The sequence below is a fragment of the Kitasatospora sp. NPDC092948 genome (assembly GCF_044754805.1).
Lineage (GTDB): Bacteria > Actinomycetota > Actinomycetes > Streptomycetales > Streptomycetaceae > Kitasatospora.
Window position 1 is genome coordinate 1 of record NZ_JBIVPU010000018.1, and the last position, 115,343, is coordinate 115,343.

Here is a 115,343-nt window from a genome sequence, read left to right on the forward strand (position 1 = left end):
CCGATGAACGACAGGAACTCCACCACCTCGCCCGGCAGTTCGATCGCCACGCCACGCCCTCCCCCGACGGCACCACATGTCTCCGTGCGACCGTAGGCCAAAATCGAACGGCGAGAGGCGGGAACGAGAGATCCCACCGAAGGACGGGATCTCCCGGACGAAGAGGCTCTTCCCAATGGACCGGCCCGACGACGCACAGGCCAAATCGTCGATCTGCGCGCAGCACCACAGCGGAAGTGCCCAGAACACGAACGCAGACGCAGGCCGGCCTTGGCGGCAGGGCACCCGAGCGGGTCGCGTGATCAGGTGCTTGTGGGTGTCGAAGAACCGGGTTCGCCACACCCAGTGAAGGCTGTGATGAGCCCCGGCCCATTCGACCTATCTGATCTACGGTCAGAAGCTGTTGTCGTACCGATCTTGGTGGACGTGGGTTCGACTGGAACAGCTCGGTCGGGTGATCTTGCCGCGTGCCGAGCATGGAGACAGGGCCTCTGGTGCAGCTCGGGGTTGTCGAGACCTTGAGTGCGCCAGGAGGCCCTGTTGTCGCAGTTGTACGCCCTCGTGCCGGTCGGCTCCAACTCGGCTGCCCGGGAGTGCGATTGTCTCGCCCACCGGTTCGGAAACGCCGTTGACCGGCCACACGGACGACCGAGGTATCCCTCGGACACGACCGATGCGGAATGGGCGGTCGTGCGTGACGCGATGCCCGTGCCCGCCTGGCTGGAGGGAAGGGGTGGGCAGCCGGAGGGTTACTGCCACCGGCAGCTGGTCGACGCGGTGCGCCACCTGGTTGCGGGCGGCATCGCCTGGAGGGCGGTGCCCGCGGACTTTCCCACGTGGGACCGCGTCTACGCGTTCTTCCGGCGCCGGCGGGACAGGGGCCTGGCCGCCGAATTCCACGACCGGCTGCGAGACCGGGTCCGCGAGACGGCGGGGCGTGATTCGGAGTCGACCGCGGGCATCATCGACGCGCAGTCGGTGAAGGCGGCGGCGTCTCCAGTCGCACGAAGTGCGCGGCGCGATCAATACGCTGCTCGCCACGACCGGCACCCGTACCCCGCTGCACCTGGCGGCCTGGGCCGTCGCCCAGCGGATCGTCGCCCAGCCCGAGCGGCCGAGCGGGGCGCTGATCGTCCCGCCGCCGCCCGCCGACTCCCCGGCCTGGACCCTGCCCCGGGAGCCGTGACCGTCCAAGACTTCGCCGGGGCGGGTGAACGTCTGCCGGACCACCGGCGAGGCGGAGGGCCGCCCGGCTCGGACCGGTGGGCGGTCGGGGCCCCGCCGGGCGACGAGGGGTCGGCCGGCGGGGTGGGGGCGGTGCGGGAGGGTCAGTCCTGCGGGGCGTCCGGGTGGTGCAGGGAGTAGACGGTGTAGGCGTGCGGGTCCGGCTTGGCCAGCTCGGCGGCCCGGTCGCGGACGGCCTGGATGTCCGGGTCGCCCATGGCGGCCTTGATGCCGTCCTTGCTGCTCCACTGCGCGACGTACAGCAGCCGCTTGCCGTCCCGGCTGGTGAGGATGTTCACCGACAGGCAGCCCGGCCGGTTGCGGATGTGCTTGTCGGCGCCCTCGCTCATCACCCGGGCGAGCTCCTGCTGGTTCTCCGGCTCCACGTCGAAGACGTTGATCATGAAGATGTTGCCGTCGCCTTCGCGCAGGACGGTTTCGCTCATCGGAATCGTTCCCTCTCGTTCTCGTTCTTGTTCTCGTTCACCGACGGACATCGGAGGACGTCAACGGGCGCCCGGCGGCGGAGCCGCCCAGGCACGGGCCACCTCGACGGCCTGGGCCGGGTTGAGGCGGGGGTCGCAGTGGGACGCGGCGCCGGACGGCGCGCCGGCGGCGGCGAGGTCGGCCGCGAGCTCGGCGGGGTCGTCCCAGACGCATTCGGCGACCTCGTACGGGGTGGTCTCCAGGTGCAGGCCGGCCGCGACGCCGCCCGCCGCGGTGACCGCCTCGCGGAAGGCGTGCACCTCGGCGACCAGCGTCCGCACCGAGCGGACCTTGGTGCCGTCCGGCGCCTTGACGGTGTTGCCGTGCATCGGGTCGCACAGCCACACCACCCGGTGGCCGGCCCGCTGGACGGCGGCGACCAGCGGTGGCAGCACGGCTGCCACCGCGGCCGCGCCCATCCGGACCACCAGGGTGAGCCGGCCGGGGTCCCGGTGCGGGTCCAGCCGGGCGCACAGGGCGAGCAGGTCCTGCGGGCGGGTGGACGGCCCGATCTTGCAGGCCACCGGGTTGGCGACCTGGGCCAGCATCATGGCGTGCGGGCCGTCGGGGTTCCTGGTGCGCTCGCCGATCCACGGCAGGTGGGTGGAGGTCAGCAGGATGTCGTCGGTCGCGGTCCGGCGCAGCAGCGGCAGTTCGTAGTCCAGCACCAGCGCCTCGTGGCTGGTCCACACCGGCGCCCCGGCGGGCAGGCCCCAGGCGCCGGAGCGCTGGCGCAGGCAGGCCACGGCGGAGCGGGCCGCGTGGTAGCAGTCGAGCATCCGCCCCGGATCGGCCCGCCGGGCGGCCGCGGTGGGCTCCGGCGCGTTCACCAGGTGGCCGCGGTAGACCGGGAGTTCGACGTCGTCGACGGTCTCGGTCGGGGAACTGCGGGGCTTGGCGAACTGGCCGGCGATCCGGCCGATCCGCAGCACCGGGCGGCCGGTGCCGGCCGTCATGACGCCGGCCATCGCGTCCAGCAGCGCGGCCTTGCGGACCACCACGGACGGCTCGCACTCCTGCGGGTCCTCCGCGCAGTCCCCGGCCTGGACGACCAGGTACTGGCCGACCGCGGCTTCGGCGAGCAGGGTCCGCAGGTGGCGGACCTCGGCCCAGGTGACCAGGCCGGGCAGCCGGGCCAGTTCGGCGCGAACCGCTGCCGCCCGGATTGGGTCGCCCCAGTCGGGCTGCTGCTCGGCGGCGCCGGCCTCCCGGGCCCACTCCTCGTTGAGATCGGTGAACGGGCGCTCCGCAGGCGCCAGTTGCGGCGGGTGGCCGGGGCGGGCCGCTCCGGTCACCGGGCGGCCCCGTTCCACTCGTCCCCGCTCCACGCGGCCCGGGACGGCATCTCGCCGGGGGCCAGCCGCCGGGCCGCGGTGAGCCCGTCGGCGAGCGGCAGCATGACCAGCTCGACCCGCTCGTCGCGGCGGGCGTGCTCGTTGAAGGCCCGGACGGCGGCGGGCTTGGGCGCCGGGTCCGCGTCGATCACCTGGCCGCTGAACAGGGTGTTGTCGACCAGCAGCAGACCGCCGGGGCGCAGCCGGGGGACGAGTTCCTCCCAGTAGCCGATGTAGCCGGGCTTGTCCGCGTCGATGAAGGCGAGGTCCAGGTGCGGTTCGGCGGGCAGCGCGCGCAGCGTCTCCAGCGCGTCGCCGAGCCGTAGTTCGATCCGGTCGGCGACGCCGGCCCGGGTCCAGAACTCGCGGGCCAGGTCGGTCCACTCGGCCGAGACGTCGAAGGTGATCAGCGAGCCGTCGGCGGGCAGGCCGCGGGCCAGGCAAAGCGAGGAGTAGCCGGTGAAGGTGCCGACCTCGACGATCCGGCGGGCGCCCAGCAGGCGTACCAGGAAGGTCAGCAGCGCGCCCTCCTCGGGGGCGACGCTCATGTGCGCCTGGTCGGGGATGGCCGCGTGGGTCCGCTCGATCAGCTCGGCCAGCAGGGAGTCCGGCGTCATCCGGCCCTGGGTGAGGAGGTAGTCGTGCAGCTCGGGCGTGAGGGTCACGCCTCGGGTGGTGAGCGTGTCGTTGCGCAGCACAGGATTCTCCCGAGTGAGGTGGGGCGGTACGGGTACCGGTCTTCATTCGGCGGAGCTCGACGGGCGGTACGGGTGCTCGGCGGTGCTCGGTGGTGCTCGGTGGTGCTCGGCGGGCGGTACGGGTGCTCGGCGGTGCTCGGTGGTGCTCGGTGGTGCTCGGCGGGCGGTACGGGTGCGGGCGTTCAGGTGCCGGTGGTCAGTCGGCGGTGCTCAGCGGCGCCGGGTCGAGCGGGCGCCAGGCGGCGTAGGCGCGCCGGATCGCCGCGCTCTCCCGGGGCAGCCGGGCGATGAAGGAGGTCAGGTCGCCGGGGCAGTGCAGCTCGAACCGGCGGCGCGCGCCGGGGTGTTCGTGCTCGCGGACGAAGTACATGACGGTGGAGCCGGCCGGCCCGCCCTCGTGCGGGTTGTGGCCGCCGCCCTCGGGGATCAGTCCGGCCTCGGTCCGCCAGGACGCGACCAGCTTGGTCAGCAGCGCGGTGCTCGGGCGGGCCACCACGAACGCGGTGTGCTGCTCGAAGCCGGCGGCGACCTCGGCCCGCTCCAACTGCGGGGAGTACGCCCGGCCGTCGCGCGGCAGCAGGAAGATCTCCACGGCGGCGTGCCGGCGCCCGGTCGGCAGGGCGAGCCGCAGCCGGGTGATGTGCACCTTGCAGTCGGCCGGGTCGAGGCCGTGGCGTTCGGCGAGCCGGCGGCGCACCACCGTGCTGGGAACGACGGGCAGCGGCGACAGGCCGAGCTCCTCCAGCCGGCGCAGGCCGGCGTCCAGGGTGCTGGGGAACAGCAGCAGGCCGCAGTGGTCGAACGTGCAGTGCTGCGCGGTCAGTCGAGCGGCGTCGCCGCCCGTCCGGACCAGGGACAGCAGGGTGGAGGCGGCCGCCCCGGCGGACAGCCGGGCGCTGCGGACGACCTCGTCCAGCTGGCGCAGGCCGGAGGCCGAGAAGACCCCGGGCGCGCTGTGCGCATCGGCACCGGAAAAGAGTCCGGTGCCGGAAATTCTGTGCACCGACCCCGGTTCTGCATTGGTGCCACCGAAACTTCGTGCAATCGACATCGACGACCTCCTACGTCGGGGACGCCGGGAATTCTGTAGTGCCCGTCGGTCGATCGGCAACCTGCTCCGAGGTCGCCGCGGTCGAATCGCCGGTTTGATCCTGCTCATTTTTCGATGGAGTCGCCGGTGACCTGCGGAAACAATCGGATTCGGTCTTTCCGATGTCACCCATCGGCCTGGCCGAACGATAGTCAGGGTACGGACGGGGTCGCACTCCTGGCTCGTTCCGGTGCCCCGGGGGAGCCCTTCCCATTGATTTTCCTTACCGCCGGGAGTCCGGTTCCGCACGGTTCGGGGTCGGCGGCGCAGCCGGCCGGTCGAATCCGCCGCAGCTGGGCCGGGCCCGGCGACCCCCGGGTACCCCGGATATTAGGAATCTTTATTGAGGGGCCCGGCCGGGGAAGAATTGGGATCCCTTATCGGGGAGCTCTGGACGAATCGCCGACCGGGCGCGCAGAATCCGGGGCGGAAAGCGGCGGACGTCCGCTCGGACACCAGTGGCACCTCGGCGCGAGGACCGGTGCGCGCGGCGGCGCGCATACCGCGGCCGAAACCCGAGCAGACGCCGGCGCGACCACCGATGCAGATGGAGGACCTTCGTGAAAGCTCCCCCCGAGAAATCGACGACTCTCCTGCCGACCTTCGGCGAAGCCCTGGAGCGCGCCGCCGTGCTCCGCCCCGGACCGGCCGTCATGGACGGCGACCGGTGGTGGAGCTGGCGCGACTGCCTGCTCCAGGCCGAGCGGACCGCAGGCGTGCTGCACCGCCGCGGACTGCGGGCCGGCGACGTGCTGGCGACCCAACTCCCCAACAGCTGGGAGATGTTGGTGCTGCACGCGGCCACCGCCCGGCTCGGCGTGCTGCTCCTGCCGCTGCACTCCGCGTACGGCGTGCACGAGGTGCGCTCGCTGCTGGAACAGTCCGGGGCGAGCGCGCTGGTGGCCCGGGCCTCCTACCGGGGCCGGGACCGCACCGCCGACATCCGCGCCCTGGGGGAGCGGCTCCCGGCACTGCGGCACATCTGGCTCTCCGGCACCGACCGCGCCGACCGCGCCGACGGCACCGAAGGCGCCGACCGCACCGACCGCACCGACCGCACCGACCGCACCGACCGTACCGACGGCACCGGCGACCGAGCCGGTGGGCTCGTCGGTGGGCCGGACGACCTGCCCGACTCCCGCGAACTGCTGGACCGGGCACCGTACTTCGAGGGGAGGCTGCCGGAGCGCCCGCGGGACCCGCAGGCGCCGCTGATGCTGCTGGCCTCCTCGGGCACCACTTCCCAGCGCCCCAAGCTCTGCCTGCACAGCCACGGCGGACTGCTCGGCAATGCCGCCGCGGTGGCCTCCGACGGCGGGCTCGGGGCCGACGACACCGTGGTGTCGGCCAGCCCGCTCAGCCACGCCTTCGGGATGCTCTCGGTGCACCTGGCGCTGGTCACCGGCGGCGCGGTCGGGCTCTTCGAGGGCTGGGACGCGGGCCGCTTCCTGGCCGCGCTGCGGGCCGCCGGCGCCACCGCCGCGTTCGCCGTCCCGGCCCAACTGCGCGACCTGCTGGACCTGTTGGCGCAGGAAGCGGAGCGGGGTGCGGCTCCCGTCCCGGGGCTGCGGGAGGTTCGCACCGGCGGCGCGCCGGTGCCCCGCGAACTGGCCGAGGGGGTGCGCCGCCGACTCGGCGCCCAGCTGATCGTCCAGTGGGGGATGACCGAGGTCGGCGCCGGGACGTTCACCCGGCCGGAGGACCCGCCCGAGGCCGCGGCCACCGTCGGCCGGCCGGTCTCCGGCGGCGAGGCCAGGGTGGTGGACGCCGACGGCGCACCCGTCCCGACCGGCGTCACCGGCGAGCTGCAGTACCGCAGCCCCTACCTGTTCCAGGGGTATCTGCACGCGCCGGAGCTGACCGCGGCCGCGTTCACCGCGGACGGCTGGCTGCGCTCCGGCGACCTCGCCGTGCTCCAGGAGGACGGCTCGGTCGGCTACCGGGGGCGCAGTGACGAGCTGATCAACCGGGGCGGGCTCAAGTTCAGCGCCCTGGAGGTGGAGGAACTGCTCAACGACCTGCCGCAGTTGGCGCAGCACGCGGTGGTGGCGCGGCCCGACCCGCGGCTCGGCCAGCGCTCCTGCCTGCTGGCCGCGCTGCGCCCGGACGCCCGGCTGACCCTCGACGAGGTGACCGGCCACCTGTCCCGCAAGGGCCTGGCCACCTACAAGCTGCCCGAGCAGCTGGTGGTGGTCGACCGACTGCCGACCACCGTCACCGGGAAGATCGCCCGGGCCCGGCTGCGGACCGTCCCGCTCCCCGAGCCCGGTAGCGCGGACCGGCCGGCGGCGGCGCGGGTCGTGCCGCCCGAGCCGGTCCTGTCGGTGCCCCGCCCCAGGGACGGGCACCGCCGGCCGGCCCCGGACGACCCGGGCGCGGCCGGGTGAACGGCCGGGGGAGCGCCCGGACCGGAGGTTCAGGCCGCCAGCTGCTTGCGGATGGCGCTCTGGAATCCGAGCAGGTTGGGGTTGGCCGAGTTGCGCTCCAGCCAGGTCATGGTGATCGCCGCCCGGAGGTCGGTGTCGCCGATCTCCACCAGGGCGACCTCGCCCCGGTCGACCTGGCTGCGGACCGACACCAGCGGCAGCAGCGCGCAGCCCATCCCGGCCGCGACGCAGGCGCCCAGGGTGCCGATGCTGTCCACCTCGGCGACCGGCTCCTTGGCGGGCATCGCCCCGAAGGCGCCGTCGTACATCTCCCGGAACCCGCAGCCCCGCTGGGTGGCCAGGAACGGCTCGGCGGCCAGCTCCGCCAGGTCGGCCCGGCCGCGGGCGGCCAGCGGGTGCCCCGGCGGCACGATGATCACCAGCGGTTCCTCGGTCAGCGTCTCGGCGCGCAGCCCGGCGTCGACCGGCGGGGTGCCGAAGGTCAGGCAGAGGTCGAGGTCGCCCCGGCGCACCGACTGGTACAGCTCGCCGCGGTTGTCCTGGGAGACCCGGACCTTGGTCTCCGGGTGCAGCTCCCGGTAGTACGAGAGCACCTGCGGCAGCAGGTAGCGGCCCAGCGTCTCCAGGGCGCCGAGGGCCAGCTCGGTGGCGGGCCGGGAGACCGCGAAGCGGGCCTCCTCCAGCAGGGTGAGGATCCGTTCGGTGTACGAGGACAGCACCTCGCCCTGGGCGGTCAGCCGGATCCGGCGCTGCGAGCGGTTGATCAGTTCGATGCCCAACTCGCGTTCCAGTGCCTGGATTTGGTCGCTGACACTGGACTGCGCGTAATGCAACTCCCGGGCCGCCTGTGTCACGCTGAGAGTCCGGGCGACCGCCTCGAACGTGCGCAGGTGTCGTAACTCCATGGCGTGGACACTCCTCTGACGAGCTATCGGCTGTGCCGATTGTATTCATAGGCCATTCCGGTCGTCAGTGACGCCAACTCCCCTTATGCGTCCGGGAGAATGGGATTTCCCGCCCCCGACGAACCGATGGGTCTCCCCATCGGCGGATCCGCGCGTCCGCGATCCGGGCGGTGTGGCATGCCGTTTTTCTTGAACGAGGAGCACTTATGGCTACGCAGGCCGGCGTTCAGCCCGCCGTCACCCAGCCGGGGTCCGAAGGCCCCCCGCGCGCACTTCTGATCGGGCTCTCGCTCGGCTACTTCATGGTGCTGCTGGACATGACCATCGTCTCGGTCGCCCTCCCGGCGATGGCCGACTACCTCGACGTCGGCCTCAGCGGACTCCAGTGGGTCACCAACGGCTACACCATCACCTTCGCCGCCCTGCTGCTCACCGCGGGCTGGCTCTCGGACCGCTTCGGCGGCCGCCGGGTCTTCCTGTGGGGCCTGGTCGCGTTCGGCGTGCTGTCCGGCGTCTCCGCGCTGGCGACCACCCTGCCGGTGCTGGTCGCGCTGCGGCTGGCGCTGGGCGCGGCGGGGGCGCTGCTGCTCCCGTCCTCGCTCGCGGTGATCACCAACGCCTACACCGACCCGGCGATGCGGGCCCGCGCAGTGGGCTCCTGGGCGGCCATCACCGGCGCGGCCCTGGCGGCCGGGCCGGTGGTCGGCGGCGTGCTGACCGACACCGTCGGCTGGCGGGCGATCTTCCTGATCAACGTCCCGCTGGCGCTGGCCAGCCTGCTGATCACCGTCAAGATGGCCCCCGAGACCGCCCTCAAGCAGCGCGGCGGCCTCGACCTGACCGGTCAGATCAGCTCCGTCGTCGCGCTCGCCGCCCTGGTGTACGCGCTGATCGAGGGCCCCGACAAGGGCTGGGGCGCCACCGGCGTGCTGATCGCCTTCGCGCTCACCGCGCTCGCCGTGGTCACCTTCCTGGTGGCCGAGGTGCGGGCCGGCGACGCGGCCATGATCCCGCTGCGGATGTTCCGCAGCCCGGGCTTCTCCCCGGCGGTCGGGGCGGGCCTGCTCGCCAACTTCGGACTCTCCGGCCTGCTGTTCGTCCTGTCGCTGTTCTTCCAGGAGGGCCGCGGCTACTCGCCGGTCGTCACCGGCCTGGTCTTCCTGCCGCTGACCCTGCCCACCGCGTTCAACCCGATCTACACCGGCCGGCTGGTCGGCCGGATCGGGCCGCGCAGGCCCGCCACCCTCGGCTTCGTGCTGATGGGCGTCGGCGCGCTGCTCCAGGCGCCGTTCACCGGCAACTCGGCGCTCGCCCTGGCCGCGACCGTGGTCGGCCTGCTGGCCTTCGGCTTCGGCGTCTCCTTCGCCCTGCCGTCGCTGGTCGCGGGCATGTCCAGCACCGTCCCCGCCGAGTTCGCCGGCATGGGCGCCGGCGTCCTCAACTCGGCCCGCCAGGTCGGCGCCTCGCTCGGCGTCGCCGTCCTCGGCATCGTCCTCAACCTGTCCTCGTCCAGCGCCGACGGCACCCGTTGGGCGCTGGTCACGGGCGGACTGGTCCTGCTGCTCGGGGCCGTCGTCACCTCCACCGGACTGCGTGGAAAGGCACCCGCCGCCAAGTAGTCCCGTCCCACCCGAGCGCGTGCCCGGATCCGCCCCCGGTCTCCAGGAGGAGCATTGGCTACCGCACCATCGCCCGTCCCGCCGCAGGGCCTCCGCCCGGCCCCCGGCCTCGACGGGGTCGACCACCTGGCCTACGTCACCTGGCGGCCGCGTGCGACGTACGAGTTCTACACCCAGGTCCTGGGCATGCCGCTGGTGCACGCCATCACGGCCACCGGGTGGGTCACCGACGACTACCCGGACTTCGTGCACTTCTTCTTCGACATGGGCCGGGGCAACCGGATCGCGTTCTTCTACTACTTCGACCTGCCGGCCGAGGCGCCGCCGAGCGACCTGATGCACCGCTCGCGGCACCTCGCCTTCCACGTCGACACCGAGGAGGACCTCCTCGCCTGGCGCGAGCGGCTGAAGTCCCACGGGGTGCGGGTCACCACGCCGCTCGCCCACGAGCTGATCGAGTCGATCTACTTCGACGACCCCAACGGCCTCCAACTGGAGATCACCCGACCGCTGCGCGAGATGTCCGGCATCGACGCCCGCGACGCGGAACTCACCCTGCGGGCCCTGATCGACGTCACCGCCTCGCCGCACCCCTCGGTGCAGGCCATGTGGCAGCGCAAGGCCGAACTCATCCGCAAGAGCATCGAGGTGCCCGCCCCATGACACTCGCCCTGTACGTACTCGACGTCCCGGAGTTCGAACCCGTGGTCCGCGCCGCCCAGGACGCCGGCATGGAAGCCCGGTCGGTCGGCGACTACCTGGAACTCAGCACCGAGCGCAGCGAGGTGGTGCTGCGCCGCGAGAACACCGGCATCCGCACCGCGCTCTGGCACGCCGCGCTGACCGGCGGCGTCGCCGGACGCATCATGCTCTTCACCGCCGACACGCTCCACCTGACCGAGGAGGACCGATGAGTTCCCAGGCGGACCACGGACGCACCACCCGTCACCCGGTCCTGGTCGTCGGCGCCGGACCCGCCGGGCTCAGCGCCGCGCTCGCGCTGCGCGCCGCCGGGATGCCCGCCACCGTCCTGGAGCGCCGCACCGCCGAGACCGTGCGGCCCGGCAGCCGCGCCGCGTACATCCACGGCGCCTCGCTGCGCGAACTGGAGCGGCTCAGCCCCGGACTCGGGCAGCGGATCGCCGACCACGGCCTGATGTGGGCCACCAAGCGCTCCTTCTGGGCCGGCCGCGAGGTCTACACCCGCACCTACCCCCGCTACGGGAAGGACGGCCTGCCGCCGTTCACCAGCCTCCCGCAGGTCGACACCGAGGACCTGATGGTCGCGGCCTGCCACGAGGCCGGCGTCGAGTTCCACCACGGCGTCGAGGTGAAGTCCGCCGAGACCACCCCCGACGGCGTCCGGCTGACCGACACCACCGGACGCGCCTGGGAGGCCGAGTACGCCATCGCCGCCGACGGCTCCCGCTCGCCGCTGCGCGAAGCCGTCGGCATCCCGCTGGAGGGCCCGCGCTCGCGCAACACCTTCGTGGTGGTCGACCTCAAGGACGACCCGGACAACCCCGTCCCGCTGGAGCGGGTCTTCCACTACAAGCACCCGGCGGCCGGCGGCCGCAACGTGCTGATCGTGCCGTTCGCCGGCGGCTGGCGGGTCGACCTCAACCTCGACGTGGACGACGACCCGGCGCGCTTCACCTCCCCCGAGGGCCTGAGCCGGTGGATCTCCCGGGTGATGCCCGCCGCGTACGGGGAGCGGGTCAGCTGGGTGTCGACCTACAAGTTCGCCCAGCAGGTGGCCGCCGACTTCACCGACACCCACCACCGGGTGCTGCTCGTCGGCGAGGCCTCCCACCTGTTCGCGCCGTTCGGCGCCCGCGGCATGAACTCCAGCATCCCCGACGCGGTGCGGGCGGTGCGGGCCGTGCACGACGCGCTGTCGGCCGGCGGCGGGCGGGCCCGGGAGGCCGCCGAGATCGCCCGGTTCGCCGCCGAACGCCGGGAGGCGGCGCTGTACAACCGGGGCTGCGCCAGCACCGCGCTGGAGCACATGGTCGCCCAGCGGCCGGCGGTCCGGCTGCGGCGGCGGGTGGCGGTGGCGGTGGCGCTGGCCGGGCAGCGGGCGGGCGCCTGGCTGGACTCGGCACCGTACGGGCCCAAGCTGGCGGCGAAGGGCGCGGCCCGCAAGTCCTACTGACCGCCCGGCCGTTCGCCCGGTTCGGCCCGGCCGTTCGCCCGGTTCCGGCCGGGCGGGCGGCCCGGGGAGCGCCGGGGCGGCCCGGGGAGCGCCGGAGGGGTGGTTCAGGGCGGGTCGAGCGGGATGTCCCGGAGTGCGGACCGGGCCGCCGCGCGGGCGGCGGCGACCACCGGCTCGCCGGCCGACGGGGAGAACGCGAGGTAGACCGGGACGGGCTCCGGCTCCGGGCACAGCACCCCCGGCGGCACCGGCCGCAGCGACAGGTCGCCGTGGTGGACGCTCGCGGCCAGCGCGGTGTACGCCAGCCCGGCCCGGACCGAGGCCCGCACCGCGAGCGGGTCCGAGCACCAGGGGGCCGACCGCCAGGGCACGTTGTGCTCGGCCAGGGTCTCGACGATCCGCCGGCTCAGTGCCGAGCGGCCGCGGACCAGCGCCACCGGCACCGGCTCCTTCGCCAGCAGCTGCGCCTGCCCGTACCAGGCCAGGCGCAGCCGTCCCAGTCGCTCGCAGCGCGGTGTCTCGATCCCGAGCAGGATCGCGGCCTCCAGTTCGTCCCGCCCGACCTGGTCGGCCAGCGCCGCGCTCGGTCCGATGGCGATCGAGCACTTCAACTGCGGCCGCTCGGCGGCCAGTTTGCTGAGCATGATGTGCAGGCCGTCGGCGAAGTGGACCGAGCATCCCAGGCTGAGCGAGTCCTGCGAGCACAGCGCCGCGATCCGGTCGAGCACCTCGTTGTTCAGCAGGATCACCCGGCGGGCGTGCGCCAGTACCTCCCGCCCGACCGGGGTCAGCAGCAGCGGACGTCTGGTCCGTTCGAACAGCGGGGCCTCGACGATCGACTCCAGCCGCTGGATCTGCTGGCTGACAGTCGGTTGCGTGACGTGCAAGGAACGGGCGGCGCAGGCGAATCCGCCCTCGTCGACGATCGCCACGAGCGAGCGCAGCAACTTGACCTCGATGTCACGTAACGACACTTTGGGGCACCTGCTTCTCGGTGGGCGCGGCCGTGTGGGGCCGGAACATAAAAAGTCGTCGTACGAGCACCCGTGTGGCAGGTGTGCTGGAAGCGGTTTTTGAATCCTCGCAGGTCTGATCGAGTTGTCAACGGGGTGATTGGGACATGACCGAATCGAGAGGCTTCTGTGAACGTTGGTGTCCGAATCCGGCCACAGGCGTGCCGGTGCGCGCGGGACGCGGCCCGGCCCCGATGCGCCGGCGGCCGGGAGCCGGGCGGGCCCGCACCGGCGGGCGGTGAACGCAACGCCGCCGCTTCGGGCCGCGCGACGCCGATCGCGGACGGCGGCGGGCCGCCGCGGTGCTCCTCTTCTTTGTGGTGCTTCGGCGATGCGCATGTTCCTTGCGGTGCTTCGGCATTGCGCACGGCTCGGTGGTCCGGTCGACGTGTTCGGTGATCCGGCGGACGCCGTCGGCGGCGCGACCCGGAGCGCATCGGCGCGGGCGAGGCGGAGGCTGGCCGGCCGCTGCGGCGGCGGGTTCGCGGGGCGCGTCGGGTCGTCCTGCGGCGGTACGGCGTTCTCGACCGGGCGCTCCTCGTGCGGCCCGAGGCGGTGGGCGTCCCGCCGGATCGTCCGACGTGTGGCCGGGGCTGCGCCGATCGGGCGGGTGTTCGGTGCGGCGTTCGGGCGGGCGGCGGGGCTGCGGCGGGATGACGTCGGCCCGGACCACGGGGGTGAGGTCCGGGCCGACGCCGGTCGGGGGGTGGGGAGTTGGGTTACTTGGGTTCGGCCGTCAGCGAGTCGCCGTTGATGGTGACCTTGAGTTCGGGCAGCGGGTCCTTGGCCGGCCCGTGCGTCACCGAGCCGTCCTTGATGTCGAACGAGGTGTTGTGGCACGGGCAGTGGATCTTGCCGCTCTTCACCTTGGTCACCAGGCAGCCCTGGTGCGTGCAGATGGCGCTGAAGGCGTGGAACTCGCCCTGCGTCGGCTGGGTGACGACGACCTTCTGGCCTTCGTAGATCTTTCCACCGCCGACCGGCACATCGCCGGTCTTGCCGAGCGAGACCGGCGCCGTGGGCGTCGCGCCGGGGGTGTAGTGCGTGGTGGGCGCGCAGGACGTTGCGGTGACACCGGCGATGGCGGTGACGCCCGCCGCGGTGGCGCCCTGCAGCACGGTGCGGCGGGAGGGGGGCTTCGATTCCGGGGCGTTTTCAGTCACAAGAGCACGCTATGAAGGGCGACTTGAGCGACGGTGGAGCCAATGCCGGTGATTTAAGTACGGTCTCGCCGGGTGATCACGCGGGTGGCCGGCCGGGGGTGGTGGCGACATGTGGTGTCGGGCGTGTTTGAGACACCGCTCGGACATCTTGTGTTTGATGACGCGGGCTGATGCGTGGAAGTCGTGGAGGGCGGGAGTCGGTCGGCAATCCCGGCGAGGTTGCGGTCCGTGTGCGCTCGAACCCCCGGTCATTTCGGACATACGGGCATTATTCGTTACGAACGGGTGGTCTTGCGGAATACTTGCAGATCACCACGGCGGGATGATTCCATTGCGCCCAATGGCTACAGGCGTGTTCATACGGGGGTTCGCATGGGACGGTCAGATCGGCGCACCAGAGAATTCGGCGGAGAAATCAGAATACTCCTCCTTGCCGAGGACTCACTCATTCGTGTCGGAATTACTGCGCTTCTCCAGTTGGCCGATGATTTGTCGGTCGTCGCCGAAACGCAGGACGAGGAAATAGCTCACACCCTCGCTCTGGAATTGTCGCCGGACATCACGGTGCTCAGCGCCTCCCCGGAGACGCCGTTCCGGGGCGACGTGGTCGAGCGGCTCTCCGCGGTCAGCCGGCTGGTCTACGTCGGCGCCTGCCAGCCCGACGTGATCCAGCAGCTGATCACCTGTGGGGCGGCCGCGGTGTTCGACCCGCGGGGCCGGCCGCAGGCGCTGCCCGACATCATCCGGGTGGCCGCCGCGGACGACGCGCTGATCATGCCGACCTGCGGCCCGTTGAAGATGGCCCGGATCCAGGCGCCGGCGGAGGCGCCCGAGGTGTGCAGCCTGCCGCTGGCGCCGGGCGCGCTGACCAACCGGGAGGCCGAGGTGCTGCTCCTGCTGGCCCAGGGCTACGCCAACCAGGAGATCGCCAGCAGGCTCTCGGTCTCCTCGGCCACCATCCGCTCGCACGTCCACAACCTGCTGACCAAGCTCAGCGTCCGCAGCCGGGCCCACGCGGTGGCGCTCGCGTACGAGTCCGGGCTGATCAGGGCGGTCGAGCGGGGGTTGCGGCAGACGGCCTGAGCCGACGGCGTCCGCGCCGGGCGGCCGCCGGGCCGGCGGGCCCGCCGCGGACGGACCCGCCGACCCGGCGTGCGCTACGCCAGGTTGCCGACCGGGTCGGCGTCCAGAGCCCCGGCGACGGCGCCGAGGATCTCGACCACCGAGGTGTGCAGGAAGAAGTGGTCCCCGGGCAGCATCTCCAAGCGGGCCCGGGCGTCGGTCTGGGACCGCCAGCCGTGCAGTGCCTGCGGCCGCACGGACGGGTCCGCCGTGCCCCCGAAGACGGTCATCGGCACTGTCAGCGGGGGCTCCGGGCGGTAGTGGTAGGTCTCCAGCACGGAGAAGTCGGCCCGCAGGGTGGGCAGCATCAGCTCCATCAGCTCCCGGTTGTCCAGCAGCTCCGGCGGGGTGCCGCCGAGGAACCGCAGCTCCCGCTTGACCTCCTCGTCGGTGGCCGCGTGGATCAGCGGACGGGTGCGCGGCGCGTCCGGCGCCGAGGCGCCGGAGACGAACAGGTGCTCCGGCGCGGCCGCGCCGCGCCGCCGCAGCTCCCGGCAGAGTTCGAACGCCAGCAGGGCGCCCATGCTGTGCCCGAAGAGCGCGAACGGCTGGTCGAGCACCGGCGTCAGCTCGTTCGCCAGCAGGGCGACCAGTGGCCGCAGCCGGGAGACCGGGCTCTCGCCCAGCCGGCGCCCGTGGCCGGGCAGCTCCACCGGGCAGACCTCGACCCGGTCGTCGGCCAGCGCGCCCCAGCCCCGGTAGAGCGAGGCGGCTCCGCCCGCGTACGGCAGGCAGAGCAGCCGGACCCGGCCGGGCGGAAGCTGTCGCGGGGTGTCGGCGAGGGCGGCGGACCGTGCGGGGGCGGGGACGGGGTACATCGATCACCTCCGGTCCGTCCCGGCGGGGGGAACCCGCCGGGACGAACGGTAAAAGAATAGTAAACGAACCATTGACGGTGGATCAGCTCTGCCGAATTTCCTTGATCAGTTCGGCCAGTCGCCGATCGGGGTCGGCCGCCAATGCGCTGAGCAGAACATGCCATTGACGCATCATCGCCGCCATCGTCCGCGGGTCGATCACGTCCAGGCCGTAGAGCCACATGCCGCGCAGGGATCCGTCGTCGAAGCAGCGGAGGATCAGCGCCAGGTCGACGGCGGACGCCTCCATGTCGATGATGACCTCCGGGAAGACGTAGTCGTCGCCGATCCGGAGGTCCAGCGGGGCGGCGGTCAGGCCGGGCAACTCCAGTGCCGGAACAGTGGCGTTGAGCAGATTGAACGAGATCGAGAACGGATCCCGGCCGCGCTCCCGGATGCCCTCCTGGTGCCAGAGCGGAACCCCCTGGTTGGCGTAGGCGTCGAGGGTCTCCTCCCGCACCCGGCCGACAAGTTGGCGGAAAGTCAGCGATTTGGCCAGATCCGTGCGGACCAGCAGGTGGCTGACGAAGAATCCGATCATGTTCTCGGTCTCCGGCTGCTCCCGGCCGGCCACCGGGAACGAGACGGTGATGTCCTCCCGGTCGGCGTAGCCGGACAGCAGCAGCTGGAAGGCCGCCATCACCACCATGAAGAGGGTGGCCCCCTCCTGGCGGGACAGCTCGGCCAGCGCCGTGCCCTCCGCGGCCGGCACCGCGAACCCGCGGGTGGCGCCGGTGGCCGGCTCCAGGAGCTGGTGCTCCGGGGCCCGGAAGACCGGCGTCGGGGGCAGCGCGGCCAGCCGCCGCTCCCAGTGCCCGGCCCGCTCGCGCAGCGCCCCGGCCGCCCGGCGGCGCTGCTGCCAGTCGGCGAAGTCCGGGTACTGGACCGGCAGTTCGGGAAGCTCGGGCGGCGCGGCGCCGTCCAGTCGGGCCGCGTACTGCTCGCGCAGCTCGTGGAACAGCACGCCGTACGACCAGTTGTCGGTGACCAGGTGGTGCATCACCAGGGCCAGCACGTGCTCGTCCGGGCGCAGCGCGATCAGCGCACCGCGCACCAGCCGCTCCTCGGCCACCCGGAACGAGCCGAGCTCCTGCTCGGTGAGCAGCCGCCGCAGCTCCTTCTCGCGGGTCTCGTCGTCCAGCCCGGTCAGGTCGACGACGTCCAGCGGCCAGCTGCCGACCTCGTCCACCAGCTGGCACGGCACGCCGTCGACGCTGCCGATCCGGGTGCGCAGCGCCTCGTGGCGCTGGGTGATGGCGTCCAGGCTGTCGCGCAGCGCCGCCCGGTCCAGGGCGCCGCGCAGCACCAGGGCGGTGAGCACGTTGTGGAAGTGGTGCTCGACCGGCACCGGGTGGTAGCTGACCAGGTCCTCCTGGGCGAAGGAGAGCGGGACGGCCGCCGTGCGGTCGGCGAGCGTGATGCGCTCCCGCTCCGCGTCGTCCCGGTGCTCGCCGAGCCAGCTCGCCTGGCCGGCCACCGTGGGCCGGTCGAAGAGCGTCCGGATCGGCACCGGAACCCCGTGCTCGGCGCCGAGCCGGGCGGCCAGCTGGGTGGCCAGCAGGGAGTGCCCGCCGAGGTCGAAGAAGTCGTCGTGCACCCCCACCTCGGGCACCCGCAGCACCGCCGACCAGGCGGCGGCGACCGCGCGCTCCAGATCGGTGCGGGGGGCGATCCGCTCGGCCCAGGCCGCCGCGCCGGCCTCGGGGGCGGGCAGCGCCGCCCGGTCCACCTTGCCGTTGGGGGTCAGCGGCAGCTCGGTCAGCAGCACGCAGGCGGCCGGGACCAGGTGGCCGGGCAGCTGCCCGGCCAGGTGGCCGCGCAGGGCCGCCGGGTCCGGGGCGGTGCCGGCGACCGGCACCACGTACCCGACCAGCTGCTGCACGCCGGGCCGGTCCTCGCGGACCACCACCACGGCCTGCGCGATCTCCGGGTGGGCCAGCAGCGCCGAGGCGATCTCGCCGGGCTCGATCCGGAAGCCGCGCAGCTTCACCTGGTCGTCGATCCGGCCGAGGAAGTCCAGCTGCCCGTCGGGCAGTCGGCGCACCAGGTCGCCGGTGCGGTACAGCCGCTCCCCGTCGGGGCCGTCGACGAAGCGCTCGGCGGTCAGCTCCGGGCGGCCCAGGTAGCCGAGGGCCACGCCGCTGCCGCCCACCAGGAGCTCGCCCGGCACGCCGACCGGCACCGGCCGGCGGCGCTCGTCCAGCACGTGGGCGCGGGCGTTGACGATCGGACGGCCGATCGGGGGCCTGGCCGCCCCGCCGGTGAGCGGGTCGCTCATGGTGGCGCAGACGGTGGTCTCGGTCGGGCCGTAGGCGTTGATCATCCGGCGGCCGGCCGACCAGGCGGCGACCGTCTCCGGCGGGCAGGCCTCGCCGGCCGTGACCAGCGTGGTGACGGTCGGCAGGCAGGCCGGGTCGAGCACGGCCAGCACGCTCGGCGGCAGCGTGACGTGGCTGACCCGGTAGTCGGCGCAGGTGCGCACCAGCGGGTCGCCGGGCAGCATCCGGTCGGCGGGCGCCACCACCAGGGCGGCCCCGGAGAGCAGCGTGACCAGCATCTCCGCCACCGCGGCGTCGAAGCTCGGCGAGGCGAACTGGAGCATCCGGCTGTCCGGGGCGACCGCGAACCGCTCGCCCTGCCCGGCGACCAGGCTGCCGAGGCCGGTGTGCGGCACCAGCACGCCCTTGGGACGCCCGGTGGAACCGGAGGTGTAGATCACGTACGCCGGGTCCTGCGCGGTCGGCCGCCCGGCGCCCGGGGCGGTCGGGTCCGCCGCGGCCAGCTGCGCCACGGTCGCCGGCGCGTCCAGCAGCAGGCACGGAACCGGGCCGTCGGGCAGGTCGTCGGCGTCCGCGCCGAGGGTCACCAGCAGCGCCGGGGCGGCGTCCCGCAGCATGTAGTCGATCCGCTCGACCGGGTAGCCCGGGTCGACGGGAAGGTAGGCCGCGCCGGTCTTGGCGACCGCCAGCAGCGCGGTCACCAGCCGGGTGGAGCGGCGCAGCGACACCGCGACGATCCGGCCGGGGCCGGCGCCGCGGGCGAGCAGCAGCCGGGCCAGCCGGTTGGCCTCGGCGTCCAGCTCCCGGTAGGTCAGCTCGCCGGGCTGCTCCGGGTCGGCGGAGACGACGGCGACGGCGTCGGGGGTGCGGGCCGCCTGGGCCTCGAACAGCTCCGCCAGGGTGCCTTGCGGCACCGGGCCCGCGGTGTCGTTCCAGCCGGGCAGGGCGCGGCGCTCGGCGTCGGTGAGCACCTCGACGTCGTCCACCGGGGCGTCCGGGTCGGCGAGGACGGCCCGCAGTACCAGGCCCAGCCGCTCGGCGAGGGCCTCGACGGTGCTCCGGTCGAAGATGTCGGTGTTGAACTCCACCACGCCGTCCACGCCGGTGGGGGAGCCGTCGGCGGCCGGGCGGCGCTCGGTGAGCGCGAAGTGGAGGTCGACCCGGGTGGAGTCGGTGTCCACGGTGAGGCGCTGCACCGCCACGCCCGGCATCGTGGCCTCCGCGTCGGGGGTGTTCTGCCAGGCCAGCGCGGTCTGGTAGAGCGGGTGGTGGGCCAGCGAGCGGGACGGCTTGAGCAGGTCCACCAGGTACTCGAACGGGATGTCCTGGTGGGCCAGGGCGTCCAGGCTGCGCTCGCGCACCTGGGCCAGCAGCTCGCGGAAGCTCGGGCGGCCGTCCAGATCGGTGCGGAGCACCAGGGTGTTGACGAAGAAGCCGATCAGGTCGGCGGCGGCCTCGTCGAGGCGGCCGGCCACCGCGATGCCGAGCGGGATGTCGGTGCCGGCGCCCATCCGGTGCAGCAGCGTGGCCAGTGCCGCGTGCACCACCATGAACGCGCTGGAGCCGTTCTCCCGTGCCACCCGGGCGACTTCGGCGTGCAGGGCGGCGTCCCAGGAGAACTCCAGCGTGCTGCCGCGGCGGGACGTGCGGGTCGGGTGGGGGCGGTCGGTGGGCAGGGCGATCCGCTCCGGCAGGCCGTCCAGTGCCCGGCTCCAGTAGGCGCACTGCTGGGCCAGCAGGCTCTCCGGGTCCTCGGCGTCGCCCAGCAGCCGGCGCTGCCACAGCGCAAAGTCGGCGTACTGGACGGGCAGCGGGCTCCACTGCGGGGCGGCGCCGTCGCAGCGGGCCGCGTAGGCGTTCGCGAGGTCGCGGCCGAGCAGGGCCAGCGACCAGCCGTCGGCGGCGATGTGATGGATCGTCAGCACCAGCACCCGGTCGCGTTCGCCGAGGACCAGCAGCTCCGCGCGGAGCGGCCGTTCGGTGGTGAGCTCGAAGGCGTGCCGGGCGGCCCGGGACATCGCCGCGGGCAGCGCCTCCTCGGTCAGCTCGGTGATGTGCAGCTCGGGCGCCGCCGCGGCGGCGGGCAGCACCAGCTGGCGGGGCACGCCGTCGGTGTCGGGGTAGACGGTGCGCAGCGCCTCGTGCCGGGCCACCAGGTCGCCCAGCGCCGCGTGCAGCGCCTGCGGGTGCAGTTCGCCGCGCAGGCGCAGCACCACCGGGATGTTGTAGGTGGGCGACGGGCCCTCCAGCCGGTGCAGGAACCAGAGCCGCTGCTGGGCGAAGGAGAGCGGCAGCACCTCGGGGCGGTCGGCGGGCAGCAGCGCCGCGCGGACCGGGCCCGCGGCGGCGCGCAGCCGCTCGGCCAGCTTGGCCGGGGTGGGCGCCTGGAAGAGCGCCCGGACCGGCAGTTCGACCTCGAAGGCGGAGCGGATCTGCGACATCAGCCGGGTGGCCAGCAGCGAGTGGCCGCCGAGCTCGAAGAAGCTGTCGTCGATGCCGACCTCGGCGGCCTCCTCGTCGCGGTCCAGCACCCGGGCGAAGAGCCGGCACAGCAGTTCCTCGTCCGGGTTGCGCGGGGCGGCGTACGGGGCCCGCAGCTCGCCGCGGCCGCCCTCGGGGGCGGGCAGCGCCCGGCGGTCGATCTTGCCGTTCGGGGTCAGCGGCAGGGCGTCCAGGACGAGGAAGGCGGACGGCAGCATGTAGTCCGGCAGGGTGCCGGCCAGCGCCGCGCGCAGCTCGCGGGCCAGGGTCGGCCCGTCCGGGGCCGGGTCGGCGTCCTCCAGGACCAGGTAGGCGACCAGGCGCTGGTCGCCGGGGGTGTCCTCGCGGACCAGCGCCACGGCCTGGGCGACGGCCGGCTGTTCGGCCAGCACCGACTCGATCTCGCCGAGCTCGATCCGGTAGCCGCGCAGCTTGACCTGGTGGTCGAGCCGGCCGAGGAAGTCGATCCGGCCGTCGGGGCGGCGGCGCACCAGGTCGCCGGTGCGGTACAGGCGTTCGCCCTCGGCGCTGTCGGCGAACTTCTCGGCGGTCAGCTCCGGGCGGCCCAGGTAGCCGCGGGCCAGGCCGTCGCCGCCGATGCACAGCTCGCCGGGCACGCCCACCGGGACCGGGCCGCCGGCCGCGTCCAGCACCTGGAGCGTGGTGTTGGCGATCGGCTCGCCGATCGAGATCGGGCCGCCGTCGACGTGGGAGACCGAGGACCAGATGGTGGTCTCGGTGGGGCCGTACATGTTCCACACGGTGGCGTCGGTGGCCAGCAGCCGGGCGGCCAGCTCGGCGGGCAGCGCCTCGCCGCCGACCAGGGCGGTCAGGCCGTGCCCGGCGGTCCATCCGGCGTCCAGCAGCATCCGCCAGGTCGCCGGGGTCGCCTGCATCACGGTGGCGCCGCAGGCGGCCAGTTCGGCGGCCAGCCGGCCGCCGTCGGCGGCGCTCCCGCGGCGCGCCAGCACCACCCGGGCGCCGGTGACCAGCGGCAGCAGCAGCTCCAGCATGGCGATGTCGAAGGCGGCGGTGGTCACCGCGAGCAGCACGTCGTCGGCGGCCAGGCCCGGGCGCTCGCCCATCGAGTGGAGGAAGTTGCCGAGCGCCCGGTGCGGGATCTGCACGCCCTTGGGGCGGCCGGTGGAGCCGGAGGTGTAGATGACGTAGGCCAGGTCGTCCGGGCCGGTCGCGACGCCGGGGTCGGGCGCGGCCCCGGTGGTGAGCTCGGCGGTGAGCTCGTCCAGGCAGAGCACCTCGGCGCCGGTCTGCGGCCCGAGGTCGCCGAACAGCTCGTCGTGGACGCTGCGCTGGGTGAGCAGCACCCGCAGGCCGGAGTCCTCCAGGGTGTAGGCGATCCGGTCGGCGGGGAAGCCCGGGTCCAGCGGCACGTAGGCGCCGCCGGCCTTGAGCACCGCCAGCATCGCCACCAGCAGCTCCGGCGAGCGCTCCAGGCAGATCCCGACCAGCACGTCGCGGCCCACTCCGAGGCCGATCAGGCGGTGCGCCAGGCGGTTGGCCCGCTCGTTCAGCTCGCGGTAGCTCAGCGGGGCGCCGGCCGCCTCCAGGCGGAGCGCCTCGCGGTCCGGGGTGCGGGCGGCCAGCTCCTCGAACCGCCGGTGCGCGGCGAGCGGCAGCGGCCAGTCGCGGGCGGTGTCGTTCCAGCGCTCGCGCAGCTGCCGGCTCTCGTCGTCGGACAGCATCGGCAGCCGGCCGACCGGCAGGTCGGGCTCCGCCAGCAGCGTCCCGACCAGCCGCTCCAGGTGGCGGGCGAAGCCGTCCACGGTCTGCGGCTCGAACAGGTCGCGGTTGTACTCCAGGCTGCCGCCCAGCCCGTCGGGCTGCTCGAAGACCTCCAGCACCAGGTCGAACCGGGAGGTGGCGCTCTCCACCTCCATCGTCTCCATCCGCAGGCCGACGCCGTCGAACCGGGGCAGCTCGATGTTCTGGTAGATGAAGGAGACCTGGAAGACGGGGGAGCGGGAGAGGTCGCGCTCCGGCTGGAGCTCCTCCACCAGCCGCTCGAACGGCAGCTCCTGGTGGGCGAAGGCGCCGAGTGCCGTCTCCCGCACCCGGGCGACCAGTTCGCGGAAGGTCGGCGCCCCGGAGAGGTCGGTGCGCAGCGCCAGCATGTTGACGAACAGGCCGATCAGCGGCTCGACCTCGCGCCGGCCGCGGTTGGCGACCGGCACGCCGACGACGATGTCGTCCTCCCGGCTGTAGCGGTGCAGCAGCACCAGGAACGCCGCGAGCATGGTCATGAACGGGGTGGCGCCCTCGCTGCGGCTGAACTCCCGCATGGCGTCGGCGGTTTCGGCCGGCAGCCGGAACGGGCGGGAGCCGCCCCGGCTGCCCAGCACCGCCGGGCGAGGGCGGTCGGTGGGCAGTTCGAGCATCGGCGGCGCGCCGTGCAGGGTGGTGCGCCAGTACTCCAGCTGCGGGCCGAGGGCGTCCCCGGCCAGCCGGTCGCGCTGCCAGAGCGCGTAGTCCGGGTACTGGATCTTCAGCGGCGGCAGCCCGGCGTCCTCGCCGGTGCTGAACTCGCGGTAGAACGCCACCAGTTCGCGGAACGCGACCGAGGTGGACCAGAGGTCGCCGGCGATGTGGTGCATGGTGAGGAGCAGCACGTGCTCCTCGGCGGCCAGGCGCAGCAGGGTGATCCGCAGCAGCGGGCCGTGCCGCAGGTCGAACGGGCGGGCGAACTCGGCGCGGGCCAGTTCCTTGATGCCCTCCTCGCCGTCCGGCCCGTGCAGGTGCTCGCAGGCGACGACGGTGAACTCCGGCTCGCCGGACTCGGCGATCACCTGCACCGGCTCGCCGTCCACCTCCTCGAAGACGGTGCGCAGCGCCTCGTGCCGCTGCACCAGCGCCGCGCAACTGCGGCGCCAGGCCTCGGTGTCGAGGGCGCCGTGGACGCGCAGCGCGCCCGGGATGTTGTACGCCGCGCTGCCCGGGGCGAGCTGCTCCATGAACCAGAGGCGCTTCTGGGCGAAGGACGCCGGCACCCGCTTGGGGCCGGCCTTGCGGCGCAGCTTCCGGGCGAGCAGCGCGCGCTTCTGCTCGGCCGTGAGCCGGCTCAGGTCGACGTTGTCGGTCATGCCAGGTCCTCCAGGTCATCGGTCTCGGCGGCGAGCATCTCGGCGAGCATCGCTTCCACTTGTTCGTCGGACAGCTCGTCCAGGTCGGCCGACTCGTCGTCGGAGCGCGCCGTGATGGCGTCCTCCGGGTCCTCCTCGGCCCCGCCGGCGGCCAGCAGGGCGACGGTGTGCGCCACGGTGGGGTTCTCGAAGAAGCCGCGCAGGTCGAGCGGGACGCCCAGCCGGCTGCGGATCTTGGTGCCGATCTGCACGGCGGCCAGCGAGTGCCCGCCGAGGGCGAAGAAGTCGTCGGCGGTGCCCACCTGTTCGACGCCCAGCACCTCCTGCCAGATCTCCGCGACGGCGCGTTCCTCGTCGGTCGCCGGCTCCTGGTAGGGGGTCGACAGGTCGGGACGCGGGTGGCGGCCGGCCGCCGGGGCGGCCAGGTCGTCCCCACCGGCCAGCAGGGCCGGGGTGATGCTCCGGGCCACCTCCCGCATCTGCGACAACTCGCGGTGGGAGAGCACGAGTTGGGCCGGGGCTTCGGGGTTGGCCAGCACCCGGGCGAGCACCTCCCGGCCGTCCTGCTCGGTGATGCCCTCGGCCAGCAGCCGCAGTGCCTCGGGGAGTTGCGGCGCGGCCGGGGCGGGGGCGGTGCCGGCGGCCACGGCCTCGGCGACCTGCTCGCGCATGCCGTCCAGGTCGTTGATCCGCTTCAGGGTGAAGTCGATGATCCGGACCAGCACCCGGCCGTCCTCGGCCAGCATGTCGATGTCGCAGGTCAGGCTCTCGCCGCCGTCGGGCGAGCCCTTGAGCGTGACGTCGCAGGTGAGGTCGGCGGTGAGCGGGGCCAGCGCCTTCAGCGAGCGGTAGGTGAACGGCAGGTAGTAGCCCTTGTCCGGCATCTGGATCCGGGCCGACACGCCGGCCACGTCCAGCAGCGCCGGGTGCAGCAGGTAGGCGTCCAGGTCGCCGGCGTGCTCCTCGGGCAGGCGGAGCGAGACCAGCAGCCGCTCCGGGGTGACCCGGGCGCCGCGCAGGCAGTGCCAGCGCGGGCCGAGGGTGAACTCGATGCCGTTGCCCTGCACCAGCAGGTCGAGCTTGAAGAGCCGCTTCAGCTCGTTCTCGTCGTCGACCGGTGCCACCTCGGCGAACTCGGCGCGCAGCGCGGCCAGGTCGCGCACCGGCGGCGCCTCGTCGAGGGCGACGGCGGTGCCCATGGCGTGGATCGGCCCGGTGGCGGGGTGGTTGCTGCGCACGGTGAACCGCAGCTCCTCGCCGTCCGCGGCGAGCGCCGTCCACAGCGAGCGGGACTGGCCGTCCGGCACGATCACCGGCTGGGCGAAGAGCACGTCGCGCAGCTCCACGCCGGCCGCCCCGGTCAGGTCGGCGACGGCCGCCCGGACCAGCTCCAGGTAGGCGGTGCCCGGCACCAGGCCGTGGCCCATGATCCGGTGGTCGGCGACGATCCAGCTGTCGGCGGTGCTGATCGAACCGGTGTAGCCGCGGCCGGTCCCGTCGCCGCCGCCGGGCAGCCGGCGCAGCAGCGGGTGCGCGGTCGGGGCGCCGGGGGCGGCGGCCTGCTGGTCGAGTCCGGCCGCCATGCCGACGCCGCGCCAGGTGTCCCAGGCCACCGCCGTCACCGGGGCGCCCGAGCGGCGCCGCCACTGCGCGTAGGCGTCCAGGAAGGCGTTGGCCGCCGCGTAGTCGCTCTGGCCGGGGCCGCCGAGCAGGCCGGTCAGCGAGGAGCAGAGCAGCAGGAAGTCCAACTCGTCGGCCGCGCAGGCCCGGTCGAGCATCAGGGTGCCGACGGTCTTGGCGGCCAGGACGGCGGCGGCGTCCTCGGGGGTCTTGCCCATCAGCAGGCCGCGGGACGGCAGGCCGGCCGCGTGCACCACGCCGTGCACCGCCCCGGCGCGGGCCCGCAGCCGGGCCACCGCCTCGGCGGTCTGCGCGGCGTCGGTGACGTCCGCGCGCAGCGGCAGCACCTCGGCGCCCAGCTCGGTCAGCCGGTGCAGCGCCGGGTCGTCGGCGGCCAGCGGCGAACGGCCGAGCAGGCCGAGCACCGGGCGCCGCACGGTGCGGGCGATCTGCTCGGCGACGGCCAGGCCGACGCCGCCGAACCCGCCGGTGATCAGGTAGCCGCCGCCGTCCCGCAGACCGCCGGGGCCGGCCCCGGCCGCGGGCAGCTCGACGGCGTCGAAGGTGCGGCTCCACCAGTGCCGGCCGCGCAGCGCCAGCTGCGGCTCCGGGCGGGCGGCGGCGTCCAGCAGGCCGGCCGCGACCGCGGCGGGGTCGCCCGCGCCGACGTCCAGCAGCCGGCACTCGACCCCGGTGACCTCCTGCGGAATGACGGTGCAGGGGCCGAGCAGCAGGGCGGCCTCCGGGTGCAGCGGCTCGTCGCCGGTGACCTCGAAGACGCCGCGGGCCAGGACGTCGAGCAGCACCGGGCGGGCCGGGGCCGCGTCCAGCAGGCCCTGGGCCAGGGTGACCAGGGTGTCGAAGCCGGCCCGCCGTGCGGCGGCCAGCCGGTCGGCGTCGAGTGCGTCGCCGGCGGCGGGGTCGGCGGGCGCGCCCAGGTGGACCAGCCGGATCGAGGCGGCGTCGCCGGTGGTGTCCAGCGAGCGGATCAGGGTGGCGCAGGCGTCCCGGTCCAGGCCGTCGGCCCGGCCGATCCGCCGGACGGTGGCGCCCCGGGCCTCCAGCTGCCGGGCCAGCTCGGCGCCGAGCGGCTGCTCGCTGCCGAGCACCGCCCAGACCGCGTCGGTGGCGTCCCCGGCGCGGGCGCCGGCCGGCAGGCGGCGCCAGCCGGGGGTGCTGAACCAGTCGTCGAGCGGCAGGGCCCCGCTGCGCGGCTTCGGCGCGGTGCGCGGGCCCGCCTCGATCCAGTACCGCTGGCGCTGGAAGGCGTAGCCGGGCAGCGCGGTCAGCGTGCCGCCGTCGCACAGCGCCGAGCGGTCCACCGGGGCGCCGGCGCTCCACAGCGCGCCCAGGCCGGCCAGCAGGTGGGTGCGGTCGTCGGTGCTCTCCTTGGGGTGCGGCAGCGAGTCGACCGCGGTCCGCTCGGGGCTCCAGGATTCGTGCTGCTGGGCGAAGTTGGTGAGCGAGCGGCCCGGGCCGACCTCCAGCAGGAGCAGCTCCGGGTCGTCGAGCAGCAGGCCCAGCACGTCGCGGAACCGGACGGCGCCGCGCAGGTGCTCGCCCCAGTAGGCGGGGCTGGTGGCCTGCTCGTCGGTGATCCACTTCCCGGTGAGGCCGGAGCAGAACGGGATCCGCGGCGCGCGCAGCTCGACGGTGCGCACCACGTCGGTGAACGGCTGCACGGCGGCGTCCATGTCCGCCGAGTGGAAGGCGTGCGAGGTGTGCAGCCGGCGGCAGGCGGTGCCGTCGGCCACCAGGCGCCTGCGCAGCCGCTCCACCGCCTCGGCCGGGCCGGCCGCCACGCACAGCACGGTGGAGTTGACGGCGGCCAGGTCGAGCTCGGGCGACTCGGCGAGCAGCGGCGCGAGCTCGGCCTCGGGCAGGAAGACGGCGAGCATCTCGCCGGCCGGCATCGACTGCACCAGCCGGCCGCGGGCGGCGACCAGCCGGACCGCGTCGGGCAGCGAGAACACGCCGGCCAGGCAGGCCGCGACGTACTCGCCGATGCTGTGGCCGGCCATCGCCCGCGGGTGCAGGCCCCGGGACATCCAGAACTTCGCGAGCGCGTACTCGACGAGGAAGAGCACCGGCTGGGTGATCTCGGTGCGGGCCAGCGCGGCGGCGGCCTGCTGCGGGTCGGCGTCGGGGCCGGGGAACAGCAGGGCGCGCGGGTCGGCTCCCAGCTCGGCGGTGAACAGCTCGGCGCAGGCGTCGAGTTCGGCCGCGAAGACGGGCTCCTCGCGGTACAGGCCGTGGGCCATCGCGACGTACTGGGCGCCCTGGCCGGGGAACAGGAAGGCGACCGGGGCGTCCTCGGCGGCGGCCCTGCCGGTGAGCCCGCGCAGCGCGGCGACGGCCGCCGAACGGCCCTCCGGGCCGGCCGGGGCGGCCACGGCCGCCCGGTGCTCGAAGCCGCGCCGGCGGGCCAGCGTGTGGGCCACGTCGCCGAGCGCCAGGTCGGGCTCGGCCTCCAGCCGCTCGGCGAGCCGCCCGGCGTTGGCCGCGAGGGCCGCGGGGGTGCGGCCGGAGAGAGTCAGCAGCTCGGCGCGCCCGGCCGCGGCGGGGGCGGCGGCGGGCGGCTCGGGGGCCTCCTGGAGCACCACGTGCACGTTGGTGCCGCCGATGCCGAAGGCGCTCACCCCGGCCCGGCGCGGGTGCTCGGCGGCGGCCGGCCAGTCCCGCAGCTCGGTGGGGACGTAGAACGGGCCGGACTCCAGCTTCAGGCCCGGGTTGGGCTCGTCGAAGTTGACGATCGGCGGGATCGCCCGGTGCCGCAGCGCCTGCACCGCCTTGATGAACGCGGTGACGCCGGCGGCGGCGTCCAGGTGGCCGACGTTGCCCTTGACCGCGCCGAGCGCGCAGTAGCCGGTCTCGTCGGTGGCCTCGGGGTGCAGCCGGTGCGCCTGGGTCAGCGCGGCGATCTCGATCGGGTCGCCGAGCGCGGTGCCGGTGCCGTGCGCCTCGACGTAGCCGACGGTGCGCGGCGCGACCCCGGCGACGGCCAGCGCCTCGGCGATCACCTCGGCCTGCCCGTCGACGCTGGGCGCGGTGTAACCGGCCTTCAGCGCACCGTCGTTGTTGATCGCGCTGCCCAGCACCACGGCCTGGACGGCGTCCTGGGCGTCGCGGGCGTCGGCCAGTCGGCGCAGCACCACCACGCCGGCGCCGTTGCCCGCCACCGTGCCGCCGGCCGCCGCGTCGAACGGGCGGCAGTGGCCGTCGGCGGAGAGGATGCCGCCCTGCTCGTGGAGGTGGCCGCCGGCCAGCGGGCTGCTCACCGAGACGCCGCCGGCCAGCGCGATGTCGCACTCCCCGGACAGCAGGCTCTGGCAGGCCAGGTGAACGGCCGTCAGCGAGGTGGAGCAGGCGGTCTGCACGGTGATGCCGGGGCCGCGCAGGCCCAGCTTGTAGGAGACCCGGGTGGCCAGGAAGTCCTTGTCGGAGGCGAGCAGGGTGCGGTAGATGCCGCTCTCCTCCAGCGCCTCCGGGTCGGCCGGCAGGTTGCGCAGCAGGTAGGAGTTGAGGCTGGCGCCGGCGAACACGCCGATCCGGCCGGTGAAGGTGCGCGGGTCGCAGCCGGCCGCCTCCAGCGCCTCGAAGGCGCACTCCAGGAAGACCCGCTGCTGCGGGTCGAGCAGCTCCGCCTCGCGGGGGCTGAAACCGAAGAAGGCGGCGTCGAAGCGGTCGGCGTCGGCCAGCACCCCCTTGGCCCTGACGTAGGCGGGGTCGCCCAGCAGCTCCGGGTCGACCCCGGAGGCCAGCAGCTCCTCGTCGGTGAGGACGGAGACGGTCTCCCGGCCCGCGGCGAGCTGCTGCCACAGCGACTCGACGTCGGGGGCGCCGGGGAACCGGCCGGCCATGCCGATGACGGCGATGTGCTCGTCCTGCTCGTCGTGCGTGAAGTCAGTCTCGGACACGTCCATCACCTGTCACTTGCGTCAGTTGCGGGGGTGGCGGCGCGGCCGCGGCGTACGGCGGCGCGCTTGCGGCGGTCGGTGGCGCGGTCGCGGGCCGCGTTCAGCCGGGCGTCGTCCTGCCGGCCGGAGCGCTCCAGGTAACCGGCCAGCGAGCCGACCGTGGGGTGCTGGAACAGCTCCACCATGGACAGCTGGTGGCCCAGGTCGGCGGCCAGCCGGGCGCGCAGTTCGACCATCAGCAGCGAGTGGCCGCCGAGGTCGAAGAAGCTGTCGTCCCGGCCGACCCGGGCGGCGCCGAGCAGTTCGCGCCACAGGCCCGCCAGGGTCTCCTCCAGGCCGGCCCCGGGCGCGGTGTAGCTGCTCGCCAACTCCGGCCGGTCGGCGGGGGGTTCGGGCAGCGCCTTGCGGTCGGTCTTGCCGCTGGTGGTCAGCGGGAAGGCCTCCAGCACCATGAAGGCGGACGGCACCATGTACTCGGGCAGCCGCTCCTTGAGGAAGGAGATCAGGTCGCCGGTCGCCGGGGCGTCGCCCTCGGCGGTCAGGTGCGCGACCAGCCGGACGTCCCCGGCCGCCTGCTGACGGGCCGTCACCACGGCTTCGCGGACCTGCGGGTGGCCGGTCAGCACGGACTCGATCTCGCCGAGCTCGATCCGCAGCCCGCGCAGCTTGACCTGGTGGTCGAGCCGGCCCAGGTACTCGATGGCGCCGTCGGAGCGGAACCGGGCCAGGTCGCCGGTCCGGTAGAGCCGGGCGCCCGGCGCGGGGTCGAACGGGTCGGCGACGAACCGCTCCGCGGTGCGCTCCGGGTCGCCGAGGTAGCCGCGGGACAGGTTGACGCCCGCGATGTGCAGTTCCCCGGCGACGCCCGGCGGGACCGGCCGCAGGGCCCGGTCCAGCACGTACATCCGGGTGTTGGCGATCGGGCGGCCGATCGGGACCGGCCGCGGGTCGTCGCCCGGGCGGCAGGCCCAGGCGGTGACGTCCACGGCGGCCTCGGTCGGCCCGTACAGGTTGTGCAACTCGGCGCCGGAGCGGGCGAAGAACCGGTCCTGGAGGCTGCGCGGCAGCGCCTCGCCGCTGCACACCACCCGGCGCAGCGCGGTGCACTCCTCGACGCCCGGCTCCTGCAGGAACGCCTGCAGCATGGACGGCACGAAGTGCGCGGTGGTCACCGACTCCTCGCGGACGGTGCGCACCAGGTAGGCCGGGTCGCGGTGCCCGTCCGGGCGGGCCACCACCAGGGTGGCGCCGGCCATCAGCGGCCAGAAGAACTCCCAGACCGAGACGTCGAAGGAGAACGGCGTCTTCTGCAGCACCCGGTCGGTGCCGTCCAGCCGGTAGGCGTCCTGCATCCACAGCAGCCGGTTGCGGATCCCGGCGTGCACGTTGACCACGCCCTTGGGACGGCCGGTGGAGCCGGAGGTGAAGATGACGTACGCGGCGTGCTCGCCGGACAGCTCGACGTTCGGGTCGGTGTCGGCGCCGTCGGTGGCGTGGTCCTCGACCAGCAGCACCGTCGCGGAGCCGGTGTCCGGCAGCCGGCCGCGCACATGGCGCTGGGTGAGCAGCACCGGCACCGGGGCGTCCTCGAGCATGCCGGCCAGCCGCTGGGCGGGCAGGCCCGGGTCCAGCGCCACATACGCGCCGCCCGCCTTGAGCACCGCCAGCAGCGCGACCACCAGTTCGACCGAGCGCTCCATGGCCACGCCGACCAGCGAGTCGGGGCCGGTGCCGAGCCGGATCAGGGTGTGCGCCAGCCGGTTGGCGCGCTGGTTGAGCGCCGCGTAGCTGAGGCTCTCGCCCTCGAAGCGGACCGCCTCGGCGTCCGGGGTGCGGTGCGCCTGCTCCTGGACGATCTCGTGGATCCAGCCGGCGTCCGGCCACTCGGTGGCGGCGCCGCTGCCCGCCGCCAGCACCTGGCGGCGCTCCTCGGCGTCCAGCAGCTCCAGTTCGGCGACCGGGGTGTCGGGGGCGGCGACCACCAGCTCGGCCAGCCGCCGGAAGTGCCCGGCCATCCGGGCCATGGTGGCCGGCTCGAACAGGTCGCGGTCGTACTCGAACCAGCCGCTCAGCGCGCCGTCCCGGGTGAAGGACTGGAACTCCAGGTCGAACCGGGCGCCCTGGGCGGGCAGCTCCAGGCGCTCCAGCCGCAGCCCGCCGATCGGGCGGGCCGCCACCGGGTCGTCCTGGTAGGAGAAGCAGCTCTGGAAGATCGGCGGGCGGCTGAGGTCGCGCTCCGGGCGCAGCTCCTCCACCAGCCGCTCGAACGGCACGTCCTGGTGCGCGTACAGCCCGAGGCAGGCCTCCCGCACCCGGCCCAGCACGGTGGCGAACGACGGGTCGCCGTCCAGGCCGACCCGGACCGGCAGGGTGTTGACGAAGAAGCCGATCAGCGGCTCCAGTTCGGCCCGCTCCCGGCCGGCGGTGGGCACGCCCACCACCACGTCCTGCTGGCCGCTGTGGCGGTGCAGCAGCACGTGGAAGAGCGCCAGCAGCACCATGTAGGTGGTCGCGCCGTTCGCCCGGCCGAGCGCGGTGAGGCCGGCCATCAGCGGCTGCTCCAGCTCCACCGGGCAGGAGGCGCCGTCGAAGCCCTGCACCGACGGGCGCGGCCGGTCGGTGGGCAGCGTCAACTGCGCCGGGGCGCCCGCCAGATGCTCGCGCCAGTAGGCCAGGTGCTCGGCCTGGTCGGCGGTCTCGGCCTGCTTCTGCTGCCAGGCCGCGAAGTCGCCGTACTGGATCGGCAGGGCCGGCAGCGGGGACGGCCGGCCGGCGGCGAACGCGTCGTACAGGGTGCCCAGTTCGGTGATCAGCAGGCCCATCGACCAGCCGTCCGAGACCAGGTGGTGCATGGCCACGGCCAGCACCTGGTCCTGCGGGCCCAGCCGCAGCAGCCGCAGCCGCAGCAGCGGGCCGGCGGCCAGGTCGAACGGGCCGTCGACGGCCGCGGCGATCGCCGCCTCCAGCGGCTGCCCGTCGGCGGCGGGCAACTCGGCGAAGTCCAGCGGCAGTTCGGGCCGGACCTGCTGCACCGGGCGGCCGTCGCGCAGCGCGAAGACGGTGCGCAGCGACTCGTGCCGGCGCACCACCTCGGCCGCCGCCGAGCGCAGCACCGCGGTGTCCAGGGCGCCGCGCAGCCGCACCGCGCCCAGGATGGTGTAGGCCGGGTTGCCGGGGCGCAGCTGCTCGAAGAACCAGATGCCCTGCTGCGTCACGGACAGCGGGAAGACGGCGCCCGCCTCGGCCTGCTCCTCCAGCAGCCGCTCGTACTTGGCGCGCTGCTCCGGCGGCAGTGCCGCCAGCTTGCGCCGCAGCGCGTCGAGCTTGGTGTCCAGGGTGTCGGTCATCGGGTCTCTCCTCGGCCCGGAGCCTCCGCGGAGAGCTCGGGCAGGCTGTCGATCTCGGCGAGCAACTGGTCGGCCAGGTCCTCCAGCCGGGCGGCGCGGCCGATCGCCGGGGCGGCGGGGGCCGGTTCGTCGCCGGCCAGCGCCTCGGCGACCAGGCGTTCCGCCAGCGAGCGCACGGTGGCGCCCTTGAGGAAGTCGGAGATCGGCAGGTTGATGCCGAGCGCCTGGACGATGGCGTTGCGCAGCTCCACGGCCATCAGCGAGTCGAGGCCGAGGTCGATCAGCGCGGCCTGCGGCTCCAGCGCCTCGGGGTTCGCGCCGAGCACCGAGGCCACTGCGGCCAGCAGCTGCGCGGCCAGCACGCCGGAGCGCTCCGGCGCGGGCAGCGCGGCCAGCTCCTCGCGGCCCGGCAGCACCGGGGCGCCGCGCCGGGCGGGCCGGGAGGACGCCGGACCGTCGGCGGCGCCGACCAGTTCGGCCAGCAGGTGCGAGCCGGAGACCTCCTGGTAGCGGCGGCCCCACTCCTCCCAGTCCACCGGGACCACGGCCAGCTGGGCGGCGTCGCGGCCGAGCAGCCGGTGCAGCACCCGCACGGCCTGGGCCGGGCGCAGGGTGCCCATGCCGCGGCTCTGACCGGCGGTCTCCTCGGCCTTCCGGGCGGCCATGCCGGTGTTCTCCCAGATGCCCCAGTCGATCGTCAGGGCCGGCCGGCCGTCGGCCCGGCGCAGCTCGGCGAGCGCGCCGAGGAAGGCGTTGGCGGCGGCGTAGGCGGCCACGTACGGGGAGCTGAGCACCGCGCTGGTCGAGGAGCACAGCACGAAGAAGTCCAACTCGCGCTGGGCGAAGACCCGGTGGAGCACCCAGGCGCCGAGCGCCTTGGGGCGCAGCTGGCGGTCCAGCTCGGCGGCGTCCAGCTCGGCGAGCGGCACCATCGCGCCGATGCCGGCGGCGTGCAGCACACCGCGGATCGGCGGGCGGCCCTCGCGCTCCTCCTGGGTCAGGAAGGCCTGCACGGCGGCCTCGTCGGCGATGTCCAGCGAGACCAGCCGGACGCCGGCGCCGAGCGCCTCCAGTTCGCGCACCGCGGCCGCCCGGTCGGCGAACGGGTGCCCGGCCGGCAGCTCGGACCACTCGGCGCGCGGCGGCACGGCGGAGCGGCCGACCAGCACCAGGTGCCGGGCGCCGGCCCGGGCCAGCGAGCGGGCGGTGGCCAGGCCGACGCCGCCCAGACCGCCGGTGATCAGGTAGGAGGCGTCCCGGCGCCAGCGGACCGGCCGGGCCGGGCCGGACTCGGCGGGTTCCCGGACCAGCCGGGCCGCGTGCCGCACCCCGTCGCGCAGCGCGACCTGGTCCTCGCCGTCGGCGTCGCGGCGGACGACGGCGTCCAGCAGCTGCTCGGCGCCCTCGGCCGGCTGCTGCCGCGGGTCGAGGTCGACCAGGCCGCCCCAGGCGGCGGTCTGCTCGGCCTGGAGCGAGCGGCCCAGGCCCCACAGGGCGGCGGCCAGCGGGGCGGGACCGGTCGGCTCGCCGCCGACCCGGACGCCGCCGCGGGTGACCAGCCAGAGCCGGGCCGCCCGGCCGTCCAGCGCCTGCGCGGTGCGGACGGCGTCCAGCACGCCGGTCCACCGGCCGTCGGCCGGGTCCTGCGCGTCGAGGCCGGCCAGCTGGACGACCTCGACGCGGCCGCCCTGCGGCACCGTCAGTTCGTCCAGCAGGCGGACCAGGTCGGCCGGCCGGTCGGCGCGGATCTCGGCGCTGCCGGACCCGGCGGCATGCCGGTAGCCGGCGCCGGAGCGGACCAGGACGCACGGCTCGCCGCGCCCGGCGGCGGCCTCGGCGAGCTGCTCGGCGAAGCCGGAGCCGTCGGCCAGCAGCACCCAGCCGCGGGCGTCGGCGGCCGGGGCCTCGGCGTCGGCCTCGGCGACGGGGCGCCAGGCCAGGCGGTACAGCAGGCTGTCGTCGTCCGCCTCGTCGTGCTCGGCGGCCGGCTCCTCGGCGCCTTCCGGGGCGTCCGCGTCCGCCGCGTCCGCGGGGCGGCGCTCGCGCCAGCACGACGTGGGCTCGAACGGGTAGCCGGGCAGTGCGACCCGGGCGCGCCGGTAGTCGCGGTCGAAGCCCTGCCAGTCCAGGTCGGCGCCGCGGGTGTACAGCTCGGCGACGCTGTTCAGCAGCACCTCCCAGTCGTCGTGCTTGGGGCGCAGGCTGGGCAGCAGCAGGGTGTCGTCGTCGGCCGGCAGGCTGTCGCTGATCAGGCCGAGCAGGGTCGGCGCCGGGCCCATCTCGACGAAGGTGCGGTAGCCGAGCTTGCGCAGGGTGCCGACACCGGAGGCGAAGCGCACCGCGCGGCGGGCGTGCCGCACCCAGTACTCGGCGTCCGGGGCCTCCGCCCAGTCCCACAGCTCCCCGGTGACGTTGGAGATCAGCGGGATCTGCGGCGGCCGGAAGTCCACCCGCAGCGCGGCCTGCCGCAGCGGTTCGAGGATCGGCTCCATCAGCGGGGAGTGCGAGGCGGTGGTGATGTGCAGCCGCTTGGCCTGCACGCCGAGCGCGGTGAAGTGCGCGCAGACCAGGTCGACCAGCTCGGCGGCGCCCGAGATCGTGGTGTTGGCGGGGCCGTTGACGGCGCCGACGGCGATCCGGTCGGGGTCGTCGGCGATCTCCATCAGCACCTCGGCGACCTCCATCTCGGAGGCGAAGACGGTGGCCATCGCGCCGGTGCCGGACAGCGACTCCATCCGCCGGGAACGCTCGACGGCCAGCATCAGGCCGTCCTCCAGGCTCATCACGCCGGCCACGCAGGCGGCGACGTACTCGCCGAGGCTGTGCCCGAGCACCGCGCCCGGCTCGACGCCCCACGAGCGCCACATCTCGGACATGGCGAACTCGACGGCGAACAGCGCGGGCTGGGCGTAGCCGGTGCGCTGGATCAGCTCGCGGTCCTGCTCCTCGGGGTAGAGGTAGGAGAGCAGCGGGCGGTCCAGCATCGGGCGCAGGATCTCGTCGCAGCGGTCGACGGCCCTGCGGAACGTCGGCTGCTGCTCGTAGAGCGCCCGGGCCATCCCGGGGCGCTGCGGGCCCTGGCCGGTGAAGAGGAAGACCACCTCGGAGGGCTCGGTCGCGGCGGTCGCCGGCAGCCCGTCCTTCACCAGCTCGGCCAGCCGGTCGGCGGCCTGGGCGCGGTCGGCGCCCACCACGGCCAGCCGGTGGCGGAAGTGCGAGCGGCCGGTGGCGGCCGAGTGGCACAGGTCGGCCAGCGGGGCGGCGTCGGGCGCGGTGAGCCGCTCCCGGTAGCGCTCGGCCAGGCGCAGCAGCGCGGCGTCGCTCTTGGCGGACAGCGGCAGCACGGACAGCGGGCGGTCCGCGCCGTCCTGCCCGTCCTGCCCGTCCGGCCCGGTCCCCGGGCGGTCCGGGGCCTGCTCGACGATCAGGTGCGCGTTGGTGCCGCTGAAGCCGAAGGCGCTGATGCCCGCGGTCCGGGGGCCGCCGGTGGCCGGCCAGGCGGTGCGGCCGGTGGGCACCTCGAAGGTGGTGCCGTCGAACGAGACGTTCGGGTTGAGCTTCTTGAAGTGCACCGTGCCGGGGATCTCGTCGTTGCGCAGCGCCAGGATCACCTTGATCAGGCCCGCGATGCCGGCCGCCGCCTCCGGGTGGCCGATGTTGGTCTTGCACGAGCCCAGGTAGACCGGGCTGCCCTCGGGCCGGCCGTAGACGTCGGCCAGTGCCTCCACCTCGATCGGGTCGCCGAGCAGGGTGCCGGTGCCGTGCGCCTCGATCATCGAGACCTGCTCCGGCCGGACGCCCGCGGCGGACAGCGCGGCCCGCACCACGTCGCGCTGGGCGGAGCCGTTGGGGGCGGTGAGGCCGGCGCTGCGCCCGTCCTGGTTGACGGCGCCGCCGCGGATCACGGCCAGCACGGTGTCGCCGTCGCGCTCGGCGTCGGACAGCCGCTTGAGCACCACCACGCCGCAGCCCTCGCTGCGGACATAGCCGTTGGCGTCGGCGTCGAAGGCCTTGCAGCGGCCGTCCGGCGAGACCATCCGGCCGAACTGGGTGAACGAGACGCTGGGCAGCGGCGACAGCACCGCGTTGACGCCGCCGCTCAGGGCGGTGTCGCACTCGCGGTTGCGCAGGGCCTGGCAGGCCTGGTGGACGGCGACCAGCGAGGAGGAGCAGGCGGTGTCCACCGCGACGCTCGGGCCGCGCAGGTCGAGCACGTAGGAGAGCCGGCCGGTGAGCACGCTGTGCGCCGAGCCGGTGCTGGCGTAGGCGCTGAAGTCCAGCGGGCCGCGCAGGTGCTCGGTGGCGAAGTCCCAGCTGGAGACGCCCATGAAGACGCCGGTCCGGGAGCCCGCCAGCGAGCTGGGCGCGATGCCCGCGTTCTCCAGCGCCTCCCAGGTCACCTCCAGGCTCATCCGCTGCTGCGGGTCCATCAGCAGGGCCTCGCGGCGCGAGATGCCGAAGAAGTCGTGGTCGAAGCGGTCGACCTGGTCGAGGAAGCCGCCCCAGCGGGTGGCCATCCGGCCCGGGCGCGGCTCGCCCTCGTGGTGGAAGGCGTCGGCGTCCCAGCGGTCCGCGGGGATCTCGCTCACCGCGTCGATGCCCTGCTGGAGCACCTCCCAGTAGCTGTCCGCGTCGAGGGCGCCGCCGGGGAACCGGCAGCCCAGGCCGACCACCGCGATGGGCTCGGCGCCGGCGCCGGCGAGCTCGTCGATGCGGCGCTGCATCTTCTCCATGGTCAGATAGGCGCGCTTGAGGGTGTCGTTCGTCGCGGTCATGGTCAACGCCCTTCGTGAATCTGCTCGAACTGTGCGGACTTGGCGGCGAGGAGGGCTTCGAGGTCCTCGGTGGACAGCTCGTCGAGCTCGGCCTCGGCGACCGACTCGGCGGCGGCCGGCGCCGGTTGCCCGGCGGCGGCCTCCAGGGCGATCTCCATCTGCTCCGCGAGGAACGGCACCATCACCTCGATCGAGGGGAAGCGCCAGGTGAGGGTGGCCGGCAGGCCGGTCCCCGTGGATGCCTCCAGGCGCTTGCGCAGCTCCAGGGACATCAGTGAGTCGAATCCGAGGCCGACCAGCGGCGCCGCCGGGTCGACCAGCGACTGCTCCAGGCCCAGCACCTTGGCGGCCTGTTCGACGCAGTGCCGCACCAGCAGGGTCCGGCGGCGCCGGCCCGGCTCCACGGCCAGCAGCCGGCCGCGCAGTTCACCGGACGCCTGCCGGGCGCCGGCCCCGGTGGCCGCGCCCGCCCGGTCGGTGACCAGGTCGAGCAGCAGCGCGGGCAGCAGACCGCCGGCCGCCGACTCGGCGAGGCGCTCCCGGTCCAGCGGCAGCACACAGGCCAACGGGTCGGTGGTGCGCATCAGCCGGTCGAACGCGGCGATGCCGTCGGCCGGGCTCAGGCTGAGCACACCGCGGGTGGAGAGCGCGCCCCCGCGGTCGGGCCGGGCGGCCAGACCCACCTCGGACCACGGGCCCCAGGCGATGCTCAGCGCGGGCAGGCCCCGGGCCCGGCGGTGCAGCGCCAGTCCGTCCAGGAACGCGTTGGCGGCGGCGTAGTTGGCCTGGCTGGCGGAGCCGAGCAGCGCGGCGGCCGAGGAGTAGAGCACGAAGAAGTCCAACTCCCGTTCCCGGGTGGCCTCGTGCAGGTGCCAGGCACCGGCCGCCTTCGGCCGGGCGACCGCCTGGAAGCGCTGCTGGTCCAACTGCGGCAGCAGGCCGTCGTCCAGCACACCGGCGGTGTGCACCACGCCGCCCAGCGGCGGCAGTTCGGCGTCCACCTCGGCGAGCAGCGCGTCCAGCTCGGCGCGCCGCGAGACGTCCACCGGGCGCACCAGGACGGACACCCCGCGCTCCCGCAGCTCGGTGATCGCGGCCTCGGCCTCGGCGGACGGGGCGGAGCGGCCGACCAGCACCAGGTGCCGGGCGCCCTGGTCGGCCAGGTAGCGCGCGGTGGCCAGACCCAGGCCGCCGAGACCACCGGTGACCAGGTAGCTGGCGCCGGGGCCGACCGGCGGCAGGTCCGCGCGGACCGCGACCTCGGGCCGCTCGTCCGGCCGCAGCACGATCTTGCCGGTGTGCCTGGCCTTGGCCATGAAGGAGAAGGCCTCGGCCGCCTCGCCGTAGCCGAAGGCGGTCACCGGCAGCGCGCCGAACTCGCCGCGGGCGAAGCCCTCGGCCACCTCGGCGAACAGGTGCCGCACCAGGGCGGGCTGTTCGGCGAAGGAGTACTCCAGGTCGACGGCGGCGAACGACCGGTTGTCCCTGAGCAGGCGCATCCCGAGCGGGGTGTCGCCGTAGACGTCGCGCTTGCCGATCTCCACGAACCGCCCGCCCGGGGCGAGCAGTTCCATGCTGCGGGCGAACGCCTCGCCGGCCAGCGAGTTGAGCACCACGTCGACGCCGCGCCCGCCGGTGGCGGCCGCGATCCGGTCGGCGAACTCCAGCGAACGGGAGTCCAGCACGTGCGCCACGCCGAGCGAGCGCAGCAGTTCGCGCTTCTCCTCGGTGCCGGCGGTGGCGAACACCTCGGCGCCGCAGCGCCTGGCCACCTGGATCGCGGCCAGCCCGACGCCGCCCGCGGCGGAGTGGATCAGCACCGTCTCGCCCGGTGCCAGCCGGCCCAGGTACTCCAGGCCGTACACGGCGGTGAGGAAGGCGATCGGCACACCGGCCGCCTGCTCGTCGGTCAGTCCCTCGGGGCGGGGCGCCACCAGGTGGCGGCCGGTGGTGGTGAACTCGGCCATGGTGGAGCCGGCCACCGCCATCACCGGGTCGCCGACCCGCAGGTCGTCCACGCCCTCGCCGACCGCGACCACCCGGCCGGCGCACTCGCCGCCCAGCGGCACCACGCCGTTCGGCACGCCCGGGCAGTCGCCCATCGCCTTCAGCAGGTCGTTGAAGTTCAGGCCGGCGGCGGCCACCTCGATCTCCACCTGGCCGGGGCCCGGCGCGGTGCGCCGCCACACGGTCGGCACCAGGCTCTCCAGGATGCCCGGCCGCTCGGCCAGCACCCGCAGGTTGGTGTCCCGGGCCCGGTCGTAGCGGCGGCGGGGCCAGGCGCCGCCGTCCACCGCGCGGCGCGGCTCCAGACGGGGCGTCAGGCACGTCCCGCCGCGCACCGCCAGCTGGTTGGGGCCGGACTCGGCGAGCAGCCGGTCGGCGAGCAGCGCCGCCTCGACGGCCGAGCCCGGAGCGGTCGCCGGGTCCAGGTCCACGACGAGCGGCCGCAGCTCCGCGTGCTCCAGGACGGCCACCCGGGCCAGACCCCACAGCGGGGCCTGGGCGAGCGCGACGTCCGCCTCGTCGCCCGGGACGCGCTGGGCGCCGCGGGTGAGCAGCGCCAGCCGGGGCGGGGCGGCGAAGCCGGCGCCGGCCAGCGCCTGCACGGCGTGCAGGGCGGCGGCGGTGGCCGCGTCCCGGCCGGTCCACAGCAGGTGCTCGCCGCCGTCCGCCTCCGGCTCGGGCGCGTCCAGCGCCCAGGCGCTCAGCACGCCGAGGCAGCTGCCGGGGCGGGAGTCGCGCAGCTCGGCGAGCAGGCCGGGCAAGGCGTCGGGGGCCAGCGGCGGCAGCCGGTGGGCGTCCGGGCCGAGCCGCTCGGCCTGCTCGCCGGCGGTGGCGGTGACCACCCGGGCGCCGCGGGAGCGCAGTTCGGCGGCGAGCGCGTCGGCGGTGCCGTCCCGGTCGGCGAGCAGCAGCCACCAGCCGTCCGGCTCGACGTCCTCGGCGGGCGCGGGGGCGTCGGCCGGCTGCCAGACGAGGTCGAGCAGGGCCTCCGCTCCCGGCTCGGTGTCCGCGGCGCCGCCGAGGCGCTGCAGGGTGATGCCGTCCAGGGTGCCGAGGACGGCGCCGTCGGCGGCCAGCAGCTCCACCCGGCAGCCGGCGAAGCCGTCCGGCTCGGCGGTGCCGCGCACCGCGTGCGCCCAGGCCGGCACGGCGCGGGCGGTGTGCAGGGTGAACGAGCCGACGCCGACCGGGAGATGGGTGGCGGTGCCGTCGAGGGTGCCGTCCAGCGCGGCGGCCAGCGCCTGCAGGCAGCTGTCCAGGACGGCGGGATGGACCAGGTGGGCGGCGTTCTCGCCGGTGAGCTCCGCCGCGTCGCGCAGCTCGGCGAGCGCCTCGCCGGCGCCGCGCCGCAGCGTGCGCACGCCCTGGAAGGCGGGGCCGTAGTGGATCCCGGCGCGCTCCAGCGCCCGGTAGAAGCCCTCGGTCCCGACCGGCTCGGCGCAGCGGGCCCGCAGGTCGTCCAGGTCGACGGAGGCCGGCGCGGCCCCGTCGGCGGCCCGGTAGCGGCCCGCGGCGGCCTCGGTCCAGCCGCCGTCCGCCGCGGCCGCGCCGGCCGGCGCGGACAGCTGGCGGAAGGAGCCGGCCTTCCCGGCGCCGGGCTGGAGCACCAACTGCCAGGTGGCGTCGGCCGCCTGGTCGGGCAGCACGTTCATGGCGGTCAGCGCGACGTTCTCCAGCGTCACCCGCTGCTCGCCCAGTGCCTCCCGGGCGGCGGCCAGCGCGGCGTCCAGCAGCAGCGCGGCGGGCAGCACGGCGGTGCCGCCGACCTGGTGGTCCGCCAGCCAGCCGAAGCCGGCCCGGTCCACGGCGGCGCTCCAGTGCAGGGTGCGGGGCTCGACCGCGGAGCGCAGCGCGGTCTCGCGCAGCGGGTGGCCGCCCGCGGTGCGGCGGCGCAGGGCCGGGCCGTCGGCGGGCCGGCTGTGCTGGTGCTGCCACGGGTAGGACGGCAGCGCCAGGTTGGGCCCGTCCGCGGGGAGCAGCAGGCTCCAGTCCACCGGGCGGCCGGCGCAGTGCAGTCGGGACAGTGCGGCGAGCAGCGCGGGCCGCCCGGGCTCGTCGCGGCGCAGCGAGCCGACCGCGACGCCCTCCGCGCCGTCGGCGCCGAGCCGGTCCGCGATCGGGCCGAGCAGCGTCGGGTGCGGGCCGATCTCGACGAACGCGTCGTGCCCGGACTCCACCAGCGCGGACACCGCCTGGTCGAATAGCACGGGGCTGCGCAGGTTGGCGCCCCAGTAGGCGGCGTCCAGCTCGGCGCCGTCCAGCACCCGGCCGTGCACGGTCGACAGGAACGGCACCGTGGTCGGGCGCGGCGCCAGGCCGTCGAGGATGCGCCGCAGGTCGTCGGCGGGCCGGTCCATCAGCGGGCAGTGCGAGGGGAACTCGACCGATTCCAGCACCCGGCAGAACAGCCCGTCCGCGGTCAGCCGGGCGGCCAGCTCCTCGATCTCGGCGCCGTCGCCGGACAGCACCGCCGACTGCGGGCCGTTCGCCCCGGCGACCCACACCCGGGCCAGACCGGAGCCGGCGACCAGCCGCTCGGCCTCGTCGAAGCCCACGCCGACCACGGCCATCCGGCCCCGGCCGACCGCCGAGTGCAGCACCCGGCCGCGGTGCAGCGCCACCAGCAGCGCCTCCTGCAGGGTGAGCGCCCCGGCGACGTGCGCGGCGGCGATCTCGCCGACGCTGTGGCCGACCACGGTGTCCGGCAGCACGCCCCAGGCCTGCCACTGCGCGGCCAGCGCGATCTGCACGGCGCACAGCGCGGGCTGGCCGACGGCGGTGTCGGTGAGCCGGGAGCCCTGCTGGTCGGCGGCGAGCTGGGCCAGCAGCGACCAGTTGGTGTGCGGGCGCAGCAGCTCCTCGCAGCGCTCCAGGACGGAGCGGAACACCGGCTCGTCCATCAGGTCGGCGGCCACCGGCCACCAGCGCGGCCCCTGGCCGCAGAACACGAACGCGGTGCGCGAGGTGCGGCCGAGGACCCGGCTGCCGTGCACCAGCGCCGGGTGCTCCTCGCCGGCCAGGAACGCGGCCAGTCCGGCCCGCCACTCCTCGGCGGTGCTGCCCAGCACGGCGAGACGGTGCTCGGGGTGCTGGGTGCGGCGCAGCGCGGCGGTGGCGGCGGTGGCGGTCAGCGGCGCGCCGTCCGGGCGCTCCAGCAGCTCGCGGTAGCGCCCGGCCAGTTCGGCCAGCGCCTGCGGGTCGCGGGCCGACAGCAGCAGCGGCTGGACGGCCGCGTCACCGGCGGCGGGCGCGGCCGGGCGGGTGCGCGGCCCCTCCTCCAGCACCACGTGCGCGTTGGTGCCGCCGAAGCCGAAGGAGCTGACCCCGGCCAGCGCCGGGCCGGCGGTGACGGGCCACGGCTGCGCCCGGTCGACCACCCGCAGCGCCAGTTCCCGGAACGGGATGTGCGGGTTGGGGGTCTCGAAGTGCAGGCTGGCCGGGATCGAGCGGTGGCTGAGCGCCAGCGCGGCCTTGATCAGGCCGCCGATGCCGGCCGCCGCCTCCATGTGGCCCAGGTTGGACTTGACCGAGCCGATCAGCATCGGCTGCTCCGGGGCGCGGTCGGCGCAGAGCACCGCGGACAGCGCCCGGGCCTCGATCGGGTCGCCGAGCAGGGTGCCGGTGCCGTGCGCCTCGACGTACTGCACCTGGTCGGGGCGGACCCGGGCGGTGTCGTAGGCGGCGCGCAGCACCTCCTCCTGGGCGAGCGGATTGGGGGCCATGATGCCGTTGCTGCGCCCGTCCTGGTTGACGGCGCTGCCGCGCACCACGGCGTAGATCCGGTCCTTGTCGGCGAGCGCCCGGCCGAGCGGCTTGAGCACCACCACGCCGCAGCCCTCGGCCCGGACGTAGCCGTCGGCGCGGGCGTCGAAGGCCTTGCAGTGGCCGTCCGAGGCCATCGCGCCGGCCTTGGAGAAGTTGACGGCCAGCGCGGGGGAGAGGATCAGGTTGACGCCCGCGGCCAGCGCCAGCGTGCACTCGCCGGAGGCCAGCGCGGCGGCGGCCTGGTGGACGGCGACCAGCGAGGAGGAGCAGGCGGTGTCCACGGCCATGCTGGGGCCGCGCAGGTCGAACAGGTAGGAGAGCCGGTTGGCGGCGATGCTCAGCGCGCTGCCGGTGCCGGTGTAGGCGTCGATCTTCTCGATCTCGTGGAAGTTCTGGACACCGTGGTCGAAGCTGGAGATGCCGACGAAGACGCCGGTGGCGGTGCCGGCCAGCTGCTCGGCGGGCAGGCCGGCGTCCTCCAGCGCCTCCCAGGCGACCTCGGCCAGCAGCCGCTGCTGCGGGTCCATCCGGGCGGCCTCGGCCGAGGAGATGCCGAAGAACTGCGCGTCGAAGCCGTGCACGTCGTCCAGGAAGCCGCCCCAGCGGCTGGTGGTGCGGCCCGGCTCGGCGGGGTCGTCGGTGGCGTAGTCGGCGAGCTTCCAGCGGTCCTCGGGCACCTCGGTGACGGCGTCGCGGCCCTCGGTGAGCAGCTGCCAGAAGCCCTCGGGGCCGTTGGCGCCGCCGGGGAAGCGGCAGCCGATGCCGACCACGGCCATCGGCTCGGCGGCGTACTCGGCGGTGGCGGCGGGGGTCAGGAACGCGGGGAGGGCGGCGGGCTCGGCGGGCTCCTCGGGGGCCTGCGGGGCCTCGGCCGGCGCGGGCCCGGCGCCGGCCAGGTGCGCGGCGAGCGCCTCGACGGTCGGGTAGGCCCAGGCGAGGGTGGCCGAGAGCGTGCGGTCCAGGTGGCGCTCCAGCTCGCCGATCAGGGAGACCAGGTCGACCGAGCGCATGCCCAGCCCGGCGATCGGCGCGGTCGGGTCGATGCCGGCCGGGTCCTGGCCCAGGGTGCGGGCCAGCCGCTCGATCAGCCAGGCCTCGATCTCCCGGGCGTCGGGGGCCGGCACCTCCTCGGCGGCGGGCCCGGCAGCGGCGGCGGGCGTGCCGCCGTCCGCGGTCCAGGCGGCGAGCGCGGGCAGGCCGCCGGCCAGGAAGGTGTCCAGGCAGAGCGAGCGCTGCAGCTTGCCGCTGGAGGTCTTGGGCACCCCGCCGCGCCGCACCAGGGTGATGGCGTGCACGGGGATGCCGTGCACCTCGGCGACCCGGGCCCGGACGGCGGCGAAGATGCTCTCCGCGTCCAGGTCCTGCGGCCGGCCGCCCACCTCGTGCACGATGATCAGCCGCTCGACGCCGTCGATCTCGCGGGTGCCGGCGATGCCGCAGCCCGGGCGCAGCGCCGGGTCCACCGACTCGATGGAGCGCTCGATGTCCTGCGGGTAGTGGTTGAGGCCGTCGATGATGATCAGGTCCTTGGCGCGGCCGGCCACGTACAGCTCGGAGCCGTCCAGGAAGCCCAGGTCGCCGGTGCGCAGGAACGGGCCCTCGCCGGTGCCGTCGACGGTGGCGCGGAAGATGGTCTCGGTCTCCTGCGGGCGCTCCCAGTAGCCGTGCGCCATGCTCGGGCCGGCCAGCCAGATCTCGCCGACCCTGCCCTCCGGCAGCCGGCGCCGGGTCACCGGGTCGACGATGGCGAGCTGCTGGTCCTCCAGCGACCAGCCGCAGCCGATGCCGGTGCGGAACTCCTCGCCGTCCGCGGCGTCCACCGCGATGCCCTGTTCGGCGAGCGCGGCGGCCTGGAGCCGGCGCACCACCGGCTGGCCGTCGAGCTGCCCGCCGGTGACGGCGAGGGTGGCCTCGGCCAGCCCGTAGGAGGGCATGAAGGCCTGGCGGCGGAACCCGGACGGCGCGAAGGCCCGGGCGAACCGGTCCATGCTCTCCACCCGGACCGGCTCGGCGCCGTTCAGGGTGACCCGCCAGTTGCTGAGGTCGAGCGCGGCCCGCTCCTCCTCGGTGCTCTTGGCCACGCACAGGTCGTAGGCGAAGTTGGGGGCGCCGCTGAGCGTGCCGCCGGCCGCCGAGATCGCCTCCAGCCAGCGCAGCGGGCGCTTCAGGAAGGCGAACGGCGGCATGAAGGTGACCGGGTAGTTGCCGAAGGCGGGCGACAGCAGACCGGCGATCAGGCCCATGTCGTGGTACGGCGGCAGCCAGATGACCAGGTGGTCGTCCGGGGTGGCGTCGAAGAAGCGGCGGTTGAGCGCGGCCAGGTTGTGCACCAGGTTGGCGTGGCCGACCATCACGCCCTTGGGGCGGCTGGTGGAGCCGGAGGTGTACTGGAGGAAGGCCAGCGAGTCGCCGGTGATGTCGGGCCGCTGCCAGGAGTCGGCCGCGGCCAGGTCGATCCGGTCCACGCTGACCCAGAGCAGCTCGGCGAACGACGGGACGTGCACCGCGAACTCGTCCGCCATCGCGGTCACCGACGCCGGGGCCAGCACCGCCTTCGGTCTGGCGTCCTCCACCACCCCGATCAGCCGGGGCAGGGTGCGCTTGAGCAGGGTCGGATCCGGAGGGTAGACGGGTACCGCGATCACGCCCGCGTACAGGCAGGCGTAGTACGACACCACGTAGTCCAGTCCGGGCGGGCAGACGATCAGCGCCCGCTCGCCGGCTCCGACCCGCTCGCGCAGCAGCACGGCGAGCGCGCGGGCCCGCTGGTCGAGTTCGGCGTTGGTCAGGCAGACCGGGTCGCCCTCCCCGTCCGGCAGGAACCGGTACGTCCGGTCCTGGGGGTTCTCCAGGAAAACCGCCCGGTAGTGGTCGACGAGTGTGGTGTGTTCGCTGCGGTGCCCGGCCTTCGCCATCTTTCGCTCCAGGAATTCGGGGTGCCCACTGGATGCCTCCGGCGGGCTGTCCAAGAATCCCCGCTCTTCGGCGACGGCAGCTTATTGGCGCACTTTGTCGGGTGTCTTCGGTATAACGGTCGAACCTTTTTCCGTCGTCCGTTTGGTTCAGTTGGAGCAGGAACTCAACCAAATGATTGAGACGCGGCCGGGGCAGTCAACACCTGGTGGGACGGGGACGGCCGGAGCGGCTCAGTAGTTTGACGGGGTCATGGCTGCCCGGGGAAACGGCGAGGCCCCGGGCGGCAGTCGCCCGGGGCCTCGCGTGCAGACGTGTGGGGTGGATCGGCGCAGGTGGCGCAGGTCGTGCAGGTGGTGCGGGGTCAGCCGGCCGCCTCGACCAGCTCCACCAGCACACCGCCGGCGTCCTTGGGGAAGACGAAGTTGATCCGGGAGCCCGCCGTGCCGCGCTGCGGGGTCTCGTAGAGGAGCCGCACGCCGCGGGCCCGCAGCTCGGTGCAGGCCGCGTCCAGGTCGGTCACGGTGTAGGCCAGCTGCTGCAGTCCGGGGCCGGACTTGCTGATGAAGCGCCCGATGACGGAGTCCGGGGAGATCGGGGCGAGCAGCTGGAGGCGGCTGCCGTCGGCGTCCAGCGGGTCGACCGCGAGCATGGCCTCGCGCACGCCCTGCTCGACATTCTCCTCCACATGCACGCACTGCATTCCGAAGACGCGTTCGTACCGTTCGATGGCGTCGTCGAGGTCGGGGACCGCGATACCGACATGGTCGATACGGCGCAGTCCGATTGACGTTCCCGCCATTGCAAGAGTGTCCGTCATGCTCCGAGAGTAAGTCAGATAATGCCTGGGGAACAGGTTCCGGAGGGAATTCACCAGGAACTCTCCAGGAATTCTCCAGGGCGGCTCTAGCGGCGCTCGAGCGGTTCTGCGGCCACCCGGGCTCCGGACGGTCCGGGATCTCGTACCCTGAGGGCGAGGTCGGTTAGGTCGGGTGCCCGCTCAGGGCCGGGGAGGACACGCGTGATCCGGATTCTGCTCGCCGAGGACATGTCCATGCTCCGCGGCGCGCTCGTCGCCCTGCTCAACCTGGAGGACGACCTGGAGGTGGTCGCGGAGCTCGCCAGAGGGGACCAGATCGTCTCCGAGGCGCTGCGGGTGCGGCCCGACGTGGCGGTCATCGACATCGACCTGCCCGGCCTGGACGGCCTGAGCGCCGCCGCGCAGCTGCACGACCAGGTCCCCGACTGCCGCGCGCTGATCCTGACCAGCCTGGGGCGGCCCGGCACCCTGCGCCGCGCCCTGGAGTGCAAGGTCTCCGGCTTCATCCTCAAGGACGTGCCGCCGCGTCAACTCACCGAGGCGATCCGGGCGGTGGCGGCCGGGGAGCGGGTGGTCGACCCGCAGCTCGCGCTGTCCGCCTTCGACGCCGGGGCGGAGAACCCGCTGACCCAGCGGGAGACCGAGGTGCTGCGGCAGGCCGGGCAGGGCGCGGAGGCCGACGAGATCGCCGACCGGCTCTTCCTCTCGGTCCGCACGGTGCGCAACTACCTGACGTCGGCGGTGATGAAGCTCAACGCCCGCAACCGGGTGGACGCCGTCCGGATCGCCCGCGAGGCCGGCTGGATCGACCACCACGGGCACTGACCGTCGGTCCTGCCGGGACAGGACGGCGCCTAGATGTGCGAGGGCACCCGGGCGGTCAGCCGGAACCAGTCGGAGCCCTCGGCGGCGCCGACCTCCAGCAGGCCGCCCACCGCGGCGATCCGGTCGGCCAGGTTGGCCAGGCCGGTGCCGCGCTCCCGGGTGACGGCGCGTTCGGTGCGCACCCCGTCGTTGGCCACCAGCAGGCAGACGTCGGGCCCCTGGGCGGTGAACTCGATCCGGCAGACCTCCGCCTTGCTGTGCCGCAGCAGGTTGGTGACGCTCTCCCGCAGCACGGTGGCCAGCACGGTGTTCGCCTCGCCCGACGGCGCCGGCGCCGAGACGTTGACGTGCGCCCGTATGCCGCCCGCCGCCAGCACCCCGCGGGCCGACTCGATCTCGGTGAGCAGCGACATCTCCCGGTAGCCCCGGGCCACCGTGCGCACGTCGGCCAGCGCCTGCCGGGAGATCGCCAGCACGTCGGTGAGCTCGGAGAGCGCCTGCTCGGGCCGGACCTTGATCAGCGCGGAGGTCAGCTCGCACTTCACGGTGATGGTGGAGAGGCTGTAGCCGAGCAGGTCGTGCAGGTCGCGGGCGAACCGCTGGCGCTCCTGCTCGACCGCCCTGGTGGCCATCGCGGAGCGCGCCTCGTACAGCCGGTCGATCAGCTCCACCAGCCTGGTGATGCCGTAGAGCACCAGCGAGGACAGCCCGTTGGCCACCACCAGGTAGACCGACCCGGACGACGGCATGCCGAGGACCGGCCCGCTCGGCACCAGCGCCAGCAGGAAGACGCCGTACCCGATCCAGGCGGCCCGCCCGGCCAGCGCCAGCAGCAGCGACGCCCCGACGAAGCCCATCATCGCGCCGGTGTTCCACCCCGCCAGGTACGGCGGGAGGAAGGCGAGCGCCGCCTGCAGCGCCAGCGTCCACCGGCCGAACCGCCAGCGCAGGCCGGCCGCGAACGGCAGGCAGTGCACCACCTGGAGCCCGGCGACCAGCAGGACGTCGACCGTCAGGACGGCCACCTGGAGCGGCCCGGCGCTGCAGGTGAGGATGTCGACCACGCTCAGTGCGACGAAGCCCGCCATGATGACGCAGAGCAGCGCCAGCGCCAGCCGGCGCGGCGGGATCCCGCCCATCAGCCGGGCCAGCAGCGCGGACGACGCGGCCGCCCCGTCCAGCCCGTCGGGCAGCCGCCCATCGCCGGAGGCCCGCCCGTCCCCGTGGCGGCGGCCGGCCGGCCGTGTGTGTCGAGTGCGTCCGGTCAACGGTTCCCCCATCTGTCCCGCGGCGGCCTGACGTCCCTGTCGATCTTGCGACCCTCCGAAGCATAGGGCCGCATACCTTCCCGTCCAGTGACAGGTCGCCGCGGGTCGCGCCACCCGCGTAATCGGGCACCGGTGATCGACGGGCTCCGACGGGAATCCAGTCGGGTTCGAGGATCCGTGCCCACCATGGCGGAACCGTCGCAGCGCGGGGCGAGCGCCCCGGACCGGCGGATCTTTCCGGGCTCCGGCCGCCGGGCATCCGGGCCGGACCGCCCGACGACCGCGACGTGCGACGACCGCACTGCTCAAGAACGGGGGAGGTCTGGGCGTGAGATACCCGGAGATCTTCATCGCGGGGGGCGCGACCGAGCTGCCGCCCGCACAGGACGTCCGCGCCGCCGTCGCGGCCGGACGGCTGGACCGGCGCACCGCCGACCGCACCGAGGCCCTGGCGGTGACCGTGTCCGACGGCCCGTCAGGCCCCGAACTGGCCGCCCGGGCCGCGCGCCGGGCGTACACCGAGGCCGGCTCGCCCGGGCTCGACCTGCTGCTGCACGCCACCGTCTACCACCAGGGCCACGACCTGTGGGCGCCGGCCTCCTACATCCAGCGCGAGGTGCTGGCCGACACGCCGGGTTGCCTGCCGTGCCCCGCCGTCGAGATCCGCCAGCTCTCCAACGGCGGGATGGCCGCGCTGGAGCTGGCGGCCGGTTACCTGAGCGCCGCGCCCGAACGCCGGCACGCGCTGCTCACCGCCGGCGACCGGTTCGAGGCGCCCGGGTTCGACCGCTGGACCAGCGACCCGGGCACCCACTACGCCGACGGCGGCTCCGCGCTGCTGCTGTCCAACCGCGGCGGCTTCGCCCGGCTGCGCTCGCTGACCACCGTCTCCGCCCCGGAGCTGGAGGGCATGCACCGCGGTGACGACCCGTTCGGCGTCGCGCCCTTCGCGCACCGCCCGGTGGTCGACATGGAGACCACCAAACGCGCCTTCCTCGCCCGCACCGGGGTCGGCCGGTGCACCGCGCTGGTCTCGGCCGGGCAGCGCCGGGCGCTGGAGACGGCGCTGGACGAGGCGGGCGTCAAGTTCGCCGACGTCGACCGGTTCGTCCTGCCGCACCTGGGCCGGCGACGGCTGGAGGCGGCCTTCTTCACCCCGTTCGGCATCGACCCGGAACGGTCCACCTGGCCGTGGAGCCGCACCGTCGGCCACCTCGGCGCCGGAGACCAGTTCGCGGGCCTGGACCACCTGCGGCGCAGCGGCGCGCTGCGCCCCGGCCAACTGCTGGTGCTGGTCGGCATCGGCGCCGGCTTCACCTGGTCCTGCGCGGTCATCGAAGTGCTCGGGCCGCCGCGCCCGAGCGGAAAGGGCACGGAAACAGCGTGACGAGTCACCGAGAGAGAAGACCGGACCGGCGGGTGGTGATCACCGGCCTGGGGGCGGTCGCCCCCGGGGGGATCGGGGTCAAGGCGTACTGGGAGCTGCTCACCGCCGGCCGATCCGCCACCCGCACCATCACCCACTACGACCCCTCGCCGTTCCGCTCCCGGGTCGCCGCCGAGGTCGACTTCGACCCGGTCCGCGAGGGCCTGACCCCGCAGGAGATCCGCCGCCTGGACCGGGCCGCGCAGTTCGCGGTGGTCGCGGCCCGCGAGGCGCTGGCCGACAGCGGCCTGGACACGGCGGCGCTCGACCCCGGCCGGATCGGCACCACACTGGGCTGCGCGGTCGGCTGCACCACCAGCCTGGAGCAGGAGTACGTGGTGGTCAGCGACGGCGGCCGGCACTGGGAGGTCGACCACAGCTACGCCGTCCGCGACCTGTACCGCCACTTCGTGCCCAGCTCGATGGCGGTGGAGGTGGCCCGGCTGGCCGCGGCCGAGGGCCCGGCCGCGGTGGTCTCCACCGGCTGCACCTCCGGCCTGGACGCGCTCGGACACGCCGCCGAGCTGATCCGGGAGGGCTCCGTCGACGTGATGGTGGCCGGCGCCACCGAGGCGCCGATCTCGCCGATCACCTCGGCCTGCTTCGACGCGATCCACGCCACCACGCCCCGCAACGACGACCCGGAGCACGCCTCCCGCCCGTTCGACCGGACCCGCAACGGCCTGGTGCTGGGCGAGGGTTCGGCCGTGCTGATGCTGGAGGAGCTGGAGCACGCCCGCCGCCGCGGCGCCCGGATCTACGCCGAGATCGCCGGCTTCGCCTCGCGCTGCAACGCCTACCACATGACCGGCCTCAAGGCCGACGGCGTCGAGATGGCCGCGGCGATCACCGCCGCCATGGACGACGCCGGGCTCGGCCCCGACGGCCTGGACTACATCAACGCGCACGGCTCCAGCACCAAGATGAACGACCGTCACGAGACCGCGGCCTTCAAGCTCGCCCTCGGGGAGCACGCCTACCGCACCCCGGTCAGCTCGATCAAGTCGATGATCGGTCACTCGCTGGGCGCCATCGGCGCGTTGGAGATCGCCGCCTGCGCGCTGGCGATGGAACACAGTGTGCTGCCGCCCACCGCCAACCTGCACGAGCCGGACCCGGACTGCGACCTGGACTACGTGCCGCTGGAGGCCCGCGTCCAGCGCACCGACGCGGTGCTCAGCGTCGGCAGCGGGTTCGGCGGCTTCCAGAGCGCCATGGTGCTGGCCCGTCCCGATCGGAGAACGCCATGACCGCCGTCGTCACCGGCATCGGGGTGGCCGCCCCCAACGGCCTCGGCACCGACGCCTACTGGCGGGCCACGCTGGCCGGCCGCGGCGGACTGCGCCGCACCACCCGGTTCGACGCCTCCGCCTACCCGTCACAAGTGGCGGGCGAGATCGTCGACTTCGACGCCGCCGAGCACGTGCCCAGCCGGCTGCTGCCGCAGACCGACCGGATGACCCGGCTGGCCCTGTTCGCCGCCGAGGGCGCCATCGCCGACGCCGGCCTGCGCCCCGAGGAACTGCCGCGCTACGGCGCCGGAGTGGTGACCGCGGCGTCCGGCGGCGGCGTCGAGTTCGGCCAGCGCGAGCTCCAGGCGCTCTGGTCGCAGGGCAAGGAACACGTCAGCGCCTACCAGTCGTTCGCCTGGTTCTACGCCGTCAACTCCGGCCAGATCTCCATCCGGCACGGCCTGCGCGGGCCGAGCGGGGTGCTGGTGACCGAACAGGCCGGCGGCATCGACGCGCTCGGCCACGCCCGCCGGCACATCCGCCGCGGCACCCCCGTGGTGGTCTCCGGCGGCGTCGACGGGGCGCTCTGCCCGTGGGGCTGGGTGCCGCAGATCGCCACCGGGCTGCTCTCCACCGAGGCCGACCCGGACCGCGCCTACCTGCCGTTCGCCTCCGACGCGGGCGGCTACGTGCCCGGCGAGGGCGGCGCCATCCTGGTCCTGGAGGACGACGAGCAGGCCCGCGCCCGCGGCGCCCGCCGGTACGGCGAAGTGGCCGGGTACGCGGCCACCCTGGACCCGGCGCCGGACAGCGGACGCCCGCCCGGGCTGGCACGGACCATCCGGCTCGCCCTGGAGGACGCCGGGATCGGCCCCGACGAGGTGGACGTGGTGTTCGCCGACGGCGCCGCCGTGCCCGAACTGGACCGCATCGAATCCGACGCCCTGACCGAGCTGTTCGGCCCGTACGGGGTGCCGGTCACCGTCCCCAAGAGCATGACCGGCCGGCTCTTCGCCGGCGCCGCGCTGGACACCGCCACCGCACTGCTGGCGATCCGCGACGGGCTGATCCCGCCGACCTCCCCGGTCGACGTACCGGCCACCGAGCACCGCATCGACCTGGTCACCGGGGCGCCCCGCCCGGCCCGGCTGCGCACCGCCCTGGTGCTGGCCCGCGGCTACGGGGGCTTCAACTCCGCGCTGGTGCTGCGCGGTTGCAACGACACCACCACCGATTCCGAGGAGACCCCCCGATGAGCGTTCTCGACCTGCCCGCCCTGACCCGGATCCTGCGCGAGAACGCCGGCGCCGACGAGTCCGTCGACCTGTCCGGCGACATCCTGGACACCCCGTTCCCCGACCTCGGCTACGACTCGCTGGCGCTGCTCCAGGCCATCGGCGTCATCCAGCGCGACTTCGGCGTCCAGCTGGACGACGACGCCGCCGCGGCGGAGACGCCCCGGGAGTTCCTCGCCCTGGTCAACGGCGCGGAGCTGCCGTCGGCCGAACTCGTCTGACCCGGTGGACACCGACACCGCACTGCGGCCGCCGCGCCCGGTCGCCCTGCTGCTGCCCGGCCAGGGCTCGCAGTACCCGAACATGGCGCGCGGCCTCTACGGGCAGGTGCCCGCGTTCACCGAGCCCTTCGAGGAGGTGCTGGGGCTGCTCGGCCCGCTCGGCGAGGAGGCGCTCGCCGACTGGCTGGCCGAGCGGCCCGCGGTGGACATCGACCACGTCTCCCGGGCCCAGCCGCTGATCTTCGCGGTGAACTACGCGCTCGCCCGGATGCTGACCGCCTGGGGGCTGCGGCCCGCCGCGTTCGTCGGGCACAGCGCGGGCGAGGCGGTGGCCGCGGTGCTGGCCGGCGTGATGTCGCTGCCGGACGCCGCCCGGCTGCTCGCCGAGCGGGTCGAGCTGATCGCCGACGCCCCGCCCGGCGGGATGCTCGCGGTCGCCGCCGCCCCCGAGCAACTGGCGCCGTACCTGACCGCCGAGGTGGTGGTCGGCGCGGTCAACGGGCCGCAGCAGGTGCTGCTGGCCGGCCCGGACCCGCAGCTGGAACAGGTGGCGCAGCGGCTGCGGGCGGACGGCCACACCTGCATGCGGGCCAAGGCGGTCAGCGGGTTCCACAGCCCGTCGCTGGCCGACTGCTGCCGCCGCGCGCTGCCCGGCTTCGCCGGTGTGCGCCTCGCCCCGCCCGGGATCCCGGTCCACTCCGGCCGGCTCGGCGGGGAGCTCGACCCGGGCAACGCCTGCGACCCGGTGTTCTGGGCGATGCAGCCCGCCGAGCCGGTGCTGTTCGCCCCGGCCCTGGACTCGCTGCTGCGCCGCCGCCCGTACCTGCTGGTGGAGGCCGGGCCCGGACAGGGCCTGACCGCACTGGCCCGCCGGCACCGCGAGGTGGCGAGCGGACGCAGCGCGGTGGTGCCGCTGCTCGGCACCCGGGCCCGGGAGCCCGAGGCGGACCGGCTGAACGTGCTGCGGGCGGTCCGCGCCCTGGTCGAGGAGGGGCACCCGGTGCTCCCGCTCGGCCTGGAGCAGCCCGTGCCGGCCGCCGCCGTGGGCTGAGCCCCCTCCCGAACTCGGCTCCGGCCGAAGGCTTTTGACGACAGTTCGACCCCAACCCCCCCAGGAGCCCCACCATGCTCGAGGAGAGCACCAACCAACGCCGGCCCGCCCTGGTCACCGGCGGCACCAGCGGCATCGGCCTGGCCGTCGTCGAGCAACTCGCCGAGGCCGGGCACCCGGTGTACTTCTGCGCCCGTGACGCCGATCTGGTCGCGGCGGTCGTGGAGAAGCTCCGCGGTCGCGGCCTGGAGGTCGCGGGCAGCGCCGCCGACGTGCGCGACGGCGCCGCGGTGCGCGCCCTGGTGCAGGCCGCGGTCGCCGCGTACGGCCCGCTGGACATCCTGGTCAACAACGCCGGCCGGGGCGGCGGCGGCATCACCGCCGACATCCCGGACGAGCTCTGGGACGACGTGATCGCCACCAACCTCACCGCGGTCTTCCGGGTCACCCGCGAGGTGCTGACCACCGGCGGCATGCGGGAGGCGGGGCACGGGCGCGTCATCAGCATCGCCTCCACCGGCGGCAAGCAGGGCGTGATGCTGGCCGCGCCGTACTCCGCGTCCAAGCACGGAGTGGTCGGCTTCACCAAGGCGCTCGGCCTGGAGCTGGCCGGCAGCGGCATCACCGTGAACGCGGTCTGCCCCGGCTACGTGGAGACCCCGATGGCGGAGCGGGTCCGGCAGGGCTACGCCGCGCACTGGGGGATCACCGAGGAGCAGGTGCTGGACAAGTTCCACGCGAAGATCCCGCTCGGCCGCTACTCCACCCCCGAGGAGGTGGCCGGCCTGGTCGGCTACCTGACGACCCGCACCGCCGCCTCGATCACCGCCCAGGCCCTCAACGTCTGCGGCGGCCTGGGCAACTACTGACCGACCCGACTCCAAGGAGGTTCGCCGTGTCTGAACCACGGATCCGCACCACCCGGCACCGGACCACGGTGCCGGCCGACCCCGACCAGGTCTACGCGCTGCTCGCCGACGCCGGCCGGTGGCCGCAGATCTTCACCCCGACCGTGCACGCCGAGGTCACCGAAGTACCGGACAGCGACCAGCAGTTGATCCACCTGTGGGCGCTCGCCAACGGCGAGGTCCGGGACTGGACCTCGCGCCGCACCCTGGATCCGGCGGCCCGCCGGATCACCTTCCGGCAGGTGGTCTCCTCGCCGCCGGTCGCCTCGATGGGCGGCGAGTGGCTGATCGAGGCGGCGCCGGACGGCGGCGCCGAGGTCACCCTGCTGCACGACTTCGCCGCCGTGGACGACGACGAGGCGGCGGCGGACTGGATCGGCCAGGCGGTGGAGCGCAACAGCACCGCCGAACTGGCGGCGCTGAGCCGCGCGGTGACCCCCGGCCCGGACGGCGAGCCGCTGCGGTTCGACTTCGCCGACTCGGTGGACGCCGAGGGGCCGGCCGAGGCGGTCTTCGAGTTCCTGGCCCGGGCCGAGCTGTGGCCCGAGCGGCTGCCGCACGTCAGCCGGCTCGACCTGACCGAGCAGGGCGACGTCCAGCGGATGGAGATGGTCACCCTGGCCCCCGACAGCTCCGAGCACACCACGGTCTCGCTGCGGGTGGTGCGCCCCGAGCAGCACACCCTGGTCTACAAGCAGACCGTGCTGCCCGGCGCGCTGGCCTCGCACACCGGGCGCTGGACGGTCGAGCCGCACGGCACCGGGGTGCGGATCACCTCCTGGCACGGCGTCACGCTGGACATGGACGGGGTGGCCCGGCTGCTCGGCGCGGACGTGAGCCCGGCCGACGCCCGGGCCCGGGTCCGGCACAGCCTGGGCGCGAACAGCAGCACCACGCTGCGGCACGCCAAGGAGTTCGCCGAGCAGGTCGCGGCGCAGGCCGCGGAGCAGCAGGGGGCGGCATGGACGCGCTGAGCCTGAAGGGCCGCACCGCCGTGGTGACCGGCGCCAACCGGGGCCTCGGCGAGTCGGTGGCCGAGGCGCTGCTGGCCCGCGGCGCCCGGGTGGTCTGCGCCGCCCGGGACGAGGCCGCCGCCGAGCCGCTGCTGGCCCTGGGCGGCGACCGGGTGCTCTTCCACAAGACCGACGTGCGGGACCCGGACTCGGTGGAGCGGGCGATGGCGGCCGCCGTCGACCGGTTCGGCGGGCTGGACATCGTGGTCGCCAACGCCGCCGTCAACGCGCCGGGGCCGGTGGCCGCGATCTCGCCGGAGGCCTGGTCGGAGGCGGTGACGATCAATCTGAGCGGCACCTACCACTGCCTGCGGGCCGCCGTACCGCTGATGCGGGAGCGCGGCTGGGGCCGGATCATCACGCTCTCCTCGGCGCTCTCCTCCCGGCCGATGCCCGGCGCCGGCGCGTACTGCGCGACCAAGGCGGCGGTGGAGGCGCTCACCCGGGTGGCCGCCCTGGAGGTGGCCGCCGACGGCATCACCGTCAACTGCCTCTCCCCGGGCGTCACCGACCGGGGCATGGGCCAGGCGCTGGCGGCGAACGAGCGGCTGTGGGGGCAGTTCCTGCCGAAGCTCGCCTCCGGCCGCCCGGGGCGCGGCGAGGAGATCGGCGCGGTGGCCGCGTTCCTGGCCGGCGAGGAGAGCTCCTACGTGAACGGCGCGGTGATCGAGGTGGACGGCGGCCTCGGGCACTGACCCGCCGGCCGTGCCGGAGGGGACACCGACCCGCCGGCCACGGCGAAGGGGGCGCGGACCACAAGTCCGCGCCCCCTTCGTTCCGTTCGTCGTGCGGCGGGTCAGTCGCCGATGATCGCCAGGTAGCCGACCGGGTGGTCCTCCGGCTCGGCCTTCGGCTCGGTCTCCGGCTCCGGCGCCTTCGACCGGGCGGCGTCCCGGTCGATGAACAGGGCCGCCACGGCGCCCGCGGCCACCACCACCGCGCCGATCCAGACCGCCGGGCGCATCCCGTCGACGTACGCGGCGGCGGTGCCGTAGCCGCCGTGCGAGGTGAAGACCGAGGAGAGCACCGCGACGCCGAAGACGCCGCCGAGCTCGCGGATCGCGTTGTTGACGCCCGAGGCGATGCCCTCCTCGGAGCGCTCCACCGAGCTGAGCGCGACGTCCGCGCTGGGCCCGAAGAACAGGCCCATGCCGAAGCCGTTGAGCATGAAGCCGGGCACCAGGGCCAGGTAGCCGGTGTCGGTGCCGGTCGCCAGCGCCAGGTAGACCAGCCCGGCCGCCTGAAGCGCCAGGCCGGTGGTGAGTAGCACCCGCCCGCCGAAGCGGCCGGCCAGCACCGCGCCCAGCGGCGCGCCGATCATGGTCAGGCCGGTCCAGGAGAGCAGCTTGACGCCGGCGCCGAGCGGGCCGGAGTGCTGCACGTCCTGGAGGTACTGGGTGATCAGGAAGATCGAGCCGAACATGCCGAAGTACATCAGCAGCGACACCGCGTTGACGGCGGCGAAGGTGCGGTTGCGGAAGTGCCGCAGCGGCAGCATCGGGGTGGGGGTGCGCTGCTGCCACCAGAGGAACGCGGCGAGCAGCAGCAGGCCGGCGGCCAGCGGCGGCAGCACCCCGGCGGACGTCCAGCCCGCCTGCGGGCCGCGGATCAGCCCGAACACCACGCCCAGCAGGCCGGCGCTGGCCAGCACCGTGCCGGGCAGGTCCAGCGGGCGCGGCTCGCCCTGCTGCTCGCTCAGCCAGACCGGGGTGAGCACCAGGGTGGCCACGCCGATCGGGACGTTGATCCAGAAGATCCACTGCCAGGAGGCCTGCTCGACGATCAGCCCGCCGACCAGCGGGCCGATGGCCACCGCCAGTCCGCCGACGGCGCCCCAGATGCCCAGCGCGGCGGCCCGCTTCTCGGGCGGGTAGGCGGCCGCCACCAGGGTCAGGGTGAGCGGCAGCAGGACCGCCGCCCCCAGCCCCTGGACGGCCCGGCCGGCCACCAGCAGGCCGACGTCGGTGGAGAGCGCCGACAGCAGCGAACCGGCCGTGAACAGGCCGATGCCGATCATGAAGAAGCGGCGCCGGCCGAACCGCTCGGCGACCGCCGAGGCGGTCAGCAGCAGCACGGCGTACGTCAGGGTGTAGGCGTTGACGATCCATTCCAGGCCGTCGATGCCGGCGTGCAGATGCTCGCGGATCTGCGGCAGCGCAGTCGTCACCACCAGGTTGTCGAGCGAGATCATGAAGACCACGACACCGGTGATCAGCGAGGTGCGCGCGGTTCTGCTCATGCTCATGCGGTTGCGATCCTTTCAGTCGTTCCCGTGCCGCGGGCCATCCCGCGCAGCGTGGAGCGGTCGAGCTTGCCGTTGGGCAGCCGGGGCAGCGCGTCCACCAGCTGGACGCGGGACAGCTGCTGATGCTTCGTCAGGTCGGAGTTGGCGCGCCCGAGCAGGTCGGCGGCGTCGGCCGGCCCGCGGGTCACCAGGTAGGCGACGGGCAGCACCCGGTCGTCCGCGGGGGCGTCGACGACGGCGCTCTCGGCCACCTCGGGCAGTTCGTCCAGCAGCGCCTCGATCTGCCCGGGGGAGACCAGGGCGCCGTCGGCGGCCTCGAAGACGTCGCGCACCCGGTCCAGGAAGAACACGTTGCCCGCCGGGTCGAGGCGGCCGATGTCGCTGGTGGAGAGCCAGCCCTCGGCGTCCACCGCCGTCGGGTTCGTCAGGTAGCCCTGCATCACGTTCGGGCCCTGGATCTGGATCTCGCCCAACTCGCCGACGGGCAGCGGGACTCCGGTGCGCGGGTCGACCACGCGCAGCCGGCTGCCGGGCAGCGGGCGGCCCACCGAGCCGGGGCAGCGGGTGTCCAGCCGGTCCGAGGTGGCCAACGAGGAGGTCTCGGACAGGCCGTAGCCCTGGAGCACCGGCGCGCCGATCCGCTCGTCCAGCCGGCGCAGCACGGCGGGGCGCAGCGGGGCGCCGCCGGTGGAGAGCATCCGCAGCGCGCGCGGCGCCGGGCCGGGCGGCTCGGGCGCGTTGGCGGCCGCGACCAGCCGGAACGGCAGGGTGTAGAAGTGCGTGGCCCGGTAGTCGTCGGCGTGCCGCAGCGAGTCGCCGATGTCGTGGCCGGAGAGCACGTGGGCGGCGCCCGCGTGCAGCGAGGCGTTGAGGTGCATCGGGTGGTAGATCGGCAGGCCGTTGAGCACCAGCGCGTCCGGGCCCTGGCCGTGCGCGGCGGCCAGCTGGGCGGCGCCGGTCAGCAGGTTGCGGTGGCTGAGCCGGACGGCCTTCGGGCTGCCGGTGGAGCCGCTGGTGAACAGCAGGCAGGCCGTCCCGGCGCCGTCGCCGGCCGCCGCGCCGTCCTGGCGCAGCAGCTCCCGGGCGCTCCCGCCGATGGTGAACAGGTGCTCCAGCTGCGGCAGTTCGCCGCCGAGCGCGGCCAGTTGGGCGTGCGCCTCGGGGGTGAGGACGGCGGCCCGGGCACCGGAGAGGGCCGCGACGTGCTTCAGCAGGTGCGGCGGATAGAACGGGTTGACCGGGGCGACGGTGTTACCGCTGCGGATGATGCCGTGGTACAGCGCGCCGAAGTCGGGCACCAGCGCGGCGGACAGCAGCACCACGGCGCCGGAGTCGCCCAACAGCCGTCGCAGGCCCCGGGCGTAGGCGTCGGCGCGCTCGTCCAGCTGCGCGAAGGTCGACTCCGCGCCGCCGGGCACGATCACGGCGGGCGCGTCCGGCCGGGCGGCGGCGGCCCGGGAGAGCAACCGGTCGGCGGTGCCGGCCGGGACGTCGGGCAGCGGACCACCGCTGCTGACCGCCGCGGCGGTCTCGGGTAGGGCGGTGACTTCGGCCATGTTCGCCTCCTGCGGCACACGGGACGGACCTCCGCGCCATCGTCGGGCAGCCCACTCGACAGCCGCTCGACCGCCGCCGGAGCCGCCCCGGCTCCGCTGCGGCTCCAGCGCGGGCTGGCACGCTCGCCCCGTTCCGCCCGCCCACCCTCGTAAGGAGCCCGCATGACCGACCTGTTCAATCCCGTGGCGCCGCTGGGCAGCAGCACCGACGCCCAGCTGTACACCTCGATCCAGCACTTCTACGCCCGCCACATGCAGGCCGTGGACGACGGCGACGCCCGGACCTGGGCGCTCGGCTTCACCGAGGACGGCGTCTTCGACAGCAACGTCCTCCCGGCCCCGGTCTCCGGGCGGGAGACCATCGAGTCGGCGACCCGGGCCGCCGAGGAGGCCCGCAGCTCCACCGGCGTCACCCGGCGGCACGTGATGACCATGCTCGCCGTCGAGCCGGAGGACGAGGCGGCGACGGTGGTGCGCACCCGCTCCTACGTCGCGGTCTTCAGCACGCTGCCCGGGCAGCCCACCGGCATCTACTGCATGACGTCGTGCCAGGACGTGCTGGTGCGCGGGACGGACGGCGGCTGGCGGATCCGCAGCCGGCACGTGCTGCGCGACGACCTGCCGCCGCGCGACTGACGGAGCGCCGGTGCTCTCCCGAGCACGCGCAGGTGCCCGGTACGGCTGCGAGCCGTACCGGGCACCTGCGCGTGGGGGGTCGGGCTACCGCGTCACGCCGGGTCGGCGACCCGGGCCACCGCGCGGGTCCAACCCGCGCCCCCGCCCCGGATCTTGACGGGGAAGCAGGTCACCGAGAAGCCGTGCGGCTCCGGCAGCGCCTCCAGGTTGGAGAGCCGCTCGATCTGGCAGTACTCGCGTTCCCGGCCGGCGAAGTGGGCCGGCCAGAGCACCCCGGGGTCGCCGGTGGCCCGGTACTTCTCGATGATGGCGCCGAACGGGGCGTCCAGGCTGAAGGCGTCGGTGCCGATCACCCGCACCCCCAGGTCCATCAGGTACCGCACGGCCGAGCCGTCCAGGCCGATGAAGTCGGTGAAGTAGCGCTGGCTGCCGGCCCACTCCGAGGCGCCGGTGCGGAACAGCGCGATGTCCATCGGCTGCGGCCGGTAGTCGATGGCCTTCAGCGCCAGCTCGACGGCGGCCGCGTCCACGGTGCGGCCCGCGTTGTCCCGGACGTCCAGCACGAAGGCGGGCCGGTCGAACCAGTCCAGCGGCATCTCGTCGATGGTGCGGGCCACCTCGCCGTCGGCGCGGGTGCCGTAGTGCGCGGGGGCGTCCACGTGGGTGCCGGTGTGCGAGGACAGGTAGAGCATGTCGTTGGTGAGGAACTCGCCGCCCGGCAGCTCCTCCGGGCGCAGGTCGATGCCGAAGTTCTTGCGCATGCCGTCGGTCATGTGCCGGGCGCCCTCGGCGGCCGACATCACCGTGTGCTCGACCGGCTCGGGTTCCCAGCCGGAGGCGTCCACGGGCGAGGAGAGGTCTATCAGTCGCATGGGCGCTCGGCCCTTTCACATTGACGGGGCGTCATTTCACTTGCTTCGGACGGCCGGGGTGCTCCCGGCCGCGGGTCAGGCCCTGCCGACCCGGTCCGGCGCCAGGCAGGCGCCGACCAGGAGCAGGGTCGAGAGCACCGCGCAGACGGTGCGCACGAGGTGCCAGTTGTTCCAGGAGTGCTCGATGGCCGCCCGGGCCTGGTGGAACTGGTCCGCGGTGATGGTGACCGCGTTGGCCAGGTCGGTGTTCATCGGCACCTCCACGCCCAGCGAGACCACGAAGGCGACGAGGGCGAGCACGGCGGCCGCGCCGATCAGCCAGACCCGGGCGTCGGCGCCGCGCCACGGCGTGCGGACCAGGAACGCCGCCAGCGGCCAGAGCACCGAGCCCACGATCACCAGGAAGAACAGCACGCCCGGTACCGCCTCGTTGAGCCGGCGCATCGTCGTCACGTACGCCTGGTCGTCGAGCCGCCCCAGGGCGGGCGTGACGACGACGGCGTAGCAGAAGCAGAAACCGGCGAACAGCCCGGCCGACACGGTGGCCAGGTAGAGGAAGACGCGGAACGGCACGATGCCGCCTCCTTCGTGGGTGGTCGTGGATGAAGGGTGGGCGTCGGTGCTAGAGACCTGCTCAAGACCGGCGGCCCGGCGCGCTCCCGCAGGCCCCGCGGCTCCCGTCGAGTGCGCCGCACGGTGGTGACGCGCTGTCGGATTGTGATCGACGACCGGGCGCGGATGTGACGGAATCACAGTCTTCCGATGACCCTGACACTGTCCGTGACGACCCCGCGGCTCCGACAATAGGGGGCCGAGGGCCTTCGAGAACGGGACCCCGAGGACTGTGGGAGCTACGGGGGGTACGCCATGAAGGTCCGTGTCTTGGGCGAGTTCGAGGCCACCGAGGACGGTAGATCGGTCGCGCCGAGCGCTGCCAAGCCCCGTCAGATCCTCGCGCTGCTGGCACTGTCGGCGGGCCAGGTCGTCCCGGTGACCTCGCTGATGGAAGAGCTCTGGGACCACTCGATGCCCAAGAGCGCGGCCACCACCCTGCAGACCTACATCCTCCAGCTGCGGCGCCAGCTCCAGCGGGCGCTCGCCGCCCAGGGCCACAGCGACCCGGCGGCCGGCGCCAAGACCGTGCTGGCCACCCGCTACAACGGCTACCTGCTGGACCTGCGCGGCGAGGAGACCGACGTCCAGCAGTTCGAGCGGCTGGCGGCGGCCGGCAGCCGCGCCCAGGAGGCCGACGACCCGAAGGCCGCCTCCCGGCTGCTCGGCGCCGCGCTGGCGCTGTGGCGCGGACCCGTGCTGGCCGACGTGCAGACCGGCCCGCGGCTGGCGATCGAGGTGATGCGGCTGGAGGAGACCCGGCTGGGCATCCTGGAGCGCCGCATCGAGGCGGACCTGCGCCTCGGCCGCCACCACGCGCTCCTCGGCGAGCTGGCCGTGCTGGCCGCCGAGCACCCCTGGCACGAGAACCTGCACGCGCTGCACATGATCGCGCTGTACCGCTGCGGCCGGCAGTGGCGCGCCCTGGACATCTACCAGCGGCTGCGCGCCACCCTGATCGAGGAGTTCGGGCTGGAGCCGTCGGCCCGGCTCCAGCACCTCCAGCGGGCGATCCTGGAGTCCTCGCCCGAGCTGGACGGCGTCGGGCGCTGGCCGGCGGCCCGATCGGTCCACGAACTGACCGGTTGACCGAGGGCTGGGCAGGGGTCATGCAGATCGTCCGCGGCGGCGGCCTCAGCGGCCCCGCACCCGGGCCGGCGGACCGGGGCGCCGCCCGGCGTCCGCGCCTGATGGTCTGGTCGGCGGCCGACCCGCAGGGCGAGCAGGACCTCCGGCGCTCGCTGCGGCGCTGGCTGGAGGCCCGCGGCGAGACCGGCTTCGCGCAGGTGGCGCAGGCCTGGGGACGGGCCGAACCGGGCCCGGTGCGCGGGGCTGTGGTGGCCGCCGACTGCGCCGAGGCGCTCGCGCTGCTGGGCGGGCCGGACCCGTCGGCCCCGTCGCCGGGGGCCGCGCAGGTCCGGCAGGTCGCCGCCGAGCCGCTGCCGGTGGTGCTGCTGCTGCCCGGCCAGGGCGCCGAGCGGCCCCGGATGGCCCGCGGCTTCTACGGGTGGGACCCGGTCTTCACCCGGGCCGCCGACGAGGTGCTCGCGCTGGCCGGCCGCGGCGCCCGCGCGGACTGGCTGGCCGAACCCGCCGCCCGCGCCCGCCCCGACACGTTCGGTGCGGACGCGTTCGGTGCGGACGCGTTCGGTGCGGAGCGCGCCACCCGGATCCACCACTCGCTGGTCCAACTGTTCGCGGTGGACTACGCGACGGCCCGGCTGCTGGCCGGCTGGGGCGTGCGCCCGGCCGCGCTGCTCGGCCAGGGGATCGGCGAACTGGTCGCCGCCGTGCTGGCCGGCGTGATGGCGCTGGAGGACGCGGTGCGGCTGGTGGCGCTGCTGGCCGAGGAGGCCGCCGCGCTGGCCCCCGGCGGGATGCTGGCGGTGGCCGCCGGCCTGGAGCAGCTGCGCGGGCGGCTGGCCGACGGGGTGATGGTGGCCGCCCTGAACGGCCCGACCCGGACGGTGCTGGCCGGCCCCGGACGCGCCCTCGCCGACACCGCCGAGCGGCTGACCGCCGCCGGGTACGAGTGCCTGCCGGTGCGCACCGGGGCGGCCTACCACACCCCGCACCTGGCGCAGGCCTGCGCCCGGGTGGCCGAGCGGCTGCCCCCCATCGCCCTGCGACCGCCCCGACTGCCGCTCTACTCGCCGTCGATGGGCGCCGTGCTGACCGCCGGCACCGCCCAGGACCTGCGCCACTGGACCGGCCTCACGGCCGCCCCGGTGCGGCTGCGCGACGCGCTGGACGCCCTGTTCGCGGACGGCGACTGGGCGTGCGTGGAGTCCGGGCCCGGGCAGGGGCTCGGCGCCGTGGTCCGTCGACATCCGGCGGCCGCCATCGAGGCGGCGCAGACCTTCAGCACGCTGCGGGCCCGGCCCGGCAGCGGCGCGGACGACCAGCGGGCCGCGCTGTCCGCCGCCGCCGGCCTGTGGCTGAGCGGCCATCACCTCGACTTCGAGGCGATTCGAAGCATCGGCTGACCGGGACGGCCGATCCCCACGGCGGACCCGGCCGGACGGGCATCCGCGCCGCGGGCGGGGAGCCACCGGGAAGAGAGGGAACACCGATGACCGACGAGCCGATGGACGTGGCGGCGCTGTCCCGCCTGCTGCGCGAGTGCGGGGGCGCGGAGCCGGGCGAGCCGATCGGGCCGGGCGACCTGGACGTGCCGCTGTACGAACTGGGCCACGACTCGCTGACGGTGGCCCAGTTACTGACCAGGGTCGGGCGGGAGTTCGGGCTGGCGGTGCCGCGCGACCTGCTGGAGGACGCCGACACGCCGCGATCCCTGCTGGGCATGCTGGCGACGCTGTCGCGGGTGCCCCGGGCGCCGCGCCCCGCCCGCCTCGACCGCTCCGACCCGCCGGGCCACCTCCGCCCCTGCCGGCCCGGCGCCACCCCGTGTTAGCCCTCCCGACCTGCGGCGGGCTCCCGGTCCAGCGGCGCTCCATCGGCACTCCACCGGGCGGCGGAAGCATCGAACACCCGCCCGATCATGCGTCGTTGGGAGCGGCAGTGACGGATCTCAGCAAGGACACCACCACCGCCGCAGCGCGTCACGCGGCGGTCGAGGCGGCGTACGGGGATCCGTGGGACAGAGCCAACCCGACCGGTTTCGCGGCCCTGCTCGAAGCCGACGATCGCGCCCAACTGCCGCGCGCAGCAACCGAATTATATCATTCGCTCAACCTGAACGCGGAGTACGTGCCGGCCCCGCTGGGCGGCCGGCTGGAGCAAATCGACACCCTCGGACTGATGCTGCGTCCGCTGTTCCGCCGCGACGCCACACTCGCCGTCGGCGAGGCCCTCACCTCCCTGATGGGAGCGATGGCGGTGTGGCTGGTGGGCGACGCCGAACAGCAGCGGCGCACCGCCCGGATGCTGCTCGACGGCGGCCGGGCCACCGTCGCCTACCAGGAGTTCAGGCACGGCAACGACTTCGTCGCCGACGAGTTCCGGGCCCGGCGCACCGCCGACGGCAGCCTGCTGCTCGGCGGGCGCAAGGCCGCCGTCAACAACGCCGACCGGGCCGGGCTGATGCTCGCCTACGCCCGCACCGTCGGCCCGCAGGACCCGGCGGACGGCTACTCGCTGCTGCTGCTGGAACCCGACGCGCTGCCCGCCGAGGCCTGCGAGCGGCTGCCCCGCTACCGCACCGAGGGCGCCCAGGGCCTGCAGATCTCCGGACTGCGGTTCCAGGACTGCCCGGCGCCGGCCGACGTCCTGCTCGGCGACTGGGGCGACGGCATCGCACTCGGCCTGCGGGCCCTCCAGGTGAACTACGCCGTCGTCCCGTCGATGATCCTCGGCATGGCGGACACCGGACTGCGCACCGCCATCCGCTTCGTCGCCGGCGGCTCGGCCCACCGCGGCCCCGTCAAACTCTCCGGCTCGGCCCGCGGGGCGATCGCCGGAGCCCTGGTCGACCTGCTGGCCTGCGACAGCATCGCGCTCGCCGCCACCCGCGCCCTGCACGTGCTCCCCGAGGAGTGCAGCGTGCTGGCCGCCGCCGCCAAGTACCTGGTCCCCAAGATCGTGGGGGAGACCTTCTACCGGCTCTCGGCGCTCCTCGGCGACGCCTTCCACACCCGCAGCGGCGAGCACGCCATCTTCCAGAAGCACGTCCGGGACCTGACCATGGTGAACTTCGGCCACGTCAGCAGCGCGATCTGCCAGTCCACCATCGCGCCCTTCCTGCCCGGCCTGCTCGCCCACGACTGGCCGGCCGAACTCGCCGCCCCCGCCGAGCTGTTCCGCACCGACGGCGCGCTGCCCCCGCTGTCCTCCGAACGGCTCGCCGTGTTCGGCGGCCGGGACGGGCTGATCGGCTGGATCGCCCGCTGCCGCCAGGAGCGGCAACCGGCCCCGCCCGGCGACCCCGACGCCCCGCTGCTGCGCCTGCTCTCCGACCAACTCGACCTGCTCGACGCCGAGTTGTCCGAGATTCGGGAGGGCTGCCCGGCCCTGGACGGCCCCGACGGCCGGTTCGTCACCGACACCTCGGCGTTCCCGCTCACCGACCGCTACGCCCTGCTGCTGGTCGCCTGCGCCTGCCTGGGCGTCTGGCGGTGCGCCGACCCCGGCTCCTTCCCGGCCCGCCCCGGCTGGCTGGTGGCCGCCCTGGACCGGCTGCTGCGGCGGCTCGGCCACCTGGGGCCCCGGGTGCCGGGCGCCGTCGAGGCGGAACTCGCGGCCGAGGCACTGCGGCGCGCCCGCGGCGCGGTCGGCTTCGACCTGTACGCCCTGGAGCTGGCCGGATGAGCGGCGGTTCCGGCCTGGTACCACCACCGCGGCAGGTCACCGGGGCCGACGGCCCCTGGGAACCCGTCCGCGCCGACCTCGACCGCCACGGCGTCGCCCTGGTCCACAGCCGCCTGGCCGACTGGCCCGCCCCACCGGGCGGCGAGAGCGAACTGCGCCGGCAACTCGGCCGCGACTGGACCCGCTACCGGGAACTGGCCGGACGCCCGCACGCCGACCGGTTCCGGGCCACCCGCATGCTGATCAAGCACGTCGCCGCCACCGCGGTGGGCGCCCACCCGCACGAACTGGAACTCGCCTACGGCCTCACCGGGCGGCTCTACGTGCGCGGCTGCGACCAGATCGACCTCAACCTCAGCCACACCAAGGGCATCGCGCTGGTCGGCGTCACCTCGCTCGGCCTGATCGGCGTCGACCTGGAACACGAGGAACGCCGGGTGTACGGCAGCGGCATCGAACCGGCCATGTGCACCCCCGACGAGCTGCGCCGCCTCGCCCACGCCCCCGAGCCGGAGCGCAACCTCCAACTGCTGCGCCGCTGGACGCTCAAGGAGGCCTACACCAAGGCGCTCGGCCAAGGACTGCTGTTCCCGTTCCGGCACTTCGGCGTCGACCTGCCCGACTCCTGCGGCCGGGCCCGGCTGCTGCGCCCGGACGGCGACCCGGTGAACGAACAGGGGTGGACCTTCCACACCCGGCGGCTCGCCGACGGCTACCTCGCCGGGGTCGCCGTCCGCGACGACGGCCGCGGCCGCACCCCCGACACCGGACTCGCCACCGCCCTCGACCGCAACACCGTCCAGGTGCTCCGGGAGCGGCAGGCGGCGGCCCGCCGGCCGCCCGGCGGCGACTGACGAACAGCCGCGCACCACCACGCAACGGGGGAGAAGAACCGTCATGACCAGCGCAGTACCCGGCCGCATCCGCATCGAGCTCCTCGGCCCGTTCACCGTCACCGTCAACGGCCGCCCGGTGGTGCCCACCGCCAGCAAACCGCGCACCGTGCTGGCGCTGCTGAGCGTCCGGCCCGGCCAGGCGGTGCCCGCGCCGGCACTGATCCGCGAGGTGTGGTCCGGCCACCCGCCGGCCAGCGCCGCCGCCACCCTGCAGACCTACATCTTCCAACTGCGCCGAAGACTGAGCGGCGCCGGCCTGTCCGGCCGCCTGATCAGCACCGTGCGCGGCGGCTACCGCCTGGAGGTGCCGCCGGAGGCGTTCGACGTCCACGAGTACCGGTCGCTGGCCGCCCTCGGCGACCGCGCCGCCGCCCTGGGCGCCCACGAGGACGCCGCCCGGCTGCTCCGCGAGGCCCTGCGCCTGTGGCGCGGCCCCGGCGCCCTGCTCGACGTGGAGCGCGGCCCGGCCCTCGAACCGGAGGCCCAGCAACTGGAGTTGAGCCGCTCGGCGCTGACCGGGCGCCGCATCGAGGCCGACCTGGCGATCGGCCGGCACACCGAACTCCTCGGCGAGCTGGCCGCCCTGACCGTCCAGGACCGGACGAACGAATGCCTCTGCGCCCAGCAGATGGTCGCCCTCTACCGCTCCGGCCGCCGCCTCGACGCGCTGAGCGCCTTCCAGCGCCTGCGCGCCGACATGGCCGCCGAACTCTCCGTCGAGCCCGGCCCCGCCCTCCAGGAACTCCACCGCGCCGTCATCGACTCCGTCCCGGCCCTGGACAACTTCACCGTGCCGGTGCAGTTGCTGCCGCGCTGAGCAGCCCCGCACGCTGCCCCGCGCGGCCCGCAGCCGCCTCCGGTGCGCTCAGGCGAAGGCCTCGGCGGAGGCCGCCGGGCGGTGTCCAGGTACCGCTCGGCCATGCCGGTGGCGTACAGGTCGAACGCGGCGAAGCCGGTCAGCGGCACACGGAGGTCGACGAACTCCGCGACCTCCTTCGTCACGGCGGGAACCGTCATCGCGCTCCTCTCGCGGGGGAGGCCGTCCGGAGCGGCAGTCCGGAAGTTCCCGGGCGAACCGCCTCGATTCTTCGCCCGCCCCGAGGACGCCACGCCGCGAACGGCGGGGGAGGGGTCGGAATCACCCGTTCGGGGCAGCGCCGCCCGCCGACCGGCTCCCGGACCGCCGCCCCGACCGGCCCAACTCCCTCCGTTCCGGCCGTACATGACACTCTTACCGGGACACACAGCCCGGCGTCGGCCGGGCCGATCGGCACGAACAGGAACGAGGCAACCGTGCGACTCTCCGACGAACCCGGCGTGGTGGTCGAGGTGACGATCCCCGCCCCGCCGCACCGGGTCTGGGAACTGGTGACGGACATCTCCACCTCCCCCCGCTTCAGCCCGGAACTCCAGCGCACCGAATGGCTCCAGGGCGCGGACCGGCCGGCGGTGGGCGCCCACTTCGCCGGGCACAACGCCCGGCCGGACGGGTACCGGTGGCAGACCGTCAACCGGATCACCGAGTTCACCCCGAACCGGCGCTTCGCCTGGTCGGTGCTGCCGGACGTCGCCACCGTCCAGGGCGACGAATTTGCCTGCTGGCACTACGAGTTGACTCCCGACGGCGCCGGCACCCGGCTGCGCCACGGCATGCGGATCGGCAACCTGCGCACCCCCGTGCACGCCCTCGTCGAAGCGCACCCGGAGCAGGAGGAAGCGATCCTCGACACCCGCCTGGCCAGCCTCCGCAACGGCATCGAGGCGGTCCTGCGGGGCATCGCCGCCGACGCCACCCGCGCCTGACCGACGGTCAGCGGTCCTCGGCGGCCGCGCGAAGGTGGTGGACGACATCGGGGCTCCAGTGCGGAATCTCCGGCCAGTCGCCGTTGTCGTCCTCCACCGGGAGCGACTTGAGGACCGCGGCCAGCCGCGGGGGCAGCCGCGGCGACATCCCCTGCTTGCAGAGGGCGAGTATCTCCGCGCGCACGCTGCGGGACACCAGCGGGCGGTCCGGGGAGGACAACGTCCAGTCCGGCTGCGGGAGTTCGGCCAGCGACTCGGCCTGAAGCCGCCAGAAGTCGGCGTCCTTGGGCTCCCCGCGGGACTGGTGCCAGAACCAGAGGCAGGACGCGGCGAGGTGGCTGCCGCCGCCCGCCGCGAACTCCCACCAGAACCGGGCGCCCTCCTCGTAGCCGGAGAGGTTCAGCAGGACGCCCAGCACCAGGGCCCCGTCCGGGCGTTCGACGTCGCTGTCGACGAGCTTGGCGAGCGAGCCGGCCGCGGCCGGGTTGGCCAGGATCAGCGAGCACAGCATGGCGAGTTCGTGCCGGGCCTGACGGTGCGCCAGGCGCAGCGGCGCGGGGGCCGCGCCCCGGCTGCGCTCCAGCATCACTCTGGCGGCCGCGGATCTTCCGCTCACGGGTTCCTCCGGGTGAGCTTCTCCTTGAGTCGGTTCTCGGCGTGGCGGGCGTTGGAACGCACCGTCACCACCGTCGAGTCAAGGTACTCCGCGACGGTCTCGTCCCGCAGGTCCAACGCGTAGCGGAGGATGATCACATCCTGCTGGCGTTCGGGCAGCGACAGGATCGCCTCGTAGGCGCCGGGCACGTCCGGGGTGAACTCCATGTGCATGCGGTGCATCGCCGTCCGGATCGCCGTCCGCCACTGCCCCTGGTCGTCGTGGTCGCCGTGGTCGTCGCCGCAGGCCGTGGCCGCCGTGCCCGCCCTGGCGATCTCGTCCTTGAGGACCTTCCACGCCGAGGCCGCCGGGGCGGGTTCGCGCAGCAGCATCTGCCAGTCGCCCCACAGCCAGTCGCGCACCGCGTCGACCACCGCGTGGGCCTGCTCGTCGGACAGCCGGCAGGCCCGGGCCGCCGCGAGCCACGCCTGTTCGTGCGTCTCGCAGAACGCGTCGAAGGTCAGTTGGTCGCGTCGCTGCGGTACCGCCAATCCGAACTCCGGGTCCACCGTCACCCCTCCCAGCGGGAGAAACCTCTCCCGCGCCGATCGGATCGCGGGCCCCGCCGCCTCCTCCGTGCCGGACGCCGATGCCCTGACGAGGGGATTGTGCCCCTCTCACACCACCATTTCAGCGTATCGGGATCCCTGTGGTGAAAACGGAACTCTGCGAACATCCGGAGCACAGAAGTGAAAGTCGGACAGCCAGTTGAGGCTCCGTCAGCAACCAGACCCGGTCGGCGTGTCCCGCGGGGGTTGGCCCGGGCCGGTGTGGGAATGCAGGGCGCGGGGCGGGACCAGGGCGGTTGCCGGGCCGGTTCACGGGCGTGATCATATGGGCATGATCCGATGCGTCCCGCCCGAGGCGCGTGCCACGGCAGGCCGACCGGGCGGGGCGGCCGGAGAACGCTCAGCGACCAGGGGGGACGCGCGATGGCGGACGACACCGCTCACCAGATGCCGCAGATCGGCATCAATCTGAACATCCACCAGGCCCACTCGGCCCGGATGTACGACTACTACCTGGGCGGCGTGACGAACTTCCCCGCCGACCGGGAGGCCGCCGGCCGCGCGCTCGACGCCTTCCCCAACGCCCGGTTCGCCGCGCACGCCAACCGGGCCTTCATGCGCCGCGCCACCAGGACCATCGCCGAACTCGGCATCGACCAGTTCCTGGACATCGGCACCGGCATCCCCACCTCGCCGAACCTGCACGAGGTCGCGCAGGGCGTCAACGCCGCGGCGCGGGTGGTCTACGCGGACAACGACCCGATCGTCCTCACCCACGCCGAGGCGCTGCTGGAGGGCACCGCGCAGGGCCGCACCGACTACGTCCAGGGCGACATCCGGGACGCCCGGACCATCCTGGACGCGGCCGCCCGGACGCTGGACCTGGACCGGCCGGTCGCGCTCAGCATGGTCGCGGTGCTGCACTTCGTCGCCGACCGGCCCGAGCAGAACGCCCTGGACGTGGTCGAGGCGTTCACCTCGCAGCTCGCGCCGGGCAGTTACCTCGTCATCACGCACTTCACCGCGGACTTCGACCCCGAGGCCACCGCCCGGATGGAGAACGTCTACCGCAGCTCCGGCACCGACCTCCAGGCCCGCACCCGCGAGGAGGTCGGCACGCTCTTCCAGGGCTGGCGCCTGCTCGACCCGGGCGTCGTCGCCAGCCCCCGGTGGAACCCCGGCGCCGAGGACGCGCCGGTCACCGACGTGCAGGCCGGCTGCTACGGCGGTGTCGCCCGACTCGGCTGACCGGACGCGGCCTTCGGCGTCGGAAGGCGGCAGGGGCCGACGGGTCGTCGACCCCTGCCGGGCTGCGCTACCTGGTCCGGAAACGCCGGAACAGGTTCCGCGCCACGTACACCCCGGGGCCGCCGAAGCCGACCAGGTCGACGCGCCCGTCACCGGTGATGTCGGCGACGAAACGGGGGTGGCGGTCGACCCGCCAGGCGCCCGCGTCGTTGTTGTGGCCGAACCCGCGGCACACCAACTGGGCCTGCTCGAACCGGCCCTGGCCGAGGCCGTGGGACACCCAGACGCCTTCGTCGCCGAACGCGACGATGTCCGGGGCACCGTCGCCGGTGACGTCGGCGAGGAACCGCAGGTGCTTCTTGGGCGTCCAGCCCTGGGCGGTCCCGTAGTCGTTCAGGACGAGCTGCGCGGGGGCGAACGTGCCGTCGCCGCGCCCGCGGGAGACGGCGACGCCCTGCGGGCCGAAGCCGACGACGTCCACCGGGCCGTCGGGGGCGGTCCTGATCAGGAACCGGGGGTGCTCGGCGGCCGAGTCCCACCCTTGGGCGGTGCCGAACTCGCCGAGCACCAGGGCCGGTTCGCCGAACGTCCCGTCCTCGGCCTGGAGCGAGACCCAGACGCCGTCGTCGTGGCAGCCGACCACGTCGAGCCGCCCGTCGCCGGTGGTGTCGGCCAGGAACCGCGGGTGCCGGTCGAGCAGCCAGCCGCCGGCCTCCTCGCCCTGGCCGAACGCGCGCAGCGCGGGCTCCTCGCCGAGCTCGGCGAACGTCCCGTCCTCGGCCTGGCGGGAGACCCAGACGCCGTCGTCGTGGCAGCCGACCACGTCGAGCCGCCCGTCGCCGGTGGTGTCGGCCAGGAACCGCGGGTGCCGGTCGACCAGCCAGCCGCCCGCGGTCTTGTGGTGGCCGAACGCCCTGACCACCAACTCGCCCGCCGGGAACGCCCCGTCCTTGCCCCGGGCGGCCACCCGGACACCGTCGCCGGCGAGCACGACGACCTCGGGCGTGCCGTCGCCCGTGACGTCCGCCAGGGTCCACAGGTCCTCGGCGACGAGCGTGCTCGCGGGCTTGTGCAGGACCTGCTCGTCCTCCTCGAAGGTGCCGTCGCCCCGGCCGGCGGACGTCACCGCCCCCTTCACGGGCCGCAGGCCCACGAGGTCGTGGCGGCCCTTGCCGGTGGTGTCGGCGAGGAAGCGGGCGCCCACGCCGGCCCACCAACCCGGCTGCCCGGCAACGCGGTTGACGCCCTTGGGCTCCCACTCGCCGGCCGCCTTGTCGGTCCCGAACCGTTCGAGGACCAGCAGCATGTCGCTGAACGAGGGCGCCGCGCCCGGCGCCGGCCGCAGCGCGGTCGAGCGGACCAGCGGCCAGGACCGGCGGCCGTTCCAGTGGTCCCGGTGCGCGAACCGCAGCACCGGGTCGCCGGTGCGCTCGGGCTCGGCCGTGACGAACCGCCAGCGCTGGCTCTTCGAACTGTCGTCGTACTCGCGCAGGACGACCGGGGTGCCGTCCTCGGCGGGCTCGCCGAGGTCCAGGACGGCGCCGTCGGTGGCGCACTCGATGAAGTAGAGGCCCACCTCGCCCTCGATCGGGACGACGTGCCACTGCTGGCCCTTCCGGCCGGCGGCGGCCGCCGCCTGGCGCAGCGCACGGTCCTTGCCGGCGGGATCGTCGAACACCTTGCCGCCGGCCGCGCCGCGGATCACGTAGGCCTGGTCGTCCGGTTCGAACCCGCCCTTCACGATCGTGATGGGGGCCAACTGCCACTGCGCCGGGTCCGGTCCGTCCTCGGGGACGTCGCGGACGACGAGCGGCCCGTCCGTGTTCGCCGCCGCCTTCGGGCCCAGGGTCTTCCCCGTGGCGGCGTTGACGATCTCCAGTTTCAGTTCTTCCGTGGGCACGGGCATCGTGCTGCCTCTTCCGGACGGTGCGGGCGGGCTCGGGACGGGGTGCTGCGGGCGTCGGCCGCGGCTCAGGTGAAGACGTGGTGGTACGGGACGTTCCACTCGCTGGGCAGCCGCGGGTAGAAGGTGTTGATGATCGTCCCGGTGAAGTCGCCGCCCCAGTTGTACGTCAGCCGCACCTCGGCGTCGGCCGTCACCGCGCTGTCCTTGAACCCGAGGATGGCGTCGGGGTGGGTGATCGGCACGAAGGTGATGCCGCCCCACGGCGTCACGGTGACCACCCACAGCTGGGAGTCCTCGGGCGCGCCGTTGCGGCCGCGCCACTTCTCGCCGACCTTGTCGGGCAGGCCCAGCTGGACGGTGTCGGCGGTCGCCGCCTTCGGCGCGTCCTGGTGGACGCTGATCCGCCGGCGCAGCGGCTTCGGCAGGCCGTCGTCGCCCCGCCCGGCGGCGGTGCCGGCCGGGTCGACGGGCTTGGGCGTCACCTGGCCGGCGGCGCTCTCCAGGAAGTACAGCGGCCGCTGCCCGAAGAAGCCGCCCGGGGTGATGTACCAGAGGTGGCCCTTCGCCTCCTTGGTGTCCGGGTCGAGCGCGGTGGCCAGCTTGACGCCCTTGTCGTGGACCGACTCCTTCAGGTCGACGGGCCGCAGGTAGCCGCCGTTGAAGGCGTGGACGAGCATGACCGGCCGGTTCTCGAGCAGCGCGGCCACGATGGCGTTGTCATAGCTGTTCACCGCCACCGGGCCGCCGACCACCAAATTCGCCATTGCGGTGCGTTCTTGGGTGTACATCGCGGAAACCTCACCTGTTCTGGGTGTGGAGAACAATGCTCCGGGCACTCGGTCCAGTGGTCTACCACACGGCGCCGCCGGAATTCCAACCGGATTTGCCGGAAGCGAATGGATGACCGAGACGGATTTCCCCGGTCGCGGAAACGTTCGAGACGAGGGCTCCGGGCATACCTGATCCGCCCCAATTCGAGGCTGCTGCCGGGCAGTTGTCGCCCGATCGGGTGTTGCGGCCGGAGGAGCCCGGCGGTGCTGCGGGGCGCGTGATAACTTCGCTTGCCGGAACGTGCGAAGAATTCCGTTTCCATTTCGCCGAACGCGCTTCGACCAGATCATTCGAGGACAGGAAATGCCTTCCAACGCGTACAACCTGGATCGGGCCAAGCGTCGGCCACTGACGAAGAAGAACCTGCGGGAACTGGGAATTGCGCAGGCCTGGCAGGCCGTTCTGGACCACCCCGGCCTGGTCTACGTCGACGACTACGGCGTGAAGCACCGGCCGGTCGGGTTCTCCATGAACAAGTCGAGCTTCGGCGCCTTCCCCGGGTCCGCGTACGAGCTGGGCTGGCTCGCCTACATGAACCTCGGCGAGCCGCTGATCGAGGAGCGGCGCGACATCCAGCAGCCGCCGCCCGACATGTTCTCCTCGCGCAGCTACGTCAACCGCAGCCTGACGGCCGACATGGACTTCACCGACCAGGTCGAGTTCACGGTGTCGAACGAGATCACCTGGACGCTCCAGGGCGAGTCCCAGCTCACCTTCGGCGGCAGCGTCAGCGCCGAGCTCCAGCTCCAGTTGCAGAGCCAGCTCCAACTGGACCTCCAGACCCAGCTCGGGGCGGAGCTCGGGACGGAGATCCAGAACCAGCTCCAGAACGACCTGGAGAACAAGCTCAGCAACCTCGTGACCAACGAGAACAGCAAGGACGACATCGGCGTCGACGTCGCCAACGGCAACGAGAACACCGTGACGAACTCGACGACCAACGGCATGACCAACTCCGCCTCGAACAGCGTGCAGACCTCGGTGACGAACTCGGTGGCGTTCTCGACCACCGGCAGCGCCACCGGCACCGCCGAGCTCAACGCCCAGCTGATGCTGGGCATCATGGGCTCCGTCGGCGGCACCCTCACCACCAGCTGGATGTCCAACTCGCAGATCTCCGGCAAGGTCCCGCCCGGCTCCCGGGTGGAGACCCTGGTCAGCCAGCGGCGGACCCGCAAGCAGTACACCTACGAGATCCCGGTGACCTTCTCCGGGCTGCTCGCCGTGCTGTACGACGAGCCGGTGGCGGTCCTCTCGCCCCCGCAGCCCGGGACGTACCCCGGCCTCGCCAAGCTGGTCGCCCGCGACATCGCCGACCTCGACCTGGTGCCGGACGGCTTCCGGATGAAGGGGCTGGCCGAGGTGGTCTCCGCCCTGGAGGTCGACCACACGATGTTCGACGGCGAGAGCCTGACGGACCGTGAACAGAGCCTGTACAAGCAGCCGTGACCGGGCCCACCGGGCGCCGCCACGACCACGACCAGAGGTGACAGACCATGGTGTTCGGCAACATCTTCGGATCCGCGGGCAAGGGCGCGGGGCTCTTCTCGGTGAACAGCGGCGGGACCAAGCCGCAGCCGGGGGCGGACGTCGACTTCGAGGACGCCGACGACTACACCTACGACGACACGACCACGAGCCTGTTCACCAGCGGGATCCACGGGGCCAACGACCGGGCGAAGATCGTGCAGGAGCAGTCGCCCGAGGCCCGGGCCGTCCTCGGCTTCCTCGGGTCCTTCGTCCGGACCACCCAGGAGTCGGCCGGCACCCAGGCCGCGTACGCCGCAGACCCCGGCTCGGTGTCCACGGCGGCGGCGGACGGCATGAAGTCGTCGAGCCCGACCGTGACGGACTACAGCGGGCTCCAGAAGGACGCGGACCTGGAGACCAGGCCGAGCAGGAGCGACTTCGACCAGCCCCCCAAGGCGTCCAAGCCGTCCGCCGACGAGCCGAAGGCGTCCAAGCCGTCCGCGGAGAAGCCGACCGCCGACAAGCCGACCGCCGACAAGCCGTCAAATCCCAAGTAGCACCGGGGTGTTCGAGGGGCCGGGGGCGAGTGCCCCCGGCCCCTCCTGTGCCCCCCGTTCGTCACCCGGGGCGCACGGGGTGATCACGCGGGGAGCAACTGCCACTGCCGCAGGCGGTGGTCGCCGTCCGCCGTGCGCTGCCTGATCGCCGCCGGGGCGGGGGCGTCGGCGCGCAGCAGCAGGCCGCTGTTGCGGTTGGCGATCTCGTACACCCGCGGGCTGTCGGCCGGGGAGCCCACCGGGATCAGCCGCCACTGCTGGTGGTGGGCGTCGGCGCCCTGGTACGTGCGCTGTGCGATCAGTGCCCCGGCGGCGTCCTCCGCTCCGGCGACCTCGAGGACCTTGCCGCTGCGCACGTTCTCCAGCGTGTACAGCACGTCGCCGCTCTCCTGGCCGACCACGAGCAGCCGCCACCGCTGGTGCTCCCGAGGGGCGACGGGGGACTGGTGGATCTCGGCGCCGTCGTGGTAGGACTCGCGCAGCACGCCCATCCGCAGGTTGCTGCGGACGTTGGCCCAGGAGGCCACGGTGCCGGACTCGGGCAGGCCGGTCAGCATCGGCGAGGCGATCCTGCGGACGCGGTTGTTGACGTGGTCGGCGATGTAGAGGGTGTCGACGCAGTCCACCGCGAGTGCCGTCGGGTTGCTCAGCTGCGCCGCGCTCGCGGGGCCGCCGTCGCCGCTGAAGCCCGCACCCTTGGTGCCGGCGACCGTGGTGATCGTTCCGTCGCCGGCGATCCTCCGGACCCGGTGGTTGTTGTAGTCGGAGAGGAGGACCTCCCCGGCGCTGTTCACCACCACCCCGAGGGGGGCGCTCAGTTGGGCCTTGTCCGCCGGGCCGCCGTCGCCGCTGAAGCCCGCCGTGCCGGTGCCGGCGACGGTGCTCATCCTCCCGTCGGCGGTGATCTTCCGGATCCGGTTGTTGCCGGCGTCGGCGATGTACAGATTGCCCGCGCCGTCCAGGGCCAGCCCGCGCGGGCCGTTCAGCTGGGCCTTGTCCGCCGGGCCGCCGTCGCCGCCGGAGCCCGCCGTGCCGGTGCCGGCGACGGTGCTGATCCGGCCGTCGGCGGTGATCTTCCGGATCCGGTGGCCGCTGAAGTCGGAGATGTACAGGACCCCGGCGCTGTCCACCGCCACCGCCAACGGGTAGTTCAGCTGGGCCGAGACCGCCGGACCGTTGTTGCCGACGAAACCGCCGGTGCCGGTGCCGGCGATCGTGGTGATCCTCCCGTCGGCGGTGATCTTCCGGAGGCGGTGGTTGCCGGCGTCGGCGATGTAGAGGTTCCCCGCGCCGTCCACCGCCAGCCCGCGGGGCTGGCTCAGCTGGGCCTTGTCCGCCGGGCCGTTGTTGCCGGCGAAACCCGCGACCCCGGTGCCGGCGACGGTGGTGATCCGGCCGTCGGTGGTGACCTTCCGGACCCGCTGGTTGTTGTAGTCGGCGATGAAGAGGGTGCCCGTGCCGTCCACCGCCACTCCCAGCGGGCGGTTCAACTGGGCCGTGGCGGCGGGCTCGTTCTCGCCCTTGAACCCTCCCGGCCCGTCGTTCCCCGCCACGGTGCTGATCGCAGGATCGGACTGCTCCTGGGCAGTGCTCATCGTCGTCCCTTCGCCGTTCGCCCCACCGTCCGCTGCGGACGGTTATCGGATGATTCCAGGAAGTCACAGGGGTGTCGGGTTGGCAAGATCACTTCCGGGTGGTTCGCGGTGGCGGGAGTTGACGACACGTCAGGCGGGGTACGTCACACCGGGATCAGCTGCCACTGCCGGTTGCGGTGGTCGCCGTCCGCCCGGTGCTGCTCGACGGCGGTCGGGACGGTGGCCTCGACCCGCAGCAGCAGGCCGCTGTTGCGGTTGGCGATCTCGTACACCCGCGGGCTGTCGGTCGGCGAGCCCACCGGGATCAGCCGCCACTGCTGGTGGTGGGCGTCGGCGCCCGCGGGGGCGCGCTGGGCGATCACCGTCCCCTGCACCGCCAGTGCCTCGGGGACTTCGAGGACCTTGCCGCTGCGGACGTTCTCGATGGTGTAGTGGACGTTTCCGTTGTCCTGGTCCGCCACGACCAGCCGCCAACGCTGGTACTCGCGGCGGGTGGTGGGGGACTGGTGGACCTCGGCGCCGTCCCTGGTGGACTCGCGCCGGACGCCCAGCCACAGCCTGCTGCGGACGTTCGCCCAGGCGACCACCATTCCGGACTCGGGCAGCGCGGCCGTCAGCGCCGACGGGATCCGGCGGATGCGGTGGTTGCCGGCATCGGCGATGTACAGGGCGTCGACGCAGTCCAGGGCCAGCCCGCACGGGCCGTTCAATCGGGCCTGGCCCGCCGGGCCGCCGTCGCCGTCGAAGCCCGCGGTGCCGGTGCCGGCGATCGTGCTGATCGTGCCGTCGGCCGCGACCTTCCGGATCCGGTGGTTGCCGCTGTCGGCGATGCAGAGGGCGCCGGTGCTGTCCACCACCAGCCCCAGGGGAAGGTCCAGGCGGGCCTGGTCCGCCGGGCCGCCGTCGCCGTCGAAGCCCGCGGTGCCCGTGCCGGCGACGGTGCTGATCGTGCCGTCGGCCGAGACCTTCCGGACCCGGTGGTTGTCGGCGTCGGCGATGTAGGCGTCGCCCGCGCCGTCGACCGCCACCCCGGACGGACGGTTCAGGCGGGCCTGGTCCGCCGGGCCGCCGTCGCCGTCGAAGCCGGGGGCGCCCGTGCCGGCGATCGTGGTGATCCTCCCGTCGGCCGCGACCTTCCGGACCCGGTGGTTGCCGCTGTCGGCGATGTAGAGGGTGCCCGCGCCGTCCACGGCCACCCCGAACGGGTGGTTCAGCAGGGCGGAGGCGGCGGGGCCATTGTCGCCGTCGAAGCCGGGGGTGCCGGTGCCGGCGATCGTGGTGATCCTCCCGTCGGTGGTGATCTTCCGGATCCGGTGGTTGCCGCTGTCGGCGATGTAGAGGGTGCCCGCGCCGTCCACGGCCACCTCGCGCGGAGAGTTCAGCCGGGCCGAGGCGGCCGGGCCGCCGTCGCCCCCGAAGCCGGCGGTCCCGTCCCCCGCGATCGTGGTGATCCTCCCGTCGGTGGTGACCTTCCGGATCCGGTGGTTGCCGCTGTCGGCGGCGCAGACGGTGCCGTTGCGGTCCACCGCGATCCCGTACGGGTGGTTCAACTCGGCGGAAAGGGCAGGCCCGTTGTCCCCGTCGAACCCCGCGACTCCGGCCCCCGCGACCGTGCTGATCGGAGCGTCGGACCGCTCCTGGGCGCTGCTCATCGTCATCCCTTCGCCGCGCACCGGCCGCCTGCTGCGGACGGTTGCCCATCAACTCCAGAAAGTCACAGGAATGTTGACGCTGGCAAGATCACTTGCGGGTGCTTCGCCGTGACGCGTGTTGACGAAATCCTGAGCGGGGCGGGGCGCCGCCGGACCGGGACCCGCCGAACCCGCCGCCGGGCGGCCGATATTCCGTCGACGGATCGTCGGGCGTCCGGCAGACTGCGCGCGATGACTGAGCGAACCGACACGCCTCCCGCCTGGGACGAGCGCACGCAGCTGACCACCTTCCTCGACTACGCCCGGGCCACCGCGCAGGCCAAGTGCGAGGGGATCTCCGCGGAGGACGCCCGGCGGTCCCCGTTGCCCGGCTCGCCGCTGATGACGGTGTGCGGGCTGATCAGCCACCTGCGGTGGGTGGAGAACTGGTGGCTGGAGGTGGTGTTCCTCGGGGCGGAGCAGACCGGGCCGCTGGTGGACGCCACCGAGGAGGACCCGGACCCGGAGATGCGTACGGCGGTCGACGTGCCGCTGGCGCAGCTGCTCGCCGAGTACGAGGAACAGAGCGTCCGCTACCGGAAGTTGGTCGCCGACCACGCGCTGGACGCGAAGGCCGTCCGCCCGATGCGCGGCGGGCAGCACATGGACCTGCGGTGGATCCTGCTGCACCTGATCGAGGAGACCTCCCGGCACAACGGCCACCTCGACATCGTGCGTGAACTGCTGGACGGACGCACGGGCGTGTAGCGCGGCGCGCGGGCCGCGGCGTGCCATGCTCCTCCCATGGCCGATGGCGCAGAACTGGCAGTGCCCGGAGCGGGCTTGGACGAGGGCGCGGGCGCCGGCGCGGCGTCCCCGTCCGGTCGTCGCCCGCGCCGGCGGCCGATTCCTGTGCAGGCGGACGGGACGGGCCCGGAGGTGGCCGTCCAGCAGGTGCTGGACGGCCTGCCGGGGTCGGCGGCGTTCCTGGTGCCGGAGTTCGGGCCGGACGGGGCGGTGGCCGACTTCCGGTTCGCGGCCGCGTCGCCGGACGCGGCCGATCTGCTGTCCCGCCGGGGGCGCGAACTCGTCGGCCTGCGCGTGCTGGAGACGTATCCGGCCGTGGCCGGCAGCGAGGTGTGGGACGGCTGCGTGACGGCGCTGGCCACCGGCGGCCGGTACGAGGGGGTGTACGAGGGGACGCTGCGGCCGTCCCGGTTCGCGGTGCGGGCCTCGGCGTCCGGGGGCGGGCTGACGGTGTCCTGGGCCCGGCTGGACAGCGGGGAGCGGCACCGGCGGCGGCTGGCGACCATTCAGCGGCTCGGCCAACTCGGCTGGGCCGACTGGGACTTGATGCAGAACGTGATCACCTGGTCGGAGCCCGTCCAGGCGATTCTCGGCCGGGCGAAGGCAGCGGGCCCGCTGGCGCTGGAGGAGCTGTCCCGGTGCGCGGTCGCCGAGGACGCCCCCGCGCTGGCCGAGGCGGTGCGGCGCCTGCTCGGGGCCGGTGAGCCCGTCGACCGGACGTTCCGGATCGCCGCGCCGGACGGGCAGCTGCGGCACGTGCGGTTCGTCGCGGAGAGCGAGCGGAACCGGCACGGCGCGCCCGTGGAGGTGCACGGCTTCCTCCAGGACCGCACCGCCGCCGAGCGGGCCGCGCAGCAACTGCTCGAACACGAGCGGACGGCACTGGCCCAGCGCAGCCAGCTGGCCGCCGAACGCGCGCTCGCCGCGGCCCTCCAGCACGCCCTGCTGCCACAGCCCGAGCAGTCGCTCCGGCTCGCCGGCCTGACCGTGGACGTCGCCCACCAGCCGCTGGAGGGGGGCATCGGCGTCGGCGGCGACTGGTACAGCGCGATCGAACTCCCGGACGGCAGTGCGCTGCTGGTGATCGGCGACGTGGCCGGCCACGGGCTCGGCGCAGTCGCCACGATGACTCAACTGCGGTTCACCGCCAAGGGAATGGCGATCACCGGCACCCCGCTGCCGACCATCCTGGCCCGCCTGAACGCGCTGCTGCTGCACACCTCGGAACGCGGGTTCGGCACCGCGACCATGATCATGGCCCGCTACGACCCGGCCGCGTCCCGGCTGACCTGGGTCCAGGCAGGCCACCTGCCGCCGCTGCTGCTGCGCGGCGGCGAGCCCCGCTACCTGCCCGCCCCCGACGGCATCCTGCTCGGTGCGACCACCGCCCCCGACTACGCGCAGTCCAGCCTGCGGCTGCTGCCCGGCGACCACCTGCTGCTCTACACCGACGGACTGGTCGAGTCCCCCGGCGAGACCCTGGACAGGGGCCTGGACCGGCTCGCCCGGGTCGCCACCGGGTGCGTCGGCCTGGACCGCTTCCTGGACGGCGTGCAGGACGCCCTGGTCACCCCGCGCCCGCGCCGCGACGACATCTGCGTGCTGCACATCAGCCGTTGACCCGGCGGGCCCGCGGAACCGGACGGAGGCCCGGCGGGCGGGGCGTCAGCCGACGTCGGCTCCGTCTGCCGTCCAGGGGCGGAGCTTCTCCGGGTTGCGCACGCCCCAGATGTGGGTGATCAGGCCGTCGACGATCCGGAACGCGAACACCGTGACGGTGACGCCGTCCTGCTGGGCGATCAGGCCCGGCTGGCCGTTGACGGTGCGCTCCAGGAAGGTCGTCCCGGGCACGAAGCGGGCCGTGTCGAGGTAGGCGCGGACGATGTTCTCCCGGCCGGTGAGCGGCTTCAGCAGGGCGCCGACCAGGCCGCCGCCGTCGGCGATCACCGTGGCGTCCGGGTCGAGCAGGTCCATCAGCGACCTGACGTCCTTCGACTCCCAGGCCCGCTTGAAGTCCCGCACGACGCCCGCCTGGGCGCCGGTCGGCGTGGCCGGCGCCGGCGAGGCCCGGATGCGGCGGCGGGCCGAGGCCGCCAACTGGCGGCAGGCCGCGGCGGATCGGCCGAGGACCTCGGCGACCTCGGCGAACGGGTACTGGAACACGTCGTGCAGCACGAACGCGACCCGCTCCGCCGGCGTCATCGACTCCAGCACCACCAGGAACGCCATGTGCACCGACTCGTCCAGGGTGATCCGGTCCGCCGGGTCGGCCGTCGCCCCGCCGTCCCCCTCCCGGTGCGCGGGCAGCGGCTCCGGAATCCACTCGCCGACGTAGCGCTCCCGGCGCGCCCGCGCGGAGCCCAGCAGATTCAGGCAGATCCGCCCGGCCACCGTCGTCAGCCACCCGCCGGGCGACTCGATCGCGGCCCGCTGCCGCTCGGACTGCGCGTACCAGCGGGCGTACGTCTCCTGCACGACGTCCTCGGCGTCGGCCAGCGAACCGAGCAGCCGGTACGCCAGGTTGGTCAGCCGGCGTCGCTCGCCCATGATCGCGTCGGCCGGCTCGTCGTCGTGGGTCCCGTTCACGCTGTCGCGCACGCGTCCGTCTCCTTGTCGAGGGGTTCTCCCACCAGTACGACCGGACAGGGCGCCGGAATGTGACGTCGCGACGCCGCCTCACATTCCGGGCCGCCGTCCGGTCGTAGTGGGCAGGAAGAAGACGAACGGAGAATCCGATGACCGACTTTCAGGCGATCGCCGACCGCGTCGAGATCCAGGCGCTGCAGGCCGAGTTCACCGATGCGGCGATGATGCGGGACCGGGCCCGCGTCGCCGCGCTGTTCACCGCGGACGGGGTGCTGCGGATGCCCAACATCCCGATCGAGCTCACCGGCCCCGAGGAGATCCGGCTCGGCGGCGAGAAGCTCCAGGAGGAGTGGGAGTTCTTCGTGCAGAACACTCACCCCGGCGCGATCGTGATCGACGGCGACACCGCCACCGGCCGCGCCCACATGCACGAGATCGCCCGCCTGCGGAACGGCTTTCAGGGCCTCAACTACGCCATCTACCACGACCGTTACCGGCGCACCGCGGACGGCTGGCGGTTCACCGAGCGGGTCTACGAAATCCGCTACCTGGACGCCGGCCCGCTCGGCGGCTCCGCACCCGAGCAGGCCGAGCGGGACGGGCTGGCCGAGCGGGACGGGCTGGCCGAGCGGGACGGGCTGGCTGAGCGGGCCGGGCAGGCCGAGGAGCCCGCGGCCCGGTACGCCGAGCCGGCCTCCGCGCAGCGCCTGGAACGGGCCGCCGACGCGCTCGCCGCCCGCGGCTTCGGCGTGGAGATCCTGGCGGACGCCGAAGCCGCCCGGGCCCGGGTCCGGGAACTGGTCGCCGAGGACGCGAGCGTGTACACCACGGCCAGCGAGACGCTGCGGCTGTCCGGCATCGACGACGACCTCAACAGCGACCGGTACCCGGGCGCCGTCAAGCCCCAGGTGCTGATCATGGACCGGGAGCACGAGGCCGACGAGATCCGGCGCCTGCTCGCCACCCCCGACGTGGTGATCGGCAGCGTCGCCGCCGTCACCGAGACCGGCTCCCTGCTGGTCGCCTCCGGCAGCGGCAGCCAACTGCCCGCCTACACCGGCGGCGCCGCCCGGGCGATCTGGATCGTCGGAGCGCAGAAGGTCGTCCCCGACCTGCCCGCCGCGCTGCGCCGCCTGGAGGAGCACGCCCTCCCGCTGGAGAGCGCCCGCACCGAGGCCGCCTACGGCGTGCCCAGCGCCGTCAACCAGTTGGTGGTGTTCAACGCGCCGACCCGGTTCACCCAGGGCATCGTGCTGCTGCTCCGGGAGGCCGCCGGGTACTGAGCCGCTCCGACGGCGCCTCAGGGGCGGCGGGTGGCCAGCAGGGTGGCGAGGTCCGGGGCGAGCCGGACCTCGGTGGTCAGCAGCGACGGATGGTCGTACCAGACGGCGCGGCCGGTGTCCGGGCGGCCCCGGTAGGTCGGCGGCCAGGCGGTGAGGGGCGTCAGATCGTCGACCACCAGGGTGCCGCCCGGGGTCAGCAGGACGTCCGGGTCGGCGGGCGGGGACTGCTTGCCGTTGCCGCCGCCGTCCAGCACCAGCAGGTCGAACGGGCCGTGCGCGCCGATGGCCGTCCAGTCGCCGTGCACGATCTCCAGATCGGCGACATCGGCGAACAACTCCCGTACGGCCGCGACCCGTTCGGCCTCCCGCTCGACACTCACCACCCGCACCCCCGGCCGCCGCCCGGCCAACAGCCAGCCCAGGCCGACGCCGCAACCGGTGCCGGTCTCACCGATCCGGCCGGCGGCGCCGGCGGCCAGTGCCTGGAGCAGCCGGCCGTGCTCCGGGCGGCAGGACCGGTCGAAGCCGAGACGGTCGGCCAACTCGACGGCGCGGAGCACCAGTTCGGGGAAGGCGGCGGGTTCGGGGTGCGACACGGGATCAGCCTCGGGTGAGGGGTGTCAGCCGGCGCGGCGCAGCAGGATGCCGCGACTGCCGGGGGCGTCCGGGCGGCAGGCGGCGCTGCGCGGCACCGCGAGATCGATCTCCTCGACCAGCAGCCAGCCCTGCTGCGCCGACAGCCACGGCCGCAGGCGGCCGTCCAGGGCGGACGGGGCGAGTGCGACGAACAGCAGGTCGGTGCGCAGGTTGTGCAGCAACTCCAGGTCCTGGCCCGCCTTCAGGGCCTCGATCAGCAGCACCGCGCCGAAACGACGGCGCACCGGGGGCGGGGTGGCCAGGTCGGCCGCGCTCAGGCGCAGGCGGGCGCGGCGGCCGAACGCCGAGAGCAGGCGCTGACGCAGGGCCGGGTCCGGCTCGGCGGCGTGCACGGTGTAGCCGGCCTTCAGTAGCCGACCGGTCAACGCGCCGTCGCGGGCCCCGAGTTCGGCCAGCGCGCCACTGCCGGGCGGGCGGTGCCGGGCCACCCAGGCGGCCGTCGCATCGAGCCGGTCGGCCTCGTAGCGGGCGCCGTCGGCGTCGGATGCCGCCAGAGTGTCGGTCACGGACATGTCCCGTCGCAGATTCGAGGGTGCGGGCCGGAATCGACCCTATCGACCGCCTTCGTTCGTGGTCCATACCACAGAGAGGGAAAGTTTACCGTTCACGGTCAATTCAAGGGAAGTGGCGCGGAGGAAACATGGGGGTGGGGGTGGAGAAACGCTTGGGGTTGATGGTGCGTCAGGGAAGGGGGCACCCGGCTGCGCCGGGGCGGGAGGGGGAGAGGGATGGGATGTGGCACGGAGGAAACATGGGGGTGGAGGTGGGGGAACGCTTGGGGTTGATGGGGCGTCAGGGTCTCGGGGGACGTCCGGTCGCTCGTGTTGCGGGGAACGCCGAAGGCCCCGAGTCCGGGTGGGTGCCCGGGCTTGGGGCCCTTGGGTGTGGTGGGGTCGGATGGGGTCAGGCGGGGTCGGAGAATTCGGTGAAGTCGGGGAGGTCGGAGAGGTCCGCGTCGAAGTCGTCGTCGTAGCGGTCGTCGCGTTCGGCGCGCTCCTCCCCGGGCTCGCGGCGGGCCGGGGCGACCCGGCCGAGCATCAGGGCGGAGTTCGCGGCGGCCGAGCTGCCGTCGGAGATCACGCCGTCGGCGGGGTTCTCGCCGTTCTCGCCGCCCGCGCCGCCGTTGCCGAGCGGGCCGCCGGTGCGGCGCTGCGCGCCGCGGATGCCGCTGCCGCCGACGGGGCCGTAGCTGCCGCCGCCGGCCATGTGCATGCCGCCGCCCATCATGCCCATCGGGGGGCGGCCGGCCAGGCCCTGGGTGGTGGTGCCGGTGGGGCCGCCGGAGCCGGCCCCGGCGCCGCCGACGCCGGCCGCACCGTCGTGGCGATCGCCCTCGAGGCTGGTGCCCAGGCGCATGCTGCCGTCCTTGGAGCTGCTGCCGGGCACCGCGAGTCGGGTGGCGAAGCCGACCGGACCGGCGCTGCCGGAGGATTCCGAGGGGCTGCCGCCGTGGCCCGCCCCGCCGCCGCCGCCGCTGTGGCCGCCGGGCGCGGAGCTGAAGCCCTTCAGGTTCGGTTCCTTCAGGCCCAGCGTGTCGACCCCGTTGCCGCCGCTGCCGCCGCGCGAGAGCGAGCTGCCGACCGGGCCCAGCTTGGGCATCAGCGCGGCGAACGCGGCCATCCCGGCGTCGGAGGAGCCGCCGGCCGCGCCGATCCGCGGCGTGCCGGCCGAGGCGAGGCCGGTGCCGGGCGAGAGGTTCGGGCTGAGCGGGTTCGCCACCATGGAGGCGATGCCGTTCAGCGACATCCGGTTGCTGTCCTCGTTCTCGTTGAGGTTGCCTGCCAGCTTGTCCATCTTGCCGGCGGTGTCCCGGAACGAGCCCAGGATGCGCTTGAGCACGTCCTCGACGATGGTCTGCACGATCTTCTCGGCGACCTGGATCGCCAACTTGCCGAACGGGTCGCCGCCTTCGCCCATCTTCAGGCCCGACGCGATCCGCTTGAAGTCCATGCCGTGCGACTCGATGTCGTCCGCGCCGCGGCGCAGATCGGCCGCGCAGGAGGCGAGTTGTTCGAGATTGATGGTGAAGCCCTGGCCGTTGGAGCTGTTGGCCGGGGTCGGCGCGATCTGCTGCGCCGTCTTCACGATCATGTCCTCGATCGGCTGGAGCAGCGTGTTGCCGAGGCGGCTGACCGCCTGGGACAGCAGCTGGTTCATCAGTTCGCGGCCGAGCCGCAGGACTGCCGCGGAGCTCCACGGGCCGGTCGAGGAGGCGGCCGCGAAGCTCGCCTGGATGGACGCCAGTTGAACGATGGAAGCGGTCTTCGCGCCCTCGACCACCAGGGCCGCGGCGCGCAGGACCTTGGCGATCGTCTGGCAGGCCTCGACGATCACCTTGGAGTACTTGGTGATGGTGCTCCACAGTTCCGCCAGCCGATCGGCCGAGGTGCCCTGGTACACCTCGTGGAGCATCGTCAGTGCTCTGTCGGCCGTCATCTGGGCGGAGTCCAAAGCGCCGGAGAACTTCTCCAACTGGTCTGCCAGCCGGTTCAGTTCGTCTTCATTGGCACCGGGGAACCGTACGCCCAGTAGGCCTACGATGGCGTTGAGCCCCGGTGGTAGTTGGATTGCCATGGCCGCCCCCAGCTGCTGCCCGCGGTAAGTCCCTGATAGCGCATTGCGACGATACACATACCGCACGCCGCCGACCACCTGCCAAACCCGAGTGTTACCCGCGTTGTCGACCGACCGCGACCTCATTACGGTGTGCGCATGGCATGGGGATCATGGTGGCGCGGACGGCCCAAGTCCGTTTCCGGCGGCACCGCAAGAGAAGCTGAACGACCGTCCGCGCAGGCCGTGTTGGGTGCAGTGGCAGACGAACTGTCGGCGCTGCACGGCGAGCCGTGGCGGGTCGAGGAGGCGGACGGGCTCGAAGTCCGCGGGCCCGGGGCCCTCGCGGTCCGGATCGGAGAACCGCACAGGACGCGTGCGGAGCATCTGGATCTGGTGTTCCTGGTCGACCGGGACCGCCCCGAGACCGCCGTCACGGACTGCGTCAACAGGACCCGCGGCGGCGAGGACTACCCGTTGCGCCGCGGCATCGAGCTGTGGGCGGCCACCACCGCCGTGTCGCTGATCGAACTCGTCGCCCACAACGGCCGGTTCGCCGGCCACCTCGACCCGCACGACCCGGACGGCATGCCCGGCTGGCACGCCATCCACGGGGGAACGGTCGGCTGGGGCGTCGGCGAGCGCCACCACGTCGTCCAGGACTGGCTGTTGCGCAACCCGCTGCTGCCCGCCCTCGCCCCCGCGCTCGGCGGCGACCTCGGCCGGGACCAGCTCGTCGGCGTCAAGGTGGTCTTCGGCAGCCGCGACGGCATGGACACCGCGGACGTCCGGGTGGGCGGGGAGGAGCACGCTGCCGCGTCCGCGGCGCTCGCCGCCCTCGACTGGCCGCGGTTCGCCGAGGACGAGCCCGGGGAGTCCTACGCCCGCACGTTCATCCTGCTGGTGCACCGCGAGGGCGATCGTCGAGGCGCCCCGACGGTCGGGCGGAGTTGACGAACCGTCAGCCCGGGTAGTGCCAAGTGCCTTCCGGTGCCGAGTAGTTCGGCAGCCAGGCGGCCAGCACCTGGGCGGATGGATAGAACATCGGCTCGGGGAGCGCGTCCACCGGGAGGCGCTCCCAGCCGGCGCACGCGTGCGGCTCGGTGACCAGCGCCTCGGCCAGGCTCGGCGGGGCCAGCACCGCGGCCGTCACCCGGGTGCGGCCCAACTCGTGGTCGAGCAGCACCGCCAGCACCCGCATCTCCTCGGCGGGCAGCACGATGCCGGTCTCCTCGGCCAACTCCCGGGCCGCGGCCTGCTCGAACGACTCGCCGGGGTGGTCGACCTTGCCGCCCGGCAGGCTCCAGGTCGGCGGTTCGCCGGCGGTGGTGCGCCGGCCGATCAGCACCCGGCCGTCCCCGGTCGGCACGATCACGCCCGCGCCGACCAGCGGCGGCACGGAGTGCGGGCCGACCGGGAGTCGAGCGTCCGTCACCACTTGCCCTTCTGGTAGTCCTTCAGGAAGCAACCGTACAGGTCCTCGCCCAACTCGCCGCGGACGATCGGGTCGTACACCCGCGCCGCGCCGTCCACCAGGTCGAGCGGGGCGTGGAAGCCCTCCTCGTGCAGGCGCATCTTGTCCGGGTGCGGGCGCTCGTCGGTGATCCAGCCGGTGTCGACGGCGGTCATCAGAATGCCGTCGGTGTCGAACATCTCCTGCGCGCTGGTGCGGGTCAGCATGTTCAGCGCGGCCTTCGCCATGTTGGTGTGCGGGTGGCCGGCGCCCTTGTAGCCGCGGTCGAACACGCCCTCCATCGCGGACACGTTCACCACGTACTTGCGGCGCGCCTTGGACGCGGCCAGCGCCGGGCGCAGCCGGCTGATCAGGATGAACGGGGCGGTGGAGTTGCAGAGCTGCACCTCCAGCAGCTCGATCGGGCCGACCTCGGAGACCGTCTGCACCCAGCTGTTGGTGTCCGCCAGGTCCGGCACCAGGCCGCCGGCGTCGATCGCGGTGCCCGCCGCGATCCGCTCCGGCGAGGCCGAGCCCGTCACCAGCGCCAGCGAGGTGACCTCCTCGGCGCTCACCGCCGGCTGCTCGCCCCGGCTCTGCCCGGGCAGTGCCGGCACGTCCACCGCGCCCGAACCGAACCGGCCGATCACCGTGGACGCGGGCAGCACCCCGGCGGGCAGCGGCGCCGACTCGGCGGCGATCAGCTCCCGGTAGGCGCCGGGGGAGCGGCGCACGGTCTGCGCGGCGTTGTTGATCAGGATGTCCAGCGGGCCGTCCGCGGCGACCTCGTCGGCCAGCGCCATCACCTGCGCCGGGTCGCGCAGGTCGATGCCGACCACCTTCAGGCGGTGGATCCACTCGGCGCTGTCCGGCATCGCCGAGAAGCGGCGGATCGCGTCGTTCGGGAAGCGGGTGGTGATGGTGGTGTGCGCACCGTCACGCAGCAGGCACAGCGCGATGTACATGCCGATCTTGGCGCGTCCGCCGGTCAGCAGCGCGCGCTTGCCGGTCAGGTCGGCCCGGGCGTTCCGGCGGGAACGGCTGAGCGCGGCGCAGTTGCGGCACAGCTGGTGGTAGAACGCGTCCACCTCGGTGTACCGCTGCTTGCACATGTAGCAGGAGCGGGCGCGCTCCAGGATGCCCGCCAGCTCGGTGGTGGTCTCCGTGGTGAGGCCGAACACACCCGCCGTCTCGTCGTCGATCCGGCCCGGCGCACCGGTCGCCGTCCGGGACGTCACCGCGCGGTCGTTGGCGGTCTTGCGGGCCCGGGTCTCCTGGCGGCGGCGCTGCTTGAGGGTGCGGAAGATCCCGCCGACCGCCATCCGGATCCGGATCGCGTCGGGGTGGTCCACGTGGATCTCGTCCAGCTCGGCGATCACGCTCAGGCACAGCTCAAGGCGGTCCGGGTCGATGCCCTTGCCGTAGTCGATGTCGTCCTCGACCGGGGTGCTGCCCGGCTCGGTCTGCGCGTTCGTCACTGCGGATGCTTCCTCAATCTCCCCATCGGTACCGGCGAACTCTACGTGAGCAGGCCCGACCTGGGCGAAGCCTGTGACCTGCCGCACAGGCCGTCGCAGGTCAACGCCCGCCCAGCAGCCAGGCGATGGCCGACAAGGTGGCCATCGACAGCACCGTCGACACCAGCACCGAGGACCGTGCCAACGCCGGCGCCGCCCCGTACAGCCGCGCGTACACGTACACGTTCTGCGCGGTCGGCAGCGCCGACAGCAGCACCACCGCCAGCAGCTGCGGGCCCGGCAGGTGCAGCAGCAGCGCACCCACCGCCAGTGCGGCCAGCGGCTGGACAGCGGTCTTCAGCAGCACCGTGACGGCCAGCTCGGCCCGGTCCGGGCGCCGCGCCGCCGCACCGGGCGGGGTGTGCAGCGACAGGCCGAGGGTGACCAGCGCGGTGGGGACGGCCGCGCCGCCCAGCAGGTCCAGTGAGTGCGCGAGCGGGCCGGGCAGGTGCCAGCCGGCCGCCGAGAACACCGCGCCGAGCCCCGCGCCGAGGATCACCGGGTTGCGCAGCGGCAGCAGCGCCAGGCGGCGCAGCCGATCGACCGGTCGGGCGGCCGAGCCGGTGGCCGTGTCCAGCACGGCCAGCATGACCGGGGTCACCAGCAGCACCTGGAACAGCAGCACCGGCGCGACGAAGGACGCGTCGCCGAGCACCTGCGCGGCCACCGGGATGCCGAGGTTGCCCGAGTTCACGTAGCCCGCCGCCATCACCGCCACGGTGCGGGCGGCGGGCTCGCGCGGGAAGAACCGGCGGCCCGCGAGCAGGCCCAGCAGCGAGGCGACGACCGTCCCGGCGACGAACGCCAGCATCGACGTGTTGGCGAACCCCGCCAGATCGGTGCGCGCCACCACCGTGAACAGGGCGGCCGGCATCGCCACGTGGAACACGAACCGGCCGAGCACCGCCTCGGCGTCCCCGCCCAGCAGCCCGGTCCGCCCGGCCAGCCAGCCGACCGCCGTCAGCACCCAGATCGGCGCGAACGCCGCCACCAACGCCTCCACCCCGACCTCCCGCCGCAGTCAACCAGGCGTGCCCGAACGGTCGTTCGCCGGGGTCTCGGGTGGCCCCCGTCACAGGCGGGCGGCGGACGGGCGGCGGGCGGGCGATGGGCGAGGGTGGCCCGGGCCACAGGCGGTCGGGGATCCGGGTGGTCCGGGCCACAGCGGCGCGGCGCGGCGGGTGGCCTGGACCACAGGCAGGCAGGGGGCGTTGGCGGCGGTGCCGGTGGCCCCGGTCACAGGGCGGGCGCGGCCGGTGGCGGGGCGGCTGCGGTGGGTGTCCGGGGTGGGAGCCGGGTCACAGCGGACGGGCGGTGGTCGGGGTCACAGGGCGGGTCGGGCCGTCGCGGTCCGACGGCGCCGACGCGGTGGCCCGGAGGCCTTGGCAGGACTGGGCGCGGGCCCAAATTCCGTGGCCCCGGGCGGGGTTGGCGGTTCCTGTGAGCGGCCTGTGAGCCTGCTCATAAGCGGCTGGGAATTTCGGCCTCGAAGGGCTGCCAATTCCCTTGTCGCGCAAGGGGAGCAGGCCGGTCGGCAGGCCCGGGACGTCCCATTTCGGGGTGTTTGCAGCCGGGTTGGGCGCTCAGGCAATGTCGTGGTTGTGCCCCGAGCCGTTCCGATGCTCACGGGGCTTCACGACGCAGCAGGCCGCGAGAACGAGTGCGGCGCAGCGTCCCCGGTGAGCACGAGCCGCCGGGCCGGCCGTCCCGGGCCGAGGAACCCCGCAGTACCGCGGAGTTCCGCCATGTCCAGCCCGGGTGCGGCGTGACCTGGAACACGACTCTCGGAGGTACTCGACATGCGACGCATCAAGACCAATCTGGGCCGACTGCCGCAGATCCGCCAGATCCGGATGGGCCACCACCGGATGCCCGACGCCTTCCTCGGCGTGGGCCTGGCCGGCGCCATCGCCGTCGGCGCCCTGCTGCCGATGAGCCAGGCGATCGCCTCCCCGGCGTCCGCCCGCGCCGAGACCGCCGCGGTCGCCACCGACGGCCAGAACGCCGAGCAGCAGCCGCAGGACCAGCAGCAGCAGCCGCAGGACCAGCCGCAGCCGCAGGACCAGCCGCAGCAGGACCAGCAGCCCGCCGAGCAGCCCCAGCCCGAGCAGCAGCCGCAGGACCCGCAGCCGCAGCCCGAGCCGGCGCCCGCCCCGGCCCCGGCCCCGGCCCCGGCTCCTGCGCCCGCCCCGGCCCCCGCCAAGCCGACCTACGCGAATAACCTGGACGGCTGGATCGCCGAGGCCCGTGACGTGCTGGCCGCCGCCGGCAAGCCCGTCCCGTCCGCGAAGGCGATGCGCGCCGCGGCGATCGCCGAGTCCTCCGGCAACCCGAACGCGATCAACAACTGGGACATCAACGCCAAGAACGGCACCCCGTCCATCGGCCTGACCCAGATGATCCAGCCGACCTTCCGCGCCTACGCGCTGCCCGGTCACACCGACATCCGGAACCCCGTCGACAACCTGATCGCCAGCTCGCGCTACTGCGACGCCCGCTACGGCTCCATGGACAACATGGCCGCCGCCCGTGGCTACGGCTCCAACTGGCGCGGCTACTAAATCGCCCCATCTGCCGCCCGGCCCCCCTGTGGATCCTCCACCGGGGGGCCGCGGCACGTCCGGGCCCGGTCCGGGGGTGCGGAAACCCGTAATCGGGCTGGGTGGGAAACCGCGTACCGCCGCTGAGCTGCGGATTCCAGGATGAGTGACGACCCCGGGCGGACGGCCCGGGACGTGCCCACCGTGAGGAGACCCCGGCCATGCAGCTCATTTCCCTGGCGACCGAGCAGGTGCCCACCGGCGGCGTCGCCGGCTGGGCGGCCGACCTCGTCGACACCCTCGGCGGGCCCGGCGCCGGCCTCGCCATCGCCCTGGAGAACCTGTTCCCACCGCTGCCCAGCGAGGTGATCCTCCCGCTCACCGGCTTCGCGGCCGGCCGCGGCACTCTCAGCCTGCTCTCCGCCCTCGGCTGGACCACCGCCGGCTCGGTGGCCGGCGCGCTCGCCCTCTACCTCCTCGGCGCGGTGTTCGGCCGCGACCGGATGCGCGCGATCTGGGCCCGACTCCCCCTGGTCAAGGTCTCCGACCTGGACCGCACCGAGGCCTGGTTCGCCCGGCACGGCACCAAGGCGGTGCTGCTCGGCCGGATGGTGCCGATCTTCCGCAGCCTGATCTCCGTCCCCGCCGGCGTCGAACGCATGCCACTGCCCCGCTTCACCGCCCTCACCGCCGTCGGCAGCCTCGCCTGGAACACCGTGCTGATCATGGCCGGCTACCTCCTCGGCGACCGCTGGGACATGGTCGAGGGCTACGTCGGCATCTTCTCGAAGATCGTCCTGGTCCTCGCCCTCATCGCCATCGCCGCCTACCTCGGCCTGCGCCTGCGCGGCCGCGACGCCCGACACCGCCGCGCCCGCTGAATGGCCGGCCGCCGGGCCTGCGACGGGCGCCGGCTCCGGCGCGGTGGGGCGGTCACGGCAGGTCGGGCGGACGTCCGGGCCGGGCCGAGGCGCCCGCTGAACGGCCGGCCGCCGGGCCTCCGGCGGGTGCCGGCTCCGGCGCGGTGGGGTGATCGCGGCAGGTCGGGCGGATGGCAGCGCCGGGGCGACGGTGACGGGCGGCAGCGTGGCGCTCGCGGGCAGTCGCCGGTGTCCGGTCCGGTCGCCGACGCGCGGAGGCCGTTCGGGGGCGTCGGTTCCACGGCTCCCGGTCGGGGTCCTCGCCGAACAGCAGGTTCGCCGCGGCCACGCAGAGGGCCCTGCCAAAGATCTCGGAGCGACGCAGGTCGGTCGCGGCCCGCCGGGTGCCGTTCTCGTCGCGTCGTCGACCGCGGTCCGGCTCGCCGTCGCAGGCAGCTGGCGTCGACCGGGCGGGCCAACCCGGGTTCCTGGCGCTGCGTCAAGTCGTCGGCCGACAGCCGGTCATGACGGACAGTAGGCTCGCATCCCATGGGGGAGGAACCGATCATGGCGGCGAACGCCATCGTGCCGCGCTGGTCGCGGCGGGCCGTCGGCGGGTTGCTGGGGGTGGCGACCGCGCCTGTCGCGGTGGTGTACCTGGTGCTGGGGCCGCTGTTGCTCCGGCCGTGGGCGCGGGGGGCGTGGCGGGCGGGGGTGGTGCGGTTGGCGGGTGTCGAGCGGGTCCGGCGGGTGGTCTGGTTCGGGGACCGGTTTCCCGAGCGGTACCGGGCCGACGACCGGAAGGTGGTGCGGTACGTCGCGCGGCGCAGCGGGGTGGGGCTGGTCGCGGGGCTGGTGCTGGGGCTGATCGGGTTCGGGGCCGTGCTGGTGGTGCTGCTCGCGGCGGGGGCGCTGCGGGGCACGCTGAGTGTCGTGGACCTGTTGGGGCAGGTGCTGCTGGGCGGTGTCCTGCTGTTTCTCGCGGTTCAGGGCCTGGCGTCGCTGGCCGAGTCGGACGCCCGGCTGGCCCGGGAGTGTTTCGGCCCGTCCGAGGCGGAGCTGTTGCGTCGGCGGATCGTCGAACTCGCCGACAGCCGGGCCGCCGTGCTGCACGCCGTGGACGCCGAGCGCCGCCGGATCGAACGCGACCTGCACGACGGCGTCCAGCAGCGGCTGGTGGCGCTGCGCCTGCTGCTGGGCCGGGCCCGGCGCGGCGACCCGCAGCGCGCCGACGAGCTGTTGCGGCAGGCGCACCGGGAGGCCGCGGAGGTGCTCACGGAGCTGCGCGAAGTCGCCTGGCGGGTCTATCCGTCCGCGCTGGACACCCTGGGGCTGGACGAGGCGCTGGCGGGCCTCGCCGAACGGTGTCCGATCCCGTTGCGGGTGCGTTGCCCGGTGGCCGGGCCGCTGCCCGAACGGGTGCTCACCGCCGCGTACTTCGTGGTCAGCGAGTGCGTCACCAATGCCGCCAAGCACTCCTCGGCCGGGGCGATCGAGGTCGCCGTCGAGCGGGACGGCGAGCGGCTGACCGTCCGGGTCGAGGACGACGGTCGGGGCGGCGCGGACCCGGCGGGCGGCGGCCTGTCCGGGCTGCGCGGCCGGGTCGCCGCGCTCGACGGGACACTGTCCGTCCACAGCCCCGCCGGGGGCCCCACCGTCGTCACTGCGGAGCTGCCATGCGGGTGATCGTCGCCGAGGATTCGACGCTGCTGCGGGAGGGCCTGGTCCGGCTGCTCGCCGAGGAGGGGCACCGGGTGCTGGCCGCCGTCGGCGACGCCGAGGCGCTGCTGGCAGCGGTCGACGCGGAGCCGCCGGACGTGGTGGTGGTCGACATCCGGATGCCGCCCACGCACACCGACGAGGGGGTGCGGGCCGCGGTGCGGATCCGGGACAGCCGGCCGGAGGTCGGCGTGCTGGTGCTCTCCCAGCACATCGAACGCGGTTACGCCGCCCGGCTGTTGGCGTCCGGCGCGGAGCGGGTCGGGTACCTGCTCAAGGACCGGGTGGCCGAGGTGGAGGAGTTCCTGGACGCGCTCGCCCGGGTCGGCTCCGGCGGCACGGTGATCGACCCCGAGGTGGTGCGCCGCCTGGTGGTGCGCACCGAGCACGCCGACCCGCTGGCCCGGCTCACCCCGCGCGAGCGCACCGTGCTGGAGGCGCTCGCCGAGGGCCACACCAACACCGCGATCGCCGAGCGGCTGCACCTGTCGCTGAGCGCCGTCGAGAAGCACCTGAACTCCCTGTTCGACAAGCTCGACCTGCCCCGGACGGCCGGCTACAGCCGCCGGGTGCTGGCCGTGCTGCGCTACCTCGGGGCGTGACGTCGGTCCCGGAGGCGGCTGCCACCGGGACCGGGTCCTGGCACCGGGAGGGTCACTCGCTGCGCAGCACCTCGGCGACCGTCAGCCGGGCCGCCGCCCGGGCCGGGACCAGCGCGCCGACCGCGGCGATGAGCATGCCCGCCAGGCTCAGCGCGGCCAGCGTCGGGGGCGACCAGATGTGCACCATCCAGCCGGGGAGTTCGATCCCGGCCGCGCCGAAGGTGACTCTCACCAGCAGGCGGTGGGCGAGTACGCCGAGCGGCAGCCCGATCAGTCCGCCGGCCAGGCCCACCGCGGCCATCGAGGTGATCATCATCGTCGTCACCTGGCGGGGCGTCATGCCGATCGCCTTGAACACCCCGAGGTCGCGGCGGCGCTCCCGGGTGTTGAGCACCACGGTGTTGAAGACGCCCAGCGCGGTGACCGCGCCGAGCAGCAGGGTGAGGATGCCGGAGGTGCTGATCGCCGTCACCGAACCGGCGTTGACCGTGGTTCCGGCGTTCGGGTAGAGCCCGGGGTCGATCGCCTTGACGGCGGCCTTGAAGCCCGCCGGGTCGGCATCGGGTGCGAGTTGCACGACGTACTGCGGGGCCCGGTCGAGCGACTTGCTGTCCGGCGCGAGCGTCCGCAGGCCCTGCCAGTCGGCGAAGACCAGGGTGGGGGCGGAGATCAGGGCCTCGCCCACGACGGTCACCCGGGCCTGCCGGTCTCCCACCGAGAGCGTCACCTGGTCGCCCACGGCGAGTCCGCGCTGGTGCAGGAAGCCGGCCGAGGCGACGATCTCGCCGGGCCCGCCGAACCAGCGGCCCTTCAGGAGCAGCGGGCCGAGCTGCTGGAAGTCCCCGCGCATCGCGTCGACGGTCACCGGCTGCGGGTCGCCGACCAGTTGGGCCGGCACGTAGGAGTTGACCATCACCTCGGCGGCGGTGGGCAGTTCGCGCAGCTTCGCCTCGATCTCGGGGTTGGGCAGGGCCGGCGCGGTCTGCCGCATCCGGCTCTGGCCGGTGTCGATCTCGACCCGCTGTTGGCCGGCGTGCTCGACCGCGTCCCCGTACTTGGTCATGGTGCTGGTCAGCCCGGTGGTCAGGGTGACGGCGGCCGATCCGAGCACCACGGCGGCCAGGGTCAGCGCGGTGCGGCCGGGCCGGGCGAACGGCAGGCCCAGGCCGAGGCTGACGGAGCGCGGCAGCCGGGCGCCGGCCAGCCGGCGCTGGACCCGCAGGGCCCGGCCGGCCCGCGGGGCGCTGCCCGCGCTGATCGCCCGGGCGGCGGACAGCCGGTGGGCGCGCATCGCCGGGACCAGGGCGGCCAGCACCACCACGGCGGGCAGGCCGAGCAGGGTCAGGGCGTCCACCCAGGGGCTGATCACGTAGGTCGTGCCGACGATGCCGCGCAGCGACAGCGTGACCAGCGGCACGGCCGCCAGGTTGCCGGTGACGGTGCCGAGCACGCAGCCGGCCACGGCCGGCACGGAGAGCATCGTCAGGTAGACGGCGACCACCTGGTTCGGGGTGAAGCCGATCGCCTTGAGCACGCCGATGTGCCGGAAGCCGGAGACCACCGCGCCGCCGATCACGTTGCCGACGATCAGCACGGCCACCACCAGGCCGACGACGCCGAAGGTCATCAGCAGCGGGACGAAGAGCTCGGCCCCGCGGCCGACCTGCTCCTTGACCTTCAGGTAGGACTGCCCCGTGAGTAGCGATCCGGGCGGCAACTGCCGGGTGACCGAGGCCGTGGCGGCGTCCATCCCGGCCGCCGACCCGGCGTGGGAGAAGCGGTACAGCACCTGGACGGCCGTGGGGTGGAGCTCCGCCAGCCGGGCGGGCGTCACCCAGCCGTCGGCGGTGCCGGTGACGCTGCTGGCCACACCGACCACGGTGAAGCTGCCGCGGCCGGCCACGGTGAGGGTGGAGCCGATCAAGGAGTCCGGCGGGTGGGCGCCGCGCGGCAGGTTGAGCACCAGTTCGCCGGGAGCAGTGGCCCAGCGGCCCTTCCAGACGTCCAGCCGGTCCACCGGCCCGCCCGGGTCGGCCCGGCCGACCAGGGTGGCGGGCTGGTCGGGCAGCTCGCCCGTCGGATCCTCCAGGTCCACGTGGAGCTGCCCGAACGGGCCCACGGCGGTCACACCCGGCTGCTGCATGGTCGCGGCGAGCTGCGCCCCGGTGGCCCTCGCCGGGTCGAAGGCGGCGGTCAGCTGGGCGCCGGTTTGGGCGTCGAAGGCCTTGTCGAACGGGGCACTGGCCGCGTCGATCAGCCCGAGCGCCACCACCAGGGTGGTGGCGGACAGGAAGACCACCAGGCCGATCACGAAGGTCTGCAACCGGCGGCGCTTCACCGCCGCGCGGGAGGCCACCCAGACGGCGCTCATGCGGCCCACCCGGCCTGCGTTGTAAGGGAGTTGTTCACGGCCGCTCCAGGGCGCTCTCGCGGGCCACCTTGCCGTCGGCCAGCTCGACCAGCCGGCTGGCGCAGCGGGTGGCCAGGCGCCTGTCGTGGGTGACCATCAGCAGGGTCTGCCCGATCTGGTTGAGGTCGATCAGCAGGTCCATCACCTGCTCGCCGGCCCGGCTGTCCAGTGCGCCGGTCGGCTCGTCCGCGAGCAGCAGCGCCGGACGGTTCATCAACGCCCGGGCCACCGCGACGCGTTGACGTTCGCCGCCGCTGAGCGCCGCCGGGTACACCGAGCGCCGGTCGGCGATGCCCAGCTCGTCCAGCAGTTCCAGCGCCCGCCGCCGCGCCTGGGAGGCGGAGCTGCCGGTCAACTGGGCGGCCAGCGCCACGTTGTCGAGCGCCGGCAGGTCGTCGATCAGGTTGAAGAACTGGAAGACCATGCCGATCCGGCGGCGCCGGTACAGCGCCAGCCCGGTCTCGGTCAGCCGGCCGAGGTCCTCGCCGTTCACCTCCACCAGGCCCGCGCTCGGCCGGTCCAGCCCGGCCACCATGTTGAGCAGCGTGGACTTGCCGCAGCCCGAGGGCCCCATCACCGCCACCGCCTCGCCGGCCCGGATCTCCAGCGAGACCCCGTCCAGCGCGGCGGTCTCGCCGAACTCCTTGCGCACGCCGTCCAGTCGGACGACCACCTCCCCCTGCCTGCCCGCACCGCCGCGTCCGTCGCCCGACCGGACGACCACGCCCTCCCGCTTGCCCTGTTCCGTCATGGCACCGAAGCCTGCCCGACCCCGCCGGGCCCCGGCGTCCCTCCCCGGATGCAACCCCGCGCCGCCGTCATCCTGGCGATGTACGGCGCTGGATCCGGCGGATGATGCGCGCCGGCCGGCCGCTCTGCCAGAGTGGCCGCGTGTACGGACATCGGGGGAGTCTGCTGGTCGGCGCGCTGCTGGCCGCACTGGCCGCCGCGGGCTGGCTCGGCGTCGCGCTGCTGCGCGAACGCCGCCGCCACCGCAAGGCGCTGGAGGACCGCGGCTGGCTGCTGGAACGCGAGCGGGAGAGCGCCGCCCGCGCCGCCGTGGACGCCGAACGGGCCCGGATCGCCCACGAGTTGCACGACATCGTCAGCCACAACGTGAGCCTGATGGTGGTGCAGGCCGGCGCGGCCCGCGAGGTGCTGGCGACCATGCCGGACGCCGCGTCCGCCGCCCTCGGCGCGGTCGAGGGCGCCGGACGCGACGCGATGACGCAGCTGCGGCACCTGCTGGGCCTGCTCGCCCCGGCGGCGGACGGCAGCGACGAGGACGACGACACCGACCTCGCCCCGCAGCCCGGCCTGCGCGCGCTCGGTGCCCTGGTGGACCGGGTCGCCTTCGCCGGCCTCCCCGTCGAGGTGCGAATCTCCGGCGAGCCCCGGCCGCTGCCGGCCGGCATCGACCTGACGGCATACCGGATCGTCCAGGAGGCCCTGACCAACGCGCTGCGCCACGGCGACGGCGGAAAGGCCGAGGTGACGGTGCGTTACACCGACCGCTACCTGCGGGTGGAGGTGCTCAACAGCGGCCCGAGCGTCCTGAACGGCGCACCGGCACCCGGCCGCCGACCCGACGGCGCCGGGCGCGGACTGCTCGGCCTGCGCGAACGCGTCGCGGTGTACGGCGGCGACCTGGACGCCCGGCACCGCCTCGGCGGCGGCTACCGGGTGCGCGCCCGCATCCCGCTGGCGGGCGCCGCATGAGCACGCACGAGCCGTCGCCCCGGGTGCTGATCGCCGACGACCAGGAGCTGATCCGCACCGGCTTCCGGCTGATCCTCACCGCCCGCGGCATCGACGTGGTCGGCGAGGCCGCCGACGGCGCCGAAGCGGTGGCGCTGGCCGCCCGGCTGCGCCCCGACGTGGTGCTGATGGACATCCGGATGCCGGTGCTGGACGGCCTGGGGGCCGCGCGGCAGATCCTGGCCCGGCAGCCGGAGTGCCGGGTGCTGATGCTGACCACCTTCGACCTCGACCGCTACGTCTACGCCGCGCTGGCCCTGGGCGCCAGCGGCTTCCTGCTCAAGGACGTGACGGCCGCCCACCTGGCCGCCGCGGTCCGACTGGTCGACACCGGCGACGCGCTGCTCTCGCCCTCCATCACCCGCCGACTGGTGGAACGCTTCGCCGCCGACCCGCCGCCCGGCACCGGACCCGGCGGGTCCACCGGCCCGGCCCGACCCGCCCCGGCCGTGCACCGCGACCTGGCGGCGCTCACGCCCCGCGAGCTAGAGGTTCTGACCATGCTCGGCCGCGGCCTGTCCAACGCCGAACTGGCCCGGCAGCTCACGCTCAGCGAGGCCACCGTGAAGACCCACGTCGCCCGGATCTTCGCCAAGCTCGCCCTCCGCGACCGGGCTCAGGCCGTCGTCCTCGCCTACGAGACCGGCCTGGTCCGGCCCGGCGGGTAGCCGGTCGACCGGGCGCCCGGGACCGTCGCCCCTGGCCGCGGCCCGCGTCGCGCGCGAGGATGGCGGTATGGACGCGCAGCGGTTCGCCCGGGCCCGCACCGCGCTGCACGCGGTGGCCGAACACCTGCTGGCCGGTCCGCAGTACCGGTCCGCGGGCACCGTCCGGCTGCGCGCCTACCCCGGCGGGTTCGCCACCCGCTTCGAGCCCCGGCTGCGCGTCCGCAGCGCCCAACTGTTCAGCGCCGGGCGGGCGTTGGACCTCCCGGGCGCGACCTGCGCGCAGCTTGGCGCGGCCGCCGGCATCGTCCCCGGCCGGCCCGAGGGGTTGTACCCGGACGGTTCGGGCGTCGCGCTCGACCAGCCGCTGGAGCTGGACACGGCGGGCGCGGACGCCGTCGCCGCCTGCTTCGCCCACGGCGACGCGGCGCTGCGGGCGCTGTTCGCGCAGGCCGATCCGGTGCTGTGGCCCGAGCACTTCGACCTGGCGGTGACGGTGGACGAGGTGAACTACGGCGTCTCGCCCGGCGACTCCTACCTGGCCGAGCCGTACGCGTACGTCGGCCCGCCGGCGCCGCGCTCCGGCGCGTTCTGGAACGCCCCGTTCGGCGCGGCCCGCACCCTCGCCGACCTGGGCGGCCTGTCGGCGACCACGGCGTTCCTGGCGGAGGGCCGCCGCCTCGCCTCCACGATCTTGTAGCTTCCTCCAAACCGCTTGTGGAAGGGCGTCCGTCCGGTTGTGTCGATCTTCAGGATTCCCGCGTCGGCTGGCCTCCGGCGGGGAAATCCCCAAGGATTGAACGCTGGGTCCGGCGCGGCCCGAGAGCGCCGCACGGCACAGCTGTACCGCCGTACCGCCGTACCTCTTCACCGGCACCCCGGTGAAACGTTCCTCCCCAGCCAGAGAGCCCCTTCATGCGCTTCCTGAATGACCTCAAGCCCGCGTACGACCTGACGTACGACGACGTCTTCATGGTCCCCAGCCGCTCCGCCGTGGGCTCCCGGCAGGCCGTCGACCTCTCCTCCCACGACGGCACCGGCACCACCATTCCGCTGGTGGTCGCCAACATGACCGCGATCGCCGGACGCCGGATGGCCGAGACCGTCGCCCGCCGCGGCGGACTGGTCGCCATCCCGCAGGACGTCCCGATCGAGGTCGTCGCCGAGGTGATCGGCTGGGTCAAGCAGCGCCACCTGGTGCACGACACCGCGCTCGCGCTGGGCCCCGGCGACACCGTCGCGGACGCGCTGGCGCTGCTGCCCAAGCGCGCCCACGGCGCGCTGGTCGTGGTCGAGGGCGGAAAGCCCGTCGGCGTCGTCACCGAGGGCGACTGCCAGGGCGTGGACCGGTTCACCAGCCTCTCCGAGGTGATGTCCCGCGACCTGCTGCTGCTCGACCAGGACATCGACCCGCGCGCCGCGTTCGACCGCCTCAACGAGGCGCACCGCAAGCTCGCCCCCGTGGTCGCCGCCGACGGCACCCTGGTCGGCATCCTCACCCGCAAGAACGCGCTGCGCGCCACCCTCTACACCCCCGCCGTCGACGCCGCGGGCCGCCTGCGGATCGCCGCCACCGTCGGCATCAACGGCGACGTCGCCGGCCGCGCCGAGGCTCTGCTGGAGGCCGGCGCCGACGTGCTGGTGGTGGACACCGCGCACGGCCACCAGGAGTCGATGATCACCGCACTGCGCGCGGTGCGCTCGCTCGACCCGCAGGTCCCGATCGTGGCCGGCAACGTGGTCTCCGCCGCCGGTGTGCGCGACCTGGTCGAGGCCGGCGCGGACATCCTCAAGGTCGGCGTCGGCCCCGGCGCGATGTGCACCACCCGGATGATGACCGGCGTCGGCCGGCCCCAGTTCTCCGCCGTCCTGGAGTGCGCCGCCGAGGCCCGCCGGCTCGGCAAGCACGTCTGGGCCGACGGTGGCGTCCGGCACCCCCGCGACGTCGCCATGGCGCTGGCCGCCGGCGCGTCCAACGTGATGATCGGCTCCTGGTTCGCCGGCACCCTGGAGTCCCCCGGCGACCTCCAGACCACCGCCGACGGCCGCCAGTACAAGGAGAGCTTCGGCATGGCGTCGGCCCGCGCCGTCCGCAACCGCACCGCCGACGACTCCGCCTACGACCGCGCCCGCAAGGCCCTCTTCGAGGAGGGCATCTCGCACTCGCGGATGTTCATCGACCCGACCCGCCCCGGCGTCGAGGACCTCATCGACTCGATCGTGGCCGGCGTCCGCTCCTCCTGCACCTACGCGGGCGCCTCCGACCTGGAGGAGTTCCACCGGAACGCCATCGTCGGCCTGCAGAGCGCCGCCGGCTACGCCGAGGGCAAGCCGCTGCACTCCAGCTGGGCCTGACGGTCTTTCACGGACGGGCCCCCGAGACCCTCGGGGGCCCGCTCCGTTCTCAGCCGAGGGAGAGCGGGGTGAGCAGCGCCCGGCTGACCATGCCGACCGACCCCGACAGCGCATCGGCGACCGCGCGGTACGCGGGTGGCACCCGGCGCAGCTCCCACAGCGCCAGGACGGACGCCCACGCGGCGTCGCGGGCCCGGTCGATGCTCCACACGCCGACGATGTGCAGCAGCGGGTCACCCGCCCCGAGCGGCAGCAGCGTGGCACGGACCTGGGCCTCCACCTGGGCGAGCAGGGCGTTGATCCGCAGGTAGTCGGCGTGCAGCCGCTCCGGCGTGCGGCCGGTCAGCCGGCAGGTGCCGAGGACGGAGAGCGGCAGGTCGTTCTCGATGTGCGCGTTCATCCCGGCCAGCGCGAACTGCAGCGGGTGCACGTGCGGGGCGGCCCGCAGCTCGAACAGCGGCTGCCAGCAGGCCGCCGGGGACCGCCCGGCACGGTCGTCGTCGACGGCGGTCAGGTAGCGGGCGGCGAACACGGCGTCGAGCTCCGCCATGGTCGCCGGGTCGTCGAAGTACGCGACGGCGAGGTGGTCGCGGACCAGGCGGGTCACGGTCAGGTACATCGCGTTGAAGACGGCCACGCCATCGGTGAGGGGCAACTCCGTTGCGATCCCCACCATCCGGTCGATCACTTGATCCACTGTCAGCACCGGTGCGGTCATGGATATCCATCCTCCCTCGGTATGGCAGACCGACAAGCAGATGATGTGCCAACGATGGCAGGGGGTCGACGACCTGCCAAGGCGGGAGACGCGGGCGCGGGACGGGGGCCACCGGACGGCTGTCGGCCGACTCGGGGAACTCCCTTGCGGATCACAGCCGTTGGCCGGTCGGTGCGCGATCCGGGGCGGATCGTGCCGCAGGGGGTGGTGGATGATGGGCCTGGCGTTCGCTCTCACGTTGCCCGGGCTGGCGGTGGGGGTGGTGCTGTTCTGGATCGCCTCGACGATGGTGCGCCGCTTCGCCCGTTCGACCCTGCTGCCGGAACGGTGGCGCGGGCCGGCCGGGCGGCCCGCCGGGCGCTCGCCGGCCGGCGTGGCCGTGGACGTCTTCACCGGTGCCGTGAACACCGGCAAGGCGGCCGAGTTGGAGGAACGTTCCGCCGAGGCGATGCGCCGGGACGAGGAGGGCGACGCCGCACCGCCCCGTTCGAGGGTCGACCTCGGCTCGGGCCGCGCCGTCATCGTGCTGCCGAAGGCGCCGGCGGGCGCCGACGGGCGGAGCTGACCGGCCGCCCGGTTCCGGCGGACCCGCCGTCCGGGACGTTCGAGCCGGCCCTCCGCGAAGTCGCTCGTGCTCGCGATCGACGGTGACCGGTGCCGCAGCGGACACCCCAGGGGCGTCCGACCGGCTGAACCTCCGCCGGAATCCGGCCGTCCGACGCACTTCGGGGCCGCGCGGTGCCCGATGCTGTGGCCAGCCCCAGGCCGGACCCCAGTGAGGAGCGGATCAGCCGTGACCGCCGAGACCACCCTGCAGCGCCCGGAGAGTCTCAGTACGTCCGCCGCGAGGAACCTCGCCACCACCACCAAGACCGTGCCGCAGATGCTCGGGATCACCCCCCGCTACCTGCTGCGGGTGCTGCCCTGGGTGGAGTTGGAGGCCGGCGTCTACCGGGTCAACCGCCGTCGGGGCTTCATCCTCGGCGACGGACTGATCAGCACCGGCGTCGGCGGCGACGGCCGGGCCCGGGTGATCGCCGAGGACCTGCGCGAGATCGGGTTCCTCAGCCAGCTCGACAGCGCGCTGCTCGACGCGCTGGCACAGGGCTTCGTGCAGCGGGAGGTGGCGTCCGGCGAGCTGATCGTGGACGCCGACGCCCCCGCCGGACAGCTGTACGTCCTGGCCGCCGGCCGGGCCGAGAAGCGCGCCACCGGCGAGTACGGACAGGACGCCCTGGTGGCCGTCATCGGCGAGGGCGACTTCTTCGACGCCCACGCGTGGGCGACCGGCTCGCCGATGCCCTACCGGGTCAAGGCCGTCACCGACTGCACCGTGCTGACCGCCGACCGTCGGATGCTCCTCGAACTCGCCGACCGCGAAGCCGCGTTGCGCGCCCAGCTGGACATCCTCGACGCCCGGGGGCCGGCCGGGACCGATCGCGAACCGCCGATCGAGCTCCGCTCCGGCCACACCGGGGAGCCCTACCTGCCGCAGACCTTCGTGGACTACGAGGACCGCCCCCGCGAGTACGAACTCGCGGTCGCCCAGACCGTCCTCAAGGTGCACACCCGCGTCTCGGACATCTTCAACTCCACCATCGACCAGGTGCAGGCCCAGCTGCGGCTGACCGCCGAGGCGCTGCGCGAACGCCAGGAGTGGGAGATGATCAACCACCCCGAGTTCGGCCTGCTCAACAACATCGCGCCCGCCCAGCGCGTGCGCACCCGCAAGGGCGCGCCCACCCCGGACGACCTCGACGAGCTGCTCGCCAGGGTGTGGAAGCAGCCCGCGTTCTTCCTCGCCCACCCCCGGGCCATCGCCGCCTTCGGACGCGAGTGCACGCGGCGCGGAGTGCCCCCGCAGATCGTCGAGCTGTTCGGCAGCCCGTTCCTGACCTGGCGAGGCGTGCCGCTGCTGCCCTCGGACAAGCTCGACCTCAAGGGCTCGGCGAACTCGGCGCCCGGCACCACGAACATCCTGCTGATGAGGGTGGGCGAGGACCGGCAGGGCGTGGTCGGCCTGCGGCCGGCGAAGGTGCCGGACGAGGTCGAGCCCGGCCTGGCGGTGCGCGCGATGGGCGTCGACCTGCAAGCCATCACCTCGTACCTGATGACCAGTTACTTCTCGACGGCGGCGCTGGTGGACGACGCGATCGGCGTGCTCCAGGGCGTCGAGGTCTCGACCTACCATGACTACTCCTGACGGCCACCGGGGCGGCCCGGTCGGCTTTCCGGCGGCGGACCCGTTCCCGACCGGGGCCTTCCCGATCCCCTCGGCGCTCTCGCACGCGGTGACCGGCGCCCGGTACTGGCTGCCCCCGCAGCCCGCGCCGGCCGTGGCGACGGCCCCCGCACCGCACCCCGCCGCCTTCGACGTCGAAGCGGTGCGACGGGACTTCCCGCAGCTGCACCGGGAGGTGAACGGCCACCCGCTGGTCTGGCTGGACAACGGGGCGACCACGCTGAAACCCCGTCAGGTCACCGAGGCGGTCGGCGAGCACTACGCGAGGGAGACCTCCAACGTGCACCGAGGCGCGCACACCCTCGCCAAGCAGGCCACCGAGGTCTACGAGGAAGGCCGCGAGGAGGCCGCGAAACTGCTCGGCACCCGGGACACCGGCGAGGTCGTCTTCGTCCGGGGCGCCACCGAGGCCGTCAACCTGGTGGCGCAGAGCTGGGGCCGGGCCAACCTGGGCGTGGGCGACGAGATCCTCGTGTCGGTCGCCGAACACCACTCCAACCTGGTCCCCTGGCAGCTGATCGCCGGGGAGCGCCGCGCCAGGGTGGTGCCGATCCCGCTGCTGCCCGACGGGCAACTGGACCAGGACGCCTACCGCGACCTGCTGACCAACAGGACCAAGTTGGTGGCGCTCACCCATGCCTCCAACACCCTGGGCACCGTCCCGCCGGTGGCGGAGATGACCGCACTCGCCCACCGGTGGGGAGCCAGGGTGCTGGTCGACGGCGCCCAGGCGGTGTGCCACTTCCCGGTGGACGTCACCGAGTTGGACGCGGACTTCTACGCCTTCTCCGGGCACAAGGTGTTCGCGCCCACCGGCATCGGCGTGCTGTTCGGCAAGCGGGAGGTGCTGGAGGCCATGCCGCCGTGGCAGGGCGGCGGCAACATGATCGACACGGTGGGTTTCGGCGGCACCTCCTACGCGCCGCTGCCGCACCGGTTGGAGGCGGGCACCGGCCACATCGCCGGCGTGGCCGGCCTGCGGGCGGCACTGCGGTACCTCGCAGGCCTGGACCGCGAGGCCGCCACCGGGTACGAGGAGCAGCTCACCGCCTACGCGACGCGCGCCCTGTCCACCGTGCCCGGGATCCGGCTGCTGGGCACTGCACCGGGAAAGATCGGCGTGCTGACCTTCCTGCTGGCCGGCGCCGACCCCGTGGACCTCGCCGGCCGGCTCGACCGGCAGGGTGTCGCCGTCCGCGCCGGACACCACTGCGCCCAACCGGCGTTGGCCGCGTACGGGGTCACCAGTGCGGTCCGCGCGTCGCTCGCGGTGTACAACACGGCGCGGGAGGTCGACGTCTTGGTGGGCGCGCTCCAGGAGGCGGCCGGCGCCTGAGTCGTTCGGGCGTGGCGGCCGGGCGTGGTGGCCGGGCGTGGTGGCCGGGTGTCGCGTCCGGGCGTGGCGGCCGGCCGTGGTGGCCGGGTGAAAAACCGGGTGCGGGTCGGTGGCGGGGTGCGGCAGGATGGGGGTTCGCGGTGGGGCTGAGGGTTCCGCCGCTTCCTGTTCCCGGAGGTTTCGCGTGGTGAAGCGATATTAGTGGCGGTCCCACCGCCCTCCGGCCTGCCTGTTTCAGCGGCGGCCGGGCCTCCGGATTCCTGGACGACTCGTGAGTGGTGCCTGCGTGTGCGCGGGTGCGGTCGTCGTCGTTTGGTGGTGCCTTTCGTGCCGGGCGGATGTGTTCGATCGTCCGTTGTTCCCGTGTCCCCGAGAGGATGGCCATGGCCGCCGCCGCATTCGACCGCAGCATTGAGCTGATGAGTGAACTGATCGAGCAGGACGAGGAGTTGAGGGAGGGCCCGGCGCTCGGCCGGTGGCTGGAGGTGCTGGCGGAGCGGCAGCGGGCCGACCTGTCGGGGCTGGCGCCGAGCCGGCAGGCCGCGCTGCTGGGGGCGCGGGCCGCGGCGGTGCTGCCGGGGGAGCGGCAGTTGGCCGAACTGCTCGGACAGGGCCGGGTGTTGACGGTGAAGTACGGGATCGACCCGACGGGGGCGGAGGTGCACCTCGGGCATGCGGTGCCGATGATCCTGGCCAGCCGGCTGCAACGGATGGGCCACCGGGTGGTGTTCCTGGTGGGGGACGTGACGGCGCGGATCGGCGACCCGTCGGGGCGCAGCGCGGAGCGGCCGCCGCTGACCGCCGAGGACGTGACGCGCAACGTCGCGACCTACCGCGAGCAGGTCGGCCCGTTCTTCGACTTCGAGCGCGCCGAATTCCGGTTCAACGGCGAATGGTTGGGAGATCTCTCCCTGCCGGACTTCCTCGGCGTGCTGTCCCGGCTGCCCGCCTCGGCGGCGTTGCAGCGGGAGGACTTCCGCAGCAGGCTGGCCGAGGGCAGCGGGCTGACGCTGGCCGAGCTGGTGTACTCGGTGGTGATGGCGCTGGACTCGGTGGCGCTGGTCGCCGACATCGAACTCGGCGGCCTCGACCAGCTGTTGAACCTTCAGATGTGCCGCCGGGTGCAGGCGGTGCACGGTCAGCAGCCGGAGGTGGTGCTGGCGACGGGCCTGATCGAGGGCACCGACGGCACCGGCGCCAAGATGAGCAAGTCCAGGAACAACTACGTCGGACTGGCCTTCCCCGCCGAGGAGATGTTCGGCCGGCTGATGGCCTGCGCGGACCGGCTGCTCCCGGACTACCTCCGGCTGCTCACCGAACTCGTCGACGAGGAGGTCGAGTCGCTGCTCGCCCAGGCTGCCGACGGCCGCCGTCACCCGATGGCGGTGAAGACCCTGCTGGCCGCCGCCGTCACCGCCGCCGTGCACGGCGCCCCGGCCGCCCTCGCCGCCCGCGACGCCTTTCGGGCCCGCTTCTCGCAGCGCCGCTTCTCCGACGCCGGCCCGCTGCCCGCCGTGGACGCGGCCCGGCACGGCGCGGCCACGCCCGCCGAACTGCTGGTGAAGGTCACCGGCGAACTGCCCGGCCTCAACCAGGTCCGCCGGGTCGCCGACGCGGGCGGCCTGAAGCTGCTGGTGGAGACCGTCGACGGCGGGCAGCGCACCGTCCCGCTGTCCCGCGCCGACGCCGACGAACGCCTGCTGGTGCTGCTCGGCGCCCACGACCTGGCGGGCGCGAGCGCCCGGCGGCGGGTCTTCCTGCGCTGCGGGCGGAAGGTGGTGGAACTGATGTGACATCGGCGCCGGTGCGGTGAGCCGCGGTGGGCGGGACGGCGAGCGGCGGAGCCGCACAGCAGTGGTCCGTGCTGCTGGACGAGGGCAATGCGCCGGCCGACCTCGCCGCCGCGCGCCTGGCGGGCGCGGAGGTCGGGTTCGACGACGCCCTGGCGTGGTCGGCCCGACTCTGCCGCAGCAAGGGTGACGCGTTCCGGGTGTCCGGCACCCTCGGGGCCGGCGGCTGTTGATCCCCTGCCGCCGTGGTGGTCCGGGCCGACCGCAGCTGACCGATGGTCAAGAAATGTGCAGGACGATCGGGTTGGTGAGGGCGGCCATCGGACCCCACGGCAGGTCGGGGCCCATGGAGTTGCCCTTGCCGGGGGTGCCGTCCGGTTTGGGGTGGCGGACTTCGGCGCGGACGTAGCCGGCCAGCGAGGCGGTGGTGCGCCAGGTCACGGTGCCGGCGCCTTCGGCGGGCAGGGACTCCTGGTGGAGTTGGCCCTCGTCGGTGATCAGGCGGACGGTGCCGTTCGGGACGCCGGAGACGGTGAGGCGGATGTCGACGGGGGCGTCGGCGGGGACGGTGAGGCGCTCGCCGATGCCGGCCCGGCGGCCGTGGCCGGTGGCGGTGAACTCCAGGTGGACGGTGGCGGATTCGGCGAGCCAGGAGTGGCCGGCGCGCAGGCCGGCGAGGATGGCGGTGCGGTTGAGGTCGTCGGCGAGGACCACGTTGTGCGGGGCGCCGATGGGTTGCGGGGCGCTGTGGGCGTCGCTGTTGCCGAGGGCGGGGAGCCAGTCGCGGCCCTCGCGGAGGGCGGTGGCGAGGCCGGCGTCCCAGGTGTCGACGGCGGATTCGTCGTCGTACGTCCAGGGGCCGTTCCACACCTCGACGCCGTCGACGTCCTGGTAGCCGAACTTCCACTGGCAGGCGACGTAGGGGCAGTACGGGTGGGCGGCGACGACCAGGCCGCCCGCGCGGTGGACCTGGCGGGCGAAGCGCGGGAACTGCCCGTCGCGGGCGCGGTAGCGCCAGTCGACGAACTGGCCGGGGGCGAGGCCCAGGGCCAGCCAGTGGCCGTTGCGGGTGGTGATCTCCTCGCCGGGGACGATCAGCAGGTCGGGGCCGGCCAGTGGGCCCCAACTCCCGTGGGAGGAAGAGGTGTTGTGGTCGGTGGAGACGATGAAGTCGAGGCCGGCGGCGCGTGCCCCGGCAGCGACCTCGGCGGGCAGGCGGCGGCCGTCGGAGTGCACCGTGTGCAGGTGGCAGTCGCCGCGGTACCAGGCCCGGCCGCGGCCGCGGGCCCGTTCCGGCGGGTAGGCGGGGGCGAAGGCGGGGCCGGGGCTGCCGAACCGGAGGGTGACCTGCACGGTGTAGTTCAGTCCGGCGGGGGCGATCTGGTAGGGGCCGAGGACGACGTGCCAGGTGCCGGGGTTGACCGGTCCGGGCAGGTAGCCGGGCGTGGCGGTCTCGCGGGACAGGCTGAATTCGGTGCGGAACCCGCCGGACCAGCCGCGGAACCCGTCGCCGCCGAGGGCGGTGCCGCGTTCGTCGAAGATGCCGATGTCGCAGGAGTTGCCGGGGGTGCCGGCCGGGACGGCGGGCCGGTCGTAGCCGTAGGAGACCGCGATCTCCCGCACGCCGCGCGGTACTTCGAAGGGCAGGTGGACGAAGTCCGCTGCGCCGGTCGGCAGTTGGCCGGTGAGGGTGAGCACCTGGTCGCCGGCGGGTGTGGCGGCCTGCGCACGTCCGGCGGTTGCGGTCAGGGCGGTTGCGGTCAGGGCGGTTGCGGCGCCGGTGGCCAGGCCGGTGCGCAGCAGTGCGCGGCGGCCCGGCAACGGGCTGTCGGGGGAGGGGAGTTGGGGTTCGGGCATGGCGTTCTCCGGGGCTTCGGCGGGCGGGTCGCCCGGATGCCTGCCCGAGGGGGTGAACCGGCGGTGAGGTGCGGCCCACCGGCGGGGGGAGAGGTGGTGAAAGTCGTCCGGACGTTCGGCGTGCGGGGATCGCACGGCAGGTGAATGCCCAGAGTGAATATGACGAACTGATCATCCGTCAGTAATATGCCGTCCAAGGCTCGTTCCTCCGTCCGGGGGCGCGGGCCGTGTCGCTGTCGGTCCTCGAACGCGGCCCTACCACTATTCAGGGGCTCGCGGTGCGAGGAACGCCGCGACTGCCGCTCGTCCGGGTGAATCCGCGGCGGGAGGCTGCTGCGGGGTACGCGGTGCGACAAGCCTAAGAGCCCCGGCGAGGGGCGCACCGACCGCTCTGCCGAGTGTTCGACACCTCTTTCGACCAGGGGCAACTCTGCTGGTGGAAAGGGATGCTGACGAACCGTCGGAGCTGTCGTGCACCGGCTATGCTGCTTCGCGCCCGGGCCCCGCCGCACCGCCCGGACCCGCGTTCCCATCCCTCCGACCGTATGAGGACACCGATGCTTCGACCCGGATCGTCGCCAGGAACCCGGCTGCCCGCAGCCGTACTCGTCGGCCTGCTGCCCGCGGTCGTGATCGGCGTGACGGTGGCTCTCGCCAGGACCGCCGAGCCCGGGCAGGCGATCTGGGGAAGCGTGCTGTGCGGTGTGGTGGGGGCCGCGGCCGTGGCGGCGGTCGGAGCCGTGGCGGTCGCCCGGGGCAACGCCCTGGAGCAGGCCCGCGAGGACGGCGCCAAGCAGGAGCAGGAGCTGCGCGCCCGGCTGGCCCGCCAGCAGGCCGGCATGCTCGACCTGGCCAAGAACGAACTGCCCGAGGCGGTCAACCGGCTCCAGCGCGGCGAGTTCATCACCGACGTGCTCCGCTCCTACGAGCAGCGCCACGCGGCCGACGTCGGCGAGGACTTCCACGAGGCCCGGCACGCCGTGCTGCGCGCCGTCCTCGACGCCGTCGACAACGAGGAGGCGATGCGCGAGTCCGCCCAGCGCGCCTTCGTGAACATCGCCCGCCGCGTGCAGGCGATCGTCCACCGCCAGGCCGTCGACCTGCGGCAGATGGAAGAACGCCACGGCGACCTGCCCTCGGTCTTCGACGACCTGCTGATCCTCGACCACGGCAACGCGCTGATCGGCCGCCTCGCCGACTCCATCGCCGTACTCGGCGGCGCCCGCCCCGGCCGCCAGTGGAGCCGGCCCGTCCCGCTGTTCAGTGTGCTGCGCGGCGGCATCTCCCGGATCCTCGACTTCCGCCGGGTCGAACTGCACCCGGTCTCCGAGGTCGCCATCGTCGGCCCCGCCGTCGAACCGCTGATCCACGCGCTGGCCGAACTGCTCGACAACGCCACCCGCTACTCGCCGCCGCAGACCGACGTCCACCTCACCGCGGTCGAGGTGCAGACCGGCATCGCGATCGAGATCGAGGACGGCGGCCTCAGCCTCGGCGAGGAGGGCCGGGCCCGCGCCGAACGGATGCTGGAGGAGGCCCAGTCCGGCATCGACCTCAACGACCTCGGCGAGACCCCGCGGCTCGGCCTCGCGGTGGTCGGCCGACTCGCCCGCGCCTACGGCTTCCAGGTGTCGCTGCGCCCGTCCGCGTACGGCGGCGTGCGCGCCGTGCTGATCGTCCCGCAGCGCTACATCACCACCGCGCCCGCGCCCAGCCGCGCGCACGGCATCGGCCGGATGGCCACCGGCCAGCCGGTGATCCACAACCAGGCCCCCAGCCACAACGACGACCCGGTCTGGTCCCCGCCGGCCGCCGAACCGGCCGCGACCCACACGCCGTCCGGCGGATTCGCCGCCGCTGCGGCCTTCCCGTCCGCCGGCAGCCACCCCCGGGTGCCCGCGCCGTCCCCGGCCGAGGACGACTACCCGGTGGTGACCGAGCGCACCGCCAACGGCCTGCCGCAGCGCCGCCGCCACGCCGCGCAGCTGCGCGGCCCGGCCGCTTCGGCCCCCCGGCCGCGGCAGGCACCCGCCCCCGCGCCCGCCGCCGAGCCGGTCCAACCCGGCCTGTGGCTGGCCGCGTTCACCGAAGGGGTCAACGGCAGCACGCCCGGCGCCCCGGCGGACGGCCGCCACGCCAGTGAAGAGTCAGCAGGGAAAGGCGACAAGTGATTCAGCAACGGACCAACATGGACTGGATGCTCAGGGACCTCGCGGAGAGCGTCCCGCACGCACGGCACGCCATCGTCCTGTCGGCCGACGGCCTGCGGCTGGCCCAGCACGGCACCGACCCGGACACCGCCGACCGGCTGGCCGCGGCCTGCGCCGGACTGCAGAGCCTGGCGCACGCGGTCGGCAGTGAATTCCCGCACGGCGACGGCCGGATGCGACTGGTGGTGATCGAGGTCGGCGGCGGGTTCTTCTACCTGATGGCGGCCGGCTCCCGGGCGTTCCTCGCGGTCCTCGCCGACGAAGGCGTGGACGCCGGACTGGTCGGCCAGCGGATGCGCGACCTGGTCGCGCGGATCGGCGAGCACCTCACCACACCCGCCCGCACCGGCGAACAACTCGCGTGAGCCGGGGACTCGGATGAGCAACTGGGAAGAGGTCGGCCCCGAGCGGTTCTTCGTGATCACCCGGGGCCGCGACCGGCAGAACGCCGCGACCGGCTTCGACCTGGTCACGCTGATCATCGCCCGCTCCCGGCCCGAACCCACCATGCAGCCCGAGCATGCGGCGATCCTGCGCATCTGCGGCTCGCCGCTGTCGGTGGCAGAGATCTCCGCACACCTGCGGCTGCCGAACAGCCTGGTCATCGTCCTGCTGGCCGACCTGATCGGCATGCACAAGATCGAGGCCCGCGCTCCCATTCCGCAGGCCGCCCTTCCCGACCTTTCCCTGTTGGAGGCAGTGATCCATGGACTTCAGCGGCTCTGAACCGGTGCGCGGGCCGCGCGAGGCCGACCTGCTCCCGGCCACGGTGGCGGCCGCCGTCAAGGTCGTCATCGTCGGCGGCTTCGGAGTCGGCAAGACCACCCTGGTCGGCTCGGTCAGCGAGATCCGCCCGCTGACCACCGAGGAGACCATGACCGAGGCCGGCGTCGGCATCGACGACCTGGCCGGGGTGGAACGCAAGAGCTCCACCACCGTCGCGATGGACTTCGGCCGGATCACCATCAGCGACCAACTCGTGCTGTACGTCTTCGGCACCCCCGGCCAGGAACGCTTCTGGTTCCTGTGGAACGGCCTGTTCGAAGGCGCACTCGGCGCGGTCGTGCTGGTCGACACCCGCCGGCTGGAGGTCAGCTTCGACGTCCTGGGCCGACTGGAGGACCGCGGCGTGCCGTTCGTCGTCGCCGTCAACTCCTTCCCGGAATCCCCGGCCTACCCGCTCGACGAACTGCGCGGCGCACTCGACCTGCCGCCGCACGTCCCGATCGTCGAGTGCGACGCCCGCACCCGGGAGTCCAGCCGCGACGTGCTGATGGCGCTGATGCGCTACCTGTACGAGCTCGCCGCCCAGCCCGTCGGCT

84 protein-coding genes and 1 pseudogene (1 of these 85 running past the window's edge) are annotated in these 115,343 nt (G+C 74.2%); 49 read left to right on the forward strand and 36 right to left on the reverse strand.

Features of this window, described 5'->3' with window-relative positions:
- Nucleotides 1–561 precede the first annotated feature (561 nt).
- Together ACIQF6_RS32575 and ACIQF6_RS32580 are read left to right on the forward strand one after the other, a co-directional pair.
- Nucleotides 562–888: pseudogene (locus ACIQF6_RS32575) on the forward strand (transposase); the annotation flags it as partial.
- Nucleotides 889–1,009: 121 nt separating this feature from the next.
- Nucleotides 1,010–1,186, forward strand: coding sequence for a hypothetical protein (locus ACIQF6_RS32580; protein WP_400901750.1), 177 nt, complete (start codon nucleotides 1,010–1,012; stop codon nucleotides 1,184–1,186).
- A 142-nt stretch (nucleotides 1,187–1,328) separates the two neighbouring features.
- On the opposite strand, the gene ACIQF6_RS32585 is transcribed toward ACIQF6_RS32580, so the two are convergent.
- The 4 genes from ACIQF6_RS32585 to ACIQF6_RS32600 form a co-directional block, all read right to left on the reverse strand.
- Nucleotides 1,329–1,670, reverse strand: coding sequence for a putative quinol monooxygenase (locus tag ACIQF6_RS32585; protein ID WP_400901553.1), 342 nt, complete (start codon nucleotides 1,668–1,670; stop codon nucleotides 1,329–1,331).
- Nucleotides 1,671–1,730: 60 nt separating this feature from the next.
- Complete coding sequence (locus ACIQF6_RS32590; RefSeq protein ID WP_400901555.1) at nucleotides 1,731–3,005, reverse strand: 3-deoxy-7-phosphoheptulonate synthase; 1,275 nt, start codon at nucleotides 3,003–3,005, stop codon at nucleotides 1,731–1,733.
- Nucleotides 3,002–3,742 carry an O-methyltransferase gene (locus ACIQF6_RS32595; RefSeq protein WP_400901557.1) on the reverse strand — a complete coding sequence of 247 codons (741 nt, stop codon included), beginning with the start codon at nucleotides 3,740–3,742 and terminating at the stop codon, nucleotides 3,002–3,004. The genes ACIQF6_RS32590 and ACIQF6_RS32595 overlap by 4 nt, the downstream gene beginning before the upstream one ends.
- Nucleotides 3,743–3,938: 196 nt before the next feature.
- Nucleotides 3,939–4,745, reverse strand: a complete 807-nt coding sequence (locus ACIQF6_RS32600) for a hypothetical protein (RefSeq protein ID WP_400901559.1) — start codon at nucleotides 4,743–4,745, stop codon at nucleotides 3,939–3,941.
- Nucleotides 4,746–5,392: 647 nt separating this feature from the next.
- On the opposite strand from ACIQF6_RS32600, the gene ACIQF6_RS32605 reads away from it, so the two are divergent.
- Nucleotides 5,393–7,219 (forward strand): class I adenylate-forming enzyme family protein, encoded by a 1,827-nt coding sequence (locus ACIQF6_RS32605; protein ID WP_400901561.1) that lies wholly within the window; start codon nucleotides 5,393–5,395, stop codon nucleotides 7,217–7,219.
- Between the two features lie 29 nt (nucleotides 7,220–7,248).
- Here the strand turns inward: ACIQF6_RS32605 and ACIQF6_RS32610 are convergent, their stop codons facing one another.
- Complete coding sequence (locus tag ACIQF6_RS32610; RefSeq protein WP_400901563.1) at nucleotides 7,249–8,124, reverse strand: LysR family transcriptional regulator; 876 nt, start codon at nucleotides 8,122–8,124, stop codon at nucleotides 7,249–7,251.
- A gap of 206 nt (nucleotides 8,125–8,330) precedes the next feature.
- Here ACIQF6_RS32610 and ACIQF6_RS32615 point away from each other — a divergent pair, with 206 nt between their 5' ends.
- From ACIQF6_RS32615 to ACIQF6_RS32630, 4 genes are read left to right on the forward strand one after another with little or no spacing between them, the layout of a single operon-like run.
- Complete coding sequence (locus ACIQF6_RS32615) at nucleotides 8,331–9,743, forward strand: MFS transporter (RefSeq protein WP_400901565.1); 1,413 nt, start codon at nucleotides 8,331–8,333, stop codon at nucleotides 9,741–9,743.
- 54 nt (nucleotides 9,744–9,797) lie between these two features.
- Entirely contained in the window at nucleotides 9,798–10,406 is a 609-nt protein-coding gene (locus ACIQF6_RS32620) for a VOC family protein (RefSeq protein ID WP_400901567.1), read from the forward strand.
- Nucleotides 10,403–10,657 (forward strand): hypothetical protein, encoded by a 255-nt coding sequence (locus ACIQF6_RS32625; protein WP_400901569.1) that lies wholly within the window; start codon nucleotides 10,403–10,405, stop codon nucleotides 10,655–10,657. The genes ACIQF6_RS32620 and ACIQF6_RS32625 overlap by 4 nt, the downstream gene beginning before the upstream one ends.
- Nucleotides 10,654–11,898: an FAD-dependent monooxygenase gene (locus ACIQF6_RS32630; RefSeq protein WP_400901571.1), complete on the forward strand. Its 1,245-nt coding sequence runs from the start codon at nucleotides 10,654–10,656 to the stop codon at nucleotides 11,896–11,898. Before ACIQF6_RS32625 ends, ACIQF6_RS32630 begins: the two co-directional genes overlap by 4 nt.
- Before the next feature lie 104 nt (nucleotides 11,899–12,002).
- Here ACIQF6_RS32630 and ACIQF6_RS32635 read toward each other — a convergent pair whose 3' ends face one another.
- Both ACIQF6_RS32635 and ACIQF6_RS32640 read right to left on the reverse strand, forming a co-directional pair.
- Nucleotides 12,003–12,872 carry a LysR family transcriptional regulator gene (locus ACIQF6_RS32635; RefSeq protein WP_400901573.1) on the reverse strand — a complete coding sequence of 290 codons (870 nt, stop codon included), beginning with the start codon at nucleotides 12,870–12,872 and terminating at the stop codon, nucleotides 12,003–12,005.
- A 758-nt stretch (nucleotides 12,873–13,630) separates the two neighbouring features.
- Nucleotides 13,631–14,074: a Rieske (2Fe-2S) protein gene (locus tag ACIQF6_RS32640; RefSeq protein ID WP_400901575.1), complete on the reverse strand. Its 444-nt coding sequence runs from the start codon at nucleotides 14,072–14,074 to the stop codon at nucleotides 13,631–13,633.
- A 477-nt stretch (nucleotides 14,075–14,551) separates the two neighbouring features.
- Here ACIQF6_RS32640 and ACIQF6_RS32645 point away from each other — a divergent pair, with 477 nt between their 5' ends.
- Nucleotides 14,552–15,157 (forward strand): LuxR C-terminal-related transcriptional regulator, encoded by a 606-nt coding sequence (locus ACIQF6_RS32645; protein ID WP_400901578.1) that lies wholly within the window; start codon nucleotides 14,552–14,554, stop codon nucleotides 15,155–15,157.
- Between the two features lie 74 nt (nucleotides 15,158–15,231).
- On the opposite strand, the gene ACIQF6_RS32650 is transcribed toward ACIQF6_RS32645, so the two are convergent.
- The 7 genes from ACIQF6_RS32650 to mce form a co-directional block, all read right to left on the reverse strand.
- Nucleotides 15,232–16,014, reverse strand: coding sequence for a thioesterase II family protein (locus tag ACIQF6_RS32650; protein WP_400901579.1), 783 nt, complete (start codon nucleotides 16,012–16,014; stop codon nucleotides 15,232–15,234).
- An 82-nt stretch (nucleotides 16,015–16,096) separates the two neighbouring features.
- The gene (locus ACIQF6_RS32655; protein ID WP_400901581.1) at nucleotides 16,097–23,911 is read right to left on the reverse strand and encodes an amino acid adenylation domain-containing protein; all 7,815 of its coding nucleotides are present in this window, start codon (nucleotides 23,909–23,911) and stop codon (nucleotides 16,097–16,099) included.
- Nucleotides 23,908–29,454 (reverse strand): SDR family NAD(P)-dependent oxidoreductase, encoded by a 5,547-nt coding sequence (locus tag ACIQF6_RS32660; protein ID WP_400901583.1) that lies wholly within the window; start codon nucleotides 29,452–29,454, stop codon nucleotides 23,908–23,910. The genes ACIQF6_RS32655 and ACIQF6_RS32660 overlap by 4 nt, the downstream gene beginning before the upstream one ends.
- Nucleotides 29,454–32,795, reverse strand: a complete 3,342-nt coding sequence (locus tag ACIQF6_RS32665) for an amino acid adenylation domain-containing protein (protein ID WP_400901585.1) — start codon at nucleotides 32,793–32,795, stop codon at nucleotides 29,454–29,456. Before ACIQF6_RS32665 ends, ACIQF6_RS32660 begins: the two co-directional genes overlap by 1 nt.
- A complete protein-coding gene (locus tag ACIQF6_RS32670) occupies nucleotides 32,792–37,570 on the reverse strand; it encodes a type I polyketide synthase (protein ID WP_400901587.1) in 4,779 nt (1,592 codons plus the stop codon). The genes ACIQF6_RS32665 and ACIQF6_RS32670 overlap by 4 nt, the downstream gene beginning before the upstream one ends.
- Nucleotides 37,571–37,572: 2 nt before the next feature.
- Nucleotides 37,573–46,257 (reverse strand): SDR family NAD(P)-dependent oxidoreductase, encoded by an 8,685-nt coding sequence (locus tag ACIQF6_RS32675; protein ID WP_400901589.1) that lies wholly within the window; start codon nucleotides 46,255–46,257, stop codon nucleotides 37,573–37,575.
- 362 nt (nucleotides 46,258–46,619) lie between these two features.
- A complete protein-coding gene (gene mce / locus ACIQF6_RS32680) occupies nucleotides 46,620–47,075 on the reverse strand; it encodes a methylmalonyl-CoA epimerase (protein WP_400901591.1) in 456 nt (151 codons plus the stop codon).
- A 201-nt stretch (nucleotides 47,076–47,276) separates the two neighbouring features.
- Here mce and ACIQF6_RS32685 point away from each other — a divergent pair, with 201 nt between their 5' ends.
- Nucleotides 47,277–47,900, forward strand: coding sequence for a DNA-binding response regulator (locus tag ACIQF6_RS32685; RefSeq protein ID WP_400901593.1), 624 nt, complete (start codon nucleotides 47,277–47,279; stop codon nucleotides 47,898–47,900).
- A gap of 29 nt (nucleotides 47,901–47,929) precedes the next feature.
- On the opposite strand, the gene ACIQF6_RS32690 is transcribed toward ACIQF6_RS32685, so the two are convergent.
- Nucleotides 47,930–49,168 (reverse strand): sensor histidine kinase, encoded by a 1,239-nt coding sequence (locus tag ACIQF6_RS32690; RefSeq protein ID WP_400901595.1) that lies wholly within the window; start codon nucleotides 49,166–49,168, stop codon nucleotides 47,930–47,932.
- A gap of 328 nt (nucleotides 49,169–49,496) precedes the next feature.
- Between ACIQF6_RS32690 and ACIQF6_RS32695 the strand changes: the two genes are divergently transcribed.
- The 8 genes from ACIQF6_RS32695 to ACIQF6_RS32730 all read left to right on the forward strand — a co-directional run bounded on the left by ACIQF6_RS32695 (nucleotide 49,497) and on the right by ACIQF6_RS32730 (nucleotide 57,009).
- A complete protein-coding gene (locus ACIQF6_RS32695) occupies nucleotides 49,497–50,555 on the forward strand; it encodes a ketoacyl-ACP synthase III family protein (protein ID WP_400901597.1) in 1,059 nt (352 codons plus the stop codon).
- Nucleotides 50,552–51,844: a beta-ketoacyl-[acyl-carrier-protein] synthase family protein gene (locus ACIQF6_RS32700; protein WP_400901599.1), complete on the forward strand. Its 1,293-nt coding sequence runs from the start codon at nucleotides 50,552–50,554 to the stop codon at nucleotides 51,842–51,844. Before ACIQF6_RS32695 ends, ACIQF6_RS32700 begins: the two co-directional genes overlap by 4 nt.
- Nucleotides 51,841–53,082 (forward strand): ketosynthase chain-length factor, encoded by a 1,242-nt coding sequence (locus ACIQF6_RS32705; protein ID WP_400901601.1) that lies wholly within the window; start codon nucleotides 51,841–51,843, stop codon nucleotides 53,080–53,082. The genes ACIQF6_RS32700 and ACIQF6_RS32705 overlap by 4 nt, the downstream gene beginning before the upstream one ends.
- Nucleotides 53,079–53,342 carry an acyl carrier protein gene (locus ACIQF6_RS32710; RefSeq protein ID WP_400901603.1) on the forward strand — a complete coding sequence of 88 codons (264 nt, stop codon included), beginning with the start codon at nucleotides 53,079–53,081 and terminating at the stop codon, nucleotides 53,340–53,342. The genes ACIQF6_RS32705 and ACIQF6_RS32710 overlap by 4 nt, the downstream gene beginning before the upstream one ends.
- Nucleotides 53,343–53,346: 4 nt before the next feature.
- Nucleotides 53,347–54,393 (forward strand): acyltransferase domain-containing protein, encoded by a 1,047-nt coding sequence (locus ACIQF6_RS32715; RefSeq protein WP_400901605.1) that lies wholly within the window; start codon nucleotides 53,347–53,349, stop codon nucleotides 54,391–54,393.
- Between the two features lie 74 nt (nucleotides 54,394–54,467).
- Nucleotides 54,468–55,262 (forward strand): SDR family NAD(P)-dependent oxidoreductase, encoded by a 795-nt coding sequence (locus ACIQF6_RS32720; protein ID WP_400901607.1) that lies wholly within the window; start codon nucleotides 54,468–54,470, stop codon nucleotides 55,260–55,262.
- Between the two features lie 26 nt (nucleotides 55,263–55,288).
- Nucleotides 55,289–56,275 carry an aromatase/cyclase gene (locus ACIQF6_RS32725; RefSeq protein ID WP_400901609.1) on the forward strand — a complete coding sequence of 329 codons (987 nt, stop codon included), beginning with the start codon at nucleotides 55,289–55,291 and terminating at the stop codon, nucleotides 56,273–56,275.
- A complete protein-coding gene (locus ACIQF6_RS32730; RefSeq protein ID WP_400901611.1) occupies nucleotides 56,263–57,009 on the forward strand; it encodes an SDR family NAD(P)-dependent oxidoreductase in 747 nt (248 codons plus the stop codon). Before ACIQF6_RS32725 ends, ACIQF6_RS32730 begins: the two co-directional genes overlap by 13 nt.
- Before the next feature lie 101 nt (nucleotides 57,010–57,110).
- Here ACIQF6_RS32730 and ACIQF6_RS32735 read toward each other — a convergent pair whose 3' ends face one another.
- Together ACIQF6_RS32735 and ACIQF6_RS32740 are read right to left on the reverse strand one after the other, a co-directional pair.
- Entirely contained in the window at nucleotides 57,111–58,559 is a 1,449-nt protein-coding gene (locus ACIQF6_RS32735) for an MFS transporter (protein WP_400901613.1), read from the reverse strand.
- Nucleotides 58,556–60,115 (reverse strand): class I adenylate-forming enzyme family protein, encoded by a 1,560-nt coding sequence (locus tag ACIQF6_RS32740; protein WP_400901615.1) that lies wholly within the window; start codon nucleotides 60,113–60,115, stop codon nucleotides 58,556–58,558. Before ACIQF6_RS32740 ends, ACIQF6_RS32735 begins: the two co-directional genes overlap by 4 nt.
- 162 nt (nucleotides 60,116–60,277) lie before the next feature.
- On the opposite strand from ACIQF6_RS32740, the gene ACIQF6_RS32745 reads away from it, so the two are divergent.
- The gene (locus tag ACIQF6_RS32745; protein WP_400901617.1) at nucleotides 60,278–60,751 is read left to right on the forward strand and encodes a nuclear transport factor 2 family protein; all 474 of its coding nucleotides are present in this window, start codon (nucleotides 60,278–60,280) and stop codon (nucleotides 60,749–60,751) included.
- 92 nt (nucleotides 60,752–60,843) lie between these two features.
- Here ACIQF6_RS32745 and ACIQF6_RS32750 read toward each other — a convergent pair whose 3' ends face one another.
- Together ACIQF6_RS32750 and ACIQF6_RS32755 are read right to left on the reverse strand one after the other, a co-directional pair.
- The gene (locus tag ACIQF6_RS32750; protein WP_400901619.1) at nucleotides 60,844–61,623 is read right to left on the reverse strand and encodes a cyclase family protein; all 780 of its coding nucleotides are present in this window, start codon (nucleotides 61,621–61,623) and stop codon (nucleotides 60,844–60,846) included.
- Nucleotides 61,624–61,698: 75 nt separating this feature from the next.
- Nucleotides 61,699–62,196, reverse strand: a complete 498-nt coding sequence (locus tag ACIQF6_RS32755; RefSeq protein WP_400901621.1) for a DUF1772 domain-containing protein — start codon at nucleotides 62,194–62,196, stop codon at nucleotides 61,699–61,701.
- Nucleotides 62,197–62,490: 294 nt separating this feature from the next.
- Between ACIQF6_RS32755 and ACIQF6_RS32760 the strand changes: the two genes are divergently transcribed.
- The 7 genes from ACIQF6_RS32760 (at nucleotide 62,491) to ACIQF6_RS32790 (ending at nucleotide 69,701) form a co-directional block, all read left to right on the forward strand.
- Nucleotides 62,491–63,324 carry a BTAD domain-containing putative transcriptional regulator gene (locus ACIQF6_RS32760; RefSeq protein ID WP_400901623.1) on the forward strand — a complete coding sequence of 278 codons (834 nt, stop codon included), beginning with the start codon at nucleotides 62,491–62,493 and terminating at the stop codon, nucleotides 63,322–63,324.
- A 20-nt stretch (nucleotides 63,325–63,344) separates the two neighbouring features.
- A complete protein-coding gene (locus tag ACIQF6_RS32765) occupies nucleotides 63,345–64,721 on the forward strand; it encodes an acyltransferase domain-containing protein (RefSeq protein ID WP_400901625.1) in 1,377 nt (458 codons plus the stop codon).
- Between the two features lie 86 nt (nucleotides 64,722–64,807).
- Nucleotides 64,808–65,149, forward strand: coding sequence for an acyl carrier protein (locus ACIQF6_RS32770; RefSeq protein WP_400901627.1), 342 nt, complete (start codon nucleotides 64,808–64,810; stop codon nucleotides 65,147–65,149).
- Between the two features lie 107 nt (nucleotides 65,150–65,256).
- Nucleotides 65,257–67,002 (forward strand): acyl-CoA dehydrogenase, encoded by a 1,746-nt coding sequence (locus ACIQF6_RS32775; protein ID WP_400901629.1) that lies wholly within the window; start codon nucleotides 65,257–65,259, stop codon nucleotides 67,000–67,002.
- Entirely contained in the window at nucleotides 66,999–67,856 is an 858-nt protein-coding gene (locus ACIQF6_RS32780; protein WP_400901631.1) for a 4'-phosphopantetheinyl transferase family protein, read from the forward strand. Before ACIQF6_RS32775 ends, ACIQF6_RS32780 begins: the two co-directional genes overlap by 4 nt.
- 43 nt (nucleotides 67,857–67,899) lie before the next feature.
- Nucleotides 67,900–68,715: a BTAD domain-containing putative transcriptional regulator gene (locus ACIQF6_RS32785; RefSeq protein WP_400901633.1), complete on the forward strand. Its 816-nt coding sequence runs from the start codon at nucleotides 67,900–67,902 to the stop codon at nucleotides 68,713–68,715.
- 476 nt (nucleotides 68,716–69,191) lie between these two features.
- Nucleotides 69,192–69,701 (forward strand): SRPBCC family protein, encoded by a 510-nt coding sequence (locus ACIQF6_RS32790; protein WP_400901635.1) that lies wholly within the window; start codon nucleotides 69,192–69,194, stop codon nucleotides 69,699–69,701.
- 7 nt (nucleotides 69,702–69,708) lie between these two features.
- On the opposite strand, the gene ACIQF6_RS32795 is transcribed toward ACIQF6_RS32790, so the two are convergent.
- Together ACIQF6_RS32795 and ACIQF6_RS32800 are read right to left on the reverse strand one after the other, a co-directional pair.
- Nucleotides 69,709–70,317 carry a hypothetical protein gene (locus ACIQF6_RS32795; RefSeq protein ID WP_400901637.1) on the reverse strand — a complete coding sequence of 203 codons (609 nt, stop codon included), beginning with the start codon at nucleotides 70,315–70,317 and terminating at the stop codon, nucleotides 69,709–69,711.
- Nucleotides 70,314–70,865, reverse strand: a complete 552-nt coding sequence (locus ACIQF6_RS32800; RefSeq protein WP_400901639.1) for an RNA polymerase sigma factor — start codon at nucleotides 70,863–70,865, stop codon at nucleotides 70,314–70,316. The genes ACIQF6_RS32795 and ACIQF6_RS32800 overlap by 4 nt, the downstream gene beginning before the upstream one ends.
- Before the next feature lie 423 nt (nucleotides 70,866–71,288).
- On the opposite strand from ACIQF6_RS32800, the gene ACIQF6_RS32805 reads away from it, so the two are divergent.
- The gene (locus ACIQF6_RS32805; RefSeq protein ID WP_400901641.1) at nucleotides 71,289–72,113 is read left to right on the forward strand and encodes an SAM-dependent methyltransferase; all 825 of its coding nucleotides are present in this window, start codon (nucleotides 71,289–71,291) and stop codon (nucleotides 72,111–72,113) included.
- 67 nt (nucleotides 72,114–72,180) lie between these two features.
- Here ACIQF6_RS32805 and ACIQF6_RS32810 read toward each other — a convergent pair whose 3' ends face one another.
- Nucleotides 72,181–74,019, reverse strand: a complete 1,839-nt coding sequence (locus ACIQF6_RS32810; protein WP_400901643.1) for an FG-GAP-like repeat-containing protein — start codon at nucleotides 74,017–74,019, stop codon at nucleotides 72,181–72,183.
- 65 nt (nucleotides 74,020–74,084) lie between these two features.
- Nucleotides 74,085–74,807, reverse strand: a complete 723-nt coding sequence (locus tag ACIQF6_RS32815) for a hypothetical protein (protein WP_400901645.1) — start codon at nucleotides 74,805–74,807, stop codon at nucleotides 74,085–74,087.
- Nucleotides 74,808–75,153: 346 nt separating this feature from the next.
- Between ACIQF6_RS32815 and ACIQF6_RS32820 the strand changes: the two genes are divergently transcribed.
- Together ACIQF6_RS32820 and ACIQF6_RS32825 are read left to right on the forward strand one after the other, a co-directional pair.
- Complete coding sequence (locus tag ACIQF6_RS32820) at nucleotides 75,154–76,299, forward strand: hypothetical protein (RefSeq protein ID WP_400901647.1); 1,146 nt, start codon at nucleotides 75,154–75,156, stop codon at nucleotides 76,297–76,299.
- 47 nt (nucleotides 76,300–76,346) lie between these two features.
- Entirely contained in the window at nucleotides 76,347–76,877 is a 531-nt protein-coding gene (locus ACIQF6_RS32825) for a hypothetical protein (protein WP_400901649.1), read from the forward strand.
- Between the two features lie 83 nt (nucleotides 76,878–76,960).
- On the opposite strand, the gene ACIQF6_RS32830 is transcribed toward ACIQF6_RS32825, so the two are convergent.
- Together ACIQF6_RS32830 and ACIQF6_RS32835 are read right to left on the reverse strand one after the other, a co-directional pair.
- On the reverse strand, nucleotides 76,961–78,472 hold the full coding sequence (locus tag ACIQF6_RS32830) for an RICIN domain-containing protein (protein WP_400901651.1): 1,512 nt from the start codon (nucleotides 78,470–78,472) through the stop codon (nucleotides 76,961–76,963).
- Nucleotides 78,473–78,615: 143 nt separating this feature from the next.
- A complete protein-coding gene (locus ACIQF6_RS32835; RefSeq protein ID WP_400901653.1) occupies nucleotides 78,616–80,124 on the reverse strand; it encodes an RICIN domain-containing protein in 1,509 nt (502 codons plus the stop codon).
- A gap of 231 nt (nucleotides 80,125–80,355) precedes the next feature.
- Between ACIQF6_RS32835 and ACIQF6_RS32840 the strand changes: the two genes are divergently transcribed.
- Both ACIQF6_RS32840 and ACIQF6_RS32845 read left to right on the forward strand, forming a co-directional pair.
- Nucleotides 80,356–80,871 carry a DinB family protein gene (locus ACIQF6_RS32840; RefSeq protein ID WP_400901655.1) on the forward strand — a complete coding sequence of 172 codons (516 nt, stop codon included), beginning with the start codon at nucleotides 80,356–80,358 and terminating at the stop codon, nucleotides 80,869–80,871.
- Between the two features lie 36 nt (nucleotides 80,872–80,907).
- On the forward strand, nucleotides 80,908–82,530 hold the full coding sequence (locus ACIQF6_RS32845; protein WP_400901657.1) for a PP2C family protein-serine/threonine phosphatase: 1,623 nt from the start codon (nucleotides 80,908–80,910) through the stop codon (nucleotides 82,528–82,530).
- 45 nt (nucleotides 82,531–82,575) lie between these two features.
- On the opposite strand, the gene sigJ is transcribed toward ACIQF6_RS32845, so the two are convergent.
- A complete protein-coding gene (sigJ, locus tag ACIQF6_RS32850; RefSeq protein ID WP_400901748.1) occupies nucleotides 82,576–83,457 on the reverse strand; it encodes an RNA polymerase sigma factor SigJ in 882 nt (293 codons plus the stop codon).
- Between the two features lie 188 nt (nucleotides 83,458–83,645).
- Between sigJ and ACIQF6_RS32855 the strand changes: the two genes are divergently transcribed.
- On the forward strand, nucleotides 83,646–84,779 hold the full coding sequence (locus tag ACIQF6_RS32855) for an LUD domain-containing protein (protein ID WP_400901659.1): 1,134 nt from the start codon (nucleotides 83,646–83,648) through the stop codon (nucleotides 84,777–84,779).
- A 17-nt stretch (nucleotides 84,780–84,796) separates the two neighbouring features.
- On the opposite strand, the gene ACIQF6_RS32860 is transcribed toward ACIQF6_RS32855, so the two are convergent.
- From ACIQF6_RS32860 to ACIQF6_RS32870, 3 genes are all read right to left on the reverse strand, one after another.
- On the reverse strand, nucleotides 84,797–85,375 hold the full coding sequence (locus ACIQF6_RS32860; protein WP_400901661.1) for an O-methyltransferase: 579 nt from the start codon (nucleotides 85,373–85,375) through the stop codon (nucleotides 84,797–84,799).
- Nucleotides 85,376–85,399: 24 nt separating this feature from the next.
- The gene (locus ACIQF6_RS32865) at nucleotides 85,400–85,942 is read right to left on the reverse strand and encodes a hypothetical protein (RefSeq protein WP_400901663.1); all 543 of its coding nucleotides are present in this window, start codon (nucleotides 85,940–85,942) and stop codon (nucleotides 85,400–85,402) included.
- Nucleotides 85,943–86,339: 397 nt separating this feature from the next.
- On the reverse strand, nucleotides 86,340–87,872 hold the full coding sequence (locus ACIQF6_RS32870) for a hypothetical protein (RefSeq protein ID WP_400901665.1): 1,533 nt from the start codon (nucleotides 87,870–87,872) through the stop codon (nucleotides 86,340–86,342).
- Nucleotides 87,873–88,247: 375 nt separating this feature from the next.
- Between ACIQF6_RS32870 and ACIQF6_RS32875 the strand changes: the two genes are divergently transcribed.
- Nucleotides 88,248–88,943, forward strand: a complete 696-nt coding sequence (locus ACIQF6_RS32875; protein ID WP_400901667.1) for a DUF6348 family protein — start codon at nucleotides 88,248–88,250, stop codon at nucleotides 88,941–88,943.
- 7 nt (nucleotides 88,944–88,950) lie between these two features.
- Here ACIQF6_RS32875 and ACIQF6_RS32880 read toward each other — a convergent pair whose 3' ends face one another.
- The 3 genes from ACIQF6_RS32880 to ACIQF6_RS32890 form a co-directional block, all read right to left on the reverse strand.
- Nucleotides 88,951–89,424, reverse strand: a complete 474-nt coding sequence (locus ACIQF6_RS32880) for an NUDIX hydrolase (protein ID WP_400901668.1) — start codon at nucleotides 89,422–89,424, stop codon at nucleotides 88,951–88,953.
- On the reverse strand, nucleotides 89,421–90,920 hold the full coding sequence (locus tag ACIQF6_RS32885; RefSeq protein WP_400901670.1) for an SDR family NAD(P)-dependent oxidoreductase: 1,500 nt from the start codon (nucleotides 90,918–90,920) through the stop codon (nucleotides 89,421–89,423). The genes ACIQF6_RS32880 and ACIQF6_RS32885 overlap by 4 nt, the downstream gene beginning before the upstream one ends.
- Before the next feature lie 100 nt (nucleotides 90,921–91,020).
- Nucleotides 91,021–91,962, reverse strand: a complete 942-nt coding sequence (locus ACIQF6_RS32890) for an AEC family transporter (protein ID WP_400901672.1) — start codon at nucleotides 91,960–91,962, stop codon at nucleotides 91,021–91,023.
- A gap of 796 nt (nucleotides 91,963–92,758) precedes the next feature.
- Here ACIQF6_RS32890 and ACIQF6_RS32895 point away from each other — a divergent pair.
- The 4 genes from ACIQF6_RS32895 to ACIQF6_RS32910 all read left to right on the forward strand — a co-directional run bounded on the left by ACIQF6_RS32895 (nucleotide 92,759) and on the right by ACIQF6_RS32910 (nucleotide 96,680).
- Nucleotides 92,759–93,520 carry a transglycosylase SLT domain-containing protein gene (locus tag ACIQF6_RS32895; protein WP_400901674.1) on the forward strand — a complete coding sequence of 254 codons (762 nt, stop codon included), beginning with the start codon at nucleotides 92,759–92,761 and terminating at the stop codon, nucleotides 93,518–93,520.
- A 200-nt stretch (nucleotides 93,521–93,720) separates the two neighbouring features.
- Entirely contained in the window at nucleotides 93,721–94,380 is a 660-nt protein-coding gene (locus ACIQF6_RS32900) for a DedA family protein (protein ID WP_400901676.1), read from the forward strand.
- 528 nt (nucleotides 94,381–94,908) lie between these two features.
- Complete coding sequence (locus ACIQF6_RS32905) at nucleotides 94,909–96,045, forward strand: sensor histidine kinase (protein ID WP_400901678.1); 1,137 nt, start codon at nucleotides 94,909–94,911, stop codon at nucleotides 96,043–96,045.
- Complete coding sequence (locus ACIQF6_RS32910) at nucleotides 96,036–96,680, forward strand: response regulator (protein WP_400901680.1); 645 nt, start codon at nucleotides 96,036–96,038, stop codon at nucleotides 96,678–96,680. Before ACIQF6_RS32905 ends, ACIQF6_RS32910 begins: the two co-directional genes overlap by 10 nt.
- 52 nt (nucleotides 96,681–96,732) lie before the next feature.
- Here ACIQF6_RS32910 and ACIQF6_RS32915 read toward each other — a convergent pair whose 3' ends face one another.
- Entirely contained in the window at nucleotides 96,733–99,051 is a 2,319-nt protein-coding gene (locus ACIQF6_RS32915; RefSeq protein WP_400901682.1) for an FtsX-like permease family protein, read from the reverse strand.
- Between the two features lie 34 nt (nucleotides 99,052–99,085).
- Nucleotides 99,086–99,841 carry an ABC transporter ATP-binding protein gene (locus ACIQF6_RS32920; protein ID WP_400901684.1) on the reverse strand — a complete coding sequence of 252 codons (756 nt, stop codon included), beginning with the start codon at nucleotides 99,839–99,841 and terminating at the stop codon, nucleotides 99,086–99,088.
- Between the two features lie 140 nt (nucleotides 99,842–99,981).
- Here ACIQF6_RS32920 and ACIQF6_RS32925 point away from each other — a divergent pair, with 140 nt between their 5' ends.
- The 4 genes from ACIQF6_RS32925 (at nucleotide 99,982) to ACIQF6_RS32940 (ending at nucleotide 103,868) form a co-directional block, all read left to right on the forward strand.
- The gene (locus tag ACIQF6_RS32925) at nucleotides 99,982–100,809 is read left to right on the forward strand and encodes a sensor histidine kinase (RefSeq protein ID WP_400901686.1); all 828 of its coding nucleotides are present in this window, start codon (nucleotides 99,982–99,984) and stop codon (nucleotides 100,807–100,809) included.
- Entirely contained in the window at nucleotides 100,806–101,516 is a 711-nt protein-coding gene (locus ACIQF6_RS32930) for a response regulator (protein WP_400901688.1), read from the forward strand. The genes ACIQF6_RS32925 and ACIQF6_RS32930 overlap by 4 nt, the downstream gene beginning before the upstream one ends.
- Nucleotides 101,517–101,583: 67 nt before the next feature.
- Nucleotides 101,584–102,213, forward strand: a complete 630-nt coding sequence (locus ACIQF6_RS32935; RefSeq protein WP_400901690.1) for a hypothetical protein — start codon at nucleotides 101,584–101,586, stop codon at nucleotides 102,211–102,213.
- A 215-nt stretch (nucleotides 102,214–102,428) separates the two neighbouring features.
- Nucleotides 102,429–103,868 carry a GuaB1 family IMP dehydrogenase-related protein gene (locus ACIQF6_RS32940; RefSeq protein WP_400901692.1) on the forward strand — a complete coding sequence of 480 codons (1,440 nt, stop codon included), beginning with the start codon at nucleotides 102,429–102,431 and terminating at the stop codon, nucleotides 103,866–103,868.
- Nucleotides 103,869–103,917: 49 nt separating this feature from the next.
- Here ACIQF6_RS32940 and ACIQF6_RS32945 read toward each other — a convergent pair whose 3' ends face one another.
- Nucleotides 103,918–104,586, reverse strand: coding sequence for a DUF5995 family protein (locus tag ACIQF6_RS32945; protein WP_400901694.1), 669 nt, complete (start codon nucleotides 104,584–104,586; stop codon nucleotides 103,918–103,920).
- A 211-nt stretch (nucleotides 104,587–104,797) separates the two neighbouring features.
- Between ACIQF6_RS32945 and ACIQF6_RS32950 the strand changes: the two genes are divergently transcribed.
- The 5 genes from ACIQF6_RS32950 to ACIQF6_RS32970 all read left to right on the forward strand — a co-directional run bounded on the left by ACIQF6_RS32950 (nucleotide 104,798) and on the right by ACIQF6_RS32970 (nucleotide 110,187).
- Nucleotides 104,798–105,151, forward strand: coding sequence for a DUF6191 domain-containing protein (locus ACIQF6_RS32950; RefSeq protein ID WP_400901696.1), 354 nt, complete (start codon nucleotides 104,798–104,800; stop codon nucleotides 105,149–105,151).
- Nucleotides 105,152–105,379: 228 nt separating this feature from the next.
- The gene (locus tag ACIQF6_RS32955; protein WP_400901698.1) at nucleotides 105,380–106,789 is read left to right on the forward strand and encodes a family 2B encapsulin nanocompartment shell protein; all 1,410 of its coding nucleotides are present in this window, start codon (nucleotides 105,380–105,382) and stop codon (nucleotides 106,787–106,789) included.
- Nucleotides 106,776–108,164, forward strand: coding sequence for a SufS family cysteine desulfurase (locus ACIQF6_RS32960; RefSeq protein ID WP_400901700.1), 1,389 nt, complete (start codon nucleotides 106,776–106,778; stop codon nucleotides 108,162–108,164). The genes ACIQF6_RS32955 and ACIQF6_RS32960 overlap by 14 nt, the downstream gene beginning before the upstream one ends.
- Nucleotides 108,165–108,583: 419 nt before the next feature.
- A complete protein-coding gene (gene tyrS / locus ACIQF6_RS32965) occupies nucleotides 108,584–109,957 on the forward strand; it encodes a tyrosine--tRNA ligase (RefSeq protein WP_400901702.1) in 1,374 nt (457 codons plus the stop codon).
- 26 nt (nucleotides 109,958–109,983) lie between these two features.
- Nucleotides 109,984–110,187, forward strand: coding sequence for a hypothetical protein (locus ACIQF6_RS32970; protein WP_400901704.1), 204 nt, complete (start codon nucleotides 109,984–109,986; stop codon nucleotides 110,185–110,187).
- Nucleotides 110,188–110,233: 46 nt separating this feature from the next.
- Here the strand turns inward: ACIQF6_RS32970 and ACIQF6_RS32975 are convergent, their stop codons facing one another.
- The gene (locus tag ACIQF6_RS32975) at nucleotides 110,234–111,811 is read right to left on the reverse strand and encodes a CehA/McbA family metallohydrolase (RefSeq protein WP_400901706.1); all 1,578 of its coding nucleotides are present in this window, start codon (nucleotides 111,809–111,811) and stop codon (nucleotides 110,234–110,236) included.
- A 557-nt stretch (nucleotides 111,812–112,368) separates the two neighbouring features.
- On the opposite strand from ACIQF6_RS32975, the gene ACIQF6_RS32980 reads away from it, so the two are divergent.
- The 4 genes in view from ACIQF6_RS32980 to ACIQF6_RS32995 are tightly spaced (at most 13 nt apart) and all read left to right on the forward strand, a layout consistent with a single transcriptional unit that may run on beyond the window.
- Nucleotides 112,369–113,982, forward strand: a complete 1,614-nt coding sequence (locus ACIQF6_RS32980; RefSeq protein WP_400901708.1) for an ATP-binding protein — start codon at nucleotides 112,369–112,371, stop codon at nucleotides 113,980–113,982.
- Entirely contained in the window at nucleotides 113,979–114,386 is a 408-nt protein-coding gene (locus ACIQF6_RS32985; protein ID WP_387642822.1) for a roadblock/LC7 domain-containing protein, read from the forward strand. Before ACIQF6_RS32980 ends, ACIQF6_RS32985 begins: the two co-directional genes overlap by 4 nt.
- A 13-nt stretch (nucleotides 114,387–114,399) precedes the next feature.
- Nucleotides 114,400–114,747: a DUF742 domain-containing protein gene (locus ACIQF6_RS32990; RefSeq protein WP_400901710.1), complete on the forward strand. Its 348-nt coding sequence runs from the start codon at nucleotides 114,400–114,402 to the stop codon at nucleotides 114,745–114,747.
- Nucleotides 114,728–115,343, forward strand: partial view of a GTP-binding protein gene (locus tag ACIQF6_RS32995; RefSeq protein ID WP_400901712.1) — the 5' portion only. 2 nt of this gene lie beyond the right edge of the window; 616 of the gene's 618 nt are visible here — the first part of the coding sequence; its start codon is at nucleotides 114,728–114,730; only part of the stop codon is in view: it crosses the right edge, with 1 base visible at nucleotide 115,343. The genes ACIQF6_RS32990 and ACIQF6_RS32995 overlap by 20 nt, the downstream gene beginning before the upstream one ends.

Coding starts and splice junctions, on each gene's coding strand:
- ACIQF6_RS32980 (WP_400901708.1), top strand. CDS start 112,369: ATGCTTCGACCCGGATCGTCGCCAGGAACCCGGCTGCCCGCAGCCGTA.
- ACIQF6_RS32745 (WP_400901617.1), top strand. CDS start 60,278: ATGACCGACCTGTTCAATCCCGTGGCGCCGCTGGGCAGCAGCACCGAC.
- ACIQF6_RS32940 (WP_400901692.1), top strand. CDS start 102,429: ATGCGCTTCCTGAATGACCTCAAGCCCGCGTACGACCTGACGTACGAC.
- ACIQF6_RS32625 (WP_400901569.1), top strand. CDS start 10,403: ATGACACTCGCCCTGTACGTACTCGACGTCCCGGAGTTCGAACCCGTG.
- ACIQF6_RS32920 (WP_400901684.1), bottom strand. CDS start 99,841: ATGACGGAACAGGGCAAGCGGGAGGGCGTGGTCGTCCGGTCGGGCGAC.
- ACIQF6_RS32855 (WP_400901659.1), top strand. CDS start 83,646: ATGACCGACTTTCAGGCGATCGCCGACCGCGTCGAGATCCAGGCGCTG.
- ACIQF6_RS32655 (WP_400901581.1), bottom strand. CDS start 23,911: ATGACCGACAACGTCGACCTGAGCCGGCTCACGGCCGAGCAGAAGCGC.
- ACIQF6_RS32785 (WP_400901633.1), top strand. CDS start 67,900: ATGACCAGCGCAGTACCCGGCCGCATCCGCATCGAGCTCCTCGGCCCG.
- ACIQF6_RS32740 (WP_400901615.1), bottom strand. CDS start 60,115: ATGGCCGAAGTCACCGCCCTACCCGAGACCGCCGCGGCGGTCAGCAGC.
- ACIQF6_RS32975 (WP_400901706.1), bottom strand. CDS start 111,811: ATGCCCGAACCCCAACTCCCCTCCCCCGACAGCCCGTTGCCGGGCCGC.
- ACIQF6_RS32960 (WP_400901700.1), top strand. CDS start 106,776: ATGACTACTCCTGACGGCCACCGGGGCGGCCCGGTCGGCTTTCCGGCG.
- sigJ (WP_400901748.1), bottom strand. CDS start 83,457: ATGGGCGAGCGACGCCGGCTGACCAACCTGGCGTACCGGCTGCTCGGT.
- ACIQF6_RS32585 (WP_400901553.1), bottom strand. CDS start 1,670: ATGAGCGAAACCGTCCTGCGCGAAGGCGACGGCAACATCTTCATGATC.
- ACIQF6_RS32710 (WP_400901603.1), top strand. CDS start 53,079: ATGAGCGTTCTCGACCTGCCCGCCCTGACCCGGATCCTGCGCGAGAAC.
- ACIQF6_RS32805 (WP_400901641.1), top strand. CDS start 71,289: ATGGCGGACGACACCGCTCACCAGATGCCGCAGATCGGCATCAATCTG.
- ACIQF6_RS32895 (WP_400901674.1), top strand. CDS start 92,759: ATGCGACGCATCAAGACCAATCTGGGCCGACTGCCGCAGATCCGCCAG.
- ACIQF6_RS32840 (WP_400901655.1), top strand. CDS start 80,356: ATGACTGAGCGAACCGACACGCCTCCCGCCTGGGACGAGCGCACGCAG.
- ACIQF6_RS32900 (WP_400901676.1), top strand. CDS start 93,721: ATGCAGCTCATTTCCCTGGCGACCGAGCAGGTGCCCACCGGCGGCGTC.
- ACIQF6_RS32945 (WP_400901694.1), bottom strand. CDS start 104,586: ATGACCGCACCGGTGCTGACAGTGGATCAAGTGATCGACCGGATGGTG.
- ACIQF6_RS32615 (WP_400901565.1), top strand. CDS start 8,331: ATGGCTACGCAGGCCGGCGTTCAGCCCGCCGTCACCCAGCCGGGGTCC.
- ACIQF6_RS32730 (WP_400901611.1), top strand. CDS start 56,263: ATGGACGCGCTGAGCCTGAAGGGCCGCACCGCCGTGGTGACCGGCGCC.
- ACIQF6_RS32670 (WP_400901587.1), bottom strand. CDS start 37,570: ATGACCGCGACGAACGACACCCTCAAGCGCGCCTATCTGACCATGGAG.
- ACIQF6_RS32610 (WP_400901563.1), bottom strand. CDS start 8,124: ATGGAGTTACGACACCTGCGCACGTTCGAGGCGGTCGCCCGGACTCTC.
- ACIQF6_RS32815 (WP_400901645.1), bottom strand. CDS start 74,807: ATGTACACCCAAGAACGCACCGCAATGGCGAATTTGGTGGTCGGCGGC.
- ACIQF6_RS32830 (WP_400901651.1), bottom strand. CDS start 78,472: ATGAGCACTGCCCAGGAGCAGTCCGATCCTGCGATCAGCACCGTGGCG.
- ACIQF6_RS32780 (WP_400901631.1), top strand. CDS start 66,999: ATGAGCGGCGGTTCCGGCCTGGTACCACCACCGCGGCAGGTCACCGGG.
- ACIQF6_RS32735 (WP_400901613.1), bottom strand. CDS start 58,559: ATGAGCATGAGCAGAACCGCGCGCACCTCGCTGATCACCGGTGTCGTG.
- ACIQF6_RS32990 (WP_400901710.1), top strand. CDS start 114,400: ATGAGCAACTGGGAAGAGGTCGGCCCCGAGCGGTTCTTCGTGATCACC.
- ACIQF6_RS32720 (WP_400901607.1), top strand. CDS start 54,468: ATGCTCGAGGAGAGCACCAACCAACGCCGGCCCGCCCTGGTCACCGGC.
- ACIQF6_RS32760 (WP_400901623.1), top strand. CDS start 62,491: ATGAAGGTCCGTGTCTTGGGCGAGTTCGAGGCCACCGAGGACGGTAGA.
- ACIQF6_RS32825 (WP_400901649.1), top strand. CDS start 76,347: ATGGTGTTCGGCAACATCTTCGGATCCGCGGGCAAGGGCGCGGGGCTC.
- tyrS (WP_400901702.1), top strand. CDS start 108,584: ATGAGTGAACTGATCGAGCAGGACGAGGAGTTGAGGGAGGGCCCGGCG.
- ACIQF6_RS32770 (WP_400901627.1), top strand. CDS start 64,808: ATGACCGACGAGCCGATGGACGTGGCGGCGCTGTCCCGCCTGCTGCGC.
- ACIQF6_RS32750 (WP_400901619.1), bottom strand. CDS start 61,623: ATGCGACTGATAGACCTCTCCTCGCCCGTGGACGCCTCCGGCTGGGAA.
- ACIQF6_RS32705 (WP_400901601.1), top strand. CDS start 51,841: ATGACCGCCGTCGTCACCGGCATCGGGGTGGCCGCCCCCAACGGCCTC.
- ACIQF6_RS32835 (WP_400901653.1), bottom strand. CDS start 80,124: ATGAGCAGCGCCCAGGAGCGGTCCGACGCTCCGATCAGCACGGTCGCG.
- ACIQF6_RS32930 (WP_400901688.1), top strand. CDS start 100,806: ATGAGCACGCACGAGCCGTCGCCCCGGGTGCTGATCGCCGACGACCAG.
- ACIQF6_RS32915 (WP_400901682.1), bottom strand. CDS start 99,051: ATGAGCGCCGTCTGGGTGGCCTCCCGCGCGGCGGTGAAGCGCCGCCGG.
- ACIQF6_RS32630 (WP_400901571.1), top strand. CDS start 10,654: ATGAGTTCCCAGGCGGACCACGGACGCACCACCCGTCACCCGGTCCTG.
- ACIQF6_RS32650 (WP_400901579.1), bottom strand. CDS start 16,014: ATGTACCCCGTCCCCGCCCCCGCACGGTCCGCCGCCCTCGCCGACACC.
- ACIQF6_RS32765 (WP_400901625.1), top strand. CDS start 63,345: ATGCAGATCGTCCGCGGCGGCGGCCTCAGCGGCCCCGCACCCGGGCCG.
- ACIQF6_RS32810 (WP_400901643.1), bottom strand. CDS start 74,019: ATGCCCGTGCCCACGGAAGAACTGAAACTGGAGATCGTCAACGCCGCC.
- ACIQF6_RS32870 (WP_400901665.1), bottom strand. CDS start 87,872: ATGACGGCCGACAGAGCACTGACGATGCTCCACGAGGTGTACCAGGGC.
- ACIQF6_RS32660 (WP_400901583.1), bottom strand. CDS start 29,454: ATGGACGTGTCCGAGACTGACTTCACGCACGACGAGCAGGACGAGCAC.
- ACIQF6_RS32950 (WP_400901696.1), top strand. CDS start 104,798: ATGATGGGCCTGGCGTTCGCTCTCACGTTGCCCGGGCTGGCGGTGGGG.
- ACIQF6_RS32820 (WP_400901647.1), top strand. CDS start 75,154: ATGCCTTCCAACGCGTACAACCTGGATCGGGCCAAGCGTCGGCCACTG.
- ACIQF6_RS32910 (WP_400901680.1), top strand. CDS start 96,036: ATGCGGGTGATCGTCGCCGAGGATTCGACGCTGCTGCGGGAGGGCCTG.
- ACIQF6_RS32935 (WP_400901690.1), top strand. CDS start 101,584: ATGGACGCGCAGCGGTTCGCCCGGGCCCGCACCGCGCTGCACGCGGTG.
- ACIQF6_RS32905 (WP_400901678.1), top strand. CDS start 94,909: ATGGGGGAGGAACCGATCATGGCGGCGAACGCCATCGTGCCGCGCTGG.
- ACIQF6_RS32675 (WP_400901589.1), bottom strand. CDS start 46,257: ATGGCGAAGGCCGGGCACCGCAGCGAACACACCACACTCGTCGACCAC.
- ACIQF6_RS32845 (WP_400901657.1), top strand. CDS start 80,908: ATGGCCGATGGCGCAGAACTGGCAGTGCCCGGAGCGGGCTTGGACGAG.
- mce (WP_400901591.1), bottom strand. CDS start 47,075: ATGACGGACACTCTTGCAATGGCGGGAACGTCAATCGGACTGCGCCGT.
- ACIQF6_RS32665 (WP_400901585.1), bottom strand. CDS start 32,795: ATGACCGACACCCTGGACACCAAGCTCGACGCGCTGCGGCGCAAGCTG.